Source organism: Parachlamydiales bacterium, from assembly GCA_041671045.1.
Lineage (GTDB): Bacteria > Chlamydiota > Chlamydiia > Chlamydiales > JABDDJ01 > JABDDJ01.
Genome location: JBAZCF010000001.1, coordinates 576,715 through 689,629, shown reverse-complemented (window position 1 = coordinate 689,629; position 112,915 = coordinate 576,715). Strand labels below are relative to the sequence as shown.

Sequence of the window (112,915 nt, the reverse complement as noted above, 5' to 3'; positions counted from 1 at the left end):
CGAATGTTATAAGTCGCTTCAGTTTGCATGAGGTAGATCCTGTTCTCTTTAGTCGGAAACAGACTATCTCATGCATTTTTTATTTACATACCACTTTTAATTTCGGTGTCAGGCCTATTGTGCAACAAGGCCAAAGCGAAAAGCATATTCCTCAAAAAAACAAAACTCACAAAGAAAGGTTAAACCAATGGCTAAAGATAATTCCGAAAAGATCTTTAATCTTAAAGAGGATGCCGTAAAGGAATACAACCCAGTTCAAAATTTATTAGACACCAATAAAATGGGTGCTGCTATTATGCAATGTTTTATTGAAAATGATACAGACGGTGTATTAGAGATTATCGAAAGTTATCTTTATGCTTTAAATAAAACACAGTTTTTAAAAGAAGCAAACGTTCCTCGCTCTACTGCATATAATTTTTTTAAAAGAAGAAATCCAACTATAAAAACTCTAGCAAAAATCATTCACGCCTCTGCTCATTCTTAACGGATTAAAAAAATTTTTTACTCCTTTTTACTCTCACAGGAAACCTAGCGTACTTCTTGCACCTAAGAAAACGTTAAATTAACTATATGAGATTTTTTTAATCTGTTTTATACGCCCAAAACTCATTATCAGGAAGTGGATTTGGATAATCCCATCTTATGAAATTTTCTTCCAATAATCCATTTGAGCAATGTGCGATAATTTCTGCACAAGCTATAGAAAAGTCTTCTAGTTCTTCTTCTGTAATCTCGCCGTCAATATAAAATGATAAAGATGCCGTGTGTTCATCTTCTTCCCATATAGCATCAACAGCTCTAATTTTATTAGATTTAAGATCGCTAATTATCCAATTTGTTATAGTTGTTAAATGATTTTGCATATTCATTTGATAAAAATCTTACTTGATTATAGCGTTCGGATCAGATGGTATAACATGTACTTTACCATCCTTAGCATATTTGATTATACCTTTTGTTGTGGTTAAGTATTGTGTTGGAGACTCTCCGCATGTTCAAAATAGTTTTGAATTTCGTCGAACAATGTTGGCTGGTTATCTTTGACCATCAGAACATAATTTGCTTCTTTCTCTACGATAATCCTCGCAATCTCTTTTTGGCATCCCATTGCATCTATTGTGATCGTTGCGCCTTTAATATCAAGAGCCCGAATAAGCTATGGAATTGCTGTTATTTCATTCGACTTTGTTTCCGTTTTCACTTGACCTAGAACAAGACTTCTTCCCGAAGACCAAGCAGACACCATATAAAGAAGAGAATCAGGCTGATTTTTTTTATTTGATGCGCCTCTGACTCGCTTGCCGTCAATTGCGATTAGGTCTTCAACTTCATCTTTGGAAAGAGTGGCAGACCAATTGCGAAAAAGCATTTCAGTTTGAGAGGGATCGAGACGAACAAGTAACCACCAGAATGTATCGTACGAGGGTACGTCATATCTCAAATCTAACCATGTCATTAACCATTTTCGCTTGGAAGAGGCATAACGATAAATAGCACTAATGCTATTGGCACCTCCTACAATGGCGCAGAAGATGATAGCTATTAGAGTAAAAGGCTATGCCTTTGGTTGTCTTTTGCACGAGGATCTTGAATGGGATGGGTAATTTTTTCTAAATACCTTTTAAATTCCTCTAAATCAATCTCTCTTGCATCATCATAGGGCTCCTCTTTGATACCTTTAGCATTCATATCTGTCTCCATGTTGAGTAAAACAGATATGAAAATTTAAAGAGAGATTAGCATCAAGAAATTTTAATCAAAAGACCCTGGGTTTCTAACTTGTCCAGAGTTTTCTAATAGCATAAGTATTGTTCATCATAACGCCAAGGCATAGAGCAAAGTCCACCTAAGAAAACCTCATTTTTCCAATCTGCTCGCCACTCATTAATAAAATGGTCCTTTATTTCAAAGCCCAGGTTTAAAGTATATTGTTGGCTTACGTCATCTTGGATATTATCGTAAAAAAGATGTTCTACTAAATGCATCGCATTACTAAAGTTAAGCGAGAAGCAAACATCTTCGACAGAATAGTGTGAAATAATTTTACTTCAATCTTTTTTAGTAGCAAGTTCTTTTGTAAGCTGTCGTAACATGTACTTAGCCCTTAACTGTACTGGTTTCAGCAGATTCGAATGTGAGCATTTCAAGAGCACCGCCTCTATCAGCCTCGTAGAGTGAGTCGTTCGGACTAAGCCTTGTAATCGCTCCCTGCGGATCTACGTAGAGTTGCGAGGGTGCTGGAAGTCGTTGTATGGTGAATTTGAAGTCAGTGACAGGGACGTGCCCTAATTTGACAGGAAGGCTTAAAAACAAGCGTCCTTTGTTTTTAGAGCTTCTTTGTGAACTTTCATAGATAAATGAGGGGACAAATGTGTTGTTTTTTCTTATTTTTCTTTGATCATAAAATCCCACTGTTTTGTTCTCAATAAGATTGCGCAGGCGAACTTTGGTAATAGATTCTTCATCAAGAGTGTATGACGTAAATGTTTGACGATAGAGTTGTGACTGGTGCGGCTCTGTGGGAGATCTTGGAAATTCTTGATAATTATAAGCACTTCGAGATGATTGAGAGTCAATTTTTGGTAGATGATCCGGATGACGAAGATCGTTTACTTTCCATTTATTTATTGTTCTATCAGGTGGTGAGAGCACTAAACAATCGTGCCAAACTTTGTCATGGGCAGATTCATCATATTCTTTGGGCACAAAAAGGGAGTATTTTATGACAAAAACTTCTTTAGTGAGATTGTTATCTCTTTTGAATCGTAGTCTGAAGACAGGCGGATAAGCTTCGAAATCCTCCCTATGGGCAAGTGCGTCCACATCTTGAATAACTCCGTGTTCGGAGGGGGTTGTTTGATAAACCTTTAGATAGAAAATGTTGTTGATGTCTCCAAAAATCTCTTTAAGTCTCTGATAATTAAATTCTCGGATGTGATTCTGGTAGGAGAAAATTATCGATCTATAGCTGGGTGTGATTTTAGGATCTAAAGATAAACCTTTTAAGTGGGTTTTTCGATAAAGCTCTGTATCTTCTCTTCCAATATTTGAGTCGGTGAGAGTTCGGAAGCCTTTGCTAACGAGTCGCACATTTTTAATATCTGTGATACTTAAATTGCTGAGAATTTTCAGTACAATATTTGGGAATAAAGAAATTTTTATGGAGGTACTTTGATAACGGCTATCGGCCTGTCTGATTTCAATTTTGTTCGTGCTTACTAAAAAGTCGATATTTTCTGGTTCTAACAATAGTGTGGAAGCAAACAGCTCTTGGTAGTTTTTAGCCACCTGTGGATTAAAAGTAGTAGCTAGAAACTTGCAGATTGCTCCTGCAATGGTAAAGGGAATAGCTAGCAAGACGTCAAAGAAAATGCGTTGCGTTGTTAATTCGGTGGATTCCGAAAAGCTTTCAAAAAGGGCTTGCGTTTTTTTCTCCACAAAGAATTCGCGAACTTGTTTTGTCCCAGTTTTTAGCTCCCAAAGTCTTGTAATAGGTTGCATCAAATAGTTGCCCCACTTATCTATGGGGCTATCATTTGAAGTAATAATGTTTGTAATATATCTAGTACAACTCATAATTTTCCTCTATTAAAGAAGAAGCATATATCAACTAAGTTTTAAAGTAAATAATTATTATTGTTCTAAATATAACTGTTTACATTAGTGAGTTTCTTTATACAATATACGGATGGACGTTGTTTCATGAATGGTTTATTTCTGACACTCATTTCTCTGAAAAAATGGTATTTAGCCAGTTTGACAAAGCAGCTGCAAATCCAGCTTCACCTAAGCCTTCTTTATCAGAAAATGAGACCTAAATCCATAGAACACTGAGGGTCCAAATAAAGGAAGCGGTCTTACCGCTTCTTCTACTCGATCGGCTTGACCCCAAACCTACCTTAAGAAGCCAAACTTATATACGACCCCAACTCCGACGGAATGGTTATAAAAATGACAGCCTCCCTGATGGAATTTGTATTCCAAAGAAATCTCTGTATTGCAGAAGATCGGATAGGCTAACCCTGCCATCGCCTGCCAAGAAAGATGGTTCCAGTTTTGGTTAAAAATAATACGAGAATTTGAGGAATGCACTTGTTGGAAATCATAACCTATGCCAACCCCAATAAAAGGTTGGATATTCCAAAATGCACACCTCCATGAAGATAATGGCAAATCCCATAATAGATTGGCCATATATGAGGAAGCTTGGAAATGTCCATGATTGGAATGGCCCTCTCCAAAGAAATGGATTTTGCTTATTGCATTTCTTCTAAAAGCATATTCACCTTCCAAACGTAAGCCATAACGCCAACAATAACCTAACGAACCTGCAATAATATACCCAGGTTGATATGTGGATTTGTTTTCTGAGATTTCAATGTTTTGTAAGAAATTAGCGCCGCCCAAAATCTTAGCATAAAAATTCGTCCCTTTAATACAGCAGGAGCGCTTATAACACCTTTCTTGAGCTTGTACATCAGCTGCCATGAAAAATAAGAGTGAAGTTAAAAGCAGCAGAATATTTTTTTTCATGTTGATTATCATATTGTTATTTTTCATTTGCGCAAGACATGTTTCAGAATTTCGCTACTCCGTAATCCGATCATCATAGCTGGTCCTGTAGTATTAATATCAGGTATCACGGGACAAATGGAGTTGTCAGCTACAAAAACGTTCTTTGTGCCATAGACACGTGTGTCGCCATCTACCACACCTCCGGCCTCCAAACGAGCCATTTTACAGTGTGATACAAAGTGGTGTATATCAAGTGAAAGATTACTATTATTTTTCACGTACTGCTCAACCACTGCGTCATTATAGCCAGATAGAATGACTAAATTGATCGGGTCACTTAAAATGGGTTTAAAATATGGCGAAGGAAATGGGTACAGGATATTTAATTGATCTAGCAGAGCGCGAATATAGACCGAGACGGCACTCTTCATATTCGCTAGGTCTACAGGATTTTGGTAAAAACCGTCATCCGCTGCGGCTATCTGAAATGAATTATCGCTTTGGATTATGACACTCCCCTCACTCACGGGGTTCAAAAGATCAAATCCAATGGCTAATAGCGGAGGTGTCTGTGCGGTAGCCGGTATGTATTCAAACAAAATCTGTAGCATTCGTGGGTCGCTGGAACTACCGCCCACTGCTGGCAAGTAGACATTATTGATAGTAAATGCGTACGGAGCTCCAGGTGGTATACCACTAATTGTGGGGTCTGCAAGCATCGTAATAAAAATGAGCGGATGGTTTTGGAGATGTTTTCCTACATTCTCATTGATAAAAACGGGCTTAATTCCTGCATTCTTTAGCGCTTGCGACGGTCCTATGCCCGAAAGCTGTAGCAACTTGCTACTGTTGACGCCACTCGCCAAAACAACGGCTTTCCGAGCTCGTGCTACGAAGAGTTGACCGTCCTTCATATATTTTACTTTTTTGGCACGTCCATGTTTATCGAATACTATTTTCACAGCTACAGAATCTAAGAGCATAAACAGTTTGTGTCCATTAACTCCTTGACCTTCTGGCGTCATTACCGTGCTATTTAAATATGCTGTCGCGCTGCTCACTCGCTTGGTACCTGTAGGATCAATAAACCACTGAGAACGAGGGGCTATACAATTCGCCACACTCGGATCATTGTAGTCCGCCACAGTTGGAATTCCAGGAAACGCTGCCTGTGAAGCGGGCAATAGTACTTGCGAGGTTACCTGCGATACGGTAGGTGTCTGTAGTATATTGACAGGACCATTGACTCCTCGTGCCTCTGATGTGATTGTCAGTCCTTGGTAGTTCTCAAGAGCTTTGAAGGTTGCCAGAATATTGTCGAGACTCCAATTGCTACTACCTGAAACTTCTTCCCAGCGTGAGTACACGGCGTTCGACCCACGCCCATAGTATAATCCGTTTATCGATGAGCCACCGCCCAACAGCATTCCTGTTGTCCAGTCACTTGTTCGGCCATTAAGCCCCGGCATTGGTAAGGTTTGATTCCATCCCGGCCAAAAATACTTAGGTTTTCCTGTCCCAGCCAATAGGAATGCTGGGAGACCCACAGCTTCTATTGCCGGATCATTTGTTAAATTTGGTCCCCCCTCTATTCCTATTACTGAAAAAAGACCATTCTCTGATAGTTCGCTCATCAATACGCAACCTGCCGCTCCACCACCAACTACTATGATGTCTGCCTCTAGTTCGTTTCCCGACATTTTGCATCGATAAGGTGAAGTTGGATCGCCAAACAGGCTGACTGTAGCACTTATTAAAGCGAAAATAATAAATTTAATCTTCATAGTTTATTTCTCCTGCAATGCACTATCAATAACAAAATTGTAATTGTCAAGGAATTGGCGGAGGCTGAAAAAAACTATTTTCAGCCTTCTTGATAAAGTGACGAAAATAACTGACAGTAAGAGATAGGACTGCAATTAATATTTAGCAGATGTCCACTCCAAAACTTTGCAAGTCAAGGAGTGGACTTTTTAGAATACTTGCCAACGGGATTGGTAAGCTTGTTATTTGGGGAGAGCTGCCTCTAGTAAATCGATTAATTCAAGATTATCCTGCGTCAATTTGTATCTGATACTATTAATTTGGGTGGGACTTAAAATCTTAAATCTAGCGATATTAGCATTCTTTCTTTCTAAACTAATTTTTTCAATTTCTTTTTCAGAAATGCCAAATTGCTCACTCACAGTATGTTTACCATTTATGTAAGTTGAAGAATAACTAAAAGATTTCTCCTTCCATTCTTCGCGTATCGCATCCTTTGACCAAGTTGGTAATAATGCATTAACCTGTTCAATGGATAATTTAGAAATTTCCAAATCTTTAAATTGTTCATCAGAGATTAGATTCAAAATATAGTCATCCAGCATACTCAGAATGTCGTTTACTTGATCTGAAGAAATAAGTGCGAAACGTCTTTTCTCTTCCTTACCATCAATGTAACAAAATAACTTAGCTAAGCGTTTTCCAGATAAAACCGTTAAATCCAGTTTTTTTAGCTGTTCATCAGAGATGAGCTTTAAACTATACTCATCTAGCTTACTCAAAATGGCTTGAACCTGATCAGAAGACATAAGAGCAAAACGTCTTTTTTCTTCCTTACCATCAATGTAACAAAATAACTTAGCTAAGCGTTTTCCAGATAAAACCGTTAAATCCAGTTTTTTTAGCTGTTCATCAGAGATGAGCTTCAAACTATACTCATCTAGCTTACTTAAAATGGCTTGAACCTGATCAGAAGACATAAGAGCAAAACGTCTTTTTTCTTCGACACCGTCTATATATCTGAATAGCTTTTGTAATTGAGCTTGGGAAGCTTTAACAAGATCGACTTCTTGGATCTGAATGTCTGTAAAAAATGAAAAAATATTGGCCGGAATTATTTCAACAAGATCAGTAATCTTTGAGCCGGGTAAAGTTCTAAATTTAATTACTGGGATAGAAAGTATATCATCTGGAATTTTGCTTAGAGCCGGTTCATCTCTAAATTCTTCTAATCTTTTAGAGATAAATGTGATCTGCTCCGTTGAAGCATCTTGAACTTGATTCAATGTTAGAGATCTAAATTCTTCATCCGTTACTAAAGCATATTTTGTTTTGGAAGTATTAATATTCATTTTCAGGTCGATTACGTTAACTAAAGCAAGCATTTTCTTATTAGCGTCTGTCAGTTTCTGAAAAAATGCTTCTTGTCCTCCGAGAGCATCGATGCTGTCTTTGAGTTTAAATTTCTCGATTGTTGCTTGTTGCTCTTCATTCCCCATCTCAGAAAAGTTTAGAAGGGTTATTTCCCGCGCTTCCATAAAATAAGGAATTTCTACACCGTTAACTAGGGTAAAAGAAAAGTGACTCTTATAACTTATTGAGCCAGAAACAGAACGCATTAATTGTTCTTCAAAATAGGAATAGCACGCATTATGGAATAGACTTTCTTGAATAAGGTAAGAGCCTCTCTTGTCATTAAAAAGGGTGACGATCCAACCTAAAGCTTCTTCCAAATTCCTTGTAAATCGATAAATGTTAGCAAAAAAATGTGAGCCATCCCCTATACAAGCCCTAGGAATGCCGTAGAAAATAGCTTTTGCAAGATGATATATGGACTTAACAAGTCCTGAAAATATAGCTAAGGGAATAGCAACTATCTTACGTTGCGTGCTTCCTTTAGATTGATAATAGCCTTCGTATTTTGGAAAGGTCGCATCTCCGTACGAAAAACTCTGTGGATTTTCTTTAATGTGTTTCTCTAGCTCTTGAGCTGATTTCAGGCCACTTGTAGCAATGGAAGAAAAATAAGCGGAAAAACCATCTAATATTTTCATATTTGTCCTAAAGCAATAAAAGTAATAATATACATTATAAATGTTAATTATTTATAAATATAGCTTTTATATTTAGTAAAACGGCTACATATCTAAATTTCCTCTTTAATTGACTTTACCCAAGTTATTGAAACATCAAGAATCGTCTCTTTTCTTCTGATTTTGTTGGATAGGCTCGTAATGAAAATAAGGCTTTAACTATATTTAAGTCGCTTAAGATATCTTCCAGGCATTTTTTAATGACTGTCGAGCGAACCGTTTAAATCTAATATCTTTCTATGAATTATTAGCGAAACAATTAGATTAGTAAAAAACTTCTTAGCTGTTCTTACTCCCTCTGTTTGGAGAAAACATTTCAAGACCAGGATGCTAAAAACTCGCTGGGCCAGTCCAACACTTACTTCTATTTCTTTGGCCAATTCTCTTAAGGAGAAGTCCTGTCTTTAAAACAGATCATATCTTATTAGATGTGATGATGCTTAGAATGATCCTATGGCTCTTAGACTACCCGGTCAAGCTAGCCCTAGCTATCTGGTAAGGCAATAGGTTTGGAAGAATGCTTTAAGATACTCTCTAAAACAAATGATATTCTTACATATGCTGGTGTTGTTATCTCGAATTCACCAAACCACAAACCAAAGCAGCCCAATTCTTGAGGACTATTTGCTTGGGGTATTTTAATAGCAAAAGCAAATAACTTCCCATCTGAGGTTTTAAATAGGTAAGATGCTCCTATCAAATCATTGTCAATACATTCGCAATCTAAAGGACGATCAAAAAGATGTGACGGATAAGTGTTCAGCTCATTTTTATAAATTTGCTGCTGAATTGCAGTACGTTTAGTTAATCCCTCTTTAGGATAAACAACGTATAAATCCCCTCCATGAAATAAATAATCCCTAATGATTGTTGTCCGAGCTTTAACAGTGAATAAACGTAGCGGATCTTTTTCAATTGAGGAATCTACTAACTCTTCGGAGACATTCCCTTTTGTACAAAGGGGTGTGGCTGGCATAGGAGTATGTATTACTCCTGTGAGGGATCGGACACTGTTACCTAGTTCATTAGAGAGTACGTGTTCAACAATCCCTTGTAGAGCTACAAAATAGGGTCTAACTTCTTGATCTGAAGCTGTTATTTCAAAAACACCTTTCTCTATTAGTGCATTCCAGCGTTCTAAAAGGCCAGCTTTAAGAGTATTAAACTCTTCTGATTTCAATCCGGGGACGCTGTCTGAATGTTTTATGGTTTCGATGACTCTAGAATGGATATTTTGAATAAAGGGATCTTTGTCATATATAGAGCCCGTTAATGTGCCTGTCCTTAAGAGTACAGATCCTAGCATGGCAAGCAGCCAAAACAATGGACTACACCATCGGGTATTTATATCCCTAATAATCCAATAATATTTTTGTAAATGTCTTTTCATCTTATTCATAGGAGGTAATGGTATCTCATAATGATGCAGACCCCTCTCATAATCCTTTTATCCTTAAGGTCAAGTTGCGCAAAGGCTATCCTTTACAGGAATCAGGTGCTTACAGATCATATTTCGTTTTGGAACATATTTAGAACATTGAATAGCGCCGAAATGTTTTTTTATTTTCTCTATCTTCTTTAAGTATTTAAGATCGTACTATATATAAAAAATCGAATATAAAAGAGAGCATTTAGATAGGATAGAGTGCGATTAATCGCACTCTATCCAAAGAACGTGTTGCTTAATCCAACTGAGCAAGAGCGCTGCTTAGATGGTCTAATGCCGTTTCTGCATCCGCTACTTGTTTACGTAGATCGTCGACGAGATTGGAAGGAGCTTTTTCTACAAAGTCCTTGTTGTTCAACCTTTGGCGTAGACCTGCCAAAGAAGTTTCCAATCGACCTTTCTCTTTTTCCAAGCGGACTTTCTCTTGTTTCTTGTACCCTTCCGGCAGAGGAATGAAGACAGTCATTGCTGACACTGTGCCCTTAGCGCCGAAGGCTTGCGGTATACGTTCGTCAAAATGTACTCTATTCACCTTCACCAGGGCTTCCAAGATCCCCTGATTTTTCTGTAGCTGCATCAGTTCTTTAGCATTTTCTGTGGAGTTAATATACACATCCACTGCAATAGATGGAGGAAGCTGCATCTCGCCGCGCAAGTTACGGATAGTGTAGACGGCTTGGCTAACGACGTCAAATGCGCTTTCTATCTCCGGCTTAATGTCGTCCGTATTGATCACTTCCGGATAATGGGCAACAATACAAGCTGGGCAGGACAGTGCTTTAATCGTCTCTTGAGTATATACATCCGCAGCAAAGTCCGCCTTCAAATTAGGAAAACGTTCTTTCAGTCTTTGGAATAATTCTTCTGTAATGAACGGCGCCATAGGATGCAGCAAGCGGATAGCTTGACACATGACGATAACGAGAAGCTTTTGTTTGTTGGCTCTTTTTTCGGGGCTGCCACGCTTACCTGTCAGTACGGGTTTTGCAATCTCCAAGAAGTAGGAGCAAAACTCTTTCCAAAAGAAGTCATAAGCCTGAGAAGCAGCTTGGTCAAAGGAGTAAGCTGTAAGGTGTCGATTCACATCGCGCACTGTACGCTGCAGCTTGGAAAGTATCCAGTGGTCTTCAAGATCGAGATGCTTGGAATCTAATCCATTGGCAAAATCCTGCGCAGTTAATGCATTTAGGCCATCTTCAGGGCGGCCTTCCAAATTCATCATGGTGAAGCGCGCGCCGTTCCAAACTTTGTTAGCGAAGTTCTTGAAGTCCTCAAATCGTCTGCGATCCAGGTCGATTTCACGTGCCTGTGTCACACTTGCGCAGAGGGCCATACGCATTGCATCCGCACCATAGAGGTCAATGATCTCCAAAGGATCGATAATGTTGCCTTTGGTCTTGGACATCTTTTCCCAGCGATAGGAAACATCTGGGGGTATGGTTTTGCCTAAGTCGTAATCGACTCTTTCTTTGTCGGTAACATAGTTGATTCCGCCTTGCTGGTTTTTACGCCAGTAGGACTTGCCGAAAATAAGGCCGTGTAAAAATGTCTCAGGGAATGGAGCTTCGTTTTTGAGGTATTTGCCCATGAGCAACATTCTTGCTACCCAGAAAAATAGGATATCATGGCCTGTGATGAGGATGGCATTAGGATAGAATGTTTTCAATTCCGGGGTATCATCCGGCCAGCCCAATGTGGATAATGGCCATAAAGCAGCTGAAAACCAAGTATCGAGAACATCATCTTCTTGAACCCACTCATTCGGAGCATTTGTAACTTCAGGAGGTTCCCCTTCTCCGCCCCAGCAAAGGATGCGGTCTGGATCCATTTTATTATACCATACCGGAATGCGGTGTCCCCACCATAATTGGCGGCTTATACACCAATCGCGCAGGTTATCGATCCAGTGAAAATAGGTGCTTTCCCAGTTTTGCGGCAGGATTTTGACATTACCGTCATCCACCATAGCGCGCAGGCTTCTTCCGAATTTGTCCATTTTGACAAACCACTGCAAGGAAAGGTAAGGTTGAATAACAGCTTTGGATCTATAGGACACGCCCACACGGTGCAGGTGCGGCTCAATAGCCTCGACGAGATTCAATCCATCTAAGGCTTCCACAACGGCTTTACGCGCTTCTTCGATGGTCAATCCTTCAAATTGCAGGCCTTGCTCGTTGATGTGTGCATCGGGAGTGAGGATATTGATTTGGGGCAGGTTATGTCTCAGGCCGATTTGATAGTCATTCGGATCGTGCGCCGGAGTTACTTTGACCATGCCTGTACCAAATTCAGGATCTACATAGTGGTCGGCAATGATGGGTATGGAACGGTTTGCTAAGGGAAGAATAACGTTTTTCCCAATAAGGTGCGTATAGCGCTCATCCCGGGGGGATACTGCAATTGCCGTATCGCCTAACATGGTTTCAGGGCGTGTAGTTGCAATGCGAATGAACCCGGAGCCATCGGCTAAAGGATATTTTATATGCCATAGTGAACCATGACGATCTTCATATTCAACCTCGTCATCGGCTAGGGCTGTTTTTGTCACGGGGTCCCAGTTGACAAGATAGTTTGCACGGTAGATTAAGCCTTCGTCAAACATCTTTTTAAAGACGGTGCGGACAGCTTTGTTGCAGCCGTCATCCATTGTGAATCTTAGCCTGTCCCAGTCGCAGGAGCATCCTAAACGTTTAATTTGATTAATGATGCGCGTTTCGCTATTTTCCTTCCATTTCCACACTTCATCAAGAAAGTCTTCGCGGGAAAACTCTTTACGAGTTTTTCCTTTGGTTTTCATCAGATGGCGCTCGACAACAGTTTGGGTGGCTATGCCGGCATGATCCGTTCCGGGTACCCATAACGCTTCGAAGCCCAACATTCTTTTCCAGCGGATAAGTACATCCTGAAGGGTGTCGCCTAGGGCATGTCCCATATGAAGAACGCCCGTCACATTTGGAGGAGGGATGCTTATACAATAAGGTTTTTTATTGGAATTACATTGGGCGGAGAATAGTTTATTTTGCTCCCAGAAACCATACCATTTCTCTTCAATGTTTTTGGCTTCGTAAGCTTTCGGTAATTCCGTTTGAGTATCTTCGGTTTTTGACATGATAGTGACTATAGAGTTTTCCTTCAGCGTAGCAGATTACCTTGAGGGAAGCAAGAATAACACAATCGAAAACTACAGATGGTTTTCTCTTATGAAGATTTTAGTTTTTAATTAATTGTTGCTAAAAGGAAAAAAATTCAAGAAAAGAGTATAATGAAATTAGAAGAAACAAGACTTAAAGCGGACGACTCGTTGCAAGCGTACACATAATGACTTTTTAATATAATTATTTAATTTAATTATATTATAGCAAATTACATGCCATCGAGGTGAATTATGCGATTATTAATTAAAATAATCATAATAATGTTTGGCAGTCTTCAAATATTTAAAAATTTAGCACTCTCTTTACAAATTCGCCAATGGATTAGTGAGAATAATGCGTTAATTGTAAAGATAGATGCCGTAGAGAGAATCCCTTTGCTTTGGCCGATGAAGAATATCCCTCCTCCCCTCCAGTCACTCCTAGATAAAATTGAATTACACCTCGAAGCAGCTTCTGCATTACCAAAAACAATCGCGCTGGTCAGATCTCGTAGCATATTGATATGGAAGATGTTGGGTATAAAATACCGTATTACTCAGCATCATCGTCATTCTATTCCCTCTTACGCTGCTAACCTCAGTATTATTACAGCACTTGCTCTACGCTGGCAACAGCAACACCCTATACATTCTAAAGAATCCCTCTCTATTGAAATTAATAGTCAGCTGCGTCTAACCGCCCTTTATCCAGAGTTTATTGAACTTCTCTTAGTAGATTCAGCCTTCTCTGAAAATTTCCTATGCTGGCTTTTGCAAGACTATAACCCTGTAGAACCCTTTATTCAGTATCCCGCTTCGCAGCAGCTTCTAGTTGCATGTAACCTTTCAGGCAGATTGCAAAAAGCCCACCCCAATGCCCTCCGCATTTTCACCTCGTGTAATGAAAAATATTTGGCCATTCTTGTCGAAGGCCGTTATGTCAATATGCTGGAATTGGAAGAACATGTGGTCTTGAAAGGAAAATGGGTATTAAGCTTGAAAGAGATCTTTGATATTTTCAGTGAGAAAAATTATAAAACCGGAAAGCTAGAGTTCTTTTCCGCAGGAATCCTTAACTGGAACGCTCACAAACTTGGCTATTGGAATGATGAAATCAAAGAATATATTCCCATTAATTTAGACTTGCCCGAATGGTGGAAGCAGCTCCCTATCTTAGAAACCTTAGAGAAAGGAGCCGTCCGTCAGAGATACGGCTTTGCTGCTGATGGCAAACATTGGATCGCTGCCGCTAGTGCAACCCGTGGATCCCTAACTCTGGATTATGAAAACAGCCATGCTTTTCTGGAAGTGGCAATTCCCATGCACGACGGAAGATATGCTATCTATGATTTCGGTAAAGTAGCCACAGTTTTCCCAAAAAACACTTTAGATACTCTGATCATCTTCGCTAACAGCGTCCATGCGACTATTGCTTACCCTGATGATAATGCCTATTACACTCATAGACAGCATGCCCAGCACTCGTTCCCGCTGACTGCATTGCAAGCTGAAAACTTAATGAACCTCATTAAAAATGACATATTCAAAGCCCGTTCGAAGAATTTCATCTATCAAATTGAATCAGAAAACTGTGCTAAATGGGTACAGACAACTTTAGAAAAAGTTGTCGGCATTGACCGCGTTCCCAATATGTTCGTCATGCCGCTTATTGAAACTGAACCCCAATCCGGCATGGCCGCTGTTTTCTCTGTGCTAAGACTCTTCCCTCGCGACCTTCCCTCACGTATTCTGATCACTTTACATATACCCCTCGGCGCGTGGAGGGGGAAATGGATCATTGAAGAAGGTAAAAAAGTTTGGAAAGCTCTAAATGCACACCCATTCTGGCATACAGGCCTCGTCTACCTTCCTGCGCTACTCCATAAACAGCGTAGTGTTGGATCCTTGTCTGTAGTTAATGGCGGGCAAAATGGATCTCTTCTACGCATTCACAGTTTTAAAGCTGCTCAGCAAAATTTCGAACTTGCGAAAAAGCTGCCAATGCTTGGACACGCGCCTTATCGTGCTCTACAATCGGCCATGGATAATCACTCCCCAGCTCAACATCAGCATTCTTTAAAATATCCGGCGGCGCTAGCCAAGGCTTATGTATCCACTTGCTCGGTACCTTTGCAAGCTCGGGGATCCACGTTTTTACATAGAACCCATCTGAATCGAACCTTTCACCTTGTGAAATAGGGTTAAAAATGCGGAAATAAGGGGCCGCATCAGCTCCGCAGCCGCCTACCCATTGCCAACCTAAAGTATTGTTGGCTAGGTCGGCATCTACAAGTGTATCCCAGAACCACTTGGCTCCCTCCAGCCAAGTGATCAATAGGTCTTTCACTAAAAAAGAACCTACGATCATTCTTACGCGATTATGCATCCAACCTGTTTTCCAAAGCTGGCGCATACCAGCATCGACTATTGGATAGCCTGTTAACCCTTTTTGCCATGCCTTTAACACTTTCGGATCACTTTTCCATGGGAATAAGGCAAAATCTTCCCTAAGCGGAAAATTTGTCGTTTTAGGGAAATGGTATAAAAGATGATGTCCGAACTCTCTCCACCCCAGCTGACTTAAATAAACGTTGATACCGTCTGATCGGGGATGGGGATATTTTGTGCGCACAGCCTTCCAAACCATGCGCGGGCTGATCTCGCCAAAATGGAGATATGGTGATAAGCGTGAAATACCTTCGACAGCAGGAAAATCCCGCTGTTCTTTATAGGAAAGGATCGGACCGCTAATAAAATGATCCAGAAGTTTTAAGGCATGCCTTGTGCCTGGAGTCCAAGCTTCTTTCAAACCGGTGTCCCAATGCATGATGGGAAGTAGCCCTAAGTCTTCAACTTTCAAGGAAGGTAGTTTATGCCCTTGCTGTCCCTTTTTTGGCATAGGTAGAGGTTCTGAAGGCTCGCCTTTAGCTAAACACGCTTTCCAATAAGGCGTGAAGACCTGATAAGGTTTGCCTTGCTTATTCTCAATAGTCCAAGGCTCATTCAATAAGGAAGCGTTATAGCTTACAACATCTAAGCCTTGGCCTGAAAATTCTGACTTAATCATTTTATCGTGTGCGATAATGCTTGGCTCATAGCGTCGCGACCAAAAGATAGAAGTAGCTTCTGTTTCCTTTATAACGTCTGATAATACTTCCCTTATTTTTCCGCTGCGAATTGTTAGTTTCAATCCGATGGAATCAAGGTCTTCTTGTAAGGCTAACAAAGAATAATGCAGCCACCACTTGGAGGCACCTCCGTCAGGCCATGCACCCTCTTCTTCCGTCGACCAGATGAATAACGGAACAATTTTGTGCTCTTTTTCACAGGCATGATAAAGTGCGGGATGGTCATGGATACGTAGATCACGGCGGAATAATACAATGGTTGTTGTCATCTTTGTTCTCGAAAATATTAGACTTTGTAAGTTATATCTTTCACGTAAAGGGATAATTAATTCATGAGAACTTTTGCGGCAGATTCAAACACGACTTCAAGCACATCTTATAGCATCAACCAATCCTTAAAAGCCGGAACATTCTTTACTTTACTGTCGACTGCGGCAAACACCTACAAGTACACTATTGCCTTCCCCCTTGCTGGCTTTGCTATTGGATCTCTTTTAGCTGCATTGGCTGTAAAACTGGCAGACAAACATAATTTCAGCAAACTTTCCCAAATTATGCATAAATGTTATAACATTGCTGATCGTACAAAATTATTACGATTAATTGTATGTATTTTACTTATCATAGGCAGCTACTGGATGCCGCTCACTATGCTCATAGCATCTATCCCGGTAGCTTTTTTGAGCGTAGCCTATAGTATTAGAAATATCCAAATGAATAGGAAATAGTTGTGCTGGCACTAAAAATCGCTTTCACTTTCTTTCTAGTCGCAAACCCTATTGGCAACTCCCCCGCTATTTTGGCTGTTGTCAAGGATCTGCCTTTTGAAAGACAACGCATGGTACTTCTGCGCGAAGCCTTAATAGCTCTCGCTTTGGCATTATTCTTCCAATTCTTTGGAGAAGCCTTCCTCACTAGCTTAAATATCGATCGGTATACTGTCTCCCTCTGTGGCGGCGTAATGCTGTTTATCGTGGCTTTAAAAATGATTTTCCCTGTTCGCTCAGAACAGCAGCATTTGACCATAAAAGAGCCTATGATCGTCCCTATCGCTACTCCCTTGATCTCAGGCCCTGGCCTGCTTACCATTATCATGGTCAAATCTAAAGAAGAGCAGAATTTTATGCTGATCTCTTCAGCTATACTCATCGCTTGGATTGGCGTAACATTCGTTTTAACGACCGCGCCTTATATGCAGCGTGCTTTAGGCAACCGTGGAATGATAGCTCTTGAGCAACTAATGGGAATGATCCTCTCTATGATTTCTATGGAGATGATCGTCAATGGATCTACCCTTTTTGTTAAAACTTTAACCCCCTGATTTAATGCCATGATGAATCTTTTTACCGTCATCGTTATTCTGTTCCTTATCATGGATCCTTTTGGGAACATCTCCTCCTTTCAGAAGTTAATGCAATATGTTCCTGCAGAAAGACGCAATAAAGTCATTTTAAGAGAGATGGTTTTCGCTCTCATCCTGATGTTATTATTCAACATTATCGGTGAAGGCATTTTCTACGCGCTTGACCTTTCTGAACTTACTGTACGTGTTGCTTCAGGTACCATTTTATTCCTTACAGCGATAAAAATCCTTTTCCCTACGATGGACAGCCCACGCGCTAATTTGCCTAACGAAGAGCCATATCTTATCCCGCTTGCCATCCCGCTCATTGCAGGGCCTTCCGCTTTGGCAACGATTATGCTTTTCGCCCATGTAGATACGACTTTTGTAGAAATGAACATCGCCATCTTTGTTTCTTGGGCATTAGCGCTAGGAGTGCTTCTCTCAGGTAAAAAGCTGCACGAACTCGTCGGCGACAATGGCTTGTTAGCGTTTGAAAAACTGATGGGAATGATATTAGTCATGTTGGCTATCCAAAGATTTGCAGAAGGTATTCAACAGTTTGTTACTAAGTGCGTCAACTGCTAAAACTTACCATCGCTTACGATGGTACAGATTTTAAGGGATGGCAAGATAGTCGGATGGGCCCGTCAATTGAGGGCACCCTCCGCACTGCAATAGAAAAGATTCAGCAGCATCCTGTTTCTCTCGATGCTGCTAGTCGCACTGATGCAGGCGTCCATGCAGATGCTCAACTTGTCACTTTTTCTACTCCACAATTGCGCAAAGACCCTGCTTCTTTTCTACTCAGCCTTAACTGTTTGCTACCGCCTTCTATCCGTGTCCTAGATGTCGTAGAGGAAGCTGACGACTTTCATCCCTCCTTAAGTGCTGAAGGCAAAATCTATCATTACTGGTTGGCAAATGGCGTTGTTCTACCGCCAAAGTGGCGTTGGACAACCTGGCATACTCCCGGCGCGCTAGACCTTGCGCTAATGCATGAGGCTGCCAGGCTGCTGATTGGAACCCATAACTTCGCTGCATTCTGCAATGAGCTGTCCAATACACACTTTTCGGATACATACCGTACCCTCACAGCGATCAATATTTCACAATATGAAGACAACCGTCTCTGCATTCACATTTCAGGAACTAACTTCCTCTATAAAATGGTACGGAATATTGTTGGCACGCTTGTATATATCGGTAGACGGCGTCTCTCGATAGAAATGTTACATAGACTACTTGAAAATGGGATCAGGGCAGAAGCAGGCGTCACGGCTCCTGCGCAAGGACTGACACTTCACAAAGTTTTATATTCTTAAAGCTCTCTTTGAAATACCTTCGACAAGTCTATGTCCCTGAATGTAGCGACAAGTTCTTTTGGAATTATCTTCAGATTATTGCAGCCTTACAGAATGCATAATAGAGGCATTTTATTACCTAGGGCATCACCCTAGGTATTGGGGTAACTAGTGACAATGATTGATGAGTTACGTCAAAGAAATGTTGGTTTTAAAGTACTTGCAGGTCATGGAGCCCAAATTGATACTACAACACCGAATGGCCGTCTTGTTTTTGGTTTATTTGCTGCATTGGCTGAATTTGAGAGGGATTTAATTATCGAACGAACTAATGCAGGTTTAGCTGCTGCCAGAGCAAGAGGCAGAATGGGCGGACGTCCACGTAAAGTAGATTCTGCTACATTGAGAATGGCTATGGCAGCGATGTCTGATCCAAAATCGATAGCAATAGAAGTAGCAAAGAAGCTTAATATTACTACTGTAACGCTTTATACTTATGTGAATAGTGATGGTTCATTAAAGGAAGCTGGTAATAAATTATTATGTAAAGGATAATCTGAAATTTACTTGAAAAATATTATTAAATTATTTACATTATAGTAATTAATCTTTAAATTATATTAACAATAAACTGATAAAATTAACATATTTGATAATGTTAAAAAAGGTAAATGACAATGCCTATGCAACTTGAAAGAGAGTGTTCTTACGCAAGATCCTTGGGATCCTTAAGCAATTTTCTATCTATCGAAGATGAAGCTAAAAGTAATTTACACTTTAAATATGGCTCTGTCACTTATGAAGCCTTCTCAAAACAATTTTGCATTCATTCAAGCCGAGAACAAAAAAAAGAGAACCTGACAGCGCGTGAAAAAATTAAAAGGGTCTTCCAAGCACTTTATCATGCCGTTTATCACGCAGCACAAGCTCTGTTTACCGATCTATTTCAGACCATTAAAAGTGGTGACAGTAGTGCGTTAAAGGCACATCTTTTTTGCAGTATTAGAGACCTGCAAGAATGCTTCGGCTATGTAGTTTCGCTTCTTTTCCCCCAATATGGTTTATACCACGTTCAAGCCGGCTGTTTTCAAAGACAGTGTTATATTCTCTTTTTAGATCAAAAGACTCGTGATGGCAAAGAAAGTGTTGCAGATCGTGAACAACGTATAATGACCTTGGCGGAAGATGCTTTTAAGGCCAATGATCTAGATGATGCCTTTGCATTGATTATGAAGATCAATAACGATACAGGTACTAAAGACACCTTTCTGATAAAGATAGCCAAGAGCCATTATACAAAAGGCCATCTAGATAGTGCCTTCAAAGTGATCATGAAGGCCTCTGACTGTGATGCCAGAAAAGCCGTGGTTGAAGAGATTGCCGAGCGTCATTTTTACAATGGTGATCACATAAAAGCTTCTCAAGTGCTTCAGGTAAGCCATGGAGACAATAAAAATATCAATGTGTCTTTAAGCATAAGGGCAGCCGAACGTCATCTTGCCGCAGGCAATATGGAAGAAGCCTTCAAAGTCATTTGTAATATCACCTCCACGAAGTCTAGAAATTTCTTGCTTGGGGAGTTAGCCAAATGTCATCATACTAAAGGAGGTAACTATCGCACGGTCCTTAAGGTCATTTTGGAAATTTCAGACTATGACATCAGAGACAATGTAGTTGTGGATTTAACCGAGCAATATTTTGCCAAAGATCATCTAAAAAGTGCCTTCGAGCTTATTAAGTGGCTTGTAAAAGATAAGATCACTAAACAGACCTTTATTTTGAAGCTAGCCGAACGCCATCTCTCTAAAGATGAACTAGACAACGCTCTCGAGGTTTCTAGCGAGAGATATATGCTAGGGGCTTACGTAATAAAGATTGACAACTCGCAAGTCTGGGAGGCATTTTTTCTGAAGCTAGCAGAACAGTATTTTGCAAAAGGCAATCTGGACATGGCCTTCAGTGCCATTAAGAGAATCGAGCAGGACGGTGCAACTAGGGATGCTTTCTTAGCACGGGTGTTCCACGAATTTTACGAACAGAACAATCTTTCTAAGGCCTCGGAAGTTTGTTCGTATATTTCCCAGCAAAATTTTGCAATAACATACCAATTCTCTATTGACTTAATGATTGCATATCATAAACAGGGAAACGACGGTGGAGCAGTTTCATTTGCTAGAAATAATATCATGACTGCCATCTTCCTAGAGATCAATCGTCAGCTACCTGTAAATGTATCTAAAGAACAAAAAGTAATAACAGATCGTGTCATAAGTCTCCTTGACTCTGCCTTGACAGCCTACGGCTACAACCAGAAGATTCAAAAGGCTCTCACCAGCAATGATAAAGCAACTATAACAGCGGACATCACTACACTCGCCCTTGATGTTACCGAAAAATTTAACGATATAAGTTCTAAAACAGAGTCAAATGAACCTTCGATATTACTAGACCCTACCAGAATAGCCGCTTCTTTGGCTCTGTAGAGAATTGATTCAAACCTCATTTTGATATCATTCTTTTATCGATGTGCTCAATTAATCCAAGTGGCGGCTGGTGACACGACTGTTGGGTCTACCCCGTATTGTTTTAACACGTATATGCAGCCTAGAAGGACTGCAATATCTCGTTTTCCAAGGGTTAGGAAAAAAAGTTGTGTTCAACTGCCTGGACAAGTTGCCATACTCCTATACAAGATAAAGGTTTTATTTTTCGTAGTGATTGCCATAGATCGGTGAAGTGTGCCAGGTGTCTTTAGGATGAGTGATCACTGAAACCAGTCTTTGTAATTCTCTAATATTTTTATCTTCTCTCCATATTCCCTTTTCGATGGAAAGGCTAACAGCCTCTACACATCTGCCTAGATAAGCATTTCTTACAGAAGCTCTGAGATTTGATGGGGAAGAGGGAACTCCCATTAAAGGACAAATTTCCCTTGCAAAATCGGAGTTATAAAGAAAAATAAGGTTTTGAAATATGGATATGGGCAAGCTTTTAGAATGGTTACATATTGTGATTCTTTGTTTAGATGGGATGAACACGGCTAACTCTTTGCCTTTAACGACTAACTTAATGGAAGAGTCACGCGAAGAGGATGTTGTTACCGCTGAAGCATCTCCTATCATTTTCATAAATTCATTTTCAATTTCTGCTCCGGATTTCTCATCCGCTACATCTTTAACCGCAGAAACAATAGCAGCAATCTCTTGAATTGTATTAAGAGCGACAGAAAACCAAGTGAATATTGAATATCCCTGTAATAAGTCACCAATTTTGGATCTGAATTTACAAATTCTAAGCTAAGTTTTGCGATGAGCTTTCCTGACAGATCTTTTTTCTCGACCCCAGTACGGGCATTCATCAGGCAATAATCTGCATTGAAAAATGTGGATTTCAGATAGATTTGTAATGAACCCTTAGCATATGCGGCTTGAAATGACTCACCTACCTTAATATAAGTAACGAAAGGACCTTCAGGTTTTGATTCTAACTTTTGAGCACTTTGAACGTGTGTGTTTCTATCTAAAGTAACTACTGCCACAATAAAACCTCTCTTTAAATTAAAGTTAAATTAAAAGTTACAATTATGCCTAAAAAACATTCAACTTTCAACAATAAAACATACGAAGGAGTAACAGAATATCTTAAAGATGATTACATTCCAAAAATAATTCAAACATTCGCTTTAGCTTTAAGGGCTAGGTTATGTGCAGTTGAAACCGCGGTGAATCCAAGGATGGTGAGCGCAACGGCCGACCAGAGAAGAGGTTCAGTAAAGGGTGGAAGAAAGGGTTCATTGATATCATTGATAAAAGGCCACACACTTCTTAAGGCGCCTAGCATAAATCCAACAAGAACTGAGATAGTAAGATCGTGGTAATTGGTAAGGGCCCAGCTGATAGCTCTTGAGAATACGATTGCTCCGATGAGTACTCCAAGGCCAAGATTTAAAAGGAGAAAGAATGCTGCCCATTCCATATGAAAATGGACAATGCCATGAATAAAGGTGGAAAGTGCATCAATAATGTTGCCATACATACCAAGAACATTCAGTAGATATCCACCAGAAATTCCCGGTAGAAGCATTGCACAGATTCCAAGCATACCGCAAAAAAAGGCCCATAAATCTACGACTGCACTATATGAAGAAGTAATCGCTTGCTTTGGAAGCTCTAGACCCGAAAGATAAAAAGCAGCACCTGCAGCAAGAAGGCCCCATAATAGGTAAATAGGTTTAAAATTCTGTATGCGGCGGAAAATGAGAACGGCAGAGGCCAGCACCAAGCCCAGAAAAAGGGCATAGAGCATGGGCTTATATACAGGATCAGCTAAGATCGCTTTGATAACATGAACAAGGGTAGCAATGGAAAAGAGCATCCCACCGACAACAGCGCCTAAAAAGCCTAATGGCACGAGGACAGAAGCATCTTTGAATTGCCCCCTGAAAAGCAGTTTAAAAAAATCACCATCAATGCTGCGTAGACCATTGATGATAGCGCCATACATCCCCAGAATCAGTGCGACAGTTCCGCCTGAGATACCGGGTACGAGATCTGCTGCGCCGATACACATGCCAGAAAGAAAAGCTCCAATGGTTGCCCGGGGACGCGACATATTAAATCAAGCCTACATAATCTGCGAAGTACCAAGCGACAATAACAATTGCCACAGCGGCGATGCTATATGCAGCAAGAGGCATGAAACGCCCTGAAGACCCGGGGTTACCCCTCTTCTCTAAAGTGCCAATGCCATAATCGAAGTCTTGTTTGTCAATTCTGCCAAAGCAGTTTTGGTATTCGCGGATAATGTTGTCGCCTTCTAAACCGAGAAATATTGCGTACTGTTTTACAAAACCTTGAGCGTAGACTGGAGAAATAAGTTTATCTACTTCACCTTCCTCAATAGCTTTAAGATAGCTCATACGAATGGATGTTGCATTCTCGACTTCTTTCAAAGAAAAGTTTTTTTCTTCTCTTGCTAGGCGCAAAGACTCACCTAGTTTCTTAACGTTGGCAGCGACCATACTATGTATTCTCCTACATGAATAGGCTTCTTTATACCAAATAAAATGAATTAATTGAAATTACATTCACGTCACATATTTACAATTTAATTTTAATCTGGCATCAGATTATTAACACCTCATAATGGAAAAGCCATGTACAATGAGTTTATATGGGGAGGCGCCGTCTGTGCACTTCTTTTGGTCTATTTGACTTATACAATTCTCTATCCCGAAAAATTCTAAGGTATTGCGATGACGAATTCTTGGCTTGAACTTGGATTATTTATTGTTTTGTTTCTTCTCTTTTCGCCCTTATTAGGACGTTATTTGGCAGGCATCTATAAAGCCTCCCCCTCAAGAAACACCTTTTTCCTTGGGAGTTTTGAAAAACTCATTTATAGATTCTGCAATATTCAACCTGATTTAGAAATGTCATGGAAGGAATATGCCAAGGCATTGCTTGTCTTTAATCTGTTAGGATTTCTTTTCGTTCTGACACTACAGTTGGCACAGGGATATTTACCACTAAACCCACAAGGTTTAGGAGGTGTAGAATTTTGGCTGGCGTTTAATACGGCAGCAAGTTTTGTGACCAATACTAACTGGCAGGCTTATGGAGGCGAAGTTACGCTTAGCTACTTCACCCAAATGATGGCGCTTACAGTACAAAACTTTGTCAGTGCTGCCACGGGTTTAGCTGTTCTAGTAGCCTTCATCCGGGGTATTATCAGACGTTCCACTTTTACTATAGGGAATTTTTGGAATGATATGACACGCACTATCGTCTATTTATTCCTTCCATTATGCGTGATCTTTTCACTTTTTTTGGTTGGGGAAGGCGTCATACAAAACATTAGTCCTTATGTGCCTGTGACGACATTAGAGAATGAAGCGCAAATTTTGCCGATGGGACCTGTAGCCTCACAGGTTGCCATTAAACAACTTGGCACAAATGGCGGGGGATTTTTTAATGCTAACAGCACCCACCCCTTTGAGAATCCTACTCCCCTCTCCAACTTTTGGGAAACCTTTGCAATTCTACTTATCCCGGGAGCTTCTGTATTCCTCTATGGATTTATGGCGAAGAACATTAAAGAATGCGTCGTTATTTTCTCTGTAATGTTCGCGTTGTGGGTTTTAGGTCTGACGGTAGCATTAACCTCCGAATCACAAATCAATCCAGTCTTGGGAGTTCAGCCTGTTCTTGAGGGACAGGAAGTACGATTTGGTCCTATGAATAGTGTCTTATGGGCTGTTTCTACTACTGCGACATCCAATGGTTCTGTCAATAGTATGCTATCTAGCCTTTCCCCTCTTGCGGGTGGAATTGCATTGTTCAATATCATTCTGGGTGAAGTCATTTTTGGCGGTGTGGGTGTGGGTTTATGCAGTATGTTCATGTTCATTCTTCTGACAGTATTCCTAGCCGGATTGATGGTAGGCAGGACGCCTGAGTATATGGGGAAAAAAATCGAGAAGAGGGAAATTCAATGGGTCATGCTTTCCATACTTGCTCCCACAGCATTGATATTACTGGGGGCCGGCTTAAGTGCGGTTCTTCCTACTGCACTAGAAAGTCTAGGAAATGGGGGGCCACATGGCTTAAGTGAGATACTTTTCGCATTTTCCTCTGCAGCAGGAAATAATGGCAGCGCCTTTGCCGGGCTTAACGCCAACGTACCTTACTACAATATCCTTTTAGGAATTGTCATGCTGCTTGCCCGTTTGGCTATCCTGATTCCTTCAATTGCAATTGCAGGCAGCCTCGCCGAAAAGAAATATTCTAATCCGACAATAGGCACATTTTCTACACAAACACCGTTATTTGGCATTCTGCTTTTCAGCGTGATACTTATTATCGCTGCTTTATCCGCATTCCCAGCATTATCTTTGGGGCCGATTGCAGAACAGTTTTTAATGCAGCAAGGAAGGACTTTTTAAAATGAAAAGATCAGGCATACTTACTTCAGACATTGTGATTAGCTCTATCAAAGATGCTTTCTTAAAACTTTCTCCTTGGCATCAAATAAAAAATCCGGTGATGTTTGTCACTTTTCTCGGGGCTATTCTGACAACCCTCTTCTCATTATTACACACATATTCCAGCTTTAACTTACAGCTCACCTTGTGGCTTTGGTTTACAGTTTTCTTTGCTAACTTCGCCAGCGCAATAGCTGAAGGGCGTGGTAAGGCGCAGGCCGCAAGCTTAAAGAAAACACAAACCGAGACGCCTGCAATAAAAATTGTAGATGGCAAAGAAATTTCTGTGCCTGCTGCACAACTTAAAAAAGGGGATATCATTGCCTGCGCAGTGGGAGATACTATTCCTGCAGATGGAGAAGTGATCGAAGGTATTGCTACAGTCGATGAATCTGCAATCACCGGCGAATCGGCACCGGTCATACGTGAAAGCGGGGGTGACAGGAGTGCAGTCACTGCCGGCACACGTATTGTCAGTGATAAGATTCTTATTGAAGTGACTTCAGAAAAAGGACATAGTTTTTTAGATAAGATGATCCATCTCATTGAGGGAGCGCAGCGCCAGAAAACACCGAATGAGATAGCTTTAAATATTGTCTTATCCGCATTGACACTAATTTTTGTCCTCAATGTAGTCTCGATTAAGAACTTCGCTGACTATAGCGCTCAGGCTTCCGGCCAGGATATTTCAGGTATTGTGACCATACAAGTCCTCATTGCCCTGCTTGTCTGTCTCATCCCCACCACCATAAGCGCCTTACTCTCTGCCATCGGTATTGCGGGGATGGACAGGTTGATCCAAAGTAATGTCATCGCAAAAAGTGGTAAAGCGGTCGAAGCTGCAGGAGATATCGACCTGCTTATCTTGGATAAGACGGGAACGATTACCCTAGGTAACCGTATGGCAACAGAGTTCTATCCTGCGAAAGGGGTGTCTGAGAAGCAATTAGCAGAAGCAGCATTGCTTGCATCCCTATCTGATGAAACACCTGAAGGACGCTCAATCGTCGTTCTTGCAAAAAACAAATTTGATCTGCGCGGAGAGTCCTTCGATGCGCATAACTCGCGCTTTGTTCCATTTACAGCCCAGACACGCATGAGTGGAATCGACTTAACAGATAAAGATCAGCATACGACAGTGCGTTCAATACGCAAAGGGGCAGTCGATGCCGTGAAAAATTATATCGAACATATGGGCAGCAGTATCGACCAGGAGCTTGAAACACATATCTCCAAGATCGCAAATAGCGGCGGTACCCCATTGCTTGTCTGCGACGGTGATAAAGTCCTAGGAGTAGTGCAACTTAAGGATATTATCAAGGGCGGTATTAAGGAACGGTTTGCTGAAATGCGCAAGATGGGAATTAGGACTGTGATGATCACAGGTGACAACCCCCTCACCGCAGGAGCCATCGCAGCGGAAGCAGGCGTGGACGATTTTATTGCTCAGGCTACCCCTGAAATGAAGCTGGCCCACATACAGGAAGAACAGAAATCCGGCCACCTCATCGCTATGACAGGAGACGGCACCAATGACGCGCCAGCTCTAGCACAAGCAGATGTCGGCCTAGCGATGAATACAGGAACCCAAGCTTCACGCGAAGCAGGCAATATGGTGGACTTAGATAGTAACCCCACAAAACTCATAGACATCGTGGAGATCGGCAAACAGCTGCTAATGACCCGAGGAGCTTTGACGACCTTCAGCATCTCAAATGATGTAGCAAAATACTTCGCTATCATCCCGGCATTATTTGGGACGCTCTATGCCGCATCAGGTCAAGAAGGCCCGCTTCAGCATCTTAATTTGATGCGTCTTTATTCACCTGAAAGCGCTATTCTTAGCGCCGTGATATTCAATGCTCTGATTATTATTGCTTTGATCCCCTTAGCATTGAAAGGAGTGCCTTATCGCCCTCAGACAGCGGCGGAACTTCTACGTCATAATCTTCTAGTCTATGGGCTAGGGGGATTAGTAGCGCCATTTATCGGCATAAAAATTATCGATCTCTGCATTTCAGGTATAGGACTGGTATAATAATGAAACATCTACACACCGGTTTACGTTTTTTCTTGTTGATGACCCTGGTAACAGGATTGGGATATCCTTTGCTGATTACAGGCATTGCTAAACTTATGATCCCCTACCAATCTACCGGCAGCATAGTCTCTATTGATGGCAAGCCCAGAGGTTCTGCGCTAGTTGGGCAGAACTTCAAATCCCCGCAATATTTCTGGCCGAGGCCTTCCGCAATCAATTATGACCCTTTGAAGCCCTCAGGCGGCAGTAATTTAGGACCAACAAGCAAAAAATTACAAGAAACTGTTGCTAGTAATATTAAGAAATGGGAATCCACCCCTGAAAATATTCCAGCAGAACTTGTATACTCATCGGGTAGCGGCTTAGATCCCCATATCACTGTGAAAGGAGCATATTTTCAAATAGAGCGTATTTCGAAAGCACGTGGAGAAAGCGATCCAAATACCATAAAATCTCTTGTAGATAACAACAGCCAAGACGGAGAAAAGGTCAACGTGCTGCTGTTGAATCAGGCCTTGGACGAACATTACTCAGTGAAAAATCCGTGAGTACACCAGATGCCACGCCTTCTGCCGATAGTGAAACAGGACCCAAGCAAAGGGCCGCCTCCAAACGCGAGTTAGGAAAACTGAAAATATTTTTCGGTATGTCGGCAGGCGTTGGAAAAACCTATTCCATGCTTGAAGCAGCCCAAGCTCGTATTAAAGAAGGGGTAGTTGTCCTAGCAGGTGTTATCAATACGCACGGAAGAAAAGAAACAGAAAAAGTTTTAGAAGGTATTCCGGTCCTCCCAGAAAAGTGGGTAAAATATAAAGACACTGTCTTTGAAGAGTTAGATATAGACCGAATCCTTACACTGCGCCCCCAATTGGTTCTCATCGATGAGCTTGCCCATACAAATGTCCCTGGATCAAAACATGCAAAACGTTGGCAAGATGTCCTAGAGATCTTAGATGCAGGCATCGACGTCTATACGACCGTGAATGTTCAGCACCTTGAAAGCCGCAAAGATCTAGTAGAAAACATTACAGGAATAAAAATTCGGGAGACAGTCCCCGATTTGGTCATTGAAAGAGCTACATCTTTAGAGCTCATTGATTTACCTCCCCCCGAATTGCTGAATAGAATGAAAGAAGGCAAAGTTTATCTTGGCGATCAATCTAGACTTGCAGCTGAAAATTTCTTCAAAGTCGATAACCTTACAGCTTTACGTGAGATTGCTTTGCGTTTTACCGCAGAGAAAGTTGACCACGACTTGCATGAAGTCCTTGCTCCCGGCAAGGAGTGGAATACTCGTGAACGCTTAATGGTAGCTGTCAGCCCCGCCCCCTCCTCGCAACAATTGATCCGGTCGACGCGACGTATCGCTTTCAATCTTGATGCACCGTGGATTGCCGTCTATGTCGACGATGGACGCCAACTAGATTCTAAAGATCAAGCTCGCTTGAATAAATATTTGCAGCTTGCACAAGAACTGGGTGCAGAAGTTATTACAACGCATGACATTGAAATCTCAGATGCGTTGCAAAGAATTGCACAGCAAAAAAATATTACCCGCATAGTCATTGGACGGCCGAAAAAGAGCTTTTCGTTCTCCTCCTTCTTCGGGAGAACCTTGCTTGGTAAGTTAGAGCAAGCAAATAAGAACATGGATATTCATGTCCTACGGGTAGATGAAAGTGAATATGAACCTGAGGCTATTAATAAGGTGAAGTACCCAATACCTAAAAAGCCTTATATTATTGTATTTATTACAGTTATTATCTTATCGCTCTTAGGATTTCTCTTAGAACCTTATATTGGCTATAAGTCGGTTGGATATATCTATCTGACGGGAATATTCGTCTTAAGTTTATTCGTTGGACGCGGACCTATCCTATTCGCCGCAATACTCAGCGCGTTAAGCTGGGACTTTCTCCTTATTCCGCCCTTCTTCCAACCTGCAATTACAAATCCTGAAGATTTCGCCCTTATCATTACCTATTTTATCGCTGCTACCATCATGGGAATGCTTACAGCTCGTTTGAAGGAGAAAGACCGTTATTTATTCCAACGTGAACAGAAAACGGAGAATCTCTATGAGATCATGAAAGTCATCGCAAAATCGACAGACTTGCAACAACTTTGTTTAAACGTCTCCCTAAAACTTAAGACACTTTTTCCGGGTGAGTTTGATATTCTCCCTAAAAACATTGAAGATCAGCTGCTATTAAAAAGCAGGTTAGAAATTTTTAATCAGGAGAAAGAACATTCCGCTGCCCTGTGGGCTTTTCGCAATGGAAAAACTGCCGGATGGTCAACGGACACGCTACCTTCTGCTGAAGCTCTATATTTCCCCATCAAATTTTCCAAAGAAGCTATGGGCGTACTACTCTATTATCCAAGTAAATCAAGCCCCCTATCTACTGACGAAATGAACTTTCTACAAACAGTGACCGACCAACTCGGCGTCTATTTAGAAAGGTACTTGTTTGAGGAAAAAATACGTAATCAGGACTACTCGCGCCAAGTCGAAAAACTCCACGGAGCTATCTTTAAATCTCTGACAAGGGGAGTCTATGCGCCCCTTGAGAAAATCATAAGCGCAAGTAAATCTCTCAAGAAAATTGCGGATAATAAAGAGGAGAAAGTCCTTTCAGATACCGTAGACACTGCAAGTCAAAACCTAAAAGTTATTGTAGACAATAACTTTATCATGACCCAGTTTCAATCGGGATTCATGCACTTTGAAAAAAGCAGCCATTCTATTAAACAACTCATTGAAGACTCCATTCAAGAACTTAATTTGAGGGAAGAAAAACGTCCTATAGATGTTATTGTCCCTGATAAATCGCTCTATTTTAATTTCGATTATGACCTGGTGAAGCTTGCTCTCAACAACCTTCTCATTAATGCTATTACTTATTCCCCTGTAAATACGCCTGTCACTATTAAAGCTGAAGCGAATGAAATTGAATTCAGTCTTGCTGTCATTGACCAAGGACCCGGCATTCCAAAGCAAATCCTCCCTCAGCTCTTCAATAAATTTTATTCTTCCTCCGACCTGCAAGAAACCATTGGATTAGGTCTTACAGTAGTAAAGTCTATCGTAGATATTCACAACGGAAAGATTAGAATTACAGATAATAATGGACATGGTACTGTGTTTGCTATGATTTTTCCAATTTAACGGTTTATTTATGAATAAAATTTTAATTGCATTGCTACTTAGTTGCTCCATACTGCACTCAGACGATTATTTTGATAATGACTTCTACTATGAAGACCGTTCAGAATCGACCGCAGCCATTGAACCTGCAGAAGAAGTTAAGGATCCATCCTTAGAAACTGAAGAGAAGTCTCCACACTCCTTCAAGGGCTCCGTGTCCTTTGTCACAGACTATCGTTTCCGCGGCATCTCTCAAACAATGCGCCAGCCTGCTGTCCAAGGAACTCTTGACTACAGCCACTCATGCGGCTTCTATTTAGGTACTTTCGGATCCAATGTCGACGGCACAACAAACTACTATAACAATACATCGCTTGAATTGGATTTCTACTCAGGCTTCAAAGGGGAACTGTTTCCTAAATCCATCCCCAACTTAACCTATAATGTAGGCGCTATTCTCTACTACTATCCCGGCGGCGAAAGTGCTCTCGCACATCCTGTGCGTTTTAACACTGCTGAATTCTATGTTGAACTTGGCTACGAATGGATCAACGTTCGCTATTGGCAGACTTTAACCAACTATTTCGGCTTCTGCGATCGCTACACACCCTTCAACTGGCACGATGGCGATGCTGATGCTCCAAATGGCAACTCGAAAGGATCCAATTATATTGAAGCTAACTGCAACTTTGAAATCTGTCCTACATGGTCTACTCAACTGCATATCGGCCGTCAAACTATCCGCAACTACCATCATATGAACTATGTGGACTGGCGCGCTACAATTTCTAAAGAATTCGACTGGTTCACTCTTTTCTGCTATTATGTCGGCACTAATGCCAACCATAACTATTACAATGTTCCTGACAACGAATTCAATGAGAAAGTCCGCAGCTTAACAGCTCAAGGGTTTGTCTTCGGGATTACGCGCACACTATAGGCACTCTAAACATGGCAGAAAAACCTAATATTTTTGTTGCGCAGATCAGCAGCAGTCAGGGCGAGAAACTCAGGGAGGATCTTATCCAAAAGGGTTTTTCCCTTGCCTCCCCCCCTCCGCCTTACTCAGTGTTCAGCGCCAAGAAAACGGGGCTCTCCTGCACACTTTATACGAGTGGAAAATTAGTCATCCAGGGCAAAAATATTAAGGAATTTATCGAATTCTACCTTGAGCCCGAGGTGCTTGAAACGCTGTCATTTACGCATCCTGAAGTGAAAGTAAATATGCAGCCCCATATCGGGATTGACGAATCAGGCAAAGGGGACCTTTTCGGCCCCCTTTGTACTGCTGGCGTATATGCTACAGCAGAGCAGATACAAGCGCTTTTGAAACTGGGAGTATGCGATTCTAAAAAACTCAATGATATCTCTATCACAAAACTCGCGCCGCAAATTCAAAATCTTTGTGCCCACCATATCATTAAAGTCACGCCCAAACGTTACAACGAACTTTATGCGCAGTTCAGAAACCTTAACCATCTTCTAGCTTGGACGCATGCAACGGCTATTGAAGCCTTGGTCACGGAAACTCACTGTTTGGATGTTATGGTGGACCAGTTTGCTGCCGAGCATGTCGTTGAAACAGCATTAAAACGTAAACTATTGAGTGTAAACCTCACACAACAGCATCGCGCCGAGCAAGATGTTGTTGTTGCTGCTGCATCCATCCTTGCCCGCTACGCTTTTATCTCCGGTTTGCATGCGCTATCTCAAGAGTTTGGTATTGTCCTACCTAAAGGGGCAGGAGCACAAACAATCACAGCCGCTAAAACATTTGTTCAACGGCACGGAAAAGAAGCTTTACCTTTTGTTTCTAAGATGCATTTTAAATCCCATGAAAGTATTTAATTTGTCGCGTAGGGGAACTGCTCGAGTTTATAATGTGAGAGTATTTACAAAGATATAATCAGATGATTTATGCGCTCAATTCGTGCGCAATCAGTATTTGTATTAATATTCTCTAAGCGTTAGCATTTCAACAAACTGAGCCAAGCGACAAGGAAAAATTATGAACAACCGCCAAATCCTCAACCTGTCTGCAATAGCAATAGCCGCTATATTAGTTCTTTTCGCAATCAAACTTATCCCTAACATAGGAACAGGCTACCAACCTGAAAAATATATTTCTCCCAATGATGTTAAAGGCACGGCTGTTCTCCATAACGGATTGGCCTATACACTAAATTTCGAACAGCAAAATACGCTGTTAACTTACCTCAATCAGTCCTTAACTATCGGTTCGGAAGCCTATAAAACTACAAAGCCTATCCCCTTCACCAAAATCATCCTCTACCGCTTTGCCTCTACACCTATAGAAATTACACCCATAGCCGTGGACTCTAACGATTTGATCTATTCCGCACCACTTTGGAATCCCAATGGCCATATGCGCGACATCAGCGATGGTTCTCTCTTAAAACTTTTAAATAGTACTTTTGATCAGTAATTTCTTATGCTTAAACACTTGTCCATCTTTAATATTATTTTAGTTGAAAACGCCCACATAGAATTTCAGAAAGGGTTAAATGTCATCACAGGGGAGACCGGGGCAGGTAAAAGCGCTGTCCTGCAAGCACTTAAGCTTCTCTGCGGAGAACGTTTTGAAAGCAATATCCTACGCCATGGAACTGAAAAGGCCTGGGTAGAAGCTGCCTTTGATGTGACGTTCACAGAAGAATTGAAGGAAGTGTTAAAAAACAGCGGCATCTCTTACGATACTGATGAATACCTAATCCTACGCCGCGAACTTAACGCCAGCGGAAAATCACGCTGTCTTATCAACAATCAGCTAGCGCAAAAGAACCTACTCCAAATCATTGCAGCGCACCTACTACATATCGTGGGTCAACATGCGACCCGAGAACTCACACTTCCCGATAGCCATCGTCAAATTCTGGACAAATTCGGCCAACTTGAGGCAAATGCAAAAGCATTCTCTACTCTGTGGCATCATGAAAAACTCCTGCAAAAACAATTGGAAGAACTCATTGCTTCTGAAAAAGAAAAACTGCGCATCATTGAAACGCTCCAGCGCGAAATAGAAGAACTTTCTGACGCAAATCTGAAAGAAGGTGAAGAGGAGGATGCCTTTGCAGAGTATTCAATCCTTATCAACGCTGAAAACCTTACTCAGAATACAGATGAAATTTTACACATCCTTCAAAATGACCCTAAGAGCATACTCAACCAGCTTGTAAAAACGAGAAAATGCCTGGAAAAACTACTATCCCTCGATGAGAGCTTACAAGACACAGCACAACTTATCCAAAATGCAGAAATCGAACTGCAAGAAGCTGCTTATACTTTCTCGCATTATCTCGCTAAAGTAGAAAATAACCCCCATCGCGTCCAAAAACTTGAGAAACGCCTCACTCAGCTAAGCCAGCTAAAAAAACGGTATGGCAATGACGTCTCTGCCATGTTGGAATACCTAAACAACGCTAAGGATAAGCTGTCTAAACTAGAAAACAGCGATGCTGCCAAAGAGGAACTGCAAAATACAATCCACACAGTGCAAAAAGAGCTGATAGAAAAGGCTGCAGCCCTATCCGCACAACGGAAAAAAACGGCCGCTACCCTCAGCCAAGCTCTAACAAAAGAATTGCGCACCCTTAATATGCCCCACGTCGAAGTGGAAATCCAGGTGGAAAAATGCACTCGTACCCAGTGGGGCGAGAACTCCGTTGAAATTTATCTTAAGCCAAACATAGGTGAAAAAATCATCCCTCTCCGTCAATGCGCAAGCGGCGGCGAGATGTCACGTCTTGTCCTGGCATTACAATACCTACTTAGCGGCTTAGGCGGCAACCCCACCCTTTTCTTTGATGAAATCGATGCAAACATCGGCGGGGAAACAGCTTCACTGGTAGGCAAAAAATTACGCGCCATCGGTGATAAACAGCAAGTCGTCTGCATCACCCACTTTACTCAGGTCGCTTCATATTCGCATAACCACCTCAAAATTCAGAAAACAGAGAAAGACGGCAGAACGCACACTATCGTCACCACCTTGGAACCGCATCATATTGAGGCTGAATTGCAAAGAATGTCCGGTGGAGCTGCAGCAGTGTTATCCAGATAACCCTAGTAAAAAATTGCCTTGACAAGCAAAAGTCTCCAACCTATGTTACATTCTTTTCGACTCGATAACGTTACCTGGAGCAAACATCGTGAAACTTTTCCGCCATATTGCCTGTCTTGTCACACTATCTATTTTGACAGTCTCCTCGCTACAAGCAGCCATCGAAGATCAGTCTATCGCAGATGAATCACTGATCAATCCTGAAAAATTACATCCTTTTACCCTTGAAGGTTCCTCGGATCTTGTAGGCAAATCCTCCCTCTCCAAAAACCACTTTGAAGATGAAGATCTGCACTACGGACAATCTAACGTCACCCTTAATGCAACTTTCTATTATGACAAAGAACTTGTCGAAGGCGCGCAAGCTACTATCGGTTATTCACATACTCTCTTCGACTGGGTTTCCAACCCCTACTTCAGCCAAAGAAACTGGGACACCCTTACCATAGGGATTAACGGATTCACAGGCCGCTGTTCCAAATGGTTCTGGCAAGGTAGATTAGCCGCTAACATCGATATGGACCATTGGGACCTCACCTACTATACGACCTACGATATGATGCTTTGGGGACGTTATGACATTCATTGCAATAATATTGGCTTGCACTTCGGTTTGCTTGCCCAAACAGGCATGCGTATGGACCGCGTCTACCCTATCCTAGGTTTTGACTGGACAATCAACCCCACATGGAAAATCAACGCAATATTCCCACTCAACGTATCTGCAGTTTATACCTATGATTGCTGCTGGAATGCGGGCGTTGGCGGCAGGTTCTTTGACACTCGCCACCGTACCGGAGATGACCAGCCCCTCCCAATGGGTATTTTTGCTTACCGTACCATCGGAGCTGAAGCGTTCATCAACTATTCTAACTGTGATTGGGCAGAAGCTAACTTCCACGCAGGTTGGCTGATTTCAGGCAAAGTCAAGATTTCGAACCGTCACCAAGAAAATGGAAAATGGTTTGAAGTCGGATCCGCGCCTTATGTGGGAGCAAAATTTGTGCTGAAATACTAAGAATTTTCTTCAAGAATAGTAATGCGGTGATATCACCGCATTACTTAAGATTTGCGCTACACTTGTACAGGATGATAATCTGCACTAGTTCTAGGATAACTCACAAATTCCGCTTCATCATTTCTACGGTGACGAGTATATGAGTCTACACTGTTATAATTTAACACTTTAAAGTTATGTAGATTCATCATTCTTGTCAGATCGTATGCAGGGAATATAATAATTCCTCCACCAAAAAATTCAAAGACTGCACGGACTTTATTCAATACACCATGAGCAGCATATTCCATACATTTGAAACTACGCGCTTTGAGCAGCTCTGCCTTATCTCCGGATTGAAATAAACTCAAACCACGGTTAAACAAATAACCGGCTACCCCTCCTACAACTTGGGTAGTTCCTACCAATCCAAAACGAGTAGCAGCTGCAGTCATGTGAACTCCAGGAATACAAGCTGCTATTCCAAGGAATTTTTCCAGTTTTTGCGCGATTTTATCTATTTTTCTGAATAGATTTAACCCTTCATAATCCTCTACCTTGTTATAATTCACAAAACGGAAATTATGTACACCCAACAAACGCGTAGCATCGTATACCCCAAAAATCACGGGACCTGCACCTACAAGATCAAATGCTGCACGTATTTTATTACTAAATCCATGTGCAACATACTCAATACATTTGTAAGCCTTAGCTTCCATTTTTTCCGCTCTATGCCCTTCATTAAGACAACTGCGTCCATAATGATAAACTGCTCCCGCAGCTCCACCCACAGTTTGCATAGGAGCAAGCACGGTAAATCGTGCAGCGGCAGAAGCTACGTTAGCTCCGGGAACACATGCCATTGCCCCTAATGCATATTCCGCTCCTTTCGATAGATTATCTAAAGTTTCAAACACTATATTCTCCTTACATGTTTTTATTTTTTATAACTCTATTGTAAGACAATAGTTTAAATATTACATTAAGACAACATTGTCATAATAATAATCTGAAAAATGAATAAATCCCCCTTTTGGTCTCCTAGGAATTCCCTTGAAAAAAAACCTTGATAATGCAATGAATGATAGTTAATTTTTTACTCGACACGGATAGATCATGCGTTTTCTAATACCCATTTCCCTTTTAGTCCTTGGTTCCCTACTCCCCTCTCCCGTATTAGCCTATAACATCGAAGCTGCATGGCAGCGCATCTGTGAAAACTCCCCTGAGCTTGCAATAGATTACTACGAAGTAGAAGCCAGAAACGGAGGCGCCTACCAGGTATCGCTTTATCCCAACCCGGAATTAGGGGTTGAAGCAGACAACTTGGTCGGCTCACGTAAAGACTGCATCGGTGATATGGAATTCGGCGCTGTCGTCACCCAACCTATCGTCACCGGAGGCAAAATCTGCAAAAGAATAGCCGCAGCCAATAGCGCTGTCATCGAAGCCGAGTGGGACTACGAGATGACCAAAGCTAATCTGCGGGAAAGATTAGAGAAAGCATTTATCTCAATCGCTATTCTGCAAGAAAAGTATAAAGATTCGCAGCGAAGCTTCCAGCTTGCTCAAACAGCCTACCAAAGCTCGCAGCATCTAGCCACACAAGGTAAAATCACGCTCCTTCAGACCAAGAAAGCCGGCATAACCCTGCGTCATGAAGAGATGCATAGTAATAAGTTAGCGTTAGAACTGGAACAAGCTAGACTTAACCTTGCCTTACTATGGAACGGTTGCGAGGTGGACTTTGATATCATCAACTATCCTATCTCCTGCATAACACCTCCCCCTTGCATCGATAATTTATGCGCTTACATCTCCAACTATCCGGAAATTGCAAAATCTTTGGCCTTGGTAGAGCTTGCAAGAAATAGCTATGAAGCTGAGCTAGCAGAAAGATATCCTGACTTCGCCGTTACAGCAGGATATAAGAATTATTGGAATTGCAACGGTCATGCCCTCGTCCTTGCACTGAGTGTTCCACTGCCTGTTTTTGACCGTAATCAAGGCAATATCTGCCGCATGCAAGCCCTAATTCAAAAAGCAGAATATAACTCAGTCCTCATACGTAACCAAAACTTTGCGGTTCTACAAATTGAACACAAACGCGCTTTGAACGCTTATAACCGTGCATTAAGTATACAAAATGGCCTTTTGAAGGAGATCGAAGAAAGCCTGCATATTACCATGGAAGCGTTTAATGAGGGTAAAATCACTCAGCTTGAACTCATCGATACGCAAAAAACTTACACAGAATGCAAATCTGACTATCTAGACGCACTTCTGGAATACCATTTTAGCATGATAACCATCTCAAAATTAACCGGCGCCAACGCCTGTAAATTGCCATAGGAAATGCAAATTATGACCCATCAACTATTTCGAAAAATCACTTTCATCGCCCTCTCTTGCTATTCCGCCTTGGCAGCCCATGGCGGCCACCATCATGATCACGATCATGACCACGATCATGAACATGACCATCTCATCGCCCTCACGGAAGACCAAATCGACGGGGCAAAAATTACAACGGAAAAAACGCGCCCCGGATATCTTATCCAACAGGTACGCGCCCCTGCAAAAGTCATTGTCCCGCCGCAATCCGTTGTGCACCTAGTGCCTAAAGTGTCAGGCGTTGTCGCAAAAATCTATAAACAAATCGGTGATAGCGTTAAAGCCAATGAAACGATAGCTCTAATCGAAAGCCGTGAAATGGCAGAAGCTAAAGCTAATTACTTAGCTTCGCTGCGCAGATATGAAATAAAAAAAACCATGTTCAGCAAAGAAAAACAACTTCAAGAAAAGAAGTTGACTACAGACTTCGATTTGCTGGAAGCTGAAATCGCTGCTGAAGAATCGAAGATCGATGTTGAACTAGGCCTGCATAGACTCCTCTCTTTCGGACTGACCCAAGGAGCTATTGATCAACTGCCTCAGGAAAAAGGCGAAGACCTCCGCTATTACGAGCTCAAAGCTCCGATGAAAGGAACGATCGTCAATATCGAAATAGCGCCGGGCGAATTTATTTCTAGTGAGAAAGATGTGCTGACCTTAGCAGACTTGAACGAACGTTGGCTGGAGATCGATGTCCCCCCTTCCCATCAAAATGCTGTCAAAAAAGGGTTGCCTACCAGTGCAAAAGCAAGCCACGGAGACACCTGCGAAACAAAACTTCTCTGTTACAAGCCTGTAGTAGAAGAAAACACACGCACCCTTAAAGCCTACGCTCTGCTTGACACAGCAAACCACCCCTGGACTCCCGGCACTTACGTTACTGTCGTCATCGACAGCGAAACCACACGCTTCCCTATCGTCGTCCCCAAAACCGCCATCCAAAAGATAGATGGACATGATGTCGTCTTTGTCGCAAATCATGAAGGATTTGAAATAAGACCTGTACATGTCGGCCCACAAGACAATGTACGCATTGCTGTCATCGAAGGTTTACGCAAGGGCGAAGAGATTGCCATTTCCAACACATTTCTGCTCAAAGCTGAGCATGAAAAAGATGAAGCTGAACACGAACACTGAGATAAGCAAAGACCATGATTGAAAAAATTCTAACATTCGCTATCCGCAATCGTGTCATGATAGTACTAGTCACGTTGCTTGTCGCATTATGGGGTGCCTATAACCTAAAAAACCTCCCTATCGATGCTGTACCGGATATCACCAACAACCAAATACAGATCAATACCGAGAAAGAGGGGATGTCGCCTGTTGAAGTGGAAAAACTCATCACCTATCCCATTGAAAATGTCCTAAGCTCAATTCCGGGCTTAGAATCTACCCGTTCTATCTCCAGAAACGGCTTTTCTCAAGTCACAGCCATTTTTGATGAAAAGGTCAACATCTACTTTGCCCGCCAGCAGATCAACGAAAGACTTGCCGAAGCGAAAGAATTTCTACCCGAAGGGGCAGACCCAAAGATGGGGCCTATATCCACAGGACTAGGCGAGATCTACATGTGGTCCGTTGCCTATAAACACCCCCGCGGTGAAGGCGCTGTAAAAAGAGACGGCCGCCCCGGATGGCAGTCAGACGGCAGCTATTTGACTCCTGAAGGTCAACCACTTAGAACTGAGGTTGAGCTAGCATCCTACCTGCGCACAGTGCAAGACTGGATTATACGCCCCCAACTCATGGGCGTTAAAGGCCTGGCTGAAATCGACGCTATTGGTGGATATGTCCGTCAATACCATGTCGAAGCTGACATCCACAAAATGCAATCACTAGGGATCACATTCCAAGACATCGTCACAGCACTTCAACACCAAAACCTCAGCATCGGCGCCGGCTATATCGAACATAACCAGCAATCCTATGTCGTCAAGGCTGATCATCGCATCAATACCCCTGAAATGATCAAACGTGTCGTCATCACTGCTAAAAATGGAGTTCCTATCCGCGTCGAAGACGTCGCAGATGTCGTCATCGGCAAAGAACTTCGTACAGGCAGTGCTACCGCCAATGGTGAAGAAGCTGTCATCGGCACAGCCATGATGCTTATCGGTGCAAACAGCCGCACTGTCTCCCAAGCTGTGGATGAACGCATTCAAGAGATCAACAAAACACTACCGCCTGATATTCAATCTGTTACGCAGCTCAACCGGACAAAACTTGTCGATGCAACGATTAAAACCGTTTCGAAAAACCTTGCAGAAGGCGCACTACTTGTCATAGCTGTTCTTTTTGCTATGCTCGGTAACTTTAGAGCCGCTTGCATTGCAGCGTTAGTCATTCCGCTTTCAATGCTTATTACTTCTATCGGCATGGTCCAAACAAAAATCAGTGGAAACCTGATGAGCTTGGGAGCGTTAGATTTCGGACTTATTGTAGACGGTGCTGTCATCATCACCGAAAACTGCCTACGCCATCTCAGTGAAAAAACACATGAGTTAGGCAGACGCTTGAGCTTAAAGGAAAGATTGAACGAAGTAACACTAGCAGCCAAAGAGATGATTCAACCTACCGTTTACGGGCAGGCGATCATCATCATCGTCTATTTTCCTTTACTGACCTTTGCAGATGTCGAAGGTAAAATGTTCGAGCCCATGGCCCTAACAGTCATTTATGCCCTGATAGCTGCATTTATCCTCTCTATCACCTTCGTCCCAGCAATGATAGCACTGCTCGTACGCAACCCCTCTCATAGCGGAACCAACTGGGTCACACAACTAGGTACAAAAACCTACTTGCCTTTGCTTGAAAGCTCGCTAAAATTTCCGGCTATCCCTGTAGCAGCCACTGTAGCTGTCGTTGTCGCCTCGGGATTTCTTTTCTCTACCCTTGGGCAGGAATTCGTACCTTCCCTAGATGAGAAAGACCTAGCTCTGCACGCTATCCGCATCCCCAGCACATCGCTTTCCCAATCGACAGAGATGCAAAAAGCTGTAGAAAAAATGCTCTTGACGTTCCCGGAGATCGACTACGTCTTCTCTAAAACCGGTACGGCAGAAATGGCAACGGACCCTATGCCCCCGAACGTATCGGATACGTTCGTCATGCTGAAAGATCCTTCCGAATGGCCGGATCCTTATCTGAGCAAAGCAGATCTGATTGAGAAACTGGAAGAAAAACTTTTCACCTTGCCAGGAAATAATTACGAGTTTACTCAGCCTATCGAGATGCGTTTCAACGAACTCATTGCAGGTGTAAGCAGCGATGTCGCAGTAAAAATCTATGGCGATGATTATGACCAAATGCAAAAAACCGGGAATTCTATTTTACGCACACTGAAAGCTTTACCCGGCACTTCCGACGTCAAAGCCGGACAGGTCGACGGCCTCCCTCTTTTGCAGATGGAAGTCAACGAAGAAGCCGCAAGCCGCTTAGGGATGCATGCAGATGACATCCTTGAAGCTGTCAGCATCGCCATCGGCGGAGCTAAGGCCGGCGTCATTATGGAAGGCGACCGCCGTTTTGACATCGTAGTGAAACTTCCAGAAGAGCAACGCAACGATCCTATCGCACTCGCCGATTTGCCTGTAGCCTTGACAACACATAGCATAGAAAACGGCGTAGCCTTTACCCCGTTAAAAGAGTTGATAGCTATTGAGCTTACAGAAGGCATCAACGAAATTAACCGCGAGAATGGCAAAAGAGTGCATATCGTCCAAGCCAATGTGCGCGGAATGGATTTAGGTACCTATGTGAATGCCGCGAAAAATGCCATCAATTCCGGAGTGAAGATTCCTTCAGGCTATTGGATAAGCTGGGGTGGACAGTTTGAAAACATGCTATCTGCACGTAACCACCTGCTGATTGTGATACCATTAAGCTTTTTGCTCATCTTTATGCTATTATATAGCGCCCTCCACTCCGTGGGGCAAGCGATATTGGTATTCAGTGGAGTACCCTTAGCTTTGACCGGCGGTATCGTCACCCTTTGGATGCGCGATATGCCCTTTTCAATCTCAGCTGCCGTCGGCTTTATCGCACTTTCGGGTATCGCAGTCTTAAACGGTCTGGTGATGATGTCATACATTAATCAGCTCCGCAGAAATGGCATGCCACAGATTGAGGCGATCTTGAAAGGAGCTGTCACACGTTTGCGGCCAGTATTAATGACTGCTTTCGTCGCCTCCTTAGGCTTTGTTCCTATGGCTTTAGCCACTGGGACAGGAGCTGAAGTGCAAAAACCATTGGCAACTGTCGTCATCGGCGGGCTTTTAAGCTCTACCCTCTTGACTCTATTTATATTGCCGGTGCTATATAAGTGGTTTATCAAAACCTTGCCTACTGTGGAGGAGGCATAAGCTTTTATGCAAACATTTCGCTACCTATTCTTCACACTAGGCGTCATCGTCATGTTTATCTTGGCGATAGCTGAAACGTCTATAAGTAGCGAAATTTTAGACAGTCTGATGATTAAAAATGGGGGTGCTGAACAAGCTTTCTTTTTGAGAGACTATGGAGCACCCCTACTATCCCTCATCTATGGTTTAGGCTTTATCTATCTAGTGCGGAATGGCAAGCTAAACCTTGCCTTCAGTTTGTTTTTATCGATAAATATAGCCGTTTGGATTGTATGCGCCTTCTCATCCAAAATGAATGCTTTTAGCGACCCTCTGTTTACTGCAGTGACCTATGCTTGGTTGAAAGCAACCGCACCACTGCTTATTGTCCTTACCACCGGTTTGATCAACCAGTATTATAAGTTCCGCTATGCGGCTGTGTTGTATCCATTACTGCTTATCTTAAGTTCTTTCTTGCTGGTCTATGTAAAAGACCTCATACTCCCATTGTGGAATGATAAGGATGTCCACTACCTTTGGGCCATCATTGCAACCTGCGGCCTTGCAATTTTAGCCCTCTATAATATCCTTATGACTCTTCCTCCGCCTCTCAATGATGAGGCCCCTTCCCATACGTGGATATCTTGGCTAAGCCTATTTGCCTTAGCTTTTGGTGCGAACCTCTCTAAAATAATACCCGCAGATTTTTTCAAAACAGTGACAAAAACGCTGTTCACTCATCCTGCAGATTATTCGTATATGATGGGAAATCTGACTGTAAGCATGGGCATTTACCAAATATATGCTCTTTTGTTCTGCTTGATCTTAGGAATAGCCCTTTTCATTTGCAGATCGAAAATCTATTTCGGCATAGGATTATTCATTCTGGCTTTTGTGTTTGGAGGGGGCATCTTGGAATTTCTGGCAGGTTCACAAACCAATCTCAGCCAGGATAATTTCAATCTTATCTCGCTAGGACTCTCTGTGAATAAGATTGCAGCTACGCTTTTGATAAGCTTCGTCCTGCAATTAGCCTACTTCGCATTCAATGCAGCCCAAAGATTTTCAGCGAAGGCTGCCGTTCACTTTATCTTCTTTCCTCTTTCGGTCATGGCAATGAAGTTACTCCCCTGGCTTCAGGAGCTAACCAGCTTTTTGCCTTTAGCAGTTTTCATTGCAGCTTGCGCACTGAGTGCTGCCGGCCTTTATAAACTGAAACAAAGAATAGCTTAAAAAAGCTGTTCACTCCAAACCTTAAGCTAAAAGATGCTCTAAACTTTGTTTTAATTTTGGATGTTTAAAACTAAAGCCATTTGCAGTTAGTTTTGAAGGTAGCACTTTTTCGCTGCATAAAATCATTTCGTCCGCCATCTCACCAAAAGCAAATCTAGCAACAAATTCAGGCATAGAAAAAAACGTAGGTCGACTTAGAACTTCACCTATTGTTTTGGTATACTCATAATTTGTCACAGGATCCGGCGCCACAGCATTGACAGGGCCCGTAAGCATATTGTTTGAGATAACAAATTCAAATACATCCAACAAATCCGAAATATCAACCCAGCTAATATATTGTTCTCCCCCGCCTATGACCCCACCTAAACCTATTTTAAAAGGAAGTAGCATTTTGCCTAAAATCCCACCGTTAGGGTCCAGGACTGCCCCAAACCGCAACATCACCACACGCGTATGCGGCAATGGGACTATAGCTTTTTCCCATTGCTGGCAAACGTCGGCTAAGAAACCCGCTCCCGGTGCAGAGTCTTCTGTCAAAGTCTCATTTCCTCGGTTACCGTAAATTCCTATGGCAGACGCATTGATGAATAACTGGGGAGGGCTTTGTAATTTCTGTACAGCTTCAGATAAAGTGCGGGTGCCATCGATACGGCTATTTAATATCTTCTTCTTTCTATCTTCAGTCCAACGGCCGGAAGCGATATTTTCACCTGCAAGATTAATGATCACATCCATTCCTTCCAACAGGGTTGCATCAATTTGGTGATTGGAGGGATCCCAATGAATTTCGCCATTGGAAGAAGCTGAGCGGACAATCTTTGTCACGCGGTGTCCTTTAGATTCTAAAAAGGGTATCAACCTATTTCCGATTAATCCGGAAGCTCCAGCAATGGCGATTTTCATAACGTTACCTTTTAGTAATAATTATTGGACAAGATCGCATGCTTCTGCCGGCATCCAGTGTTTATCTTTTCCATCCCATTTTACGTTACACCCAATAGGATTCGTCAAAGAAGTAGAAACCTGCTTTCCTGCAAGGAGCTCATCCAAAGCATTCTCTAAATCATTGACTGTAACATTGGAGGGATCACGTGGAGAGTTAACCGCACGTCCGGTGTAAACAAGTTTACGGTCTTTATCGAAGACAAAGAAGTGAGGCGTTCTAAGGGCGCCATATTTTAACGCTACTTCCTGGGAGAGGTCATGCAGATAAGCCCAGGGAAAATGGTGTTCTTGCATTCTTTTAACCATATTTGCATAAGAGTCTGCCTCATAGCTGTTGGCGCTATTGGAGTTAATACCTACAAAAACGACTCCCCTGTCGTGATATTTCTCTGCTGTTTTACGTGTAAGTTCATCTGAGTTAATAACATAAGGACAATGGTTGCAGGTAAAAAACACGACAAGGACGTTAGCATCCTTAAAAGTATCCAATGAATAGTTTTTGCCATCTGTCCCCTGTAAAGCGAAATCAGGAGCTGTCGAACCAAGAGGTAGAGTGAAGGGCATCATGTATCCTTTTTATTTTGAATATATAGGAGTGTTGAATTGTGTCAAATAATGTGAGCAATGGTTTCATGCTTTGATTAAATCAATGAGAATCAAAAGCAGTCATTGCCACGGCTGTACAGGGCAAATATCGCGTTAAGGTTAAACCTGATTATTTTGAGCCTGTGAATATCTGGACTTGTGTGGCACTTCCTCCTGGAAATCACAAAACAGCTGTTTTAGGCGTTTTAACTCAAACCTTGATGGAATGGGAAAATCATCAACGCATACTGCTTGAACCTGTCATTGTTAAAATGGTTATAGACAAGCGAAAAGCAAATTGGAGATATCTGTTCTCCAGTTCGATAGGTAGGTAAATCTAGCGTCAAAATCATTGATTTTCAACAGGAAATGAGCTATACTTTTCGTCAAGCATTTATTCCAATAATAACTGAACTGGAGTTACTTATGCTATCTCCCTACCCTTAAGCGAAAATTAAAATGTTATTAACGTTAAAAACATCGCGATATCCAGCAACAGAACTTGGATATTTGCTACACAAAAATCCAGCAAAATGTCACGTATTTGATTTGTCTGTAGGAAAAGCGTATGTTTTTTTCCCTGAAACCGATCCAAATAATTGCTGCGCTGCTCTATTGCTTGACGTTGATCCTATTGCTTTAGTGAAAAAAAAAGGACGTTCTGATGATAGTTTCGTTCTTGGGCAATATGTTAATGATCGTCCTTATGTGGCCTCTTCATTTTTGAGTATGGCTATTGCCAAAGTCTTCAACCAAAGTTTGAAAGGACTGTGCAAAGAAAAGCCAGAACTTCTATCTGAACCTTGGCCTTTCGAAGTATGTATAGCCGCGTTACCTTGTCAGAGCAAGACTGGAAAGGATTTAATAAAAAATCTTTTAGAGCCTCTAGGCTACCAACTCACTATAAATGAATATCCATTGAATGAAAAAAATCCAGATTGGGGCAACGCTCAAACCTACACAGTTACACTTAAAAAGACTTGTTTTTTGAAAGACTTGCTCTCTCACTTATACGTACTCATTCCAGTGCTGGACAACCAAAAACATTATTGGGTTAGCGAAGATGAAATTGAAAAATTGCTAAAGCATGGAGAAGGATGGCTTTCTAATCATCCAAGTAAAGATTTAATTGTTTCAAGATATCTTAAGCGTCAAAGGGATTTGACTGATGAAGCCCTGACGAGATTACGTGAGGAAGAGGGACAGCAAATAGATATAATCGAACGAGTTCATGCAAATGAAGAAGAAAAGCTCGAAAGTGGATTGTCTTTACATTTACAAAGAATGCAAGCCGTGTTGAATGTCTTAAAAGAGCATCAAGTTAACTCTGTAGTCGACCTTGGATGCGGAGAAGGTATTCTTATTAAAAATCTCTTATGTGATTCTTCATTTAGCCACATTCTTGGTGTCGATGTTTCATATAAACAGTTAGGACGTGCAAAACAAAAGTTGAATCTAGACCGTTTACCTCCCTTGCAAAGGAAAAGAATAGACCTTATTCAAGGATCGCTCAATTATACGGATAAACGCATTCAAGGCTTTGATGCAGCCACACTTATTGAAGTTATCGAACATCTTGACGTTTCTAGGCTGTCTACATTGGAATACGTTGTTTTTGGTGACGCAAAGCCAAAGCTTGTCACCATTACAACCCCAAATGCCGAATATAATGTTAAATTTGAGGAGCTGCCAGCAGGGACATTTCGTCATAAAGACCATAGATTCGAGTGGACAAGGAAGGAATTTCAAACATGGGCCGAAAAGATAGCAAATCGCTATGGTTACTCCGTCAGTTTTCAGGCTATAGGTCCTGTCGATGAAAATCTTGGCGCCCCTACACAAATGGGCGTTTTTATTAAACAATAAATAGCAGAATCCGTACTTCCTATGGAACAAAATATCATAAAAATACCTGAGTTATCTCTCATCCTCCTCGTGGGAATTTCGGGCTCAGGAAAATCAACATTCGCCCAAAAGCATTTTAAACCTACTGAAGTAATTTCAAGCGATTATTGCCGTGCCCTTGTCTCTGATGACCCAAATGACCAGTCCGCGACGAATGATGCTTTTGACGTTCTGGCTTACATTGCTTCCAAACGCTTAGCAGCTGGCAAGTTAACAGTGATTGATGCGACCAATGTCCAACCAGATTCCAGAAAAAACTTACTTAACTTAGCTAAGGATTTTCACTGCATTCCTGTGGCAATTGTGATTAATACTTCCGAAAAATTATGCATCGAACGCAATAAAAAAAGAGCAGACAAGAATTTTGGAGACCATGTTATTAAACAGCAAAGCAATCAACTCAAACGCTCCCTTCAACATCTCAAAAAGGAAGGCTTTCGGGATGTTTATAAGCTTGAAACTTTAGAGGAAGTCGAATCAGCTGTTATCCAAAGAGTAAAATTGTGGAATGACCTTAAACATGAACATGGAGCTTTTGATATCATTGGAGATATCCACGGCTGTTTCGAAGAACTTTCAGAACTTCTCAAGACTCTTGGATATGTCATCCACCACGACAGCAAATATATTGTAAGCAATCCACACGGACGAAAAGTAATCTTTTTAGGAGATCTTGTTGACCGAGGACCTAATACCCCTGCTGTGCTAAAATTAGTCATGGATATGTCAGAAGCAGGTATCGCTTTATGCGTACCTGGTAATCATGATATAAAATTGATGCGAAAACTCAAAGGTCAAGATGTCAAGGTAGCTCATGGCATGCAAGACTCCTTGGAACAATTGGAGCGAGAGTCCAAAGATTTCATTCAACGAGTGATTGGTTTTATTGATGGCTTAGTTAGCCATTATGTGTTGGATGATGGTAAACTGGTTGTCGCCCATGCTGGTATGAAAGAAAGTTATCAAGGACGCGGTTCAAAAACGGTGAGAGAGTTTGCGCTCTATGGCGAAACGACTGGTGAAACAGATGAGTATGGTCTACCCGTCAGATATGCTTGGGCTAATGAATATAGGGGTAAGGCCATTGTGGTTTACGGTCATACACCCATGCCAGCTTCAGATTGGTTAAATAATACAATCAATATAGATAACGGCTGCGTTTTTGGTGGAAAATTGACGGCGTTGAGATACCCTGAAAACGAGTTAGTATCTGTGGTTTCAAAACAAGTATATGCCAAACCAGTAAAACCGCTTTTAGTTGAAGTTTCTGATCATAAAGTTCGTTTGGGGAACGATATTTTAAGCTTAAGCGATATCTTGGGTAAGAGAATCGTTTCAACTCGTTTACATAATAATGTGACTATTCTTGAAGAAAATTCGATAGCCGCTTTAGAAGTGATGAGTCGCTTTGCCATCAATCCCAAATTACTCATCTACTTACCCCCCACAATGTCCCCTACTGAAACAAGCGATGATCCCAAATATTTAGAACATCCCAATGATTCCTTCAGATTCTTTCGAAAAAACAGAATATCCAAAGTGATTTGTCAAGAAAAACATATGGGTTCAAGAGCTATTGTGATTATCTGTAAAGACACAAATGTTGTTAAGACCCGCTTTGGGGTTGATGAAGAAAGAATTGGTATTTGTTACACTAGAACCGGAAGAAATTTTTTTACAGATACTCAAATAGAATCTCAATTTTTGAATAAAGTTCACGGGGCCGTTGAAAAAGCTGATCTATGGGCAAAATTGAATACTGATTGGATTTGTTTGGATTGCGAATTAATGCCTTGGTCGGCAAAAGCTCAGGAGTTAATCAAAGAACAATACGCTTCTGTTGGTGCAGCAGCGCAATCGAGCTTATCGATGACTGTACAACTGCTTGAAAAGGCGCTTAAAAAGAACCCTGAGGTTGCTGATCTTTATTCAAAATTTACCAATAAATTAGAAATGGTCGATGATTACATTCGATCATATGAACGATACTGCTGGCCAATCACATCTATCGAAGACTATAAATTAGCTCCATTTCATATTCTTGCAAGCGAAGGCAATGTCCATGTAGAAAAGGATCATGGCTGGCACATGGATGTAATCAGCCAGCTTGTTGCAGCAGACAGTTCGCTTTTTAAGGAAACTCAATCCAAGATCGTTCATATCGAAGATACTCAAAGCTGTGAAGAGGCGGTGAATTGGTGGTTACAACTAACTGAACAACAAGGTGGTGAAGGTTTTGTTATTAAACCTTATGATTTTACTGTGGTTGGTACTCATGGATTAATTCAGCCAGGTCTTAAGTGTCGCGGACGTGAATATTTAAGGATTATTTATGGTCCCGAATATTCGGTTCAGGAGAATTTAGAGCGCGTTAAAGTCAGAAATGTTGCAAAAAAGCGTTCCTTAGCCCTTAGAGAATATGCATTAGGCATTGAAGCATTAGAAAGATTTGTCAAACGAGAACCTCTTTATAAATGCCATGAGGCTGTATTTGGTATATTGGCCTTGGAAAGTGAGCCCATTGATCCACGGCTATGAAGTTCTAGATCAGTATTTATTGAAGAAGTGAAACTAAATCAGATGACATTATTACTGTAACTATTGAACAACTGCATGCTTGTCTGAAATGCAAAGAAAATGAACACCTGGAATTCAAAGAAGCTAAAAATGGCTTTGATAGCGATAAGTTAACAAAATATTGCTGTGCTCTTGCAAATGAAGGTGGAGGACATATCATTTTAAGCGTTTCAGACAAACAGCCCGAATCATTGTCGGCAGTCACGCATGTTCCAACTTAGAAAAAACCAAGTCAGATTTAATCACAAGATTACATTTACGTATTAAAGGAGAACCTGATTTCTCCGCTCAAATTTGTCCACAAGCTCGCTTTGAAGACCTTGATTTGGAAGCCATAAAACATTTTCGAGATTTTTGTGTGAAAAATCTCCATTTTTTAATAACGAAGCAAATGCATAATAATAAGAATACAATTATCGAATCAGAGCGCTTAGTATTGAGGCAATGGTGTGAGAAAGATTTAGAGCTTTTTGCAGAGCTCAATGCCGATCCGAGGGTAATGGAATTTTTTCCTGCCACTTGGACTCGAGAAGAAAGTAATACATCACTGCAATCTGCTCACGATCATATTGAAAAATATGGATGGGGGAAATGGGCCGTTTTTCTCATAGAAACGGGTGAGTTCATAGGAAGAATTGGTTTAGAAGAAGTGGACTTTGAAGCATCTTTTTCACCAAATATTGAGTTAGGATATCGGCTTGCCTACAAGCATTGGGGAAAGGGCTATGCATCAGAAGGTGCAAAAGCAGCGCTTGGCTACGGATTCAAGCAATTTCATTTTAACGAGATTGTGGCCTTTACTCCCATTCATAATCTGCGTTCTCAAATTGTTATGAAACGCATAGGTATGCAGCACGATCCTAAGGACGATTTTAATCACCCAAAACTACCAAAAGAACACAGATTGAGCAGACATGTTCTTTATCGACTTACGCTAAGCGAATACAACATGCAATTAATATGAAGAGAGAAGCTAACCAAATTTCAATTCTAATAGTTGATGATGATGAAATATTTTCACGATAATATTCCTGTTTTTGTTGCCCATTCCTGCATACGGTGGCGTGTCCACAAAATTTAATTTCATTTCCTGGTAGCGTAAAAAACCTTAAACGAAGATTAGCTCTCTAACTTGAAAGTACAAATCCAGTTTCGGATAAATTCATTTCCATATTGACCGACGGTCGGTCAACGTGTATTATAGATTCAAAACTCAAAACATGGAGAGATTTATGAGTCTTTTTAATGCAATTTATACTTTCAGCAGTTGTCGATTAACACAACCCATTCAAGAAGAAGCGGTTGTGTCTATAGAGATAAATAATCAGAATATCACAACAAGATGGTTAAAGTGGATGGTATCTCTACCTATACGATTTATGCATGGTACTTACAATGAATTATCCTTGATCTATTACAGAAGTATAAACGAAGTTGTTACTAAACAAATTTACAGCGGCAATTCAATTAATGCTCTTCAGTTTCTGTTCAATAAAAATGGACATATCCTCTCATCAAAATGGGCTATCTCAGCCTTATCAAAACATTATCGTAATGACCCTTCAGGATATTTTGAGACAGATGAAGACAATGCTTTCCTCCATTTATTAAGAGATCTTTGTCCAGGTGTTGCGGTGGATCGCAATTCATTTCTATTAACTTGCTCAAAAGATCATGTAAGGAGTTATAAGAGACCATTATTGGATTACATTAAAGAAAGTCAAATTCATCAGCTAAGACCCAAAATTGACGATGTTGTGACACTAGTTTTGGATGCTTACGCAGAAAAGGGTTCTTTTTCTGCCAAACGCTTTGCAGAAACTTATACTGTGGCTGTTTTGGCACGTGTGTTTTTAAGTCATCCAGGCACTATGGATGATTTCCAACAAATCGGAAAGGGTGCATCTTTTGCAGCGAGTTACCAATTCATAAAAAAGTGGGGGCGTCCTTCTGAAAAACATATCCAACGGTATAATTCTGCTTTAGATACACTGCGCTCAGCCATTAGTCAAAGCAGTGGCGACTTTATCGTTGCTTTAGAGAAGAAGGATTTTTCAAAGATTCAGTTGGCTGGAATGTTGATGCTCATTTATCTCGCCGGTTCTGAAACGACATCTTCAGCTTTACAATATATCTTATGGCGTCTAGGTCAAAATCCCAAATTGCAAGAAATCATTCGAAAGGATAACGCTTCTCTTTCAAGTGAACGCGAATCAAAATTAAATAGTTTTATCGCTGATTGCTTCAGTAACTATACGTCGGTACCTTTCTTTTCACGTACAGCGAGTAAGGATATTGTATTTATGGTTGAGCATGATGGAACAAGCTGGGAGTATCCTATCTCTAAGGGGGAAACCATCATTGCTGCACCACTTCTTGCTGGAAGCTCAATATTCAATGAAAATGTCCATTTTTGTCCTGGACAGTGGCTTGCAAAAGCTGAAATCAGCCGTATGATTGGGGCACTTCTTAGCCGCTATGAAATTGAATCTTTTCCCAAAAAAAATGAATTGAGTACAATTCCTGGACATTCGTTCCTTAGAGTTGAACCTGTGGAACTGACATTAAAAAAAATATAAAAGATTCACATAGGCTTTAAAAGTTTCATTTATGGCAAGAGTCGTCAAAAAAGCCTCTGAAAGAAGGGCAGATATTATTAATGCTGCCCGTTTTTTATTCTTAAAGAAAAAATATGATCAAACCTCCATTCAAGACGTAATGGAGGTTCTTAACATAGCCAAAGGGACCATTTACCATTACTTTAAGTCCAAAGAGGAAATTCTTGAGGCAGTAGTTAAAGATATAGTTGAGGGCAACTTTATCAAGATGCAAGCGTGTATCAAAAACACTAAAGGAGATGCGCTGCAAAAAATGCAGGCCTTGGTTGAAACGGGCCACATTGCCAAAGATAACCAGTTTATTTTGGACCAACTTCATGAAACAGGCAATGAAGCCCTGCATCTGCGTTTGTTTGCTGCTACATTGGTTACGAACGCCCCTTTATATGCTATAGTCATCAAACAAGGCTGCGAGGAAGGAATTTTCAAAACAGATAATCCGTTGGAGTGTGCAGAATTTATTCTTTCAGGTTATCTTTTTATGACTGACAAGGGGATCTATCCGTGGTCAGATGAAGATGTATCAAGACGTATGCTTGCTTTCCCGAGATTAGTCGAACAGACCCTTAACGCGCCCCTAGGATCTTTTCAATTTCTGGTCAGAACTTTTGCTTCTTAATGCAAATACGCAAAGTATGATATGGGGCCAGACCTGGCTGAAAAAACTGATCTAAAATTATGCTGCAGCCCTCTCTAAAATCCCAAAAGCTACCCGAAAGAGGGGCTGCTGTTTTTGAACCTGATGCATTAGCTGAAATCTATAGAATGACAAAATGGTATCCCTACTTTCTTCAAGAGTGGGGTTATCAATCATGGAATCATGCAAAAGCAAGTCCCATTAGCTTAAAGGTAGTTCAAGACGCCACAAGTATGGTCATTCCGCGCTTGGATAAGAGTTTTTAAAGAGCGATTTCAGAAGGAAGACTGCTTTCATCTTCTTACACACCCAGAAAAGAGCATTCTAACTATATGCCTATGATGAACAGGCTAGAAGAAATTTTTAATGAGTTTTGCGTAAGCTCTAAGATAAAATATGAATACAACTGTAATGTGTATTGTGGAAAGTTAAAATAGCTAGGGCTATTGGAGTTAATTACTCCGAGGAGTACTTTTAGGACTAATTTCTATAAAAAAATGCGTAATCTGCCTGTTTGCAATATATATAAATGGCGGATTAACACATGATTTGTGTTTAACCCGCGCGAGATGAGAATGCTTTTAGCCGAAAAAATAATTCTGGGTATATTCATAGTGCTATTTTACCAAGGCCCCCTTCTTTCAGCGTCAATAAAAGTCCTTGCTGAGGATGTTCCTACAACACGTTCGATGAGAGAACTATCTTTAAGAAAAAACTCCGAAGCTAACCCAACCACAATACAATTCGAGCTGATGCCCTATGAAGCTATGATTGAAAAGGCTGATCTCGATCTTTTTGGGGGAAGCGGAATTTATGATCTAATCTTGCAATACAATACTGCGCTTGCAAGCTACATTTCACACAATGTTGTGATATCTCTAGCAGAACTTAAAGCAAAATTTCCAAACCAACTGGTCAAAGGGTTTTTTCCATTTGAGGTAGATCTTTTTCAAAACTGCTGGAAAGAAGTGGGTTGGTATCAAGATGCTGCAGGAGTTGATATAGAAGCTTACGCAATCCCCTTTACAGCAAATACTATGATTTTAGCCTACAATAAGGAGCTTTTTTCTAACGAAACTTATAAACGACAATACTGGGATATATACAATGTCGATCTTGCTTCGCCGAAAACCTGGCAAGAGTTTAAGAGAATTGTCGCTTTTTTTCATCGTCCGGATCAAAAAATTTATGGGATTTGCCTACAAGGGGCCCCTTATTTCATCTATCATGAATGGGCCAATTTTGCTTATAGCTTTGGAGGCGGTCTAATGAAAAAAAGATGGGGGTGGGAAGATAGCAAAGCAGTTCAATGTATCCTAAATGCTCCAGAAACAATTCAAGCGACACAATTCTATGTAGAGCTAAAAAAATACGATGCATCCAATGATTTTTATAAGACAGACGCGATGACCCAAGTAGAAGTACTGAAAGAGAAAAATTGTGCCTTAGCATTAATATGGAGTGATGTTGCATATTCCTTAGCATATGAGAATGGAGAGATAAGTGAAAAGTATGATTTTGCGCCAATTCCCGGGCCAGTTTCAATGCTTGCTGGCGGCAGTTTTTACATAAATCGTCAAGGAAAGAATGTCGAATCGGTCATGAAATTTGTTCTTGATCAAATGCAAAAAGAAACGCAGGTGATACTTATGAAAAATGGTTTATGCTCTCCCTTAAGAAGTATTTACGACTTTGAAGAAATACAAAAAATTCCATATGCAAATGCCCTTAAAACATCTCTAGAGAAAGGTATTTATATGCTCGAAGCGGGGCACAATAGTGATCATATAATTAGGAATATGTCCAAGATTCTGCAAAATCTTGTAATGAATTCAAAGAATGGGACGATAGACCCACAGACTATAGAAATAGCCTTTCAAGATCACGACCTTTTACAGTACCTCAAATCCCAATAAATCATCGTCAGTATCTGAGCATCTCGGCTCTTTCTGTAAGAGACACTCTAAAATGGAGACTGGATCTTTTCGACATTCTTATTTGAAAATAAATACTCTAGCAGATTAAACCTATCTGATAGGTAATATCACCGATTAAATAGGTATTTGTCTATATCCTTTTGAGTGCTGATTTTAATTATGCCTAAAAAAGCATATTTTCCCAAGGTAAAAATAAAGACCTGAAATGACTTTGAAATTTATACGCGTTTATTCTCGATTTCAGGTATAAACGGGTATAAATAGGAATAAATGCATGGATCGTATCAAAAACCCTTTCTCCCCTGGCGCTGGCGCGCCACCACCTGAATTAGTTGGAAGAGACCCAATTCTTGAAGAAGCCGCCATTCTTTTAGGGCGCATCAAACGAAAACGGCCTGAAAAAAGCATGCTACTTACAGGACTTCGGGGTGTAGGAAAAACAGTTCTACTAAATGAAATTGAACACAAAGCAAGGGAAGAAGGCTATCGAACAATTTTAATCGAAGCTCATGAAGGTAAAACATTGGGAGCATTAATTGCGCCTCATCTTTGGAAGCTGCTTTTTGAATTGGATCGGATTGCTGGTCTTGGCAATAAAGTTAAACGTGGCTTATCTGTCTTACGCAGCTTCATTTCAGCTCTTAACGTAACAGTTAATGATGTCACAATTGGTTTAGATATTGAACCCGAAAGAGGGGCAGCTGATAGTGGAGATTTGGAAATCGATCTTCCTAATCTTTTTGTAGCTCTTGGAGAGGCTGCTGAGGACCGTAAAAGTGCCATTGCAATTTTTATCGATGAAATTCAATATTTCTCTCAAAAAGAGCTTGGCGCGTTAATCATGGCGATGCACAAAATACAGCAACGTCAACTTCCTTTAGTCCTATTAGGAACCGGCTTACCAATTTTACCGGGATTAGCAGGAGACTCCAAATCGTATGCAGAAAGGCTTTTCAACTTCCCCGATATTGGAGCATTATCAGAAACTGATGCCGCCAAAGCTCTAAATGACCCTGCTCAAGTCGAAGGGGTTGTTTTCGAACCTGATGCTCTAGCTGAAATCTATAGAATGACAAAAGGATATCCCTACTTTCTTCAAGAGTGGGGTTATCAATCATGGAATCATGCTAAAGCAAGTCCAATTACCTTAAAAGTCATTCAAGAAGCGACAAACATGGTCATTCAGCGCCTGGATAAGAATTTTTTCCGGGTTAGATTTGATCGTCTAATTCCAAGTGAGAAGAATTTTTTAAGAGCGATGGCTGAGCTGGGTCCAGGTTCTCACAGAAGTGGGGATATTGCGGATATCTTAAATTTCAAAATAACAAGTCTTGCCCCTGTTAGATCAAAATTGATTAAAAAGGGAATGATCTATAGCCCTGCTCACGGTGAACTAACTTTTACAGTTCCTCTTTTCGATGAATTCATGGTTAGAGCCATTCCGAATTTTAAATAAGACATCCTTTTTAGAACATTCTGAGATGCTACTAAATTCTTTGGTGGTATCTCAGAAAATCATTCACTCAACATTTTTCTGAACAAGAGATAACCTCAATAGCCATTCCATTTCTGTGGACCAACCTTGGACCAAACAGGGACGACAAACCAATCAAAGTCACCTCAAATGGCGATAGACTCTTAAAAAAAGATGGGTTATCCTGCTCTCGTGTCAGCTACTGTGAGATGCAGTGACTTTGCTCGGATAAGGCGCATTCGTAATGCGAAGGTCGCAGGTTTGATTCCGGCTTTGGGCATCTTCCTCACATGCTTGTGCGATGGATTTTTCTTAATGGAATGGGCCGTATAAGTTAGCGCTCGCGGTGAACGCTCTCAAACGGGGTTAGCTACTTGCTGCTCCTAGCGCACTTTTAACATCTGTCTCATTTTCTTCTAAGTCTGCTAGTAAGGCTTGGAGGTATTTATCAAGATTTTCCATAGAGTGCAATTCTTTGAGCTCAAACCATCCAAATTCAGTGTGTTCTTCACTCAATCGCAATTCACCTTCTGCCTCACCAATATACGTCAGTCTCACAACATGTTTTTCACTATTAGGAATGATATCCTGAGCACCAACTAAACGTGGATTGTTCTTTAGTCTTAAATTAGTTTCTTCCATCACTTCACGTTCTAAATTATCTATGAGGGTTTTTCCGGGGTCAATACGTCCTCCAGGGATATCCCATTTTTGAAGCACATCTTTATATTTTTCAGCAGAACGGCAAATCAAAAGAAATTTACCTTCATTATTTTTTAATAAGACTTTTACTCCAACTTGTAGATGCATGGTTCTTTCCTCTATCTATGAATGCGCGAAAGCTCGGCTCTTTAAGGCCGAGAAAAGACTAACAAATTGTAAAGTGGAAAACACTAAGTATTTTTTACAACTTCTTCAAAACGTTTTTTTGAACAGAGAAAACGACCTAATGGATCCGGTTTACTCATCTTCTCTTTTTGATCGAGGGGCAAATGATCTAAAAACTGGTCATTGTATGCTAACAGATAACGTTGTTCTTCGAAATAAGCCTGTCCACACAAAGTATGGTCGGTCAACATTTTCAGATGACTCTTGTTGAAATTTGGAATGAGTCGACTAATTTTATTAATAATTGCCATAGAATTTTGAAGAGCCTCTAAATTGCATACATTAAATTTATTGGGGTCACCTCGACTTGTTAATGCTTCTCTTCCTATAATTCCGTAAAGATAATCTGGTGAAAATATCCCTAAAGATTTAATAAACTCCAATATTTCAATAATTGTGTGTGTGTTAGTATTGATTATTGCAGATTCAAGAAAATCATCTAAAGAGAGGTAGTGACTTATCCCTGAAGATTTAATTAATTTATACCGTTCATCAATTTCACTACAATCTTTCTTCCATATTATCCCATTCACATAATCGCATAAACGTTCATCTAACCTATTAGCATCTTTAAGGAACTGTTTTTCTACGGACAAACACCTGTCAAAAACTTTTATGCAGTTCTGGTTACTTGCAATTGTTTCATAGATCTGTTGCAAAGGCTTTATTTTTTCTTTCACTTCTGAAGGTAAATTTTCCAAACCATCTCTTTTATCTCTTAAAATAATATCAATTGCCTGTAATAATATGGGTATCTCATTTTTACTCTTGAACATAGAAAATAATACATTAGATGTTCTAACAATCGTATTTACTTCTTCTTTTACACTGTATAAATTGTCTACAGAAGCAATTAGCATGCCCATAAAATTAACTCCCACTCGTTAATAAAAACTAAATTCATACTCTTATTACCACATAAATCCAGCAAAAACCCATCCCATTTTAGTCAGACATGCAAAGGTCAGTCGTGACTTATCGGCTAATTTAATTTGTCCTTCTTCAATGGTGGGTATTGTATATTTAAAAATTAAAAATTAGTCAATAAATCACGTGTGCCACCTTAAAGAAGACTGAAATTCGCAATTGGAAGTATGCCAAATAATACATCGTTTGTTTTGGAAACACAATTTAGAGAAATACTATTTTCAATTAATGGATACTTGCAAGGAGCTATTCCAATTCAAGGTGTTCATACCAGAGTTCACAAGGATCAATTTGAATATAATCAAAAGAGGTTCTTTTACGTTTTTCTCTATTCTATCCTTATCCATCCAGTAATATTAGAGCCTTGGCAATCATAGTTAGGATAATCCTTTTCTATTTTGAAACGTCTGTTTCACCGTTATAACGGTAATTATGTAAACAAATTAGTAAATTTAGTGACATATATTTTTAAAAGACCTATTTTTACTGATATAGCAGCAAAATATGGTGTTTTATATATGGACGCTTCTCAAATAGCAGCAATTATTCGCTTTCACCGCAAAAAGGGAGGACTAACTCAAATTGAGCTTGGGAATCTTGCTGGAATTGGAAAAACTGTTGTTTTTGACATCGAAAAAGGCAAGTTGACTGTTAGATTAAGCTCACTGTTAAAAGTTATGCATGTATTAAACATCAAAATGGAATTTCAAAGCCAACTAATGCTGTTATTCAAGGAGAAGCTCAATGAAAAAAGCTAAAGTATTTGTGGATGGCATACCGGCAGGAGAACTCCATGAAATTGAGCGTGGAAAAAAATACGTTTTCATCTACTTGAAAAATTATAATGGTCAGTCTGTTTCTCTAGAAATGCCACTGACGAAAGAACTTTATGAATATGATCGATTTCCACCTTTTTTTGAGGGCTTATTACCTGAGGGGATAATGTTGGAAGGCTTATTGAGACAAACAAAGATTGATCGAAAGGACTTAATGTCTCAGCTTATTGCTGTCGGAGGAGACGTTGTGGGAAATGTAACCATTGAGGCATTGAAATGAATCGATGCCCTATCACCTATGAATTATGTGGAGATCAAAAATATTCACCCAGCGGCTTGAAACTATTATCTAGATCTTTGAAGCATTTAAATGATCTCCCTTATACACCGCTTGAGCTTGTTCAAATGGCGGCTCAATTAACTTCAAAGCTATCAATCCAAGGCGTACAACCTAAACTTAGCGTCATTCTTAATATTAAAAATGAAGAATTTGAAATTGTAGAATATGGTGGAAAATACATCATTAAACCGCCACATCAAATATACGCTGATCTACCTCAAAATGAAGACCTTACCATGCGGTTAGCCAAATCGGTAGGTATAGACGTTCCTCTTCATGGTATGGTTTACAATATTGATGGCTCATTAAGTTATTTTATTAAAAGATTTGATAGATCTAACAACAAAAAAATCGCAATTGAAGACTTCTCTCAACTTCTTGGGTATGATAGAGAAACCAAGTACGAAGCGAGCATGGAAAAAGTAGCTTCAGTTATAGAAAAGCATTGCACATTTCCACTCATAGAAAAATTAAAGCTATTTAGACTTGTGATTTTTAGTTTTCTGGTCGGTAACGAAGATATGCATTTGAAAAATTTTTCTTTGATAAGAAAAAATAACTTGGTCGAATTAAGCCCTGGTTACGATCTCATAAACACTACGATTGCTATGAAGACTGTAGAGGAATTAGCCTTACCACTTAAAGGTAAAAAAAGTAATTTTACGAAGGAGATTTTTTTTGTATATTTTGGAATTGATAGGTTAAAACTACCCGAAAAAGTATTGGAAGATGAATTTTTAAAGTATAAATCATCTCAAAATAAATGGTATGAAATAATCAAAAGTAGTTTTTTACCGGACGCTATGCAAAAAAAATATATAAATTTAATTGTTAGCCGATGGCAAAGGCTCGAGGTCTGATTCAGCTTTTATCTCTTGGTATTTTCACAGTGCTGACAGATATCAGTCAAGGATTGTTAGGGATTCTAAAAATGATTTATCTTCACTCCTGGTTCAGACATTTAAGAAAATTCTATGCGGAAATAGTCATGAAAAATTGTCTAAGGGCAGTTTTAAGACCACATCTCTTTTAACAGTATTGATAATGTCATGCTTTGTGGTCATTATAAAGCTTAAACCAATATTTAAATCTTTAAGCAATTTAATCTTTCACATCTAATGTTAATAATTATTTTAATTGCATTTTAAAACGTCTTTCTCCATCTTTTGACGAAAAATCACTTTAACAAAAGGCTAAATATGAATTTTTTTTAGTTACTTTTTTTTGATGATTTGCCTTTCTTTTGGTAATGTCCATTCTTCAGAAGTTGAAAGTGAATATAATGACTCAAGTATCCAAAAGATTATTGCATGTGAAGACGGTATATATTTATCCATTTTAGATAATTGGTTTAAAGTAGATGCACTTCAATCAACTCCTAACGGGATCATTGTACTGCACCAAGGAAACTGGACAACCCTTCATGAATTGAATGGATTTTTTGTATGGACATGTTCAATTTGTGGTTGTAAAAATGTTCAGGAAGCTATGATTTGCAGAAATATTGACAATCACCAAAAATGAAAGTATTACTTTTATTTCTAATATTTTTCACGACCTCTCTAAGGGGAGGTGTGATAAATGACATGTTAGAGAAGATTTCTCCTGAAGAAATTTTTTACATGAAGGAGTTTGTTAAAACAAACTTTAGATGGAATCAAGCAGCTTATACTCTTTATTTTTCAAATAAACCTGTTAGTCTTTCTGTTGGGATAATTGAATGTCCGAACATGTTATTAGAGGATAGACTTTGGTTAAAAGGTTTTAATTACTTTGTAAAGAATAATTTTCATTCAAAAGAATTTTCAGAAAATTTCATTTGTAATTGGTACGAAACTACTAATGAACATTTCACAGTGATTGATTTGTTTATCATAAACAAAAAATCATTAAAACATTGTTTAAAAATAAAATCAAACCTATTTAAGTCCATTCTGGGAGAAGATTTCAATTATGAATCGTTTATTTTACAACTAGAAAACCAGCAACCTCTTGAAAAAATTATCAAACATAGTCAGGTATTATTAGGAGTATTACTAGGCTTTGGGGAAGAAAGTTCAATAGCCTTTGAAAATCATCAAAAGCAAAAATGGGGACATTTCTTTTTACGCACCGATGTTTACGCTGTAATTTCGCCTACACCCCCTATAGATTGCCCATGCGAGCCAATAGCATTTATGGGAAATCCCACCTCTTCCGAAGTATTAGATCTAGTTTCAATCTATAAAAAAGAAATGGAAATCTTCTGGGATATCTATCAAAAAAAAGATCCATTAATATTTTTTCTTGAAGGAATTTGTGAAGCAGATATTGATTACTTACCTATTAGCTTTTATTCAAGATGGAAATCGGGAGTAGAATTTTCTTATTTTGTTATAAACAATCCCCTTTCCGTAAATTTCAAATAACAGCTGAAAATGATTTGTATTTCGGATAACCCTTTATGAAATACGTCTTAGGCAGCAAGAAGTGGCATTCGGTTACCTAGAGCGATGCTATAGGTTAGATTAAGTGAATACATTGAGATGTTATGTAATGTTCATGGCCACAATTCTATTTTGCGAAGCAAACGCGATTTATTGTCGCACTCCTATACTAGGACAGGTTTAGGCATTTATGGCACATCTCTTGCAGATAGATACTGACAGTTTAAATTATTAAGGATTATGAAGGAATTTTCACAAAATTAACACATTAACCTGATCACTATTTTTTATTCCATAGAGTAGGTGCTTTTTTATAATTTTAATAACTTTATAAAAATAAAATTATTAAGTTTATAATAAAGAACAGCTAACGATTAATTAACAGAGGTTAATTATGAGTGGGATAAGTGGGATTTCTAAACAAGTAGACGTATCACTTCCTGTACACTCATCACTCGTATCCACACCTTACACTAGGTCATTTAACTCAGAACAACTAAATACAATAAAAAGCATCTTTCAAAATGTTAATTTGGAATGCAAGGCTTCCAAAAAACTCGAATTGATTAAATTATTAACCCATAATAGCCAATACGCAAAATATATTCTCAAAACTGAACCGCAAACAAGTGGTAACCAAGTTAGCTCTTTGATCAATGATCTGCTACTTCCGGAGATATTATATCCCATCGTGGACCGTCTTACTGAAGAAAGTGAAAAGGATATTTTTGGAAATATTGTGAAATTAAACGATGACCAAGAGAGGCAGCTTCTTTGCCTGGAAGAATATAAAGATCTTGACCAAGCAGACAAAAAACTGATTAAAAAATTAGGCCTCCCCACTTTAGAGGGTGAGGAAGCTGTTGCGATTCTTAAATGTTTATTAGCCAAAACACCCAGGAAACAAATTGTTAATGCTGTCGTTGTAGCAGCAATTAACCGCTATAAAATTCCATTAACGCGACTAGGGTTTGATAAATTAGAAGGTTTGAACGCTACTTTCGGGGAATTTTCTACAGATCTTAAATATTTTTCTTTCGTTTCGGTAAGACGTATAAGTACAGAAAGTATCAAAGACATTCTTAGAAGCTTTCCGAATCTGGAAAGTTTGACTCTTATGAATTGCAACATCACCTCTTCCAATGGTTTGGAGGGTTTGGGTCAGCTTCAGAAGCTACAGGAAGTGATATTAAACAATAATTCTTTAGGGGAATTTCCTCATGAGATATGTACTCTTCCAAACCTAAGAGTATTGGATTTATATAATAACAATATTGAAAGTATTCCTTCTGAAATTCGCAATTTACGCCATTTGGAAAGTCTCAATTTATCATTAAATAAGTTAACTGAACTTCCTGCAGAGCTGTGCCATTTAACAACGCTAAAGACCTTGGAATTGGCATCGAATAAGCTGACCTCGCTACCTGCTAGCTTTGAGGGGTTGTCCCATTTAACAAAGCTTATTTTAACGACCAATAAGTTCCAGCGTATTCCAACGGAAGTCTACGGCCTAAAAAATTTAAAGTGTTTGAATCTTCGCAATAATGAAATCTCAAATACTTACTACAATAGAGCTGTGCATGTAATAAGTAACGTGTTCGCTTTTTTTAAGTTGGAATCCTCGTTGAAAAATGAGATTGAAAACCTTCCAGAATTGGAAGAGTTAGATCTTTCAAAAAACAAACTGACTTATGTTCCTACAGGTATTGGAGGATTAACAAATCTAAGAAAACTCGTTCTTGAAAATAATTTATTGAAGGATGTTCCCAGTGAGGTGGGTAAACTAAATAAACTTGAAAGTCTTTCGCTTTTAGGAAATAAAGAGCTTTCTCTGCTCCCTCCTGAGATGGGGAACTTAGCTTCCTTAAGTGAACTGATTCTTTCACAAACAAGCCTAAACAACTTTCCTGTTGAAATTTTCAAGCTTTCCAACTTGGAAATCCTATGGATGGAATGGTGTGGGCTAAAGGAATTGCCGTCTGAAATAGGAAAACTTCAAGCCCTCAAAAAGCTAAATATTGGAAATAATCAGCTTACATCGCTCCCTAAAGAATTAGGAGAATTAAGGAATCTGACAAGACTTAGGTTGATGAGCAACAAGCTGGAAAGACTTCCGGATGAGTTCCGTCAACTTTCCAAATTAGAAAAAGTATTTCTTCAATACAATCAGTTAAAATCCTTACCGGCAGGTTTAGAGCTGTTAGACAAGGTTAAAATCCTGAATTTATTTGGAAACGCCTTTGAGGAGCTGCCTAAAGAGCTCACGGCTCTTACCGGTTTGGAAAAATTGGAGATGAGCAAAAATAAGATAAAGACAATTCCAATTGAAATAGGAAAGCTGAGCAATCTTCGGGAACTTTATTTGAAATACAATCAAATAGACAAGCTTCCCAATGAAATAGGCTTATTAAATCAATTAGTTATCTTTTCATTGTATGAAAATAATCTTTCATCCTTACCTACTGAGGTGGGCGATTTAACTAAACTTGTAAGTTTTGATTTAGGAAATAATAACTTTGAATTATTTCCTGAAGGATTGTGTAGTCTAAAATCCTTAAAAAGTCTTTATCTAAGTAATTGCGAGCTCAAATCTATCCCTGAAAATATTAGAGAACTACAAACTTTGGAGAGATTGGACTTAAGTGTGAATCTACTAGAATCTTTGCCTGAGGGTCTTGGGTTAATACCCTCTTTAATGACCCTCAACGTCATTGGAAATCAGATAGAGTATATATCTGAAGCAATACTGCGAAACGTGAAGGATTTGAATTGGATATACAATTATAGAATCAGCCCCTCAGCACCTTATAAGGCTCTGAAAATAAGTGTTAACGAGAAAAATATAAACGAAAAGTTTGAGGAAATATTCCTTTTCATCGGTAAAAATATCACATCTGAACACACTGATTTAAATGTTATTTATGAAGATAGTGTCGGGTCTGATATGGGGGGATTGTCTAGAAATTTACTAACTAAAATATTTTCCTTATTTATTGCAAAGTACTTGGAACAGGGCTGGCCTATGTCAACCCACCCTGAGTCAAAGAAAGAGCTATTCACATCTGTGGGCATACTATTGGCCTTTATTTGCAGGATGGATGGAAAATTCCCCATTGGACAAGTTTTCAACAGTGAATTCTTTCACAAGATAGTCAGGGCGCCTCAGGAAATAGTAGAAAAAACTTATGAAGATCTATTACCTAGAGAATTGGGTTTTCTATTAGGTGAGGATTACAAAAAGGATCAGAAAATAGCTTCTTTTATAAACTTTGCTGAAGCGAATTCTGTGGAAGAAGCTCTGATTGAAATTCTCCCATTGGAAGAAAAGTATGCTATTCTTGGGTGTGACATTCCGGGACTGGATCCAGAGGGAAAGATAACTAAAAATAATTTGCAAATGCTTCAGAAGTTTTTCACAGAAGAACTTAGAAACGATTATAAATTCAGGGCTATGCCGATGTATTCTTTGCTCTGCGGGTTCTCTAAATTGCATCCTGTGTGGGCAAATCGCTTTATCATTGAACCTATGCAGGAACGTGTCCAAGGGAAGTTTTCCAACAAGGAAGTCGCTCAAAACTTAGCCCTTGCCGGCTGGGGTGAAGTGGCTAATGACGCCGACAGAGCAATGGCAAATGACTATTTAGGTTGGGTAATAGAATGGGTTATGGAAGTTTCGGACGCTAAAGTTAAGGCGTTATTAGTGTATGCCACAGGATCTGAGGCTTTAAGCTATAATGAAAATGGAGAACTTAAAAAGATAGTCATTGTATTGAAACCTTTTGAAGAATCCTCTGGTGCACATACATGCTCAAACCAGTTAGAATTGCCTAAGATGCTTAATAAAAACGAGGTTTACAATGAGTTGGAGGTGATGATCAAGATTGGAGGCTTTAGTATGTCCTAGTTACCCATAGTTATTAAGGGGTTATTCCTTGATTTTCATATGAGCTTATCTAATTCATATTGGGATGATAAAACTTTGCATATCCCCTTTTATTTTGATTGAGAAATCGCTGATAGATTATCCTAATAAATTGCCTGAAAGTGTGCTTTAGGTTTATCAAAAAAACATTGTTAATTAGTGTTCTCGCTATGGATACAATAAGCCCTTCTTTTATTTCCAATTATCTACTAACCAATTTTGCTGATATCGTAGTAATAAATTCATGGGGTGAAACAAGCTTTTTTTACAATCCAGGCAATCTAAGTCCTCGAGGAACCTATTTCTGTACTATCAAAGATCATGACGGAGAAAATGATAAGGCGTCAGCTTTACATCGTGACAATTTCTTCCGATTAAATTTTGGAATTTCTAAGCTCTCTTTTTTAGAACTATTTAAATCCATACCCAAGCGGCCTCCGAAAGGAGGAATAATCACTGGAACCTATGATTTTACTGAACCGGATACTTTATACCCCCATCCAGTATATGGTTGGATGTGTTGGGTTGCGATAACTAACCCTTCAGAAAGGTCTTTTAAAGAACTTGAGGGCTTATTATTGGAAAGTTATCAGTTAGTATTGCATAAACATCAGAAAAAATAAGGGTCATCGTGGGGAGAAGCTCCTCGAATGCAGTCAATTCTTGAGGAATAATCTGCCCTATCTTTATAGCAACAACGTCGTAAAAGGCACAAAAAACACAAACGTTGAAATTGCAAGTGCCCCATTGCAAACTATAGATTTGTCGTATAGAATCGATGGATAAATCGTTGCAAAGGAATGTTTTAGCTATGGCTAAACTTAATCATGAAACTATCCAATTCCTCTCCAAACTCTGCCGTATCGAATGCACAGAAGAGGAAGAGGAAAACCTACTAAAAGACTTAGAGAAAATATTAAACTATTTTGAGACTCTTCAAGTCATTGATACCGAAGGCGTTCCGCCCTGTAACCACGTTTTAGAAGATGTCGCGAATGCCTTCCGTGAAGACGAAGTCGGCGCAACTCTACCGCGTGAAGTTTTCCTAAGCAATGCCCCTTCCCATACAGGCGGCATGATCAAAGTACCTACAGTGATAAAAGGGCGGTAATACATGGCAGCACTTCACCTACTCACAGCCCGCGATCTTAGAAAAAAGTTTCTCAGCGGCGAAGTTTCAGCGGAAGAGATCGTTAAAACTTTCCTTAATCGTATTGATACATTAGATGGCCAGATCGGTGCGTTCCTTGCTGTTTTCCATCAGTCTGCCCTAGCAGCTGCAAGACGCCTGGATGCAAAGAAAGCTAATGGCGAACCGCTAGGCAAACTTGCCGGCATCCCCATCGCCCTAAAAGATAATATCCATTTCCAAGGGGAAATCACCACCTGCGGATCTAAATTCCTGACTAACTACAAAGCCCCCTTCCACGCCACAGCGACAGAGTTATTGCTGCAAGAAGACGCCATCATCATCGGCAAGACAAACTGCGATGAATTTGCGATGGGATCTTCATGCGAGAACTCCGCTTTGCAAGTGACACGCAACCCTTGGGACTTGAACCGTGTACCTGGAGGTTCTTCAGGTGGTTCTGCTGCGGCTGTTGCAGCTCGCCTCTGCCCAATAGCTCTGGGCAGCGACACCGGCGGCTCCATTCGTCAACCTGCAGGCTTGTGCGGCTTAGTCGGTTTTAAACCTACTTATGGACGTGTCTCACGTTACGGTCTTGTTGCTTACGCCTCTTCTCTAGACCAGATCGGTCCTTTTGCTGCAAATGTTGAAGACGCGGCTTTAGTGATGGAAGTCATCGGCAAGCAATGCGAAAAAGACTCTACCAGCTTGCCTGCTCCGTCTGAAGACTATCTAAGCACATTTTCTGATGATATCGCAGGATGGAAGATCGGTGTGCCTTGGGAATTCCTAGACGGTTTGCGTGCGGATGTGAAAGAAAACTTCCAGGCGTCCCTTGAAGTACTGAAACAAAAAGGTGCTGAGCTTGTCGACGTAGACCTCTCCATTCTAAAACATGCTTTGCCTGTTTATTATATCCTCGCTACTGCAGAAGCTTCCACCAACTTGGCACGCTTTGACGGCATCCGCTACGGCAACCGTTCACCTCGCGCTAAGACGCTGGATGAAGTCTACGATATGTCCAAAGAAGACGGGTTCGGTGCTGAAGTGAAACGCCGTATCATGCTGGGAACGTATGTCCTCTCCTCCGGCTATCAAGATGCTTATTACAAGAAGGCTCAGAAAGTCAGAACGTTGATGCTCCGCCGCTACAAGGAAATCTTCCGCACTTGCCAACTAGTAGCTACCCCTGTCTCCCCTACAGAAGCCTTTGGCATCGGCGCTATTAAAGATCCTTTGGAGATGTACCTAGCAGACATCTACACTATCCCGATCAACTTATGCGGACTACCTTCTGTCAGCGTCCCCTGCGGATTCACATCCAACAACCTACCGTTAGGACTGCAGCTGACCGGACCGCAAAAGCACGACCGTAACGTATTGCAAGCTGCTCATGTTTTCGATGCAGCTACCAAATATTCAAGTCATCTGCCCCCACTCGTTAAGCAAGGTTAAGATATGTCGCATCATCAAGATTGGGAAATAGTTATCGGACTAGAGATCCATGCCGAGTTGAATACTAAAAGTAAACTCTTCAGTGTAGCGCCCAACCGCTTTGGCGATGAGCCTAACACTAACATTACTGAAGTGTGCACCGGACAACCGGGTGCCCTGCCGGTGCTTAACAAAGAAGCCGTCCGCAAAGCGGTACAATTTGGCTGCGCTATCAACGCCCATATCGCCAAATTCAGCAAATTCGACCGTAAATCCTACTTCTATCCTGATAGCCCGCGTAACTTCCAGATCACTCAGTTTGATCAGCCTATCGTCATCGGCGGAACTGTCGTGGCTGAGGTGGACGGTGTGGAGAAGCATTTTGCCGTTAATAGGGTACATATAGAAGACGACGCCGGAATGCTCAAGCATTTCTCCAATTTCGCCGGGGTCGACTACAACCGTGCTGGCGTGCCTTTGGTAGAGATTGTCTCCGAACCTTGCATTCATACTCCGCATGAAGCTGTTGCTTATGCGATGGCTGTACGGGCGATATTAATGTACATCGATGCCTCTGACTGTAACATGGAAGAAGGATCTTTGCGTATGGACGCCAACATCTCTGTCCGTAAGCGTGGAGAGAAGGAATTACGCAATAAGATCGAAATAAAGAACATGAACAGCTTCTCCAATATGGAGTTAGCTCTTTATGCCGAGTCTGCACGTCAAATCCGTGCCTATGAAAACCATCCTGAAATTCCTCATCACGAGATCATCACACAAGCGACCTATCGCTGGGATCCTGAAAAGAAAGAAACTGTGATGATGCGTCGCAAGGAACAGGCAGACGATTACCGTTATTTCCCAGAGCCTGATCTCGTTCCGATAATCCTGACCGATGAATACATTGAAGAGATTCGCCAAGCTCTACCTGAGCTGCCTTTACAACGTGAAAGACGTTATGTCAACGACTTAGGCCTTTCACCGGACAGCTCGTTCATTATCGTCAGCGACAAGCCTGCATGCGAATATTTTGAAAAAGCCTTGAAGGAATGCGGCAACGCACGCAGTTTGTGCAACTGGATTATTGTTGAATTTGCCGGTAGATATAAAGACACAGGCACTTCATTGATAACTTCAGGCATCCTCCCGGAACATGTCGGTCATTTGGTCAACATGATAGATAACGGCACCATCACCGGTAAAATCGCTAAGGCTGTTGCAGATGACATGGTAGCGAATCCCGGTAAGGATAGCCGTACGATTGTCTCAGAAAATCCTGATTACCGCCCCGTAGGCGATAGAGCATCCTTAGAAGCTTTGATCACAGAGGTATTGAGTGAGAACGGGCAATCTGTGGTAGACTATAAGGAAGGTAAGGCGCGAGCTTTTGGCTTTTTGGTAGGCCAAGTCATGAAAAAAACCAATGGTAAAGCCAACCCTGCAATTGTCAATGAGTTGCTAATGGAAAAGTTAGGTTAATATAAATGCCCTAGTTTACTTTGTACTAGGGCATTTTTCTATTCCTTTTTCTTAATCAAATCTTTAAAAATTTGTTTTATTATTTACTGTTATTTCTATTATTGGATGAAACTCTATGTGTATGGAATTATTTCAACAAGCAGGCCAAGTACTTAAGTCAGAATGGCAGTCTATCCAAACTAATTATGAAAACTGTGTTGCAAACTATAATAATTCCAGATTCTATGAAAAAGGACCGTTAATCCTCTTAGAAATAGGGCTTTTTACTCTTTCCCCGTCCTCATATATTATTGGTAAAGCTGTTGCTATTTGCACAGCACAATGGGCTTCAAGCACCATAGAAAAAATTCATCAAAAAATTCCACCTAGCTTCAACGCGCTATCTAATACAGCAAAAAACTTATCTTATATTGGATTGGCAGGGCTTACTATCGTTGTATTTCCTAAACATCTTCTCCTTAAACTGGCGAGCTTTGCGACGGGGGTTTATTATTTCCAACGTCCAAAAGAAGTACCTACAGTTTCACTTTTACGCTTGCCGGCGCAGCAAACTAGCTTTGGCGGTTCGAGACTGTTCTAAGATCTCTGCAAACTTAGGCTGATCTTCAGAGTATTCTATTGCCATCTCTATGGCTTCTAATGCTGCTTTATGGTCATGGATAGCAAATAAGCATTTTGCTAAATAGAAATATGGGATGGGGTTCTCAATTTCCCTTACTGCTGCTAGTTCATAAGCAATTATTGCGGCTTCGTAATGCTGGGTCATTTGTAAGGACATGCCTAACCCTATCCATATGTCGAAATTAGTGTTATCTAAAAATGAAAGGAAAAAAAAGGCGTAGGCAGCATCTTGATAGTGTTCTTTTTTAAAAAGTTCTAACGCATGTCGATACATGATCGCTAGATCTTCAGGATCGAGCTTTAATTGTTCTGCTACCTGCTTTTCGCTTAATAGCTCTCTGAGGACTACATCCGGATTGAGGATGTGTTCCAATTGTTCTTTAGATATATCTAAAAGGGGCTTACTTTCCATCCAACTTATCCAATAAATATTTTATTGGTAGGGTATCGGACTAGTTCCTTGGATGGCAAGCAAAAAATTTTTCTTGGAGTTTCTTCCTGCTAACATGCATATATTTATCTGTACTTCCGATATGTGAATGGCCCATCATTTCTTGAATTACCCTAAGGTCTGCGCCATTATCGAGTAAGTGGGTAGCAAATGCATGCCTAAGTGTGTGAGGAGAAATATTTTTTCGTATATTCGCTTTCTTTGCATAGTCCTTGATTCTATTCCAGACAGTCACACGGTCCATCCTGTTGCCTGTCGTATTGATAAATAATGGATCGGACTCTTTTTCACATTTGCCTCTAAAATGGGCAAGATAGTAGTCCACAGCTTGGATGGCTTTTTTTCCGATCGGAATAATCCTCTCCTTCCCTCCTTTTCCAAATACACGTACAAATTCATCATCGACATCATATAAATTTAAGGAGCAGAGTTCAGAGACCCTTAATCCGCAACCATACATAACTTCGATGAGGGCTTTGTCACAGGCTCCTCGCGCTGTCTTTGTATCTGGCTGGGATAGCAAGGATTCAACTTCTTTATACGATAAGACTTGTGGTAGAAGCTGCGAGATTTTAGGGCTCTCTAAATTAGCTGCGATATTCTTCTCGATATATTTTTCACGATGAAGAAAACGGAAGAAGACTTTCAAGGCAAACAATCCCCTGGAAATAGATGAGGAAGCGTAATTTAATGCTTTGAGCTGGCTCAAAAAGTTGATGATGTCTTCAGCATTAATTTCTTTGAGGTCATTTTTTTTTAGGAATATCGTGAATGAATCGACATCGCTTAAATAGGCATCAATCGTATTGACTGAGAGGCCTTTTTCAGCTGCAAGATATCTTCTAAAGTCTTCTATCTGAATGTGGAAAGGGTTATTTTTTTCCATCTATCCCCAGCTGCTGAGCAACTAAGGTCAAATCAATCTTATCTAATGCCACTTTTGGCACATGCAGCATCTCGCCTGTCTCCAAATATTCGTACAACAGCGTTGCAACCTTGGTTCCTTCCCAAATTTCTTTGCGAAGGACAATTTGCTTGCGTCTCTCAAGGTATAAAGCTAAAACGAAGGCCTGATTTTTTTCTTCAGGATCCTCGCTTTGGGTAAAGGTACGTAATAGTTCAAGGGCTTTCTCGCAGCGGGCAGCTTCATTGACAAAGGCTGTAGCCGAAGGGGGAATTTTCCCTTGCCATGCTACATCACACTCTGCGCCGGACGTACGGCAAGCAGTGCAGTGGTCCTGCCGGGTAACGGTGCCGTCTAGTTGTTCTAATATTGAGGAATAATAGGTCTGTTCAGGGTTAAAAAGCTGATGGCAGCCTACGCAGCGGGCATTGCGCCGGGGGATAAAGTAAGGTTGATATTCACGTCGTGACATAAGCATTCATAAAGTTGGCAAAGGTTTCTTCGTTAGGAAGCCCCAGCGGCTCTCCTACAGTAACCACTAGCCCCCCTGCAGCACAAAAACCGGCCAATTGCCGTTTTCCTTGCGGAGAGATATGGTGACTGATTGCGATGATAGTATCTAATCCTTGCCAATTCAATGCTATTCTTTCATCCGGGATAGGACGGTAGCTAATATTTGCTTTTTTTAAAGCTTCCACTACAGATTTTTGGTGCTGAAGCTCCTGCGGTCCGATCATTCCTGCTGGAGGTAAACACCAACCTGTTATTATAGAATTCTGGTAGCGGAGATCTAATTTACTTTCTGCACAGTAGCCTTGCAGTGGGATGCCTGCATCCCAAACCAGGTCAGCTAATATTTCGGGCTGAGGACATTTCCAAAATACATGCAGATTTTCAAAGCGGGCGGCATTTGCTAAATGATAGAATTCTACTTCATCCACAAATCCTGAACCGTCAATTTGAACAAACCATTCTAACCGCTGGGATACGCCGGAGGTCAAAATTTCAATGAAATCATTCAGGATTTTACACGCATAATGGTGCAGCAAATAATAATCATTCAGATCATGGGCAGGGTCTACATATTCGCGCCAAGCTTTAAAATTATCATTTTGCTGGCAGTCCCAAGGGAAATTTAATATATCCTCAAGCTTTCCTGAGAAAAGAAGAACTCCTAATGTCTGGGAATGGTATTGCTCCGGAATAGTTTCGCAAAAATTCAACAGTTCTTTTTCAATCTCGTCAAACTGTTCCTTATCGGATAAGGGCTTGAGAAATTGATCAAAAAGCTTAAAATCTTTTTTCCATAATATTGCAGCAGAATCCCCTACAGGTTGCTCAGCTTCTTGAAGCACAACGAGATTGCCATCTGTTGTCCCTTCAGGGAAATAGGGATTTTCGTTCCATACAAACTGAGGAGCTTCAAAGAATATCATAGAACTGATGATTGTTTTTGGTATCGGTGATAATGGATGGTCAGTCCTTGCTCACGCCAAAGATTCTCAAAAAATGAAGTACCGTAGCCTGGCAGCTCCTGTACAAAGTAGGGCTCTGGATAGAGGGATTTAAAATCTTTGTGTGCAAGGGTATGCTTAAGTATCCATTGAGAATAGCCTACATCATCTGTCACTATCGTCAATTCGCTTTCAGGCTTTAGGATCCTATTCAACTCGTCTAGGAATTTCGGTTCTACTAGGCGATGTTTCTCGTGATGGCGCTTAGGCCAAGGATCTGGAAAATTGATAAATGCACCTGCAAGACAAGCATTGGAAAGGTACTTCTGCGAAAAGAAAAGCGCTTCACCATAAACAGCTATTAGGTTGGGCAACTGGAAATTTTGGATTTTAGCCCAGATACGTTTGACGCGATCAAAGCGTTTGTCCAGGGCAATCCAATTAATGTGCGGATTTTCAATAGCTTTCTGTGCAATCCAGGCACCATTGCCGCTGCAGTACTCAATCATGACAGGGTTGGCATTGCCGAACATGTCAGGTGATTCCCATCCTTGGAAGTCAAATGCAGAATAGTCTGCCACTCCGCTTTCAGGGACATACCAAACGCGTTCTTGCATGAAGACGCGCTTGTTTTCGGGATTATGAAATGGGTATTTTAAATGTTTGGGACGCATAATATTGAACAACTATATGCAAAACCGTGTTTTTAAACCACACAGAATTAATGGAAACTCCACATTAGATCTGAGAGGTTGAAAATAAACCCAAAACAAACTATTATACTCCGGAGAATTAACAACGAGATCTTCATGAATAAAATCATCTACTCATTATTACTTTTATTATGTTTTCAAATTAACCTTTATTCTGAATCAGAAGATTATTATCCCGCTGAACAATATTACGAACAAAAAGAACTCCCCACCCACGGCATCGTCCTCTTCGGTGCAACCGGAGATCTTGTTAAAAGGAAAATCATCCCCTCCTTAGTTAGCCTTGCGGCAAAAGATAAACTACCGCAAGACTATGTCTGGATCTGCGTCGGACGGCGCGAGCTATCCCAGGAACAATTCCTCAAACATATCAGCACGTTCATAAAAGAAGAACAACTCCCCTATTGGAATGCTGTAAAAGACAAAATTGTCTATGTCACCGGCAACTTGGACTCTGAAGAATTGTACAAAAAAATCGCCAATGTTCTGAGAAGGAAAAATGTCACAAACCACCTCTATTATCTAGCAATACCTTCCGACAATTACCCTACAATCGTCAAAGGTTTGTACCAGGAAGACCTGCTGGACAAAGATGACGGTTACGTAAAAGTGCTCTTTGAGAAGCCTTTCGGCAAAGATTTAGATAGCGCAAAAGCTTTACATGCTCAGATCTCCGCTTACCTAGGTAAAGACCAGGCTTCTTATGTGGACCATTATCTAGGAAAATCTATTGTTCGCAGCATTACGGGCTTCAGAAAAAAATTCGAGAAGTTCGAACTCCTTTGGAACCGCATTTTCATTCAATCCGTTGACATCACTTTAGCTGAAGATATTGGCATTGAAGGGCGCGGTGCATTTTGGGAACAAACAGGGCTGCTGCGCGATGTAGTACAAAACCACGTCATGCAAATGATAGGACTAGTAGCGATGGATATGCCTGATAATTTAGAAGGTCCGCAGCTATCAAAAAATAAAGTCCAGGTCATCAAAGCACTAAAAGCTTTTAATTTGGAAGATGAATTTCCACAAATTATTCGTGGGCAATATGCTAGAGGCATTGTTAACAATCAAGTAGCTCCGGGCTACCGTGAAGAGAAAAATGTTTCCCCTGAATCAAACGTTGAGACTTTTGTTGCAGCTAACTTTAAAATCGACAATTACCGTTGGAAAGATGTTCCTTTTGTCGTCAAAGCCGGTAAAAGGCTTTCTGAAAAAAAGACCCAAATTGAAATTCAGCTTAAGCCCTTGCTTAAATCCGGTGGAAATAGACTTGTCTTCAGCATCCATCCCGTTGAAGAAATTTATTACGTAGATTTTGCAGATAATAAACACACTCTCTATACTCCTAACGACTCCAACGATGCTTACGAAAATATATTTGAAGATGCGCTGCAAGGTAACTTTAGTAATTTTGCAACTTTCAAAGAGATCTTAGCAGCTTGGAAGTTTTTCTCTCCTGTGCTGAAATATTGGGAAGAGAATGCTCCGGTAGATTTTCCTAACTATGAAGCCGGTTCAGAAGGGCCCGAATACTATTTTGACTAATGCAAGGAATGTATTATGTTACATGCGATCTCACACGCGGATCATGTCCAGTATATCGAATATTTGAAGGAAGCTTCCACTTTTGCAAAAAAGCAATCCTCATCCTACATATCTTCGACTCCCGCAGAACTCACTAAGCTGCAAGATAGGGTAAAGTGGATTAACGAAATCCACAGTCGTCTAAACGAAGGAATGGATGGGCGTGCGGAAGGCGACGTAGCCGCCCTAACAGCTTATCATTATGCTAAGCACCAAGAAGCGATCAAGCGCTGGAACGAAATTTTTGGTAAGATAGAAGAGTTTGCGATATGCCCAGTTTCTGATCCTAAAAAATTGGAAAATATTACTTACAAAACCTCTGTGGAAGAAACTTCTACGGATGAAAAAGTGAAGTGCACTTTTAGGGTCAAAGCTTGGGAAGATTATAAAGCACTCCTTAAAAAGTATCCTGAACTTGTACCTGATGAATGGTACACTAACGAAAATGGCTGTTATCAAATTCATTACGATGTGGATAAAGTCCAGCGTATCATCTCCACTAATGAAGCAACACTCACGAAAAAGCTTATGAATAAAGGCGACACTCGTGAAGTCGCTGAAGCGAAAGCTAGAGAGTGGTCATATCCCGGCATCGCTTATGAAGATGCATTCATCTACGTTTTAAGGGATGCTGTGACATCACCAAAAAACAACTATGAACATACCTATATTCGTATCATTTGGAAATCTGGCCTAGGTGGTAAAAAAGGCGTGGCGGTATTGCCGGTTTGTATCGAAGAGGGTGTGAAGAAAATTGCTTTGGTGCTTATTCATAGACATGCTGTCGGATTACGTTTGGAAATTCCTCGTGGCCAACCCATAGAAAGCGATAAAGATAACTCAGTGACTGCCGCGCGCGAAACTCTCGATGAGACAGGGATTAAATTAAATCCGGATACAGTCAAATCCTTAGGAATGATGTCACCCGACTCGGGAATTGTGGGTCAATTAGGTGAAATCTTCATAGGTACTGCCGAATCTATAGGCAAATCTAGACCCGATATGACAGAAGCTATCTTAGGTACTTATTACTTTACGTTTGAGGAATTGATGGATGCCTACAAGCAAAACTTTATTGAAATTGAAGTGCATGGTCAAAAGCGCAAGGTTGATATAGACGATTCGTTCACAAGATATGCTTTAGCGCAAGCCGAGCAGTTCTTTAAATAACATACCCTCCCCCCTAGTATTGGAGTTCTCTAATACTAGGACACGCTTTTTTTCTTATCAAGCGAAGATGATTTGTACTATGGAGTAGTCGTCCGAGACTTCCTTCGTGCGGGAGAATGAATGTACTGCCTTTTGAATATCTTTCAAAGCGCTTGACGGGTTAGCTGATACTTTATCCAAGATTTTTAGCAGATCATCCAAATGCATCATTCCTTGCGAAGGGTTCGTCACTTCATAGACGCCATCACTGAATACGTATAGCTGGGATCCCAGAGGTACTTCACAGGTACTGCAAGAGAACTCTGCATCGCTGATAGCACCGATAACGATACCTTCTGTACGAAGTTTCTGAGAGCTTTTACCTGGCTGAAAAAGAACGGCGGGAGGATGGCCTGCGGAAGAATAAGAAAGCTGTCCTTTGGATTTACACCATACGCCATACCATATTGTGAAAAACATATTGTTGTGTTTTTCCATAGGGAAAATTGCATTGAGCGAATGCATTACAGCTTTAGGGTCTTTGTAGTCAGTCAGTGAAAGCGTTTGCGACTGTAACACATTCATTACAGAGATCGATAATAATGCTGCACCTATTCCATGCCCGCAAACGTCAAGCAAGAAAATTACGAAGTGGTCGTCGTCAATCCAATGGTAGCCAAATGCATCTCCCCCAAGCTGTTGAGAAGGGGTAAATTGCCAGTTAGCCCTGGGACCGCTTTTCATGGGATTAGGCAGCTGGCTGCGCACGTACTGTGCGGCTTCAGCTAATTCGTCATTGAGCAGATGTTGGCTTTCGCGCAATTTCTCATAGGCTTCGTTACGTTCTAGAAGACGTATATATGCATTAGAGTGGTATCGTATGCGTGCTATAAGCTCTAGTTTATCCGGCAGTTTGACCATATAGTCATTGGCACCGACAGCAAATGCTTCGGCTTTGATGGCAGGATCTTCCTTACTGGATAATACAATGAGAGGGATATCTCTAGTTTTCTCATGAGCTCTAAAATATCGTGTCAGCTCCAGACCATCGATATCAGGCATGACAAGGTCTTGAAGGATTACTGTGGGGTTAACCTCCATCGCTTTATCTATTGCATAGGAGGGATCTTTGCAGTAGTGAAAAGATATATCCGTTTGGTCCGATAACATGGAGCGTATTGTTTCGCCGATAATTTCCTGATCATCAATCAGCAAAACTGAAATAACAAAAGTGCTTAATGGTTTAAGCAAAGGTGTGGTGATAACTTCTGTTGGCAGTAGTGATGACATGTTGTGGCTACCCTTTGGCTTTTGCTATTTCACGAAAGGCGGTTAATATGGCAGCGGGCATATGTCCGCATTCGACAACTTCTTCTGCGCCTCCGGCTTCTATCGCTGCACGCGGCATACCAAAGATCACGCAACTTTTCTCATGTTCTGCAATTGTATGCCACCCTTTTTCACGCAAACTTTTCATCCCTTGCGCTCCATCATTTCCCATTCCTGTAAGAAGTATCGCAATAGATTTTTGCGGCCAGTGCTGGTATAAACTATGGTAAAATACATCGACCGAGGGAATATAGGGGGTGCCTTTAGGAAAGGTCGTATAGTTTAACGTTCCATTATGGCGCACCACGAGGTGCTGGTTTTTGCTTGCCAATAGTACAACACCGGGTTTGGGTATATCGCCGGCTGTAATAAGTTTGACGTTCTGACCGCTTTGGTCTTTGAGCCAGTGGGCTAACCCCCCAATAAACCTTTCGTCGACGTGCTGAATGATGACTATTGCTAAGGGTAGGTTAGACGGCAGGCTTGTAAGGATTTTCGAAAGCGCGACAGGTCCACCCGTCGAAGCCCCAATGGTGAGCAAAATGGGGAAAGGTTCTTTATTTGCCATTAAGGGTTCAACGTGTTTTTCTGCTGTTTTTTTGAGCTTGCTAAGGATTTTCCCTTTAAGTCTGCCTATTGTTTGAATTTTGTAATGGAGGGATTCTGATTCTACAATAGAATAATCTGAAAGTGTTACGTTAAGTGCATCTATAGCACCTTCTCCTATAGCTTCAAAGACCAGATGCGTTTCTTTTATTAGTGGGAATGTAACAATAATGATCGCTGTGGGAGTATGCTGCATGATATACTTTGTGGTCTCCACGCCATTTAGTCCGGGCATAGCGATATCCATCAAAATAAGGTCAGGTAAATTGGATAGAGAGTTTGCAATTGCTTCATCACCCGATTTTGCAATCCAGACAAGTTTATAGGATGGATCTTGCTTCAGGAAAGTTTGCAAAGCTTTTATTATTGCAGGGTCATCATTAACAATGGCGATCTTCATGGGTAAGCCCCTGTACTTGCTTCGCCTATCAAATCTTTAACCGCTTTGACTAATGTTTCGTCATGAAAACTACTTTTAGTCAGGTAATAGTTAGCGCCTGCTTCCAGCCCTTTCACTCTGTCTTCATCCCGTTCTTTATAAGAGACTATCATTACAGGCAAGTCACTGAAGCGGGCGTCTGCGCGGATTGATTTTACAAAATCTATGCCATTCATACGCGGCATATCGATATCTGTGACAATGAGGTCGTATGATGCTGTGCGCAATGCATTCCAGCCGTCCATGCCATTGACAGCAGTTTCAACTTCATAGCCTTGATTTTCTAGAAGACGGCATTCTACTTCACGCACTGTGATGGAGTCGTCTACGACTAATATTCGTTTCTTCTTTCGTTTAACTCCTTCTAGGGACTCAATACCTCTAAAGGACTTTAAGCGTCCACCTGAAAGCGACATATCTATCGTACGTAAAAGGTCTTCGACATCTAGAATAAGGATGGGGGATCCGTCTTCCATAAATGCGCCTGTGCTAATGTTGGGCACTTTGCCTAATAATGGGTCGAGTTCCTGGACAACTAGTTCTTTTTCACCTATGAACTTATCTACGATGATACCGTAATGGTTATTCTGATCGCTTAAGACGACAACGGGCAGCAAGTCGCCTGTGGGGAATGGGGGGAGCTCGAGGACTTCGCTAGCTGATATTAAGCCGACATTCTCGTCTTGAAGACGAAAAAAGGGGCGTTGCTCTACATATTCAAGCTGTTTTTTTTCTACGACATGGACTTTCTCGATCTTGGCTAGTGGCAACGCGTAGGGTTCAGAACCTATTTGTATGAGAAGGGCCCTTACTACGGATAAAGTTAAAGGAAGGATCATGCTAATATGGAATCCTTGCCCATATTCTGAACTTAGGGTAATCCTTCCTCCCACTTCGTGTACAAATGTTTGCACAGAACTTAAGCCTACACCCCGACCTGAAATCTCGGTTACATTCTTTGAGGTGGAAAACCCTGGCAATAGCATGAATTCAAATAGCTCTTGCTTGGTTAAGCTTTTTAAAATCTCTTTGCTGGCAAGGTTTCTAGCTAGGATGGTCTGCTTAATCTGTTCTATATCAACACCGGCTCCGTCGTCAGACACCTCAATCGCCAGCATTCCGGCTCTATGCTGGGCTGTCAGGACAATAGACCCTTCTTCAAGCTTTCCTTTTTGCGCTCGTTCCAATGGCAGTTCGATCCCGTGGTCTATGGAATTTCTTAAAATATGTGTAAGGGGAATTTCCAATTTTTCCAAGATTTCTCTATCGACAGGAGTCGACTCCCCTCTCATTTCAAAAACAACCTTCTTATGGAGCTGCTTCGCCAAATCGCGGATCATGCGGGGGAAGCCGCCGGTAATGTCCGAAAATGGCCGCATACGGCTTTCTATTACTTCATGATATAATCTTTCAGCAATCTTTGAATAACGACGGGAGAACATTTCAAATTCTGAAAGGCGGTTGGAAAGTTCATGCTGGCAATGGCCTATATTGTGCAGCAAAAGGCTGAATTCATCATCTAAGCGGTCTCCTTGCAGCTTCTCTCCTACAATGGTCCTGAGCTCATCAAGTAATGAGGCAAAGGCGCCTTGTTCGCGTTTGATTTTCATCAAGGAGGCTGAGAAGGGGGTAAGCCAACGAGATTCTACCAGAGCTTCGCCCGCTATCCCCATCAATCGATTTAATGTTTCTGCTGTCACACGCAAAGCGCGCTGCTGTGCTTGGGAAGGCGCTAAGGGAATGAGCAATGGCTCGTCGGGAAAGATCCCCTGGTCTACATCCTCTATAATCTCAGATAAGGGTGTAAAAGTACCGCCGGCAGCGAATATGCACTCTTCCAAGTTATGGCAAAGTTTATCGACTTCATCACTGTTACTGCGCATATAGGGAGGTATTTCTAATGGGGGCTCTTTTGAGAGTTTGGAAAGGAAGTCAACAGCTTTGAAGAGATGTTCGACCTCTTTTTCACCTAGGTCGATGCGATGTTGCTGTGCACTGACAAAGCACTCTTCGATGATATGCGCTAAGCGGACAATTCCTGACAGTCCTACAACTCTGGACGCCCCTTTGACTGAGTGTGCAGCGCGCATCATCACTTGCAAGGTCAGCTTATCATTGCGGTTATGTTCTAAACGGAGCAGCCCTTTATTCAGTTCTTCGACTTGGATCTCAAGTTCATTAGCGAACATTCCCAAAATATGTTCCGGCGTCTGCTCTCTGGGAATTTGCAGTGATTCATGTTTAGATTTTTTAGGTGTTGAAGGGGTATTTTGAAGCCATTCTACAGCTTTCTTTTCCCATTCTACCAATGAGATTTCTTCTGAGGAAAGCTTAACTAAATTTGCTACACCATCATGTATGACTTGAATAGCTTTAACGTTTAATTCAGGGTTCTCATTAATTTTATTAATGTTATCTAGAAGCATCGAGGCATATTGTGCTACAACGCTGCATTTTGCAAGCCTTGCGCAGCCGGCAACGTGACTTAATACCTGCTTTACCTGATCCCACTCCACTTGTTTTGTTTTAAGCAGCAGTGTGCGCAAGGTATTGGTATCTTTTTGAAGATCGGTCAAAAAGACTTTAAGTATGGCGTCACGGGGGTTTCCTTTCTCAGCGTTCACGGTATCAATCTCCGTAGGCTTTCAAAAAGCAGTTCATCGTCCAGTACGCCGACACTTCGCTCCTGCCAATGGAGGAGACCTTTGATATAGTTAGCCGTGGATTTAGAAACTGTAATAGGGATATTGACGAGCATGGATGAATCAAAACTGATAATGCCATGAATTTCATCTACGGGGAAAACCCAAATCTCCCCGCCTCTTCTTATGGCCAGAAGACGTCGATATTTTCTTTCTACAGAATACCGTTCTTTGATCGAGACGTCGATATTGCTTGAGATTTCTAGAAGTTTATGCAAAGCAACACATAGGCGGAGTTGGCCTCTGGCATTCACGACACCGAGAAAAATATTGCTTCGTGTCGAGGGGACAATATGCACGGGGCGTATTTCTAATACTTCTTCCACCATTTTGGTTGAAATACCTAGCCATTCCACTCCCAAACGGAAAAGTAGCAGGGAGCTTTCCTGTGTTTCATCCTGAGCAACTTTGGTCTTCCTGAGCAAATCTTCCCACATAGCCATGTACGAAGCTTCAGGCACCCTGTCTAACAGCTTCTCAGCATAATTACTTGTAGACTGTGTTAACAGATCTAGGGGTTCAGGCATGGGTTATACACTTTTATTATGTTGTCTTTGCGCCCTTTTTTTAAAAACGGACGCGCGGTCGTGGTCGCCATGCCTTTCCATGATGAGAGACATATGTATTAAGGCTTCATAATGTTCAGGTGCTAAATATAAAGTCTTAGTAAAATATTCTTCAGCTTTCGGAAAATCAGAGCATGCTTGACAGATGAGCCCGAGGAGGTAAAAGGCTTCCGGATCGTCTTTATTTTCTTTCAGATGCTCTTGGCAAAGTATTTCAGCTTTCTTGAAACTACCGTTATCAGCCAATGCCATTGCCTCTTTCATCCTATTCATACTTTTTCTACGGTTTAATGGGATGCTGAACGACATGAGGATGGCTTCAGCTTCTTTCGCGCTTAGATGTTGGGATTGTTTTACTGGTGTAGGTGTTTCATCATAATTGTAACGCAAAGCGCATGCTTGAGGAGTTCCCATTGCCTGGAAACCATTGATTCGAGCGGCTTCTAATTCTGATGGGGCAACGAATAACCTTCCTTCAGGCTTCAACTTTTTGGCAAGGATGGCAAAAAGTTTTTTTTGCGAAGCGGTATCAAGATAAATCATTAGGTTGCGGCAGAAGATAGCATCATAAGCAACATTCTGAGGATAAGTACTTTCCAGCATTGCATTGCCATGTCTAAGGAAAACTTGTGAACGTACGTCGGTTATTATTGAGTAGTTTTCGCCTTTTTTGACGAAATAATTTTTGAAGTATTTTTCTTTAAGGTTTCTGAAGGAGTTTTTGCTATACACCCCTTTCAGTCCTCTCTCTATCAATTCTCTGCTGATATCGACGCCTTCAATAAGGTATTGGGAGGAAGGGATGCCTGCATCTTGCAGTGCAATGGCAATAGAATAAGGTTCTTCACCGGTAGAACATGGAACGCTAAGAATGCGCACCATACGGGTGTTGCCTTTATTCAAAAAGGTTTTCAACCATTCCACCAGGTAATCATAAGCTGCTGAATCGCGAAAAAACCATGTCTCTATCACCACAATTTTTTCTGTCAGATGTTGAAATTCGGCTTCATTCGTGGCCAAGTAATTATAGTAAAGCTTCTCGTCTTCATACAGCAGTTCTTTCATGCGCTCTTTAATCGCTCTTTCCCAGAGCGAATCGGCAAGATAGTGTGTATTATAGCCAAGCCTTTGCTCAAATAGTAAACATATGCGCTTTAATGACTCCATAATTCAATATTTTCCATTGCGGATTCAATACCTTTCTGTACAACATTGCTATACCATTCAAAAAGTTTTTCTGCATCGATCCGTTGGATTACTTGATTAGATTTAGCCATTACGCCGTCTAAAAAGGGCCATTTATTGTTTGTAATTCCTTTATCTTGAAAGTCTTCGAGATTTCCGTCGAAGACTTCTGTGACTTTTTCAGCGCGAAGACCAATCATAAATGGTTTTTCATCTACCTCTCCCTGAAGGATGATAATACGTGTATGCAGCGCCTCTCTCGAGGGGCGTGATTCCATTAAAATAGAAAAATCAATAACGGGTAGAGGACCCCCCCCATAGTTGAGTAATCCCACGACTTGGGAGGGAGCTGTGGGCAAAACAAATAGCTTTACACTAGGAACAACTTCAATGACTGCATCACCGGAAATTGCGTAGTATGAATCGCCACTTTGGAAAGATAACATTAACATGATGTATTAACAATAAGCGGGAGTGCGCTCATCTTCTTCATCCATGTATGACTGTGCACCTTGTATTAGATAAGAAGCTAAATCTGCGTCTCCGCCGTAACTAAAGCTTACTTCCATATCCCCATTCGAATTCGGCTTTCCGCAAGTAATAAGCACGTAACACTCATGTTTTTGCGAAAGCTCTTTTTTTATTCGTTCACAAATTTCGTTGTCCATGGAAGGCAATCTCCTTAAGATGAGCTACCAATGTTGGTCAAATTAGCGGATCAGCCTATTTTCTAGGAAGGGAATTAGTTGTGCATTTTTTTTATATTATTTAAATTAACTTATAAATTTAAAGTTAAGAGTTATAGGAGCATGCCCATTCCCAAAGAATATTCCACTTACCTTGATTGGATTGATACACAACAGCATATGATGGAAGAACTGCTGATAAAACTCGCAGATCAAAACTCCGGAAGCGACAACTTGGAAGGGCTCTCGCATGTGCATCAAATTCTTCTGGATGCAACAGCAGATTTACGAGGTGAGCGCAGCACACTCGAACTTCCACTTACACCTGAACTTCATACTAACGGGGAAACAACATTAAAAAAGAATGCCAATGCACTTCTAATACGCCGCTACCCCAAAGCGCCCTTGAGAATTCTGCTTGGGGGGCATATGGATACGGTGTTCCCTAAATCATCCCCATTTCAAAAATGTCGATTAGCGGCCCCTGATAAAATTATCGGTCCCGGAACTGCAGATATGAAAGGCGGCCTGATTGTCATGATCTACGCTTTGAAGGCACTGGAAAGGAGCCCTCTTGCCGGGAAAATCGGCTGGGATATTCTGATCACTCCCGATGAAGAAACAGGCTCTGTCGCTTCACAGTCACTATGGCGGCAATATGCTTGGCAAAACCATTTTGGATTAATCTTTGAGCCCGCAATGCCCGGCGGTACAATAGTCACAGAACGCAAAGGATCAATAAATTATATAGCTTCAGCCCGCGGACAAAAAGCCCATGCCGGCAGAGATTTTAACAAAGGCAAAAATGCTGTTGTAGCTCTTGCAGAATGGATCACAGCGATCTATCCGCTCAACACGGAAACGACCACGTTAAATGTAGGGGTCCTGATGGGGGGCGAAGCTGCAAACGTTGTGCCAGACTATGCACAGAGCTACATTAATGTGCGTTCGCCCAGCTTAACATCCATGAAAAAAGCTGAAAAAGGTATGCTTGAGGCTGCGCAGAAAATTAAAGAGAAATATGATATTGCTATAGAACTGCAAATACGCAGCCGCAGGCCGCCTAAACCTTTTGACCAAGCAACAGCAAACCTGCTGCAACGATTGCAGGAGTGCGCAAGCACCCTGCAAATCCCCCTTGAAACTGCTAAGACGGGCGGCGTTTGCGACGGCAACAACCTCGCTGCCGAGGGACTTCCCACCCTGGACACACTAGGTGTCATCGGTGGCGGACTGCACACAGATGAAGAATGGGCATGGCTTCCCAGCTTATCCCAAAGAGCTAAACTGAGCGCGGCATTGCTGTTAAGCCTAGCATCCGATGCCCCTTCGATAGAATTCATTGCTGAAAAACACATTCAAAAGCATCCAGGTACTGACAATGACTGATCCAATACAAATGCTAGCTGCCGAACGACTGCAACAAGACCACCGTTTAGCCCAAGCAAAAAAACTGCTGATCGAAGCTCTTGAGCAAAGCCAAAGTACAATCCACGGTATCAAGCCGCCCGACCCTGCACGGAAATTAGATTACGACAACTGGCTGGATCAATTTTCCAAAGCCCGCGGCGCACCCCTTTGGCACCCTTACATCGGCAGCGGCAGCGGCAAAGGCCCCTTTGTGGAACTATTAGACGGCAGCATTAAATATGATCTTATCAGCGGCATAGGACCGCACTATTTCGGACACAGCCATCCCCTCTATCTTGCCTCCGTCTTTGAAGCAGCCTTAAGCGATGTAATCATGCAAGGCAATCTGCAGCAAAACCTGGATGCGCTTAAACTAATGGAGATATTGATCCAACATTCCGGATTCGATCATTGTTTCCTGTCTACAACAGGAGTAATGGCTAACGAAAATGCCCTGAAGATCGCTTTCCAGAAGCGCTATCCTGCTAATCGCATATTAGCCTTTGAACGGTGCTTCATGGGCAGGACCATCGCGGCTTCTCAAATTACTGATAAGGCATTTTTCCGTGAAGGGATACCTACAGCCCTTTTCGTAGACTATATACCTTTTTACGATCCTGCCCATCCGGAAGAAAGCACCCAAAAAGCTGTCAACGCTTTGAAATCACACCTTCACCGCTACCCTAAACAGCATGCTGCTATGTGTTTTGAATTAGTTCAAGGCGAGGGAGGCTTTAATATAGGGACTAAGGAGTTCTTTATCACATTGATGGAGATACTAAAAGATGATGGCATCCTTGTCATCGTCGATGAAGTACAGACCTTTGGACGCACATCCAGCCTTTTTGCAATGCAGTACTTCGAAGTGGACCATCTGACTGACATTGTGACTTTAGGAAAACTCTCACAAACCTGTGCAACTCTCTACAGAAAACATCTTGCGCCCAAACCCGGCTTGCTAAGCCAAACCTTTACGAGCAGCACCGCTGCCATCAGGGCATCGATCGCTATCATCACTGAACTAACAAGTGGCTCGTACTATGGCCCCAATGGTTTGGTGATGCAGCTGCAGGATAAATTCCATACCCTCCTACACCGCATATCCAACCGCCATCCACAAGCTCTTCACGGACCTTTTGGAATAGGAGCAATGGTCGCCTTCACAGCCTATGGCGGCGCTGCAGATAAAACGACTGCCATCGTCAAAGCCCTTTTCCAAGCTGGGATCATCACCTTCATCGCAGGCAGCAATCCTACGCGCATACGCATGCTGCCTCCTATTGGCGTATTGCAAGACACCGACTTTGCTATCATTGAAACTCTTATTGAAGAGGTGCTCCTTGCACACAAATAGCCTATATATCAATGGTGAATGGATCAGTGGGAAAGGATCTTCCATGCAATCGGAAAATCCCTCTACAGGATCAGTCCTATGGGAAGGCAACTCCGCTACGATATTACAGCTCCAAGACGCTTTACTAGCTGCTGCCGCAGCAACAGACCTTTGGAAAAAAACGCAGCTTCCTAAGCGTAAAGAGCTGCTTTCTCAAGCACATAGCATTATTATGCAAAAACGCGAGGAATTCGCCGAAATTATCTCAAACGAAACAGGCAAGCCCTTTTGGGAAACAAGGGGCGAACTCAACGCCGTCCTCAACAAATTTGCCATCTCCTATAAGGCTTATGATGTGCGCTGTGCATTTACACATAGCGCTCTTACCCAAGCAACTTCTGTGACCCGCCATAAACCCCACGGCGTAGCAGCAGTATTAGGTCCATATAACTTTCCTGCTCATCTCCCGAATGGTCATATTATCCCTGCATTGCTTGCCGGCAATACTATAGTTTATAAACCCAGTGAACTGACCCCTGCCACAGCAGCATTTTACACCCACTGTTTGGCTGAGGCAGGCTTACCGCCGGGAGTCTTCAACCTAGTTCAAGGAGGCAGCGACATCGGTGCTGCGATTTCCGAAAACCCTCATATCGACGCTCTATTCTTTACGGGTAGTTGGTTGACAGGCCGTAAAATTTTGGAGAAAAGCTTGGATTATCCAAACCGCATCTTAGCTCTTGAGATGGGGGGGAACAATCCACTTATTGTTTGGGATTGTCAAAATATCTTGCAAGCGGCCCTTACAACAATCCATTCCGCCTATATCACTACAGGACAGCGCTGCTCGTGTGCACGCAGACTCATCGTACAAGATAATGAGCAAGGCAACTCCTTCGTCAATAAACTTGTCGAGATGTCGAAAGCCTTACAGATAGGACCCCCCAGCAAAACTAATGACCCTTTTATGGGGCCTTTGATCAATGCACAAGCTGCACAAAAAGTGCGAGATGCTTACAATAGCTTCTTGCAAAAGGGCGCTAAGCCTATAATGGGTTTAGACAATGAAAATGAGTCCTCCGCTTTTGTTTCACCTATTCTTCTGGACTGTACGGAAGTATCGGGTCTTAAAGACGAAGAGATCTTCGGCCCCTTCCTTCAGCTTTATCGGACAGACACCTTTGAAAATGCTATCGCCTTGGCAAATAATACTTCCTATGGATTATGCGCAGGTATTCTGACTGATAATATGCAATTATATTCTAAATTTTGGCAGGATGCTAAAGCAGGTATTATCAATTGGAACGCTCCACTTACCGGAGCAAGCAGCAACGCACCCTTCGGTGGATTAGGTAAAAGCGGCAACCACCGTCCCAGTGCCTATTATGCTGCCGACTACTGTGCTTATCCTGTGGCTTCGATGGAAGCTGCAATACCCTCCTCTCCTTTTCTACCTCAAGGGATTACCATCCAGAAGGAATCCACATGACACAACCTTCCCCTCTCCTAAATTTTGACGGATTGATTGGGCCGACACATAATTTCAGCGGTCTTTCACCGGGAAACATTGCATCCCTAGAAAATAAAGACACGCTCTCCAATCCAAAGGCGGCTGCTCTAGAAGGCCTGGAAAAAATGAACCTCTTATATCAAGCCGGACTCAATCAAGCTGTATTACCTCCCAATGAACGTCCGCATATCCCTACGCTACGTGCTTTAGGTTTCTCCGGCAGTGATAAATCCATCCTGAATGAATGCGCGGGCAAATATCCTGAACTTATCCCTTCAATCACATCTGCAGCTTGCATGTTTACGGCTAATTCAGGGACGTTTGCCCCCTCGGCGGATACCCTCGACAGTAAAGTCCATATCACCCCCGCAAACCTTATCAGCAAGTTGCACCGCGCCATTGAAGCACCCTTTACTTATCAAATTCTTAAAAAAATTTTCTCTAACGAAAGCTACTTTACCATCCACAACCCCCTTCCTCCTTACCGTCAATTTTCCGACGAAGGATCCGCCAACCACATCCGTTTTTCCAAAGATCCCTATCTTCCAGGGATGCATCTTTTTGTCTACGGTCAAAGCGCACTTACCCCCAATGCTCTCCTTCCCTCAAAATTTCCTGCTAGGCAAACTCTCGAAGCTTCACAATCTGTCGCACGCTTCCACAAACTTTTGGAAGAGCATATCATTTATGCCCAGCAAAATCCCCGCGCTATCGATGCCGGTGTTTTCCATAATGACGTCATTTCCCTTGGCAGCGGACTTTTTTTTATGTATCACGAAGACTCCTTTGTCTCTACTGATAATCTGCTGGAACAAATGCAAAAAAAATCCAGGGGACTATTTAACGCTCCTCTTGTTGAGTGCAGAGTAAATGCCTCTCAGGTCTCTTTAGAGGACGCTGTAGCCACCTATCTATTCAACTCGCAAATTGCACCGCAGCCTGATGGCAACATGGTTTTCTTTGCTCCTAAGCAGTGCCAAGATAATCCGAATACAAAGTTATTCTTAGACTCCTTGCTCCAAGATCCCAAAGTCCCTATCAACAATGTAATCTATATAAACCTCACACAAAGCATGCGCAATGGCGGAGGCCCCGCCTGTCTAAGGTTTAATCTTTCCCTTACTCCTTCAGAGCTTCTTTCTATCCATCAAGGTGTACTTTTTAGCGACATCCGTTATAAGCAATTAAAAGAGTGGATTAACAAGCACTACCGCGATATGTTAAAAACCAGTGATCTGGCTGATCCAGAACTATTACGCGAAACACATGCAGCCTTGGACGAACTAACACAGATACTTAAATTAGGTTCTATCTATTCTTTTCAAAAAACTGCGGAGACTTAACCCTTATGTTTGTGGTCAGACCTATTGTCGCAGAGGATATTGAAGCCATACATCATTTTGCAATTGCAGCATCCCTAGGAATTGCCAACCTACCCGCCCATATGCCGCGCCTGAAAAAGATGATCGATGACGGCGTTAACTCATTTAACAAAAAAATCACCGTTCCGGGATCTGAAATTTACCCCTTCATTCTGGAAAATACAGAAACGGGCGAGAAAGTCGGCACCTGTTCCCTTTTAGCCAGCGCAGGTGAACGGACACCTTTCTGCACTTTCTATCTAGAAAATATCCCTGAAGGTGAATTAGAGCCTCTGGAAGGATGCAACCATACACTTTTATATCCCAAACACTACTCAAAAGGCGCTAGTGAACTTATCGCACTTTACCTTGCCCCGGCATTCCGCAAAGGCGGACTAGGCAAACTGCTCTCATTCTCTCGTTTCTTTTTTATTGCCGCCAACAGAGAACGCTTCAATGATTCTCTCTTCGCCGATATGCGCGGATACAGTACCGCTGACAACCAATGCCCCTTTTGGGATGCTATCGGCGGTAAAATATGGAAATGGTCGTATAAGGAGGTGTTAAAAAAGCTAGACGAAGAAGAGGTCAACGTCTGCAACTTAGTCACACGTTATCCCATCCATTGGTGCCTTCTTACCCCTGAAGCACAGCGCTGCGCTGGAAAAATCCATCCCAACACACAAGCTGCCTATTATATGCTGAATCATCAAGGGCTTTGTTTCCAACGTGAGGTTAGCATCCTCGATGGTGGACCGATCATCATGTCCCAGATGGATGCCATTAAGTGCATAACCCATAGCAAGATTGCTACTGTCAGTAAAATACTAGGCACTCTCGAAACTCATTCCGAGGTTCTTTTATGCAATGAGAATCCTTTTAGAGTATGTCATACAACAATTCAAATTGAAGATTCAGGCAACGGCGACCTTATTCATGTGGATGCGCCCACTGCAAAAGCCCTTAAACTGGATGTTGGAACTCAAGTCCGTTATTATATATGACTAAACCGGGGGATTAGATTTCGAGGCACTTGCGGAAATTAAAGTATTTATTTAGTGTTCTCATTTTCACAATCATCCAGTGGAGGCCTCGTGGGTTATGGAAGAATGTTCGTCCGCTGGCTGCTTGGAGTACCTATTATTGCTATCATCGTTATGAAACTCCTAAGAGTAATTTAATTAATGGCTCGCTATGGGCAATGACAGGATCAAAAAAGTCCTTAATAACACCCTTCAAGGTGAAGTGCGGTTTGATGATATCAGCCGCACCATCTACAGTTCCGATGCTTCCATCTATGAGCTGCGCCCCCTAGGGGTCGTCATCCCAAAAAATGCTGAAGACATACGTAAAACCATTCTAGCAGCAGCTGAAGAAAACATCCCTCTTATTCCACGCGGGGCAGCGACCGGAATCACCGGAGGGTGTTTAGGCTCCGGCATTATCATTGACTGCAGTAAATACCTGAACTCGATCCTGCACATTGATCCTGAAAAACAGACTGCCCTCTGTGAACCGGGCGTCATACAAGACACTTTGAATGAAGCCGTTAGCCCCTACGGACTTAGGCTAGGACCAGACACCTCCACCGGCAACCGCGCAACCATCGGTGGAATGTTCGCCAACAATGCCGCCGGCGCTCGCTCTTTACGCTACAGCTATATGGCGAATCACGTACTTGCAACAGAACTGCTTTTAAGTAATGGTGAAACACTTTCATTTGATAATGTTAGTATTGAGGAATGGAACAAGCTATGTCAAGGTTCCGACACGAAAGCTTCTCTCTATGCAACCTGTAAACAACTTAGAGAGCAGCTCTCTTCAGAAATAAATCTCCGCTTCACACCTATGCCAAGACGCGTATCAGGATACAATTTCCCCAGCCTCCTGCATCCCGATAACTTTAACCTATGCCAACTTCTCGCAGGGTCGGAAGGAACCCTCGGCATCACAACCCAAATCACCGTTAAGCTATCTCCCAAACCGGAAAACCAAAAGCTCTGCCTTATTTCCTTTGATTCTTTAGAAAATGCTTTTGAAGAAGTCACTTCCCTGTTGGAATTGAAACCTCTAGCCTTAGAACTTATCGATAAGGATATCATCACCGCCGGAAAATCCTCTCCTGCACTACAAAGTGAACTAAGCTGGCTAGTTGAAATTCCCGCCGCTCTGCTAGTCCTGGAATTTGACGGGCCCACCTCAAGTGAAATGGTCAGGCAAACTGCCGCGAAATTCCCTTCACGCTCATTGATTATTGAAGACATTGCAACCATGAAATCTGTATGGAACCTACGCAAAGCCGGCCTAGGACTCCTCATGTCAAAACGCAGTTATGCACGTGCTATCGCCTTTCTTGAAGATGTTTCTGTTCCTCCACAAGAACTCGCACCCTTCATGCGCTCTTTCCTCGCCCTTCTTGGTTCTGCTGATAAACGCGCAGGTATTTATGGCCACGCAGGTGCAGGCTGCATGCATATCCGCCCCTATATGGACCTGAGAAGTTCCGAAGACCGCAGAACAATAGAATCCCTCATGCTTGCCACCACACAGCTGCTGCTTAAACATCACGGCTCACTTAGTGGAGAACATGGCGACGGACTCATCCGCTCTTGGCTTAATGAAGCGCTTTATGGCAAAAAAATCTATCAGGGCTTCCGTACCTTGAAAAATGCTTTTGATCCTCACCACCTAATGAATCCAAATAAAATTGTCGACGGGCCACCCCTCTTTCAAAATATACGTAAATCACCTATCAAGACACCCTCAACATTTCTAGACTTCTCTAAAGAAGGCGGCTTCGATCTATCTGTCGACATGTGCAATGGAAACGGCCTCTGTCGGAAAAAAGAAGGGACTATGTGTCCATCTTTTCAAGCGACGGGCGATGAAAAAGACTCGACACGGGCTCGTGCCGTCATGCTCCATTCTATGATCAGTAATCCCCAAAATGACAAAGATATAGGCTCGCAAGAGGTACATGACATCCTCGACTTATGCCTTTCCTGTAAAGGATGCAAAACGGAATGCCCCTCTCAAGTCGATATGGCAAAGTTAAAAGCAGAAGCACAGCACCACTATCGCCAGAAACATGGCCTGGATCTTAGAAGTAAACTTATCGGACATCTGGGGTATTATTTTTCATGGGGAAGCGTATTTTCATCACTTGCAAACAATTTTAATAAAAGTTCTTTTGGCAAGTATTGCCTCTCTCTTCTAGGATTTTCAAAATCCCGCTCATTACCTGCTTTGGCGGCTCAAACTTTTGATAGCTGGATACAGAAGAATCACCAAGCATCCAACCAACCCTCCATTCTACTCTTTAACGACACCTTCACTAACTTCAATAACCCCGAAATAGGGATTGCTGCCTATAAGTTGCTTACGTCACTCGGTTATAATGTCATTGTCCCCCCTTGGAAATGCTGTGGAAGAACAACACTTTCTAAGGGAATGCTCCCTGAAGCCAGAAAATATGCAGAAGCTCTTTTAAACTCCTTGCAAAACTACCCTTATCTACCACTGGTATTTCTAGAACCCAGCTGCTGGAGCGCCTTTAAAGATGACTATAAAAGCCTTCTGCCATTAGCAATATCTAATCCTATTTTCCTTTTAGAAGAATTCCTTCTGGAGCCCAATACCCTCAAAACTCTTCAAAAGGCCTCTAAACTCATAAAGCGGCATGACGTGGCAATACATGTTCACTGCCACCAAAAATCTTTGAGCGGGGTAGGCGCTGCCCATACACTTCTTAATCTTATACCGGGAATAACAGCTAAAATTATTCCCACAGGTTGCTGTGGAATGGCAGGAGCTTTCGGATATGAAAGCGAACATTATGAAATTTCTCAGTGGATCGGGGAATTAGTTTTACTTCCCACTATCAGAAAAATGCCAGATTGTACATATATAATTTCAAATGGAACATCTTGCCGTGCGCAAATAGTCGAAGGTACAAAGCGTCCAGCCTTGCACCTAGCAGAATATCTTAATGGTATACTATTTTGAGGAGGTTGCATCATGACTTCTTTAAGCAGTTTAGTCCGATCGTCGCCCACGATGCTGGGAACGGACACATCGAAGAGCAGCGTTTATTCTTTTCCGCTTTATACTAGTCTTAAAGCATTACAAGCCGAGCAAAAACCCTCCCTCGATTCTCCGCGATCTAAAATTTACCAGCGCATGCTAGCTTATTTCCAACATTACGATACTTTGAAGAACTCCTCCAGCCCCCGTTCTGTAGAGAAGAAATCATTATTAAATAATAGTAAAACGAATTTGGTTAAGCAGATTTCCAAATCATTATCTATTTTACTTGAACCTGTAACTGTCACTAAATTAATAAATGGGCATGAAATAGCTAAAGTTACTTTCCCCTATTTATTTAAATTAAAAAATTTAAAGAAAAATATTTATCAAATTTGTAAAGGTATCGAAATCTTACTGCAATATCAAAAATATTCTATACGATTTACTGAGGGGAGAATCCCCATTCATATGGCATTGGAAAAATTAACCTTATCAAAAAAAATTAAAAGCTTATTTACCTCCTCTTACAAAAAATATGATATTAGAACAATATTTGAAGCTACCGTAAGCCGTGCAGCCACCGAACGTACAGCCTACTATAAAGAGATAAAATCATCCAAAAGCAACAGAGATATCATCTTAAAAGAAATGCGAGAGAAATTAGACCTTGTCGAAATTGAAAAAAAATCACTTTTGCAATCCCTTGCACCTCAGACTTCCACCTCACTACCCTTACCAACAATCTCGAATGTGCCTTCTCCCCGCGGAAATTCTAACAGTTTGCCTTTAGAACATTTGGAAAAATTAATTCCTCAACCCACAAACTCTTTATTTACTGCAACAGAACCAGCGGATCTACCAATCACAGTATCGCCGTCACCTCCAGCGATAACAAAGGCCGAAAGCAACATCATCCGCGCATGTGAGATGAAAAAAGAGGATCTTAAGAAAAAGTATCTTTATAAGGTTCTGCTTGATCGACTCATCCAAAAAATAACCCCCCACGCTACTTTAGAAGAAGAAATAGATTGGTCAATCACAACCCCTAAAAAGCTTTTAGCCACTTATCGTTATTTCATGACAACGGAAGAGCTCTTTAATTATATTAAGCTTTCCATTCAAGACCGAAAACTATGCAGCAGCCACAAAAGAACATTGATACATATTTGCAGAATGTGGTTACGCGATACTTGGAACTTAAATTATCTTTATGATCAAAATATCGCAGATATCCTAACTTCAATTACAGTAGCTACACGTGCGGAAATAGCCCGCATAGCATATGATTCCGACGTAACTGATGAGCTTCTTGAAGAGCAGACCACAGCATTAGAATGCATGCTAGAAACTCTTAGACATAATAATCGAGCCACTCTCTTACCTGTAAGTCATGATGAAATTCAACCCCACACCTTCGAAAAACTGACGTTATTTTCCACTTTGCCTAAAAGAGAATTAAAAGCCCTTTTACATTCCTATCAAATGCACTTCTATAGTATGGCTTTGCGTGTATTTACAAAAATACCCCTACATGAACTTGTCTTTGATGCCGTTGTACATGCAGATGAGAAGCCTTTATATTGTTCTAGTATTATTGAATATACCGACACACTAAACCGTGCATCAAGCTTTGTTGTTCAAGAGATTATGCTTTATAATCCCGAGGAAATTAAAGTACGCTATCACTTTTACTGTAGACTAGCCTATCAATGCATGCTGCATAGAGACTATTTCAGCGTAATGTCTATTATGTCTGCTTTAAATACTAGCATTGTAGCTGCAGCGGTAAAGAAATTAAAAATCACCAAACCTAAAGAATTGGAAATATTAGATAAACTTACTGATTGTATTAAAAATCATGCGAGCCTCAGAGAGGCTATAGAAGAAAACATGAAAAATAATCAGCCTTACATTCCTTTCTTAGGAATTCTACAAAAAGATTTGAATACTTTCCAATTAGGGAACAATCTTACTTCTGTAAACTTTGATAAGTCTAAAAATGTGGATGAACTTCAAACGACAGTCTCTACAGTAAATAATCCACTAGCGATAAGCCGCCCAAGATCTAGTACTCTCGAATTTGACACTGCTCTTATTCAAATGATCTACTCTTATTTAGGAAAAATTGAGACAAATCAAAAGAACCTCATAAAAAACGGACCGCCTAAACAGTCCCCATTAGAGCTTGCTATTCTAGATACAAAGCCCCTTGACGAATCGTTGAATGATCTTTTATACGAAAAGGCAAAAAATCTTAACTCGAAAAAAAATAAGATCTATCTCCCCGCACCAGAAGGTATAGTCACAAAATCGAGATCCATCGGAGACTACTTCACTTTACGGCGCAAATCCGTAAGGCCCCCTGACATTAAAGAATAGCTTCTTTCTCAACCAAAGCGAATTTCGAATAATATTACCTTCTCATGGACAAGCTTGTCCTAACATAGGACAAGCTTGTTATGTAAGATACACTATTTCTGCAGCTTAGAAGAAACGGTTACTTCCGCCTTGAATAACTTCGATACGGGACAATTGACTTCTGCAGACTTCACTGCTGCTTGAAATTTTGCCTCATCTACTCCTGGAATGTTCGCCGTAAGCTCAAGATGGCTTTTGGTAATATTAAATCCACTCTGGTCTGCATTCAACGTTATAGTCGCTACTGTTTCCAACTTAGCAGGGGAAATACCAGCTTTTGTAAGCTCTGCGGAAACGGCCATAGTAAAACATCCGGCATGCGCTGCCGCTAATAGTTCTTCTGGATTTGTTCCTACGCCATTCTCAAAACGTGTTGAGAAAGAGTACTGCGTATCCTTCAACACCCCGCTTTCTGTGGAAATAGCACCTTTGCCGTCTTTAATTCCACCTGACCACACTGCTGTTGCTTTACGTTCCATCGCTTACTCCTTCTATTATTGCGACCTGGGATCGGTCCTACGTATGATTGTACTGACATTTTTTTGATTGAAGCCTTTATAGCCTTCGCGACGCTGTAAATTCTCCATATGGCTTCCAATCGCACCATCACGAATAAACCTATCACCCTCTTCACGGCTGATCATTTTTGCTTTGACTAACTTCTCCACCACTTCAGGCCTGACTTTCCACCTTTCTCCCTGCGTAAATGCCTGCTTAAGGTAGGTAAAATTGCTGAAAGGCTGCATCATTTTGACTCCTTGCTCAGCTAAGTCTTCCCTCAACAAATCAAATTGGAATTGAGCCTCTAAGTGATGCATCCCCGCTTGAAGAATTGAGTCGCCATGCAATGCGCACCATAAACCTATTGTGCCCAAATGATCTCGCTCCGGAAGACTTTGATGGGCAAAGTCAATTTCTATCTCCTCCGGCGATAAGTCCACATCTAAAAATAAAACTAGTCCACTCTGGGGATTCTCCATTACCTGCGCTCCCCATCCCGCCTCTTGGCCTGCATAAAACCTTTCCCGGCAATGGAAGCCTAGCATCTCAAACAAACGGACCAAGCCCTCAAAATGTTTACGTGATGAACGGAATGTATGATGATCATGGTTAGCCCAGCCTACACCCAACTGATCTTGACGGACTTTCTGCAACTGTCCTGCGAAATTACGCGCCTGCCAATAGCCTCTTTCTACTTCCAAGACTATCCATGATGCAGCATCCCTGCCCACAATATTTACAATTTTCTCCACTAAACGCAGTGTATTAGCGAACAGCCCCTCTTCATCATCAGATGTGCGCTGCCTGGTCTGCCACAGTTCCTTGGCTTCAAGATAATTTTTTACTGTGGAATCGTTAGACTGAACCGGCTCAATTCCTCTATATCCATGACGTTCTACCACCCATAAACTAACTCCATTGTCAGTTGCAAGGCAGCAACGACGCAAGCCGCTATAAGCCCCCCCCTCAATTTTACCGGTAATACCTCGCACCATTAAATATTCAGGGACACTCTCTACTTTGATCGCAATATCATAAACTTCTTCTGTGCTGTCATTCACTAGTATTCGAGGCAACTGTGCACCGGGATGATAATATACTCGGTAATGGGTAGATGCCGCTTCTTCCACCATTCCTAAGGAATCCAATACATCATCAATATTTGGGCTGTATGGGATGGAAACATAATCTACCCAATCAAAAAGCCGCGTACTGGCAACTCTTTCTAATGAAGATGCAAGTGCCGCTACTGCTTCATTCTTTGTACAGCAGTGGTCCACTATTTTCTCTATGAATTGGGTCGCTTCCGGCTGGCATACCCATTGAAAAATTTTCTCTTTTGCAGCTTGCTCTGTCGTCATTGTATTTTCCCTATTTGCTGTCTCCCTTTGTATAAATTTTTAATTGAATTCTTTGCTACGATAAACTTTACCCGGCAATATATTTTATTAATACCATATTAATTTTATTAAGAAATAAACAATTTAGTTGACACTCGTAATTATTAATTCTAAACTAAAAATAGAACTAACTCTAAACAAAGAGTGTTTATATGCCAATGGATGGAATATTAGGCGGAGTTAAAATCCCCTTCTTTAACCGTGGTTCCTCTTCTACTGAAAAGAAAGAAGGAAAATTAAAAACTCCCAATAAAGCCGAACCCAGAATCATCGCGAAACCTACACCAAAAACCGCAACCGGAGCAGAAAGAGTGGGCGTCATCTCGATCGCTCCTAAGGAAGTTTCAAAAGAAAAAGCAGAAGAAAGAAAAATTATCTTCAAGGAAACGCTCTCAAAGAAATTAAAATTAGGCAAAGATAAAGGTAAACTGAACATTTATACCTATGAAGGATCTGCACTAGATAGTAGAGATAATAAAGCTATTAAAGATGGATACTATGCCAAAAACGTACGCTATATTGTCCAAGTCGAAATACCCAGTACGACTCCTGATGAAGCCCCACACACCAGCGAACTGGAATTGGATTTTTCCTTCAAAATAAAATCCGACTCCCGCGATAACGCCAATATAGCTCTTCGCAAAGAATCACAAGTCACCCAGGCCGTCATCGCTAAAGTCGCAAAAAAAGAACTTAAAAAAGCCAGTATCCCCGTAGATCTGACCCCTCTCAAAGATAAGTTTGTCCAGAAAGTGGTTTTCATCCCCACAGAAAAAACTTCCAAAGTGGACAAAGAATTTGAAAATAAACGCAAAAGTAAAATTTCCCCTCAACGCATGGCCTCTATCCAATTGGAAACCTCCAGAGCCCTGAGACATGAAAGCATCCATGAAGAACTTCAAATCCTTAACCAATTCTCTTCTTACTTAAATACCATCGAAGCGCAAAAAGCAAAATATAACGAAGCCCAAGCTAATATCAAAATAGCAAAAAGAAAGGGCGATACACCCACTCCTAAAGACCTCGCCGTCAAACCTGCACACAAACAGAATAAAGAACTTAAACTTGTCAACGGTATGCTTACTATCGTCGACAAAAGCAAAGTGAACAGCAAAGACCGCCTCGCGGTTGCCTTCCACCTTGGGGCACTAGCCATGTCCGCTTCTAACCAAAATATCACCGATCTCCCAAAACTCAACCAACAATCGTCCGATTCAAAAAATGAAAAGGAAGCCACCGTCGGCCTCACCGCTATCATGGAAAATGTCCTCCCAAAATACAGCCAAGAAGCTCTTGCTAATCCTGAACTCGGGAAAATTCTTATCACATCTCTCAACCTCCAATACATTGAGCCTAAAGTCATCGCCGCCTACCAGTCTAAAGTGGATGACGCTCAAACTCACAAAGATATCTTCGCAGCCTTCGCTAAAGCCAGCCCCTCTATTGGAAAACCTAATGATATGGGCAAAACATTCGATCCCGATACCATGTACCACAATGATCTCATAGAATCCCGTACTAAACTGGATGCCCTCACATCCTACTCCAACTCCCTACCCGACCTACCAAAAAAACCTACCCATGAGCTAACTTCAGACGAGAAAAGAATCATCCAACTCAACACCAGCGCACAACAGACGGTCAGAAATAAAATCCGCAACCAACTTCTCGACCTCCAAGATCCCCTAAAACTTACCGTCAATGGCGCCCTAACCCTCCTCGAAAACAACGGCAAAATAAATACTCCAGAATACAAAAACCTCCAACAAATGTCCAAAGAACTCAAAAATGGCATCTCCACTATTGACCTAAACGAACTCGCCAAAATCCTTCACAAAAATGAAAATATCCTCCCCAAATAAACACAGACACAGACACAGACAGGGGCAGGGGCAGGGTTTCACCCTGCACCCAGCAGGACTTTGTCCTGCACCTACCAAAGGTCTGGCGACCTTTTGGAATCCGCGTGGTGTATCGTGTTAGCTTGGAGGTATGTTTCGTGAGAGGTTCGACACGAATCTCCGATTCGTGTCGCCGACGTTGACCTGACCGCTACGCGGTCACGTCAAACATTATACTCAACCGTATTCTTTCCATTATCGAATATGTATTCACTAATAGACTCCGACAATCTACTAATAAAATACTTAATCAGATTCTACTTTGATATATAGTACTTATCATCGTGTTGCAGTTTTTTCCATCCCATTAAGAGCATTGATCAGTCAACAAGAATTGCTATGATTTTTTTGTTCTTTCGGAAATAGACGGAGTCTATTAGTGAATACCTATTCCTTACCTATGAGCTAAGGTTAGCTATAATGTTTGACGTGACCGCGTTAGCGGGCAGGTCAACGTCGGCGACACGAATCGGAGATTCGTGTCGAAACTCTCTCGAAACAAACCTCCAAGCTAACGATACAGCTCGCGGATTCCCAAGGTCGCCAGACCTTGGGTGGGTGCAGGGTAAAACCCTGCTAGGTGCAGGACAAAGTCCTGCCTGCTAGAGGGATTTGACTAGGGAGTTGACTTCGGGAGTATGGATGAGGGTGTTATTTTCGATAAGGTAGACGTTGTCGGGGGAGATTTGTTGGCAGAGTTTTTTTAGGTTGTGGCCGTGGACGATGATGTAGTTTACGGTGTTGAGGGAGGCAAGGATATTGATGAGTATGGGCTGGGGTGTATTGTCTTGAATATAGAGGATGAGTTCTTTTTTTGATTCAGAGGTGAGTTTATATATTGCTTCGAAGTGTGAGGGTTGGAGTCCTTGACTGAGTGAGAGTCCGAGGATATTGAAGGAGTGGCCTTTGAGGGCTTCTTGGAGGGTGAAGAGGTGTTCGTCTTCGAAGACTTTGTTGATAACATCTTTTTTAAGAAGGGCGCTCACGATCATTGCAGGAGAGATACGTGCGCATCCAAGCTGTGATATGGCTATTCCGGCGGCGATATTGGAAAGTTGTGCGGCTTCGGAGAAGTTGAGTTCATTCGCAATGGCGTAAGCCATGATAGCGAGGACGGTGTCGCCGGCGCCGGTAACGTCTTTAACTTCGACGGCTTCGACAGGGAACTGATCATGACGGCCATCGGGATAGAATAGTGAGATACCTTCTTCCGAGCGGGTGATCATGAGTACTTCGACTTTAGCTTTCTCAAATATGGCTTTAGCGACATTTTCCAGGGGTGCAGAGCGAGGGAGGGAGGCTGCAGCGTAGGCTTCACCCAGATTAGGTTTAAGTATAGTAGCGCCGCAATAGCGGGAGAAGTCGGTGCCCTTGGGGTCAGCGATGATAGGTATTTCACGAGAGCGTGCTTCTATGATGATATGTTTAAGCAGATTTGGTGTGATGCTGCCTTTGCCGTAGTCGGAGATAGCAACCACTTCGATATCAGCCATGAGGATAGGGATCATGGCGATCATTCTAGCTTCGAGTTCAGGATGCAGAGGGTCGATGCGTTCATGGTCAACGCGTACAACTTGCTGTCCGGCGGCGATGATTCTGTCTTTGAGGGGTGTGAGTGCAGTTTTTTCGCAGAATATCCCGCTAGTGTCCGCGCCTTCGGAATTGAGAGCTTGAATGAGGTGATGTCCTGCGGCGTCGTCACCGACGCGGCCTAGGACTTTGACTTGTGCGCCGAGGGAGATGAAATTGAGCACGACGTTTCCGGAACCGCCGGGACGTTGATCTACGCTGGCGACGTGTACAACAGCAACGGGGGCCTCGGGAGATATTCTTCTGGCGTGACCGATAGTGTATTTATCGACAATTAGATCGCCGACGACGAGGACGCGCCGTCTTTCGAGGCGTCCGACCATTCCGCAGAGGCTTACCATCTTTTCTCCGGTAGCAAATAGTTCCTGACGTATTCGACAACTGCATCTTCAAATTTCATACAATCGGATTCTTTGCCGAGTACATCTTTAGTTTTTTTCATTTCAGCTTGGGTATAGTTCTGGTATTTGCCGTGCAGGTCGGCAGGCATATCGATGTACTCTATTTCACCGGGGATGTCAATAGCTTTGAAGACGGAGCGGGCGAGGGTATTCCATGTTTCAGCTTTACCGGTACCGATGTTATAGATGCCGCCGGCATCATTATTTAGGAAGGCGCAGGTCATGCGAGCGGCGTCTTTAACATAGATAAAGTCGCGGGATTGTTCGCCATCGCCATATTTATCCTTTTCACAAGATCTGAAAAGACGGACTTTTCCTTCTTTACGAGCGAGGGGAAGGATGTGAGTGATAGCGGATGACATGCGGCCCTTGTGGTATTCGTTGGGACCGAAAACGTTGAAGTATTTTAGTCCTACAACCTTATCGAGCAGGCCCATGTTTTGCAGCCATAGGTCGAACATGTGTTTGGAATATCCATACATATTCAGAGGATGATGTTTGATCAGGTCCGCTTCGTTATCATCAAATCCTAGGCTGCCGTCGCCGTATGTAGCAGCGGATGAGGCGTAGATAAAGCGTTGTTGGTTTATCAGGGCGTATTCAGCGAGTTGCGCACTATAGCGGTAGTTGTTTTCTAATAGATAGTTGGCGTCAGTTTCAACAGTGCTGCTGCAGGCTCCGAGATGGATGAAGGCCTGGATATCGCTTTCTCGGCCCATCAACCAATCAAACAGTTGGTCTTTATGAAGGATGTCGGAATATCTTTTTCCAACGAGATTTTTCCATTTTTCGGTTTTACCTAAGTTGTCGACGATAACGATATTGGTAAAGCCTTGGTCATTGAGGTGTTTAACAATAGAAGAACCTATAAACCCGGCTCCACCGGTAACAACAATTTTCTTGGAGTGATTTTTTATCATTTTTTGAATCCGGAATAGAATTTTGTGAGTAAGGTTAGCATAGTAAGCAAATGTCTCGCAACGAAGAATGATTCTAGTTGAAATCTTGATTTTAACCTACTTGTGCGCCCTAATCCTGCATGCAGTTAAGGAGGCGTAATGATAGGGTTCAAAATTGTGACGGTTCTTTTCTTAGTTTGATAATATTTCCATATAAATAAAAAATTCACACTCTCACATTCAATACTAAATTAAAAAATAGTTTTAATTTAGTTGAATATTAATTTCATCATAATTATAGTATTAAGGAATTACAAATAAAAGAGACGCATGATTAAATATTTATTTATTGCACTTATAATCCCAACACTAATATTTGCAAGCTCTCCTTTCAGATACCATTCACCAAAACTCACTTCCGCTATACAAAGCATCACTAAACTCGCCGAAGCAAAAACGCTGATCGACAAGGCTAACGCGCAAGGAATGGTAGCAGTAGAAACATCAACCCAAGAAACAGCCTCATTTCATGGCATGTGGATAGGGAAAACCCGCACTATCTACATTAACCCACACCATCGTTCTTTAGGCGGTATTATTCAAACCCTCATTTTTGAACTGCATAATGCTGCTGCAGACGCACAGTTTGCAGCGTTATGGCACGATGCCCGTTGTGGAAGAATCGATAAAAATACATTCGTCGAAAAAGCAGAAAGAATAGAATTTGATAATCTTAAGCAAGCTCAAGCAATCCTAGATAAAGGTATAGAAAGGCAATTTTTCCCTAAAGACTGCCGTTTACAATTCTTGCCTGAATTTAAGCTCTATTATTACTTTCAGCAGCTTGCCGGGCATTCGGATTGGTTTTCAAAACAATATGACAATTCCTGCCCGCCTCATATGCGGACTCCTTATAAAGGAACTGTTTATGATCTTACCAAGATTTCAGTTGAAGACCGCGATGATTTAGTCCGTTATATTTCACTATGCAGCAGGCTATGCAGCGGTGACAATGTTAAAGATGCAAAAGCTTTAGAGAGTATTTATCGCGAGAGAAACACCCTGCAAAACTGCTTGAAAGGCACTCCTCCGCTGAATACAAACTGCTATAGAGCCGCACAGCGCTATAAACTCTTTCAAGAAGTGTTTGGTAACATATTATAAATACATTATATTCATTCACAAAAATCTATAGTGGATAAAAAATGGCAGCCTTAGTTTCGAGTGTACAAAATGAAGCAAACGTAAATGGACTTCCTTGCGCTATCCCCACAACTTCTGTACAAACGCCCTCTCCTGCTATTGAAATTATAAATGCTGGAACTAAAGAAGCATCGAGCTCTCTAAGTAAACCTGTAAAAATTCTTCATAAAAGTGATTTATTATATATTGCATCCCTGGTGTCTTTATATCTGAACCCGGCGGCATTTCTCGTTGCTGTTGGAACAGGGCTTGCTGCTAGTTCAATTTGTTTAGTTTTTTGTTTGAATTTTGATAAGGATACTGTCATTCGAAAGTTTGTTCATAATACTAATGTAGTTTTATTTAATTTTGGCGGCCACATTTCTGCAGTTGGAAATACTCTTTTATTATGGAATAATTTCCTATTGGAGTCTGGTATTGCTTCAGCTGCTAAGGTTGCTTTTAATGCAAAAGCCTTATATTTTATAAACGGTTTTTCATTAGGAGCACGTATAAATTATCTAATTTTAGGCTGCATTATAAAAAATTCAAAATAGATTTACATGTTTAATTTTTAAATTTCAATTTTTAACCCTATATAAGGAGTAATTTATGTCAGCATCTTTTGATAATACACCTAGCTTTGATTCAACTAGCATTGGTTCATCTAGCTATGTTCCAGCTACGATCAGCTCATCAAGCAGCTCATCAAGCAGCCCAATCTCAACTTCACCCGTAGCGGATGTTGCAAATAGGACTATCCCTCAAAACGATAATGAACCTAAAGTTAAAAAATCTTTCTTAGCGCAAGTATTAAACCATGATGGTTATTTTGCTGCTGCAGCTTTGGTTTCAGCTTATTTTAACCCGATAGCTTTCCTTGTTGGAACTGCTGCAGGCGTTATATTAGTTAAAACACATGACAAATTTTCTGAGAAAGTTCTTAAAGTACTTTGTAATGTTGCTCTGCCTAAAAATAGAGCCTTAGAAGCTGGACTTAGTATTTTTACAGGTGTAATGAGCAAGTATGTCATTCCGAATTTTACTGCTATCAACCCCTATGCATCTACAGCAGCTAACTTTGCCGGTAAATTATTTACAGGTTTAGCTGGTTTTAGCTTTGGTATGGTATTAGCAACGCGTGCAACAGCTGCTTTTCTAAATTTAAAAAGCACTAGCCCCATCTAAGGTGTAATTCTACCTATTTCTACGGGTATAAGAAACACATATACTTTTAAAGTGAATACTAAGCAGTCTTACGACTGCTTAGTATTCTTTAGTTAATCTTTAAATCCACTTCTGCCTATTGCCAACTTAGTTCAATATTTTATCTTATCTATCTCTATCCATTCTATATGAAATCAAATGTTATCTTACACTTATTAAACTTGACTTAATTTAAATAAATTAATATAATTAACAATCAAATTTAATTGGAGAAAGATTATGGCATCTCCAGATTTACATTATAAAATTCAAACCAATCCAAATTTTGCTTCTAGTTGGCTTCAATTTAGCACAAACGATGATACTACAACTATGGATGTGCCAGAACGCTTCGACACTATAGAAGAAACTCAACCCTCTCCTTTAAGCTCTTTTACAGCTGCGGTAATCTCTACCGATGGCCTTTTTGTTGCAGCTGCAATGGTTTCATTATATTTTAATCCCATAGTCTTCCTTGTAGGAACTGCTTTGGGTGTAGGACTAGAATTATCTAAAAAATCAGAGAGTTTTAATTCTATTGCTTACGGCATAGCAAATAATATTAATCAAATAAAACTAACGACGGCTTTCGTGAGTATTATATTTAATGGTATGGCCCGCACTTTTCCAGCTTATCAAATTCCCTTAAGTATATTTGGAAACGTATACATCTATTCTACAGGTGTTACTTTTGGCGCATTAATGGCGAATAAAACGCTCCCCTTCCTCCTGAATGCCATACAAGGTAAATAATAGTGCATTTGATGTACCCTACTAACCTTCTCCTAGTATAGGAGTGCAGCGATCGTCGTTTCTTAGTCCTCGACTTGTTGAGACTATGAAAGCGACGACGAGTCCCTTACCGTAGGGACACATCCTTTTAGCCAACTCAATGGAATTTCAAAAGAAGTGTAATAAGCAAAACATTTAGTACCAGCTTTCAGAATTTTCACGGCGTACAAAGTGTGCTTTTTTTACATAAAAGTTTGCTGCAAGCGGATGTTTCGGTTCACCTAAACAAAAGAATGTAGAGCCTGATCCGGCCATCACAGCTTCGTCATATCCTGCAGCTATCAATTGTTGCTTCACAGTACGTAGTTCAGGCACAACATGGAAAGCGGCTCCTTCTAAGTCATTGAAATAGGCAAAATCACTTTTATAAAATTTATCTAGAAAAGCTAAGGGATCCCTTTGCTCTAACTCAGCAACTTTTAAAGCTTTATAGACTGCCGGAGTGCTGGCACCAAAATCAGGTTTGATTAGAGTGAATTCCGGTTTATAGGGCAGGTCTTCCAACGGTTTGATTATTTCTCCCCTGCCGGTACAATAAGCTGTGCCTGAAGAAAGGAAAAAAGCGACATCCGATCCTAATTCACCACCCCAGTTTGTGAGTTCACTCCGTTTGACGGGTCTTCCGGCAAGTTCATTCATTGCCCATAAGGTTGTTGCTGCGTTGCTGCTGCCTCCACCTAATCCTGCTTCAAGGGGAATTTGTTTATTTACATGCACAGAAACATAGAGAGGTAGCCGGGTTTTCTGCCTGAAAAGGCGTGCCGCTTTAAGGATAAGATTGTTCTCGTCGAGAGGCATAGGAATGCCTTCTGCTGTCAGTTGATCATTAGAAGATGTTTTGTATGTTAGAGTGTCGCCTAAGGAGATTGCTTGAAAGAGGGATGCTAGTTCGTGGAAGCCGTCTTCACGCTTTTTGAGGATGCGTAAGAATAGGTTAAGTTTTGCAGGTGAAAATAGTTGAAGCATATAGAACCTTTAGAGATATCAGAGAGGAACGGCGTGCCGTCCCTCTCCAAAAGTAGAATAAGCTTTGCTACGCTTGGAGCGCTGCTGCTTCTTCAGAACCTTCTGCAATGATATCCAGCTTAATATCTGCTGAGACGCCTTCTTTAAACTTAAGGTGAATAGTATGCTTACCTGTAGTTTTAAGAGCATGCTTAAGTTGGATGGAACGTCTTTCGATTTCCACATTGGCTTGCTTTTTGAGCAAGTCGATGACATCATGTGCTGAGACAGAACCGTACATGTGGCCTTCGTGGTCCACTTTTACGATAGTTATCAGCGTGATTTCTGCGACTTGGCTTGCGGCTTGTTCAGCTTCTTGCTTATCCATGATAGCTTGTTGCTGTCTTTCCTCAACGAGGCGGGCTTGCTTTCTCAAAGCTTGAGATGTAGCAATTTCCGCAAATTCTTGAGGAATCAAATAGTTACGGATGTAGCCAGGACGGGCGGATACGATCTCGCCTTTGCGTCCTAAGCCGTCTACGTCTTTTAGCAATAATATCTTAGTAGCCATAACAGTCATTTCCTCCTAATTTACTGGTCCGCTACAAAAGGCAGCAGGGCCATATGGCGCGCGCGTTTGATAGCTTGTGCCAAATGCTTTTGATGAAAGGCGGAAACGCCTGTAATACGACGAGGAAGAATTTTGCCTCGTTCAGTCACAAATTTTAACAGAGTTTCTGTATCTTTGTAGTCTATATCGCGAATACCCGCGGCGGTGAATGGGCAGCGTTTGCGACGTTTTGAACGTGCGTCGCTACCACTTTCTAAGGGTGCTCTAATTTTTCTATTCATGGTTTTACCTCATCTATGCCGTTATTCGACAATGGTCTTGAATTCTATTTTCTCAAGAACCTTATCTGTTCTCAAAGTGATGAAACGGATGAGGTCTTCGCTAATGTGGTACTCGTCCCATAGCTCTTCAATAACTGCCGGTAGGGCTGAAAAGTAGACGAGGTAGTAGTATCCTTCGCGATGTGTATTGATTTCATACGCGAGTTTTTTACGGCCTTGTTCATGGATTTTGACAAGTTCGCCGCCGTGGCTGGTGATGCCTACGGTAATTTTTTCAAAGGCTTTTCTGCGGGCTTCATCGCTTAGTTTAGCGCTGATGATGTACATCCCTTCGTAAAGCTGAGGTTGTTTTCTGCTCATGATTTAACTCCACTGACATTCTTTATATTCACTAGGTTCATGGCGAGTTCCACAGTATGTTTGGTAAGTTGCTGGAGGGCTTCAGTCCCTTTTTCCAAAACTTTGGGAAGCTGGCTTGCTTCATCTTGGGTAAATTTTCCCAGTACATAATCTGCCAGGTCTTGCCCTTCAAATGGCTGTCCTACTCCCACGCGTAAGCGCAGATATTTTTGCGTACCTAAGTGTTCTTCAATGCTTTTTAAGCCGTTGTGACCGCCTGAGCTGCCACCTTCTCTGATGCGAAGGGAGCCGAATGGTAGGGCCACATCGTCGTTTACGACGATGAGGTCGTCGACGGATAAGCGGTAGTAGCTTAGATACTTTCGTATGGCTGACCCGCTTTCATTCATGTAGAGCGTTGGAAGGACTAAGTGGACATTGACCCCATCTAGGATGCCTTTAGCATCTTCGACATTGTTGCGGGGGTCTTTTTTAAGGGTCCAGTTTAGGTGGGAGGCTAGGGCTAAGACGATAAGCTTGCCTAGGTTATGCCGTGTATTGGCATAGCTGAGGCCGGGATTTCCTAATCCTACGATTACCCGGTGCTTATGCTTGCTAACTTCCTCTTCCATTGTCTACTTATCTCTTAGCTATCAGTACGGCAACTTCATTCAAATTAACGAGAGGGCGGATAGTTTCCGGCCAAGCGATATCTGACAGGCGGCGTGATTGGCGCAAATCCATTGAAGTTACATCGATATTGAACAAGTTAGGGATGTCTTTAGGCAAGCAGCGCACACGTACGTGGCGGATAACTTGACGTAGAACACCGCCGGCTTTTACGCCGATGCATTCGTTAACGCCAGTGCATTCCACAGGCACTTTAACTTTAACGGGGCGGTCATCATGCAGCTCTTCAAAATCTAAAGAGATGACGTTGTAGTTGATGATGTTGTATTGGATATCTTTAATAATGGCGCGACGAGTTTTACCATCGATATCGAGTTCCACTATAGTGTTAGGAAGACGTCCTTTTTGCAGTTGGCGGATAAATGCGCTGAATTCGTCGCTTTTAATAGCAATGTTTTCGCCTACATCCCCTTTAGAATAGATAACCGCTGGGATAAACCCTTCGCGTCGCAATTTTGTTGCATCGCTTTTACGGTTGACGGCACGTTTAGTCACCGATAATTTCATAGTTCCTCCAAAAATCAACTTGCTTGTCATTCAAGCAAGTTTACACAATTGTTAATCTACCTATGATTCCGAGAAGAAATGGACTCGTGAGAAGTGGAGCAGCGGATGGCATCGCCAAATTGAGGGGCTATGGAGCACGTTTTGATTTTAGCCGTTCCCGTTAGACGGGAAGTTTGTGGAATGGTATCGGTTGTAAGGATCCAATCCAGCTGGCTGTCTTCTATTGTGGTGATTGCATCACCGACAAATAGGCCGTGTGTGACGACGGCATTGACTGAACGTGCGCCCTTCTCATGGCATGCTTTCGCTGCTGACACTAAAGTGCTCCCGGTAGAGCACACATCGTCAGCGAGAAGAACATTTTTTCCGGTGACAGAACCGATGATGTTAAGAATTTCAACATCGTCGTTTTTCTGTCGTTGTTTGTCTATGATGACAAAATCACAGTTTAAAGCGGAAGCGTACTTTCTTGCAGTCTTTACGCTACCGATATCCGGAGCGACAACTACGTCTGGTGCATCTGTCATGCTTTTGAGGGCATCGATCAGTGCTATACGTCCAGGCAAGTCATCGACAGGGATATTGAAGAAGCCTTGCACTTGCGGCGCGTGCAGGTCCATCGTGAAGAGATGTTGAACACCTGCTTTTTCGAGCAGGTCCGCAACGAGGCGAGCGGTGATGGGCACACGGGGCTTGTCTTTGCGGTCTTGGCGGCTGTACCCGAAGTAGGGTATAACGGCTGTGACAGACTGCGCAGAGGCTCTTCGTAAAGCATCGATGATGATGAGGAGTTCGACGAGGTATTCGTTTGGATGAAGAGAGACGGACTGCACGACAAAGGTGTGTTTGCCACGTACGGACTCTTGAATCAAGACTGATATCTCGCCGTCAGCAAACGTCGAAATCTCTATCGGACTTAGATCTACTCCGGCATGCTTAGCAATGTTACGTGCTAAGTCTGGATGGGAAGATCCCGAGAGGACAGCTATTTCCGACGCATGATGGGTCATCGGCATCTTTGCTTTAGTTAATTTAGGGTGGAAGGATTCGAACCTCCGAATGGCGGTACCAAAAACCGCTGCCTTACCACTTGGCGACACCCTATCGATTTAACGATTACAGAAAACATATTAAGCTACCCTCATAAATATTTACAAGCTAAAATCAATTTTTCACTTCTTCTAGCTAAAATTCACAGGAATTATTACACTAGTCCTTTTTGAAAATTAAAGACTTATGCGTATTGCAATTATCGGTGCCGGATTCTCCGGACTCTCTATAGCATGGCACCTACACCAAGCAGGATGCCACACAACCACCCTATTCGACAAAGCAGGCATTGGCGGCGGATGCTCTGCCATCGCAGCAGGGCTCCTGCATCCTTATGGAGGTGTCCGCTCCCGACTCAACGCCCTCGGACTCGAAGGAATGGCCGCTACCCAGCGGCTCCTTCAAGCTGCAGAAAAATGCCTCAATACACCTGTCGCATCCAAAACAGGACTTTTCCGCATCCCCACCTCCCCGCACCAGCTCAAAGAATTTCAAACTTCCTCCCAGCTGTACAATATCCCCTGGAGTAAATCCCTCGGACAAGAAGCACTCTTCATTCCTGACGCCCTCACAGTCAACTGCCCACTCTACCTTGAAGGACTCTGGGCCTCCTGCCTCGAACAAGGCTCCTCCCTTCAAATCGACCTCATCTCCTCACCATCCCAACTTTCCAACCTCTTCGACATCATCATCATCGCCGCTGGTGCAGACTCCACAACACTCCACCCTGACCTCCCTCTCAAACCCCTCAAAGGACAAATCATCACCGTCTACAACTCTTTCAACATCTCCACACCCACAACAACCGACTGCTACATCATCCCCCAAAATAACCTGCTAACCATTGGCGCTACCTTCGAACGTAACTTCTCCTCCCCCCTCCCCGACCCCGCCCTCGCCTCACAATCCCTCCTCCCCACCCTCGACCCATTCCTACCCAACATCTCCTCCTCAACCATCCTCTCCTGCAAAGCCGGCATCCGCGCCACAACACCCAACCGCCTCCCCCTCCTCAAAAAACTCTCCCACAACACATGGATAGCCTCCGGCCTCGGCTCCAAAGGCCTCCTCTACCACAGCCTCCTCGGCCAAAACACCACCAAAACAATCCTCTCCTAGCAGGCAGGGTTTCACCCTGCACCCAGCAGGACTTTGTCCTGCACCTACCAAAGGTCTGGCGACCTTTTGGAATCCGCGAGTTGCATCGCTAGCTCGGAAGTATGTTGTGCGAGGGTTTCGACACGAATCTCCGATTCGTGTCGCCGACGTTGACCTGCCCGCTTCGCGGTCACGTCAAGCATTATACTCAACCTTAGTCCTTTCAATCAGGAATTGGTATTCACGAATAGACTCCGGCAAATGACTGAAATATGTTTGGTCAGGATCTTCTTTTGCTTTTTGAAGGAGAAATAGAGTCATGGAACAGTTCAAGAACTTGTTGTATTTGTATAAACCCTTCTTGATCTAATCCTAAGTAGAATCTGACTAAGTAATTTTTCGTAAGTAGCCGGAGTCTATTCGTGAAAACTGATTCAAAAAGGGGGAGGATAGGGTTGAGTATAATGCTTGACGTGACCGCGAAGCGGGCAGGTCAACGTCGGCGACACGAATCGGAGATTCGTGTCGAAACCCTCGCACAGCCAACCTCCAAGCCTACGATGCAACTCGCGGATTCCAAAAGGTCGCCAGACCTTTGGTAGGTGCAGGACAAAGTCCTGCTGGGTGCAGGGTGAAACCCTGCACGAACCCCTTGACCTTGAATTAGGAGGAGGGTTGTTTGTAGAAGAATTTGGGTCGGTAGATGGGGACGCCTTTGCCGTCGCGGGCTTCTAGCCTTTCGTAGGTTATTTGGCGGGAGATTCCGATGCAGCGGGAAAGCCCGAAGAGGACGGTGAAGTAGTGTGGATATGGGAAGCCGGAAGCGGAGAGGAAGGATCCAGAGATAGCGTCGACGTTAGGAAATGGGTCGGACACTTTAGGGTTTTGTTTAAGGATATCGGGGCCGGCAGCGCGTAGAGTGAGGGCCATTTTGACAAGTGGGTTGTCGGGGTAGAGTTTTTGAGCTTCCGAGTAAAAGATAGAGGCGCGGGGGTCTTCGACGCGGAGGACAGCGTGCCCGAAGCCGAAGACGATTTCATTATTGTCTAGCATGCGAGAGATTTCGTTTTTGACAGTATCTTCAGTGGCATTGGCGCCGAGTTTCTTTATGAGGAGATGAACGAATTCCAGGCATTCTTGGTTAGCTTTACCGTGTCTT

At 41.7% G+C, this 112,915-nt stretch carries 100 protein-coding genes, 1 tRNA gene and 1 pseudogene (1 of these 102 cut by a window edge); 56 read left to right on the top strand and 46 right to left on the bottom strand.

Annotated features, from left to right (window positions below; genetic code table 11):
- The first annotated feature begins 187 nt into the window (after positions 1-187).
- Positions 188-487 carry a hypothetical protein gene (locus WC222_03145; GenBank protein MFA6915367.1) on the top strand — a complete coding sequence of 100 codons (300 nt, stop codon included), beginning with the start codon at positions 188-190 and terminating at the stop codon, positions 485-487.
- 97 nt (positions 488-584) lie between these two features.
- On the opposite strand, the gene WC222_03140 is transcribed toward WC222_03145, so the two are convergent.
- The 11 genes and pseudogenes from WC222_03140 to WC222_03090 all read right to left on the bottom strand — a co-directional run bounded on the left by WC222_03140 (position 585) and on the right by WC222_03090 (position 16,352).
- On the bottom strand, positions 585-866 hold the full coding sequence (locus WC222_03140; GenBank protein ID MFA6915366.1) for a hypothetical protein: 282 nt from the start codon (positions 864-866) through the stop codon (positions 585-587).
- Positions 867-967: 101 nt separating this feature from the next.
- Positions 968-1,537 (bottom strand): annotated as a pseudogene (locus WC222_03135) (ISAs1 family transposase).
- Positions 1,538-1,545: 8 nt separating this feature from the next.
- A complete protein-coding gene (locus WC222_03130) occupies positions 1,546-1,692 on the bottom strand; it encodes a hypothetical protein (GenBank protein MFA6915365.1) in 147 nt (48 codons plus the stop codon).
- Between the two features lie 104 nt (positions 1,693-1,796).
- Positions 1,797-1,988: a hypothetical protein gene (locus tag WC222_03125; protein ID MFA6915364.1), complete on the bottom strand. Its 192-nt coding sequence runs from the start codon at positions 1,986-1,988 to the stop codon at positions 1,797-1,799.
- 112 nt (positions 1,989-2,100) lie between these two features.
- Positions 2,101-3,579, bottom strand: a complete 1,479-nt coding sequence (locus WC222_03120) for an F-box protein (GenBank protein ID MFA6915363.1) — start codon at positions 3,577-3,579, stop codon at positions 2,101-2,103.
- Positions 3,580-3,897: 318 nt separating this feature from the next.
- The gene (locus WC222_03115; protein ID MFA6915362.1) at positions 3,898-4,536 is read right to left on the bottom strand and encodes an outer membrane beta-barrel protein; all 639 of its coding nucleotides are present in this window, start codon (positions 4,534-4,536) and stop codon (positions 3,898-3,900) included.
- 23 nt (positions 4,537-4,559) lie between these two features.
- Positions 4,560-6,218 carry a GMC family oxidoreductase gene (locus tag WC222_03110; protein MFA6915361.1) on the bottom strand — a complete coding sequence of 553 codons (1,659 nt, stop codon included), beginning with the start codon at positions 6,216-6,218 and terminating at the stop codon, positions 4,560-4,562.
- Between the two features lie 306 nt (positions 6,219-6,524).
- Positions 6,525-8,336 (bottom strand): hypothetical protein, encoded by a 1,812-nt coding sequence (locus WC222_03105; protein ID MFA6915360.1) that lies wholly within the window; start codon positions 8,334-8,336, stop codon positions 6,525-6,527.
- 523 nt (positions 8,337-8,859) lie between these two features.
- Complete coding sequence (locus WC222_03100; protein MFA6915359.1) at positions 8,860-9,765, bottom strand: hypothetical protein; 906 nt, start codon at positions 9,763-9,765, stop codon at positions 8,860-8,862.
- Between the two features lie 292 nt (positions 9,766-10,057).
- Positions 10,058-12,931, bottom strand: a complete 2,874-nt coding sequence (locus WC222_03095) for a valine--tRNA ligase (protein ID MFA6915358.1) — start codon at positions 12,929-12,931, stop codon at positions 10,058-10,060.
- A 1,981-nt stretch (positions 12,932-14,912) separates the two neighbouring features.
- Complete coding sequence (locus tag WC222_03090; protein ID MFA6915357.1) at positions 14,913-16,352, bottom strand: deoxyribodipyrimidine photo-lyase; 1,440 nt, start codon at positions 16,350-16,352, stop codon at positions 14,913-14,915.
- 63 nt (positions 16,353-16,415) lie between these two features.
- Here WC222_03090 and WC222_03085 point away from each other — a divergent pair, with 63 nt between their 5' ends.
- The 6 genes from WC222_03085 to WC222_03060 all read left to right on the top strand — a co-directional run bounded on the left by WC222_03085 (position 16,416) and on the right by WC222_03060 (position 21,212).
- On the top strand, positions 16,416-16,811 hold the full coding sequence (locus tag WC222_03085; protein ID MFA6915356.1) for a hypothetical protein: 396 nt from the start codon (positions 16,416-16,418) through the stop codon (positions 16,809-16,811).
- A 2-nt stretch (positions 16,812-16,813) separates the two neighbouring features.
- Complete coding sequence (locus WC222_03080; GenBank protein ID MFA6915355.1) at positions 16,814-17,404, top strand: MarC family protein; 591 nt, start codon at positions 16,814-16,816, stop codon at positions 17,402-17,404.
- 9 nt (positions 17,405-17,413) lie between these two features.
- On the top strand, positions 17,414-18,013 hold the full coding sequence (locus WC222_03075; GenBank protein MFA6915354.1) for a MarC family protein: 600 nt from the start codon (positions 17,414-17,416) through the stop codon (positions 18,011-18,013).
- Positions 17,998-18,750: a tRNA pseudouridine(38-40) synthase TruA gene (truA, locus tag WC222_03070; GenBank protein MFA6915353.1), complete on the top strand. Its 753-nt coding sequence runs from the start codon at positions 17,998-18,000 to the stop codon at positions 18,748-18,750. The genes WC222_03075 and truA overlap by 16 nt, the downstream gene beginning before the upstream one ends.
- Before the next feature lie 156 nt (positions 18,751-18,906).
- Positions 18,907-19,284: a recombinase family protein gene (locus WC222_03065; protein MFA6915352.1), complete on the top strand. Its 378-nt coding sequence runs from the start codon at positions 18,907-18,909 to the stop codon at positions 19,282-19,284.
- Positions 19,285-19,406: 122 nt separating this feature from the next.
- Complete coding sequence (locus tag WC222_03060; GenBank protein MFA6915351.1) at positions 19,407-21,212, top strand: hypothetical protein; 1,806 nt, start codon at positions 19,407-19,409, stop codon at positions 21,210-21,212.
- Positions 21,213-21,431: 219 nt separating this feature from the next.
- Here the strand turns inward: WC222_03060 and WC222_03055 are convergent, their stop codons facing one another.
- From WC222_03055 to WC222_03040, 4 genes are all read right to left on the bottom strand, one after another.
- A complete protein-coding gene (locus WC222_03055; GenBank protein MFA6915350.1) occupies positions 21,432-21,857 on the bottom strand; it encodes a hypothetical protein in 426 nt (141 codons plus the stop codon).
- A gap of 38 nt (positions 21,858-21,895) precedes the next feature.
- Positions 21,896-22,267: a hypothetical protein gene (locus WC222_03050; protein MFA6915349.1), complete on the bottom strand. Its 372-nt coding sequence runs from the start codon at positions 22,265-22,267 to the stop codon at positions 21,896-21,898.
- Between the two features lie 131 nt (positions 22,268-22,398).
- Positions 22,399-23,340, bottom strand: a complete 942-nt coding sequence (locus WC222_03045; protein ID MFA6915348.1) for a DUF368 domain-containing protein — start codon at positions 23,338-23,340, stop codon at positions 22,399-22,401.
- 1 nt (position 23,341) lies between these two features.
- On the bottom strand, positions 23,342-23,749 hold the full coding sequence (locus WC222_03040) for a helix-turn-helix domain-containing protein (protein ID MFA6915347.1): 408 nt from the start codon (positions 23,747-23,749) through the stop codon (positions 23,342-23,344).
- Positions 23,750-23,983: 234 nt separating this feature from the next.
- On the opposite strand from WC222_03040, the gene kdpA reads away from it, so the two are divergent.
- The 9 genes from kdpA (at position 23,984) to WC222_02995 (ending at position 35,999) form a co-directional block, all read left to right on the top strand.
- The gene (gene kdpA, locus WC222_03035; GenBank protein MFA6915346.1) at positions 23,984-25,672 is read left to right on the top strand and encodes a potassium-transporting ATPase subunit KdpA; all 1,689 of its coding nucleotides are present in this window, start codon (positions 23,984-23,986) and stop codon (positions 25,670-25,672) included.
- A gap of 1 nt (position 25,673) precedes the next feature.
- The gene (gene kdpB / locus WC222_03030) at positions 25,674-27,749 is read left to right on the top strand and encodes a potassium-transporting ATPase subunit KdpB (protein MFA6915345.1); all 2,076 of its coding nucleotides are present in this window, start codon (positions 25,674-25,676) and stop codon (positions 27,747-27,749) included.
- Positions 27,750-27,751: 2 nt separating this feature from the next.
- Positions 27,752-28,300 carry a potassium-transporting ATPase subunit KdpC gene (gene kdpC / locus WC222_03025; protein ID MFA6915344.1) on the top strand — a complete coding sequence of 183 codons (549 nt, stop codon included), beginning with the start codon at positions 27,752-27,754 and terminating at the stop codon, positions 28,298-28,300.
- Positions 28,297-30,921 (top strand): ATP-binding protein, encoded by a 2,625-nt coding sequence (locus WC222_03020; GenBank protein ID MFA6915343.1) that lies wholly within the window; start codon positions 28,297-28,299, stop codon positions 30,919-30,921. The genes kdpC and WC222_03020 overlap by 4 nt, the downstream gene beginning before the upstream one ends.
- Before the next feature lie 10 nt (positions 30,922-30,931).
- Positions 30,932-31,840 carry a TorF family putative porin gene (locus WC222_03015; GenBank protein MFA6915342.1) on the top strand — a complete coding sequence of 303 codons (909 nt, stop codon included), beginning with the start codon at positions 30,932-30,934 and terminating at the stop codon, positions 31,838-31,840.
- A gap of 11 nt (positions 31,841-31,851) precedes the next feature.
- Complete coding sequence (rnhC, locus tag WC222_03010) at positions 31,852-32,748, top strand: ribonuclease HIII (protein ID MFA6915341.1); 897 nt, start codon at positions 31,852-31,854, stop codon at positions 32,746-32,748.
- Between the two features lie 160 nt (positions 32,749-32,908).
- Complete coding sequence (locus WC222_03005) at positions 32,909-33,346, top strand: hypothetical protein (protein MFA6915340.1); 438 nt, start codon at positions 32,909-32,911, stop codon at positions 33,344-33,346.
- 6 nt (positions 33,347-33,352) lie between these two features.
- Positions 33,353-34,981: a DNA repair protein RecN gene (gene recN, locus WC222_03000; GenBank protein ID MFA6915339.1), complete on the top strand. Its 1,629-nt coding sequence runs from the start codon at positions 33,353-33,355 to the stop codon at positions 34,979-34,981.
- 88 nt (positions 34,982-35,069) lie between these two features.
- A complete protein-coding gene (locus tag WC222_02995) occupies positions 35,070-35,999 on the top strand; it encodes a hypothetical protein (GenBank protein ID MFA6915338.1) in 930 nt (309 codons plus the stop codon).
- A 56-nt stretch (positions 36,000-36,055) separates the two neighbouring features.
- Here the strand turns inward: WC222_02995 and WC222_02990 are convergent, their stop codons facing one another.
- The gene (locus WC222_02990; protein ID MFA6915337.1) at positions 36,056-36,898 is read right to left on the bottom strand and encodes a hypothetical protein; all 843 of its coding nucleotides are present in this window, start codon (positions 36,896-36,898) and stop codon (positions 36,056-36,058) included.
- Between the two features lie 199 nt (positions 36,899-37,097).
- On the opposite strand from WC222_02990, the gene WC222_02985 reads away from it, so the two are divergent.
- Genes WC222_02985 through WC222_02970 form a run of 4 tightly spaced genes read left to right on the top strand, consistent with a single transcriptional unit; the run spans position 37,098 to position 43,951 of the window.
- A complete protein-coding gene (locus tag WC222_02985; protein MFA6915336.1) occupies positions 37,098-38,333 on the top strand; it encodes a TolC family protein in 1,236 nt (411 codons plus the stop codon).
- Between the two features lie 12 nt (positions 38,334-38,345).
- Positions 38,346-39,512: an efflux RND transporter periplasmic adaptor subunit gene (locus WC222_02980; GenBank protein ID MFA6915335.1), complete on the top strand. Its 1,167-nt coding sequence runs from the start codon at positions 38,346-38,348 to the stop codon at positions 39,510-39,512.
- 14 nt (positions 39,513-39,526) lie between these two features.
- Positions 39,527-42,739, top strand: coding sequence for a CusA/CzcA family heavy metal efflux RND transporter (locus WC222_02975; GenBank protein MFA6915334.1), 3,213 nt, complete (start codon positions 39,527-39,529; stop codon positions 42,737-42,739).
- 6 nt (positions 42,740-42,745) lie between these two features.
- On the top strand, positions 42,746-43,951 hold the full coding sequence (locus tag WC222_02970; protein MFA6915333.1) for a hypothetical protein: 1,206 nt from the start codon (positions 42,746-42,748) through the stop codon (positions 43,949-43,951).
- Positions 43,952-43,972: 21 nt separating this feature from the next.
- Here WC222_02970 and WC222_02965 read toward each other — a convergent pair whose 3' ends face one another.
- Both WC222_02965 and WC222_02960 read right to left on the bottom strand, forming a co-directional pair.
- Positions 43,973-44,857, bottom strand: coding sequence for a TIGR01777 family oxidoreductase (locus WC222_02965; protein ID MFA6915332.1), 885 nt, complete (start codon positions 44,855-44,857; stop codon positions 43,973-43,975).
- Positions 44,858-44,878: 21 nt separating this feature from the next.
- The gene (locus WC222_02960; protein ID MFA6915331.1) at positions 44,879-45,466 is read right to left on the bottom strand and encodes a thioredoxin family protein; all 588 of its coding nucleotides are present in this window, start codon (positions 45,464-45,466) and stop codon (positions 44,879-44,881) included.
- Positions 45,467-45,567: 101 nt separating this feature from the next.
- On the opposite strand from WC222_02960, the gene WC222_02955 reads away from it, so the two are divergent.
- The 9 genes from WC222_02955 (at position 45,568) to WC222_02915 (ending at position 56,614) form a co-directional block, all read left to right on the top strand.
- A complete protein-coding gene (locus tag WC222_02955; protein ID MFA6915330.1) occupies positions 45,568-45,819 on the top strand; it encodes a DUF3987 domain-containing protein in 252 nt (83 codons plus the stop codon).
- Positions 45,820-45,943: 124 nt separating this feature from the next.
- Complete coding sequence (locus WC222_02950) at positions 45,944-47,350, top strand: 3' terminal RNA ribose 2'-O-methyltransferase Hen1 (GenBank protein ID MFA6915329.1); 1,407 nt, start codon at positions 45,944-45,946, stop codon at positions 47,348-47,350.
- A gap of 21 nt (positions 47,351-47,371) precedes the next feature.
- Positions 47,372-49,927: a polynucleotide kinase-phosphatase gene (locus WC222_02945; GenBank protein ID MFA6915328.1), complete on the top strand. Its 2,556-nt coding sequence runs from the start codon at positions 47,372-47,374 to the stop codon at positions 49,925-49,927.
- A 430-nt stretch (positions 49,928-50,357) separates the two neighbouring features.
- Positions 50,358-50,930: a GNAT family N-acetyltransferase gene (locus WC222_02940; protein ID MFA6915327.1), complete on the top strand. Its 573-nt coding sequence runs from the start codon at positions 50,358-50,360 to the stop codon at positions 50,928-50,930.
- 268 nt (positions 50,931-51,198) lie between these two features.
- The gene (locus WC222_02935) at positions 51,199-52,545 is read left to right on the top strand and encodes a cytochrome P450 (GenBank protein MFA6915326.1); all 1,347 of its coding nucleotides are present in this window, start codon (positions 51,199-51,201) and stop codon (positions 52,543-52,545) included.
- 31 nt (positions 52,546-52,576) lie between these two features.
- Positions 52,577-53,203: a TetR/AcrR family transcriptional regulator gene (locus WC222_02930; protein ID MFA6915325.1), complete on the top strand. Its 627-nt coding sequence runs from the start codon at positions 52,577-52,579 to the stop codon at positions 53,201-53,203.
- Between the two features lie 59 nt (positions 53,204-53,262).
- On the top strand, positions 53,263-53,487 hold the full coding sequence (locus WC222_02925; GenBank protein MFA6915324.1) for a hypothetical protein: 225 nt from the start codon (positions 53,263-53,265) through the stop codon (positions 53,485-53,487).
- Positions 53,488-53,790: 303 nt separating this feature from the next.
- Entirely contained in the window at positions 53,791-55,137 is a 1,347-nt protein-coding gene (locus WC222_02920) for an extracellular solute-binding protein (protein MFA6915323.1), read from the top strand.
- Positions 55,138-55,432: 295 nt separating this feature from the next.
- On the top strand, positions 55,433-56,614 hold the full coding sequence (locus WC222_02915) for an ATP-binding protein (GenBank protein ID MFA6915322.1): 1,182 nt from the start codon (positions 55,433-55,435) through the stop codon (positions 56,612-56,614).
- Positions 56,615-56,998: 384 nt separating this feature from the next.
- Here WC222_02915 and WC222_02910 read toward each other — a convergent pair whose 3' ends face one another.
- Both WC222_02910 and WC222_02905 read right to left on the bottom strand, forming a co-directional pair.
- The gene (locus WC222_02910; GenBank protein MFA6915321.1) at positions 56,999-57,442 is read right to left on the bottom strand and encodes an NUDIX hydrolase; all 444 of its coding nucleotides are present in this window, start codon (positions 57,440-57,442) and stop codon (positions 56,999-57,001) included.
- Between the two features lie 83 nt (positions 57,443-57,525).
- On the bottom strand, positions 57,526-58,386 hold the full coding sequence (locus tag WC222_02905) for a hypothetical protein (protein MFA6915320.1): 861 nt from the start codon (positions 58,384-58,386) through the stop codon (positions 57,526-57,528).
- Positions 58,387-58,845: 459 nt separating this feature from the next.
- On the opposite strand from WC222_02905, the gene WC222_02900 reads away from it, so the two are divergent.
- The 11 genes from WC222_02900 (at position 58,846) to WC222_02850 (ending at position 70,536) form a co-directional block, all read left to right on the top strand.
- Entirely contained in the window at positions 58,846-59,205 is a 360-nt protein-coding gene (locus WC222_02900; GenBank protein MFA6915319.1) for a helix-turn-helix domain-containing protein, read from the top strand.
- A complete protein-coding gene (locus WC222_02895) occupies positions 59,192-59,503 on the top strand; it encodes a HipA N-terminal domain-containing protein (GenBank protein MFA6915318.1) in 312 nt (103 codons plus the stop codon). The genes WC222_02900 and WC222_02895 overlap by 14 nt, the downstream gene beginning before the upstream one ends.
- On the top strand, positions 59,500-60,423 hold the full coding sequence (locus WC222_02890; protein MFA6915317.1) for a HipA domain-containing protein: 924 nt from the start codon (positions 59,500-59,502) through the stop codon (positions 60,421-60,423). Before WC222_02895 ends, WC222_02890 begins: the two co-directional genes overlap by 4 nt.
- A gap of 364 nt (positions 60,424-60,787) precedes the next feature.
- Positions 60,788-61,087, top strand: a complete 300-nt coding sequence (locus WC222_02885) for a hypothetical protein (GenBank protein MFA6915316.1) — start codon at positions 60,788-60,790, stop codon at positions 61,085-61,087.
- 62 nt (positions 61,088-61,149) lie between these two features.
- Complete coding sequence (locus WC222_02880) at positions 61,150-61,971, top strand: hypothetical protein (protein MFA6915315.1); 822 nt, start codon at positions 61,150-61,152, stop codon at positions 61,969-61,971.
- Positions 61,972-62,383: 412 nt separating this feature from the next.
- Positions 62,384-65,893 carry a leucine-rich repeat domain-containing protein gene (locus WC222_02875; protein MFA6915314.1) on the top strand — a complete coding sequence of 1,170 codons (3,510 nt, stop codon included), beginning with the start codon at positions 62,384-62,386 and terminating at the stop codon, positions 65,891-65,893.
- Positions 65,894-66,081: 188 nt separating this feature from the next.
- Complete coding sequence (locus WC222_02870) at positions 66,082-66,534, top strand: DUF6194 family protein (GenBank protein ID MFA6915313.1); 453 nt, start codon at positions 66,082-66,084, stop codon at positions 66,532-66,534.
- A gap of 188 nt (positions 66,535-66,722) precedes the next feature.
- Positions 66,723-67,022, top strand: a complete 300-nt coding sequence (gene gatC / locus WC222_02865) for an Asp-tRNA(Asn)/Glu-tRNA(Gln) amidotransferase subunit GatC (GenBank protein MFA6915312.1) — start codon at positions 66,723-66,725, stop codon at positions 67,020-67,022.
- Between the two features lie 3 nt (positions 67,023-67,025).
- Complete coding sequence (gene gatA / locus WC222_02860) at positions 67,026-68,495, top strand: Asp-tRNA(Asn)/Glu-tRNA(Gln) amidotransferase subunit GatA (GenBank protein ID MFA6915311.1); 1,470 nt, start codon at positions 67,026-67,028, stop codon at positions 68,493-68,495.
- A 3-nt stretch (positions 68,496-68,498) separates the two neighbouring features.
- Positions 68,499-69,956 carry an Asp-tRNA(Asn)/Glu-tRNA(Gln) amidotransferase subunit GatB gene (gene gatB, locus WC222_02855; GenBank protein MFA6915310.1) on the top strand — a complete coding sequence of 486 codons (1,458 nt, stop codon included), beginning with the start codon at positions 68,499-68,501 and terminating at the stop codon, positions 69,954-69,956.
- A gap of 121 nt (positions 69,957-70,077) precedes the next feature.
- Positions 70,078-70,536 (top strand): hypothetical protein, encoded by a 459-nt coding sequence (locus WC222_02850; GenBank protein MFA6915309.1) that lies wholly within the window; start codon positions 70,078-70,080, stop codon positions 70,534-70,536.
- Here the strand turns inward: WC222_02850 and WC222_02845 are convergent.
- From WC222_02845 to WC222_02825, 5 genes are read right to left on the bottom strand one after another with little or no spacing between them, the layout of a single operon-like run.
- Positions 70,486-70,989 (bottom strand): SycD/LcrH family type III secretion system chaperone, encoded by a 504-nt coding sequence (locus tag WC222_02845; protein ID MFA6915308.1) that lies wholly within the window; start codon positions 70,987-70,989, stop codon positions 70,486-70,488. The two genes, WC222_02850 and WC222_02845, sit on opposite strands and share 51 nt — an antisense overlap.
- A gap of 40 nt (positions 70,990-71,029) precedes the next feature.
- Positions 71,030-71,914, bottom strand: coding sequence for a site-specific tyrosine recombinase XerD (gene xerD, locus WC222_02840; GenBank protein MFA6915307.1), 885 nt, complete (start codon positions 71,912-71,914; stop codon positions 71,030-71,032).
- The gene (locus WC222_02835; protein MFA6915306.1) at positions 71,901-72,404 is read right to left on the bottom strand and encodes a hypothetical protein; all 504 of its coding nucleotides are present in this window, start codon (positions 72,402-72,404) and stop codon (positions 71,901-71,903) included. Before WC222_02835 ends, xerD begins: the two co-directional genes overlap by 14 nt.
- Positions 72,391-73,368 carry a hypothetical protein gene (locus tag WC222_02830; GenBank protein ID MFA6915305.1) on the bottom strand — a complete coding sequence of 326 codons (978 nt, stop codon included), beginning with the start codon at positions 73,366-73,368 and terminating at the stop codon, positions 72,391-72,393. Before WC222_02830 ends, WC222_02835 begins: the two co-directional genes overlap by 14 nt.
- Positions 73,365-74,003 (bottom strand): tRNA (guanine(46)-N(7))-methyltransferase TrmB, encoded by a 639-nt coding sequence (locus WC222_02825; protein MFA6915304.1) that lies wholly within the window; start codon positions 74,001-74,003, stop codon positions 73,365-73,367. The genes WC222_02830 and WC222_02825 overlap by 4 nt, the downstream gene beginning before the upstream one ends.
- A gap of 192 nt (positions 74,004-74,195) precedes the next feature.
- On the opposite strand from WC222_02825, the gene WC222_02820 reads away from it, so the two are divergent.
- Both WC222_02820 and WC222_02815 read left to right on the top strand, forming a co-directional pair.
- Positions 74,196-75,644 carry a hypothetical protein gene (locus tag WC222_02820; GenBank protein ID MFA6915303.1) on the top strand — a complete coding sequence of 483 codons (1,449 nt, stop codon included), beginning with the start codon at positions 74,196-74,198 and terminating at the stop codon, positions 75,642-75,644.
- Between the two features lie 15 nt (positions 75,645-75,659).
- Positions 75,660-76,853 (top strand): hypothetical protein, encoded by a 1,194-nt coding sequence (locus WC222_02815; protein ID MFA6915302.1) that lies wholly within the window; start codon positions 75,660-75,662, stop codon positions 76,851-76,853.
- Positions 76,854-76,910: 57 nt separating this feature from the next.
- On the opposite strand, the gene WC222_02810 is transcribed toward WC222_02815, so the two are convergent.
- From WC222_02810 to WC222_02780, 7 genes are read right to left on the bottom strand one after another with little or no spacing between them, the layout of a single operon-like run.
- Entirely contained in the window at positions 76,911-78,122 is a 1,212-nt protein-coding gene (locus WC222_02810) for a SpoIIE family protein phosphatase (protein ID MFA6915301.1), read from the bottom strand.
- Between the two features lie 7 nt (positions 78,123-78,129).
- Positions 78,130-79,167 (bottom strand): chemotaxis-specific protein-glutamate methyltransferase CheB, encoded by a 1,038-nt coding sequence (gene cheB / locus WC222_02805; GenBank protein MFA6915300.1) that lies wholly within the window; start codon positions 79,165-79,167, stop codon positions 78,130-78,132.
- Positions 79,164-81,830: a hybrid sensor histidine kinase/response regulator gene (locus WC222_02800; protein MFA6915299.1), complete on the bottom strand. Its 2,667-nt coding sequence runs from the start codon at positions 81,828-81,830 to the stop codon at positions 79,164-79,166. The genes cheB and WC222_02800 overlap by 4 nt, the downstream gene beginning before the upstream one ends.
- Entirely contained in the window at positions 81,827-82,435 is a 609-nt protein-coding gene (locus tag WC222_02795) for a chemotaxis protein CheW (protein ID MFA6915298.1), read from the bottom strand. Before WC222_02795 ends, WC222_02800 begins: the two co-directional genes overlap by 4 nt.
- A gap of 3 nt (positions 82,436-82,438) precedes the next feature.
- Positions 82,439-83,641, bottom strand: a complete 1,203-nt coding sequence (locus WC222_02790; GenBank protein MFA6915297.1) for a CheR family methyltransferase — start codon at positions 83,639-83,641, stop codon at positions 82,439-82,441.
- Positions 83,629-84,111 (bottom strand): chemotaxis protein CheW, encoded by a 483-nt coding sequence (locus WC222_02785; GenBank protein MFA6915296.1) that lies wholly within the window; start codon positions 84,109-84,111, stop codon positions 83,629-83,631. Before WC222_02785 ends, WC222_02790 begins: the two co-directional genes overlap by 13 nt.
- 6 nt (positions 84,112-84,117) lie before the next feature.
- A complete protein-coding gene (locus WC222_02780; protein ID MFA6915295.1) occupies positions 84,118-84,327 on the bottom strand; it encodes a hypothetical protein in 210 nt (69 codons plus the stop codon).
- Between the two features lie 141 nt (positions 84,328-84,468).
- Between WC222_02780 and WC222_02775 the strand changes: the two genes are divergently transcribed.
- From WC222_02775 to WC222_02745, 7 genes are all read left to right on the top strand, one after another.
- Positions 84,469-85,734 carry a hydrolase gene (locus tag WC222_02775; GenBank protein MFA6915294.1) on the top strand — a complete coding sequence of 422 codons (1,266 nt, stop codon included), beginning with the start codon at positions 84,469-84,471 and terminating at the stop codon, positions 85,732-85,734.
- Complete coding sequence (locus WC222_02770; GenBank protein MFA6915293.1) at positions 85,727-87,109, top strand: aminotransferase class III-fold pyridoxal phosphate-dependent enzyme; 1,383 nt, start codon at positions 85,727-85,729, stop codon at positions 87,107-87,109. The genes WC222_02775 and WC222_02770 overlap by 8 nt, the downstream gene beginning before the upstream one ends.
- On the top strand, positions 87,096-88,577 hold the full coding sequence (gene astD / locus WC222_02765; protein MFA6915292.1) for a succinylglutamate-semialdehyde dehydrogenase: 1,482 nt from the start codon (positions 87,096-87,098) through the stop codon (positions 88,575-88,577). Before WC222_02770 ends, astD begins: the two co-directional genes overlap by 14 nt.
- Positions 88,574-89,941 (top strand): N-succinylarginine dihydrolase, encoded by a 1,368-nt coding sequence (gene astB / locus WC222_02760; protein ID MFA6915291.1) that lies wholly within the window; start codon positions 88,574-88,576, stop codon positions 89,939-89,941. The genes astD and astB overlap by 4 nt, the downstream gene beginning before the upstream one ends.
- A 5-nt stretch (positions 89,942-89,946) precedes the next feature.
- Positions 89,947-90,963 (top strand): arginine N-succinyltransferase, encoded by a 1,017-nt coding sequence (locus tag WC222_02755; GenBank protein ID MFA6915290.1) that lies wholly within the window; start codon positions 89,947-89,949, stop codon positions 90,961-90,963.
- Between the two features lie 190 nt (positions 90,964-91,153).
- Complete coding sequence (locus tag WC222_02750; protein ID MFA6915289.1) at positions 91,154-93,964, top strand: FAD-linked oxidase C-terminal domain-containing protein; 2,811 nt, start codon at positions 91,154-91,156, stop codon at positions 93,962-93,964.
- A 12-nt stretch (positions 93,965-93,976) separates the two neighbouring features.
- Entirely contained in the window at positions 93,977-96,364 is a 2,388-nt protein-coding gene (locus WC222_02745) for a RasGEF domain-containing protein (protein MFA6915288.1), read from the top strand.
- A gap of 92 nt (positions 96,365-96,456) precedes the next feature.
- Here the strand turns inward: WC222_02745 and WC222_02740 are convergent, their stop codons facing one another.
- Both WC222_02740 and WC222_02735 read right to left on the bottom strand, forming a co-directional pair.
- Positions 96,457-96,882 (bottom strand): OsmC family protein, encoded by a 426-nt coding sequence (locus WC222_02740; protein MFA6915287.1) that lies wholly within the window; start codon positions 96,880-96,882, stop codon positions 96,457-96,459.
- A gap of 15 nt (positions 96,883-96,897) precedes the next feature.
- Positions 96,898-98,265, bottom strand: coding sequence for a hypothetical protein (locus WC222_02735; protein ID MFA6915286.1), 1,368 nt, complete (start codon positions 98,263-98,265; stop codon positions 96,898-96,900).
- Positions 98,266-98,456: 191 nt separating this feature from the next.
- Here WC222_02735 and WC222_02730 point away from each other — a divergent pair, with 191 nt between their 5' ends.
- Positions 98,457-100,166: a hypothetical protein gene (locus WC222_02730; GenBank protein ID MFA6915285.1), complete on the top strand. Its 1,710-nt coding sequence runs from the start codon at positions 98,457-98,459 to the stop codon at positions 100,164-100,166.
- Between the two features lie 459 nt (positions 100,167-100,625).
- On the top strand, positions 100,626-100,811 hold the full coding sequence (locus WC222_02725) for a hypothetical protein (protein ID MFA6915284.1): 186 nt from the start codon (positions 100,626-100,628) through the stop codon (positions 100,809-100,811).
- Here the strand turns inward: WC222_02725 and WC222_02720 are convergent.
- Positions 100,808-102,136 (bottom strand): bifunctional ADP-heptose synthase, encoded by a 1,329-nt coding sequence (locus WC222_02720; GenBank protein MFA6915283.1) that lies wholly within the window; start codon positions 102,134-102,136, stop codon positions 100,808-100,810. The two genes, WC222_02725 and WC222_02720, sit on opposite strands and share 4 nt — an antisense overlap.
- Entirely contained in the window at positions 102,130-103,116 is a 987-nt protein-coding gene (rfaD, locus tag WC222_02715; protein MFA6915282.1) for an ADP-glyceromanno-heptose 6-epimerase, read from the bottom strand. Before rfaD ends, WC222_02720 begins: the two co-directional genes overlap by 7 nt.
- Positions 103,117-103,425: 309 nt before the next feature.
- On the opposite strand from rfaD, the gene WC222_02710 reads away from it, so the two are divergent.
- The 4 genes from WC222_02710 to WC222_02695 all read left to right on the top strand — a co-directional run bounded on the left by WC222_02710 (position 103,426) and on the right by WC222_02695 (position 106,236).
- Positions 103,426-104,259, top strand: a complete 834-nt coding sequence (locus tag WC222_02710; GenBank protein MFA6915281.1) for a hypothetical protein — start codon at positions 103,426-103,428, stop codon at positions 104,257-104,259.
- A gap of 41 nt (positions 104,260-104,300) precedes the next feature.
- Positions 104,301-104,834 (top strand): hypothetical protein, encoded by a 534-nt coding sequence (locus WC222_02705; GenBank protein ID MFA6915280.1) that lies wholly within the window; start codon positions 104,301-104,303, stop codon positions 104,832-104,834.
- A gap of 55 nt (positions 104,835-104,889) precedes the next feature.
- A complete protein-coding gene (locus WC222_02700; GenBank protein MFA6915279.1) occupies positions 104,890-105,465 on the top strand; it encodes a hypothetical protein in 576 nt (191 codons plus the stop codon).
- Between the two features lie 258 nt (positions 105,466-105,723).
- Positions 105,724-106,236, top strand: a complete 513-nt coding sequence (locus tag WC222_02695; protein MFA6915278.1) for a hypothetical protein — start codon at positions 105,724-105,726, stop codon at positions 106,234-106,236.
- 174 nt (positions 106,237-106,410) lie between these two features.
- Here the strand turns inward: WC222_02695 and ispE are convergent, their stop codons facing one another.
- From ispE to WC222_02655, 8 genes are all read right to left on the bottom strand, one after another.
- On the bottom strand, positions 106,411-107,241 hold the full coding sequence (gene ispE / locus WC222_02690; protein ID MFA6915277.1) for a 4-(cytidine 5'-diphospho)-2-C-methyl-D-erythritol kinase: 831 nt from the start codon (positions 107,239-107,241) through the stop codon (positions 106,411-106,413).
- A 67-nt stretch (positions 107,242-107,308) separates the two neighbouring features.
- Positions 107,309-107,791 carry a 50S ribosomal protein L9 gene (gene rplI / locus WC222_02685; GenBank protein ID MFA6915276.1) on the bottom strand — a complete coding sequence of 161 codons (483 nt, stop codon included), beginning with the start codon at positions 107,789-107,791 and terminating at the stop codon, positions 107,309-107,311.
- 20 nt (positions 107,792-107,811) lie between these two features.
- Positions 107,812-108,072: a 30S ribosomal protein S18 gene (gene rpsR / locus WC222_02680; GenBank protein ID MFA6915275.1), complete on the bottom strand. Its 261-nt coding sequence runs from the start codon at positions 108,070-108,072 to the stop codon at positions 107,812-107,814.
- 21 nt (positions 108,073-108,093) lie between these two features.
- On the bottom strand, positions 108,094-108,432 hold the full coding sequence (rpsF, locus tag WC222_02675; GenBank protein MFA6915274.1) for a 30S ribosomal protein S6: 339 nt from the start codon (positions 108,430-108,432) through the stop codon (positions 108,094-108,096).
- Positions 108,429-109,043, bottom strand: coding sequence for an aminoacyl-tRNA hydrolase (gene pth / locus WC222_02670; protein MFA6915273.1), 615 nt, complete (start codon positions 109,041-109,043; stop codon positions 108,429-108,431). The genes rpsF and pth overlap by 4 nt, the downstream gene beginning before the upstream one ends.
- Positions 109,044-109,050: 7 nt before the next feature.
- Positions 109,051-109,608: a 50S ribosomal protein L25/general stress protein Ctc gene (locus WC222_02665; GenBank protein ID MFA6915272.1), complete on the bottom strand. Its 558-nt coding sequence runs from the start codon at positions 109,606-109,608 to the stop codon at positions 109,051-109,053.
- A 56-nt stretch (positions 109,609-109,664) separates the two neighbouring features.
- The gene (locus tag WC222_02660) at positions 109,665-110,624 is read right to left on the bottom strand and encodes a ribose-phosphate pyrophosphokinase (GenBank protein ID MFA6915271.1); all 960 of its coding nucleotides are present in this window, start codon (positions 110,622-110,624) and stop codon (positions 109,665-109,667) included.
- 16 nt (positions 110,625-110,640) lie between these two features.
- Positions 110,641-110,712 (bottom strand) — tRNA-Gln (locus WC222_02655).
- 132 nt (positions 110,713-110,844) lie between these two features.
- On the opposite strand from WC222_02655, the gene WC222_02650 reads away from it, so the two are divergent.
- Complete coding sequence (locus WC222_02650) at positions 110,845-111,777, top strand: FAD-dependent oxidoreductase (GenBank protein ID MFA6915270.1); 933 nt, start codon at positions 110,845-110,847, stop codon at positions 111,775-111,777.
- 174 nt (positions 111,778-111,951) lie between these two features.
- Here the strand turns inward: WC222_02650 and WC222_02645 are convergent, their stop codons facing one another.
- Positions 111,952-112,077: a hypothetical protein gene (locus WC222_02645; protein MFA6915269.1), complete on the bottom strand. Its 126-nt coding sequence runs from the start codon at positions 112,075-112,077 to the stop codon at positions 111,952-111,954.
- A gap of 342 nt (positions 112,078-112,419) precedes the next feature.
- Positions 112,420-112,915 carry the 3' end of a citrate (Si)-synthase gene (locus WC222_02640; GenBank protein ID MFA6915268.1) on the bottom strand. It continues 680 nt past the right edge of the window, so only the last 496 of its 1,176 coding nucleotides appear in the window; the start codon falls outside the window, past its right edge — the gene reads right to left on this strand; its stop codon occupies positions 112,420-112,422.

Excerpts from the sequence above, each read along its gene's own strand:
- WC222_03145 (MFA6915367.1), top strand. The coding sequence starts at position 188 with ATGGCTAAAGATAATTCCGAAAAGATCTTTAATCTTAAAGAGGATGCC.
- WC222_03140 (MFA6915366.1), bottom strand. The coding sequence starts at position 866 with ATGCAAAATCATTTAACAACTATAACAAATTGGATAATTAGCGATCTT.
- WC222_03130 (MFA6915365.1), bottom strand. The coding sequence starts at position 1,692 with ATGAATGCTAAAGGTATCAAAGAGGAGCCCTATGATGATGCAAGAGAG.
- WC222_03125 (MFA6915364.1), bottom strand. The coding sequence starts at position 1,988 with ATGCATTTAGTAGAACATCTTTTTTACGATAATATCCAAGATGACGTA.
- WC222_03120 (MFA6915363.1), bottom strand. The coding sequence starts at position 3,579 with ATGAGTTGTACTAGATATATTACAAACATTATTACTTCAAATGATAGC.
- WC222_03115 (MFA6915362.1), bottom strand. The coding sequence starts at position 4,536 with ATGAAAAAAAATATTCTGCTGCTTTTAACTTCACTCTTATTTTTCATG.
- WC222_03110 (MFA6915361.1), bottom strand. The coding sequence starts at position 6,218 with ATGTCGGGAAACGAACTAGAGGCAGACATCATAGTAGTTGGTGGTGGA.
- WC222_03105 (MFA6915360.1), bottom strand. The coding sequence starts at position 8,336 with ATGAAAATATTAGATGGTTTTTCCGCTTATTTTTCTTCCATTGCTACA.
- WC222_03100 (MFA6915359.1), bottom strand. The coding sequence starts at position 9,765 with ATGAAAAGACATTTACAAAAATATTATTGGATTATTAGGGATATAAAT.
- WC222_03095 (MFA6915358.1), bottom strand. The coding sequence starts at position 12,931 with ATGTCAAAAACCGAAGATACTCAAACGGAATTACCGAAAGCTTACGAA.
- WC222_03090 (MFA6915357.1), bottom strand. The coding sequence starts at position 16,352 with ATGACAACAACCATTGTATTATTCCGCCGTGATCTACGTATCCATGAC.
- WC222_03085 (MFA6915356.1), top strand. The coding sequence starts at position 16,416 with ATGAGAACTTTTGCGGCAGATTCAAACACGACTTCAAGCACATCTTAT.
- WC222_03075 (MFA6915354.1), top strand. The coding sequence starts at position 17,414 with ATGATGAATCTTTTTACCGTCATCGTTATTCTGTTCCTTATCATGGAT.
- WC222_03065 (MFA6915352.1), top strand. The coding sequence starts at position 18,907 with ATGATTGATGAGTTACGTCAAAGAAATGTTGGTTTTAAAGTACTTGCA.
- WC222_03060 (MFA6915351.1), top strand. The coding sequence starts at position 19,407 with ATGCCTATGCAACTTGAAAGAGAGTGTTCTTACGCAAGATCCTTGGGA.
- WC222_03055 (MFA6915350.1), bottom strand. The coding sequence starts at position 21,857 with ATGAAAATGATAGGAGATGCTTCAGCGGTAACAACATCCTCTTCGCGT.
- WC222_03045 (MFA6915348.1), bottom strand. The coding sequence starts at position 23,340 with ATGTCGCGTCCCCGGGCAACCATTGGAGCTTTTCTTTCTGGCATGTGT.
- WC222_03040 (MFA6915347.1), bottom strand. The coding sequence starts at position 23,749 with ATGGTCGCTGCCAACGTTAAGAAACTAGGTGAGTCTTTGCGCCTAGCA.
- kdpA (MFA6915346.1), top strand. The coding sequence starts at position 23,984 with ATGACGAATTCTTGGCTTGAACTTGGATTATTTATTGTTTTGTTTCTT.
- kdpB (MFA6915345.1), top strand. The coding sequence starts at position 25,674 with ATGAAAAGATCAGGCATACTTACTTCAGACATTGTGATTAGCTCTATC.
- kdpC (MFA6915344.1), top strand. The coding sequence starts at position 27,752 with ATGAAACATCTACACACCGGTTTACGTTTTTTCTTGTTGATGACCCTG.
- WC222_03015 (MFA6915342.1), top strand. The coding sequence starts at position 30,932 with ATGAATAAAATTTTAATTGCATTGCTACTTAGTTGCTCCATACTGCAC.
- rnhC (MFA6915341.1), top strand. The coding sequence starts at position 31,852 with ATGGCAGAAAAACCTAATATTTTTGTTGCGCAGATCAGCAGCAGTCAG.
- WC222_03005 (MFA6915340.1), top strand. The coding sequence starts at position 32,909 with ATGAACAACCGCCAAATCCTCAACCTGTCTGCAATAGCAATAGCCGCT.
- recN (MFA6915339.1), top strand. The coding sequence starts at position 33,353 with ATGCTTAAACACTTGTCCATCTTTAATATTATTTTAGTTGAAAACGCC.
- WC222_02985 (MFA6915336.1), top strand. The coding sequence starts at position 37,098 with ATGCGTTTTCTAATACCCATTTCCCTTTTAGTCCTTGGTTCCCTACTC.
- WC222_02980 (MFA6915335.1), top strand. The coding sequence starts at position 38,346 with ATGACCCATCAACTATTTCGAAAAATCACTTTCATCGCCCTCTCTTGC.
- WC222_02975 (MFA6915334.1), top strand. The coding sequence starts at position 39,527 with ATGATTGAAAAAATTCTAACATTCGCTATCCGCAATCGTGTCATGATA.
- WC222_02970 (MFA6915333.1), top strand. The coding sequence starts at position 42,746 with ATGCAAACATTTCGCTACCTATTCTTCACACTAGGCGTCATCGTCATG.
- WC222_02965 (MFA6915332.1), bottom strand. The coding sequence starts at position 44,857 with ATGAAAATCGCCATTGCTGGAGCTTCCGGATTAATCGGAAATAGGTTG.
- WC222_02960 (MFA6915331.1), bottom strand. The coding sequence starts at position 45,466 with ATGATGCCCTTCACTCTACCTCTTGGTTCGACAGCTCCTGATTTCGCT.
- WC222_02950 (MFA6915329.1), top strand. The coding sequence starts at position 45,944 with ATGTTATTAACGTTAAAAACATCGCGATATCCAGCAACAGAACTTGGA.
- WC222_02945 (MFA6915328.1), top strand. The coding sequence starts at position 47,372 with ATGGAACAAAATATCATAAAAATACCTGAGTTATCTCTCATCCTCCTC.
- WC222_02940 (MFA6915327.1), top strand. The coding sequence starts at position 50,358 with ATGCATAATAATAAGAATACAATTATCGAATCAGAGCGCTTAGTATTG.
- WC222_02935 (MFA6915326.1), top strand. The coding sequence starts at position 51,199 with ATGAGTCTTTTTAATGCAATTTATACTTTCAGCAGTTGTCGATTAACA.
- WC222_02930 (MFA6915325.1), top strand. The coding sequence starts at position 52,577 with ATGGCAAGAGTCGTCAAAAAAGCCTCTGAAAGAAGGGCAGATATTATT.
- WC222_02925 (MFA6915324.1), top strand. The coding sequence starts at position 53,263 with ATGCTGCAGCCCTCTCTAAAATCCCAAAAGCTACCCGAAAGAGGGGCT.
- WC222_02920 (MFA6915323.1), top strand. The coding sequence starts at position 53,791 with ATGAGAATGCTTTTAGCCGAAAAAATAATTCTGGGTATATTCATAGTG.
- WC222_02915 (MFA6915322.1), top strand. The coding sequence starts at position 55,433 with ATGGATCGTATCAAAAACCCTTTCTCCCCTGGCGCTGGCGCGCCACCA.
- WC222_02910 (MFA6915321.1), bottom strand. The coding sequence starts at position 57,442 with ATGCATCTACAAGTTGGAGTAAAAGTCTTATTAAAAAATAATGAAGGT.
- WC222_02905 (MFA6915320.1), bottom strand. The coding sequence starts at position 58,386 with ATGGGCATGCTAATTGCTTCTGTAGACAATTTATACAGTGTAAAAGAA.
- WC222_02895 (MFA6915318.1), top strand. The coding sequence starts at position 59,192 with ATGAAAAAAGCTAAAGTATTTGTGGATGGCATACCGGCAGGAGAACTC.
- WC222_02890 (MFA6915317.1), top strand. The coding sequence starts at position 59,500 with ATGAATCGATGCCCTATCACCTATGAATTATGTGGAGATCAAAAATAT.
- WC222_02880 (MFA6915315.1), top strand. The coding sequence starts at position 61,150 with ATGTTAGAGAAGATTTCTCCTGAAGAAATTTTTTACATGAAGGAGTTT.
- WC222_02875 (MFA6915314.1), top strand. The coding sequence starts at position 62,384 with ATGAGTGGGATAAGTGGGATTTCTAAACAAGTAGACGTATCACTTCCT.
- WC222_02870 (MFA6915313.1), top strand. The coding sequence starts at position 66,082 with ATGGATACAATAAGCCCTTCTTTTATTTCCAATTATCTACTAACCAAT.
- gatC (MFA6915312.1), top strand. The coding sequence starts at position 66,723 with ATGGCTAAACTTAATCATGAAACTATCCAATTCCTCTCCAAACTCTGC.
- gatA (MFA6915311.1), top strand. The coding sequence starts at position 67,026 with ATGGCAGCACTTCACCTACTCACAGCCCGCGATCTTAGAAAAAAGTTT.
- gatB (MFA6915310.1), top strand. The coding sequence starts at position 68,499 with ATGTCGCATCATCAAGATTGGGAAATAGTTATCGGACTAGAGATCCAT.
- WC222_02850 (MFA6915309.1), top strand. The coding sequence starts at position 70,078 with ATGGAATTATTTCAACAAGCAGGCCAAGTACTTAAGTCAGAATGGCAG.
- WC222_02845 (MFA6915308.1), bottom strand. The coding sequence starts at position 70,989 with ATGGAAAGTAAGCCCCTTTTAGATATATCTAAAGAACAATTGGAACAC.
- xerD (MFA6915307.1), bottom strand. The coding sequence starts at position 71,914 with ATGGAAAAAAATAACCCTTTCCACATTCAGATAGAAGACTTTAGAAGA.
- WC222_02835 (MFA6915306.1), bottom strand. The coding sequence starts at position 72,404 with ATGTCACGACGTGAATATCAACCTTACTTTATCCCCCGGCGCAATGCC.
- WC222_02830 (MFA6915305.1), bottom strand. The coding sequence starts at position 73,368 with ATGATATTCTTTGAAGCTCCTCAGTTTGTATGGAACGAAAATCCCTAT.
- WC222_02825 (MFA6915304.1), bottom strand. The coding sequence starts at position 74,003 with ATGCAAGAACGCGTTTGGTATGTCCCTGAAAGCGGAGTGGCAGACTAT.
- WC222_02820 (MFA6915303.1), top strand. The coding sequence starts at position 74,196 with ATGAATAAAATCATCTACTCATTATTACTTTTATTATGTTTTCAAATT.
- WC222_02815 (MFA6915302.1), top strand. The coding sequence starts at position 75,660 with ATGTTACATGCGATCTCACACGCGGATCATGTCCAGTATATCGAATAT.
- WC222_02810 (MFA6915301.1), bottom strand. The coding sequence starts at position 78,122 with ATGTCATCACTACTGCCAACAGAAGTTATCACCACACCTTTGCTTAAA.
- cheB (MFA6915300.1), bottom strand. The coding sequence starts at position 79,167 with ATGAAGATCGCCATTGTTAATGATGACCCTGCAATAATAAAAGCTTTG.
- WC222_02795 (MFA6915298.1), bottom strand. The coding sequence starts at position 82,435 with ATGCCTGAACCCCTAGATCTGTTAACACAGTCTACAAGTAATTATGCT.
- WC222_02790 (MFA6915297.1), bottom strand. The coding sequence starts at position 83,641 with ATGGAGTCATTAAAGCGCATATGTTTACTATTTGAGCAAAGGCTTGGC.
- WC222_02785 (MFA6915296.1), bottom strand. The coding sequence starts at position 84,111 with ATGTTAATGTTATCTTTCCAAAGTGGCGATTCATACTACGCAATTTCC.
- WC222_02780 (MFA6915295.1), bottom strand. The coding sequence starts at position 84,327 with ATGGACAACGAAATTTGTGAACGAATAAAAAAAGAGCTTTCGCAAAAA.
- WC222_02775 (MFA6915294.1), top strand. The coding sequence starts at position 84,469 with ATGCCCATTCCCAAAGAATATTCCACTTACCTTGATTGGATTGATACA.
- WC222_02770 (MFA6915293.1), top strand. The coding sequence starts at position 85,727 with ATGACTGATCCAATACAAATGCTAGCTGCCGAACGACTGCAACAAGAC.
- astB (MFA6915291.1), top strand. The coding sequence starts at position 88,574 with ATGACACAACCTTCCCCTCTCCTAAATTTTGACGGATTGATTGGGCCG.
- WC222_02755 (MFA6915290.1), top strand. The coding sequence starts at position 89,947 with ATGTTTGTGGTCAGACCTATTGTCGCAGAGGATATTGAAGCCATACAT.
- WC222_02750 (MFA6915289.1), top strand. The coding sequence starts at position 91,154 with ATGGGCAATGACAGGATCAAAAAAGTCCTTAATAACACCCTTCAAGGT.
- WC222_02745 (MFA6915288.1), top strand. The coding sequence starts at position 93,977 with ATGACTTCTTTAAGCAGTTTAGTCCGATCGTCGCCCACGATGCTGGGA.
- WC222_02740 (MFA6915287.1), bottom strand. The coding sequence starts at position 96,882 with ATGGAACGTAAAGCAACAGCAGTGTGGTCAGGTGGAATTAAAGACGGC.
- WC222_02735 (MFA6915286.1), bottom strand. The coding sequence starts at position 98,265 with ATGACGACAGAGCAAGCTGCAAAAGAGAAAATTTTTCAATGGGTATGC.
- WC222_02730 (MFA6915285.1), top strand. The coding sequence starts at position 98,457 with ATGCCAATGGATGGAATATTAGGCGGAGTTAAAATCCCCTTCTTTAAC.
- WC222_02725 (MFA6915284.1), top strand. The coding sequence starts at position 100,626 with ATGTTTGACGTGACCGCGTTAGCGGGCAGGTCAACGTCGGCGACACGA.
- WC222_02720 (MFA6915283.1), bottom strand. The coding sequence starts at position 102,136 with ATGGTAAGCCTCTGCGGAATGGTCGGACGCCTCGAAAGACGGCGCGTC.
- rfaD (MFA6915282.1), bottom strand. The coding sequence starts at position 103,116 with ATGATAAAAAATCACTCCAAGAAAATTGTTGTTACCGGTGGAGCCGGG.
- WC222_02710 (MFA6915281.1), top strand. The coding sequence starts at position 103,426 with ATGATTAAATATTTATTTATTGCACTTATAATCCCAACACTAATATTT.
- WC222_02705 (MFA6915280.1), top strand. The coding sequence starts at position 104,301 with ATGGCAGCCTTAGTTTCGAGTGTACAAAATGAAGCAAACGTAAATGGA.
- WC222_02700 (MFA6915279.1), top strand. The coding sequence starts at position 104,890 with ATGTCAGCATCTTTTGATAATACACCTAGCTTTGATTCAACTAGCATT.
- WC222_02695 (MFA6915278.1), top strand. The coding sequence starts at position 105,724 with ATGGCATCTCCAGATTTACATTATAAAATTCAAACCAATCCAAATTTT.
- ispE (MFA6915277.1), bottom strand. The coding sequence starts at position 107,241 with ATGCTTCAACTATTTTCACCTGCAAAACTTAACCTATTCTTACGCATC.
- rplI (MFA6915276.1), bottom strand. The coding sequence starts at position 107,791 with ATGGCTACTAAGATATTATTGCTAAAAGACGTAGACGGCTTAGGACGC.
- rpsR (MFA6915275.1), bottom strand. The coding sequence starts at position 108,072 with ATGAATAGAAAAATTAGAGCACCCTTAGAAAGTGGTAGCGACGCACGT.
- rpsF (MFA6915274.1), bottom strand. The coding sequence starts at position 108,432 with ATGAGCAGAAAACAACCTCAGCTTTACGAAGGGATGTACATCATCAGC.
- pth (MFA6915273.1), bottom strand. The coding sequence starts at position 109,043 with ATGGAAGAGGAAGTTAGCAAGCATAAGCACCGGGTAATCGTAGGATTA.
- WC222_02665 (MFA6915272.1), bottom strand. The coding sequence starts at position 109,608 with ATGAAATTATCGGTGACTAAACGTGCCGTCAACCGTAAAAGCGATGCA.
- WC222_02660 (MFA6915271.1), bottom strand. The coding sequence starts at position 110,624 with ATGCCGATGACCCATCATGCGTCGGAAATAGCTGTCCTCTCGGGATCT.
- WC222_02650 (MFA6915270.1), top strand. The coding sequence starts at position 110,845 with ATGCGTATTGCAATTATCGGTGCCGGATTCTCCGGACTCTCTATAGCA.
- WC222_02645 (MFA6915269.1), bottom strand. The coding sequence starts at position 112,077 with ATGACTCTATTTCTCCTTCAAAAAGCAAAAGAAGATCCTGACCAAACA.